General features: G+C 70.9%; 86 protein-coding genes, 7 pseudogenes and 3 riboswitches (2 of these 96 only partly in view). Of the genes and pseudogenes, 46 read left to right on the top strand and 47 right to left on the bottom strand.

The features are described from left to right. The 3 genes from OO67_RS19345 to OO67_RS19335 form a co-directional block, all read right to left on the bottom strand. Positions 1 to 225: the 5' portion of a roadblock/LC7 domain-containing protein gene (locus OO67_RS19345; protein WP_033302017.1), read on the bottom strand. 198 nt of this gene lie to the left of the window's left edge; only the first 225 of its 423 coding nucleotides appear in the window; the start codon lies at positions 223 to 225; its stop codon lies beyond the left edge, outside the window. Continuing rightward, positions 222 to 1,748 carry an ATP-binding protein gene (locus OO67_RS19340; protein WP_033302015.1) on the bottom strand — a complete coding sequence of 509 codons (1,527 nt, stop codon included), beginning with the start codon at positions 1,746 to 1,748 and terminating at the stop codon, positions 222 to 224. The genes OO67_RS19345 and OO67_RS19340 overlap by 4 nt, the downstream gene beginning before the upstream one ends. An 84-nt stretch (positions 1,749 to 1,832) precedes the next feature. Then, entirely contained in the window at positions 1,833 to 2,825 is a 993-nt protein-coding gene (locus OO67_RS19335) for an MBL fold metallo-hydrolase (RefSeq protein ID WP_033302012.1), read from the bottom strand. A 405-nt stretch (positions 2,826 to 3,230) separates the two neighbouring features. Here OO67_RS19335 and OO67_RS19330 point away from each other — a divergent pair, with 405 nt between their 5' ends. Further along, entirely contained in the window at positions 3,231 to 4,124 is an 894-nt protein-coding gene (locus tag OO67_RS19330; protein ID WP_033302011.1) for an SIS domain-containing protein, read from the top strand. A 68-nt stretch (positions 4,125 to 4,192) separates the two neighbouring features. Here OO67_RS19330 and OO67_RS19325 read toward each other — a convergent pair whose 3' ends face one another. Both OO67_RS19325 and OO67_RS19320 read right to left on the bottom strand, forming a co-directional pair. Continuing rightward, positions 4,193 to 4,750, bottom strand: coding sequence for a hypothetical protein (locus tag OO67_RS19325; protein WP_033302009.1), 558 nt, complete (start codon positions 4,748 to 4,750; stop codon positions 4,193 to 4,195). A gap of 226 nt (positions 4,751 to 4,976) precedes the next feature. Further along, complete coding sequence (locus OO67_RS19320) at positions 4,977 to 5,843, bottom strand: transglycosylase SLT domain-containing protein (protein WP_033302008.1); 867 nt, start codon at positions 5,841 to 5,843, stop codon at positions 4,977 to 4,979. Positions 5,844 to 5,845: 2 nt separating this feature from the next. Next, a riboswitch (cyclic di-AMP (ydaO/yuaA leader) is annotated at positions 5,846 to 6,033 on the bottom strand. 357 nt (positions 6,034 to 6,390) lie between these two features. Here OO67_RS19320 and OO67_RS19315 point away from each other — a divergent pair. From OO67_RS19315 to OO67_RS19300, 4 genes are all read left to right on the top strand, one after another. Continuing rightward, positions 6,391 to 6,621 carry a hypothetical protein gene (locus OO67_RS19315; RefSeq protein WP_033302006.1) on the top strand — a complete coding sequence of 77 codons (231 nt, stop codon included), beginning with the start codon at positions 6,391 to 6,393 and terminating at the stop codon, positions 6,619 to 6,621. Between the two features lie 287 nt (positions 6,622 to 6,908). Continuing rightward, positions 6,909 to 7,304 carry a TOBE domain-containing protein gene (locus OO67_RS19310; protein ID WP_033302004.1) on the top strand — a complete coding sequence of 132 codons (396 nt, stop codon included), beginning with the start codon at positions 6,909 to 6,911 and terminating at the stop codon, positions 7,302 to 7,304. A 50-nt stretch (positions 7,305 to 7,354) separates the two neighbouring features. Continuing rightward, the gene (modA, locus tag OO67_RS19305; RefSeq protein ID WP_033302002.1) at positions 7,355 to 8,134 is read left to right on the top strand and encodes a molybdate ABC transporter substrate-binding protein; all 780 of its coding nucleotides are present in this window, start codon (positions 7,355 to 7,357) and stop codon (positions 8,132 to 8,134) included. Positions 8,135 to 8,157: 23 nt separating this feature from the next. Then, entirely contained in the window at positions 8,158 to 10,095 is a 1,938-nt protein-coding gene (locus OO67_RS19300) for an ABC transporter permease (RefSeq protein ID WP_033301994.1), read from the top strand. A 23-nt stretch (positions 10,096 to 10,118) separates the two neighbouring features. On the opposite strand, the gene OO67_RS19295 is transcribed toward OO67_RS19300, so the two are convergent. Continuing rightward, positions 10,119 to 10,571 (bottom strand): flavodoxin family protein, encoded by a 453-nt coding sequence (locus OO67_RS19295; protein WP_033302240.1) that lies wholly within the window; start codon positions 10,569 to 10,571, stop codon positions 10,119 to 10,121. A gap of 35 nt (positions 10,572 to 10,606) precedes the next feature. Then, positions 10,607 to 12,919 carry a heavy metal translocating P-type ATPase gene (locus tag OO67_RS19290; RefSeq protein ID WP_051709560.1) on the bottom strand — a complete coding sequence of 771 codons (2,313 nt, stop codon included), beginning with the start codon at positions 12,917 to 12,919 and terminating at the stop codon, positions 10,607 to 10,609. Between the two features lie 193 nt (positions 12,920 to 13,112). On the opposite strand from OO67_RS19290, the gene OO67_RS19285 reads away from it, so the two are divergent. After that, positions 13,113 to 14,111: a hypothetical protein gene (locus tag OO67_RS19285; RefSeq protein ID WP_051709558.1), complete on the top strand. Its 999-nt coding sequence runs from the start codon at positions 13,113 to 13,115 to the stop codon at positions 14,109 to 14,111. 292 nt (positions 14,112 to 14,403) lie between these two features. Here the strand turns inward: OO67_RS19285 and OO67_RS19280 are convergent, their stop codons facing one another. From OO67_RS19280 to OO67_RS19270, 3 genes are all read right to left on the bottom strand, one after another. Next, positions 14,404 to 15,732 (bottom strand): enolase C-terminal domain-like protein, encoded by a 1,329-nt coding sequence (locus tag OO67_RS19280; protein ID WP_033301992.1) that lies wholly within the window; start codon positions 15,730 to 15,732, stop codon positions 14,404 to 14,406. Positions 15,733 to 15,778: 46 nt separating this feature from the next. Further along, on the bottom strand, positions 15,779 to 17,116 hold the full coding sequence (locus OO67_RS19275; RefSeq protein WP_033301991.1) for a gluconate:H+ symporter: 1,338 nt from the start codon (positions 17,114 to 17,116) through the stop codon (positions 15,779 to 15,781). Between the two features lie 117 nt (positions 17,117 to 17,233). Beyond that, complete coding sequence (locus OO67_RS19270) at positions 17,234 to 18,196, bottom strand: 5-dehydro-4-deoxyglucarate dehydratase (RefSeq protein ID WP_244300264.1); 963 nt, start codon at positions 18,194 to 18,196, stop codon at positions 17,234 to 17,236. Between the two features lie 106 nt (positions 18,197 to 18,302). Between OO67_RS19270 and OO67_RS19265 the strand changes: the two genes are divergently transcribed. Continuing rightward, entirely contained in the window at positions 18,303 to 19,091 is a 789-nt protein-coding gene (locus OO67_RS19265) for an IclR family transcriptional regulator (protein ID WP_033301987.1), read from the top strand. A gap of 67 nt (positions 19,092 to 19,158) precedes the next feature. Here OO67_RS19265 and OO67_RS19260 read toward each other — a convergent pair whose 3' ends face one another. Both OO67_RS19260 and OO67_RS19255 read right to left on the bottom strand, forming a co-directional pair. Then, positions 19,159 to 20,385 (bottom strand): cysteine desulfurase-like protein, encoded by a 1,227-nt coding sequence (locus OO67_RS19260; protein WP_033301986.1) that lies wholly within the window; start codon positions 20,383 to 20,385, stop codon positions 19,159 to 19,161. Between the two features lie 354 nt (positions 20,386 to 20,739). After that, entirely contained in the window at positions 20,740 to 22,305 is a 1,566-nt protein-coding gene (locus OO67_RS19255) for a pectate lyase family protein (RefSeq protein ID WP_033302230.1), read from the bottom strand. A 750-nt stretch (positions 22,306 to 23,055) separates the two neighbouring features. Between OO67_RS19255 and OO67_RS35745 the strand changes: the two genes are divergently transcribed. The 3 genes from OO67_RS35745 to OO67_RS39335 all read left to right on the top strand — a co-directional run bounded on the left by OO67_RS35745 (position 23,056) and on the right by OO67_RS39335 (position 25,769). Continuing rightward, a complete protein-coding gene (locus tag OO67_RS35745; protein WP_051709556.1) occupies positions 23,056 to 23,679 on the top strand; it encodes a hypothetical protein in 624 nt (207 codons plus the stop codon). Between the two features lie 491 nt (positions 23,680 to 24,170). Beyond that, complete coding sequence (locus OO67_RS19245) at positions 24,171 to 24,401, top strand: hypothetical protein (protein ID WP_033301985.1); 231 nt, start codon at positions 24,171 to 24,173, stop codon at positions 24,399 to 24,401. 282 nt (positions 24,402 to 24,683) lie between these two features. After that, positions 24,684 to 25,769 (top strand): pentapeptide repeat-containing protein, encoded by a 1,086-nt coding sequence (locus OO67_RS39335; RefSeq protein WP_208861052.1) that lies wholly within the window; start codon positions 24,684 to 24,686, stop codon positions 25,767 to 25,769. 95 nt (positions 25,770 to 25,864) lie between these two features. Here the strand turns inward: OO67_RS39335 and OO67_RS39035 are convergent, their stop codons facing one another. Then, entirely contained in the window at positions 25,865 to 26,620 is a 756-nt protein-coding gene (locus OO67_RS39035) for a hypothetical protein (RefSeq protein ID WP_033301983.1), read from the bottom strand. Between the two features lie 857 nt (positions 26,621 to 27,477). On the opposite strand from OO67_RS39035, the gene OO67_RS19230 reads away from it, so the two are divergent. From OO67_RS19230 to OO67_RS19215, 4 genes are all read left to right on the top strand, one after another. Continuing rightward, complete coding sequence (locus OO67_RS19230; protein WP_033302222.1) at positions 27,478 to 28,548, top strand: glycoside hydrolase family 43 protein; 1,071 nt, start codon at positions 27,478 to 27,480, stop codon at positions 28,546 to 28,548. 155 nt (positions 28,549 to 28,703) lie between these two features. Continuing rightward, entirely contained in the window at positions 28,704 to 30,113 is a 1,410-nt protein-coding gene (locus tag OO67_RS19225) for a hypothetical protein (RefSeq protein ID WP_033302220.1), read from the top strand. 92 nt (positions 30,114 to 30,205) lie between these two features. Continuing rightward, positions 30,206 to 31,507: an AAA family ATPase gene (locus OO67_RS19220; protein ID WP_033301981.1), complete on the top strand. Its 1,302-nt coding sequence runs from the start codon at positions 30,206 to 30,208 to the stop codon at positions 31,505 to 31,507. After that, positions 31,504 to 32,796, top strand: coding sequence for a vWA domain-containing protein (locus OO67_RS19215; RefSeq protein WP_208861051.1), 1,293 nt, complete (start codon positions 31,504 to 31,506; stop codon positions 32,794 to 32,796). Before OO67_RS19220 ends, OO67_RS19215 begins: the two co-directional genes overlap by 4 nt. Before the next feature lie 22 nt (positions 32,797 to 32,818). On the opposite strand, the gene allB is transcribed toward OO67_RS19215, so the two are convergent. The 5 genes from allB to OO67_RS19190 form a co-directional block, all read right to left on the bottom strand. Beyond that, positions 32,819 to 34,156: an allantoinase AllB gene (gene allB, locus OO67_RS19210; protein ID WP_033301978.1), complete on the bottom strand. Its 1,338-nt coding sequence runs from the start codon at positions 34,154 to 34,156 to the stop codon at positions 32,819 to 32,821. A gap of 73 nt (positions 34,157 to 34,229) precedes the next feature. Next, positions 34,230 to 34,955: an aspartate/glutamate racemase family protein gene (locus tag OO67_RS19205; protein WP_033301975.1), complete on the bottom strand. Its 726-nt coding sequence runs from the start codon at positions 34,953 to 34,955 to the stop codon at positions 34,230 to 34,232. Positions 34,956 to 34,978: 23 nt separating this feature from the next. Beyond that, positions 34,979 to 36,487, bottom strand: a complete 1,509-nt coding sequence (locus OO67_RS19200) for an NCS1 family nucleobase:cation symporter-1 (protein ID WP_033301973.1) — start codon at positions 36,485 to 36,487, stop codon at positions 34,979 to 34,981. Positions 36,488 to 36,878: 391 nt separating this feature from the next. After that, on the bottom strand, positions 36,879 to 37,496 hold the full coding sequence (locus tag OO67_RS19195; RefSeq protein ID WP_033301972.1) for a TOPRIM nucleotidyl transferase/hydrolase domain-containing protein: 618 nt from the start codon (positions 37,494 to 37,496) through the stop codon (positions 36,879 to 36,881). A gap of 201 nt (positions 37,497 to 37,697) precedes the next feature. Then, positions 37,698 to 39,209 carry a cryptochrome/photolyase family protein gene (locus OO67_RS19190; RefSeq protein ID WP_033301971.1) on the bottom strand — a complete coding sequence of 504 codons (1,512 nt, stop codon included), beginning with the start codon at positions 39,207 to 39,209 and terminating at the stop codon, positions 37,698 to 37,700. A 447-nt stretch (positions 39,210 to 39,656) separates the two neighbouring features. Between OO67_RS19190 and OO67_RS19185 the strand changes: the two genes are divergently transcribed. Together OO67_RS19185 and glpK are read left to right on the top strand one after the other, a co-directional pair. Next, the gene (locus tag OO67_RS19185) at positions 39,657 to 40,502 is read left to right on the top strand and encodes an MIP/aquaporin family protein (RefSeq protein ID WP_033301969.1); all 846 of its coding nucleotides are present in this window, start codon (positions 39,657 to 39,659) and stop codon (positions 40,500 to 40,502) included. A gap of 27 nt (positions 40,503 to 40,529) precedes the next feature. After that, positions 40,530 to 42,047, top strand: a complete 1,518-nt coding sequence (gene glpK / locus OO67_RS19180; protein WP_033301967.1) for a glycerol kinase GlpK — start codon at positions 40,530 to 40,532, stop codon at positions 42,045 to 42,047. Between the two features lie 247 nt (positions 42,048 to 42,294). Here the strand turns inward: glpK and OO67_RS19175 are convergent, their stop codons facing one another. Next, the gene (locus OO67_RS19175) at positions 42,295 to 42,756 is read right to left on the bottom strand and encodes an SRPBCC domain-containing protein (RefSeq protein WP_033301964.1); all 462 of its coding nucleotides are present in this window, start codon (positions 42,754 to 42,756) and stop codon (positions 42,295 to 42,297) included. A gap of 471 nt (positions 42,757 to 43,227) precedes the next feature. Here OO67_RS19175 and OO67_RS19170 point away from each other — a divergent pair, with 471 nt between their 5' ends. Genes OO67_RS19170 through griH form a run of 3 tightly spaced genes read left to right on the top strand, consistent with a single transcriptional unit; the run spans position 43,228 to position 46,553 of the window. Then, positions 43,228 to 44,517, top strand: coding sequence for an aspartate kinase (locus OO67_RS19170; protein ID WP_244300263.1), 1,290 nt, complete (start codon positions 43,228 to 43,230; stop codon positions 44,515 to 44,517). Positions 44,518 to 44,566: 49 nt separating this feature from the next. Next, on the top strand, positions 44,567 to 45,382 hold the full coding sequence (gene griI, locus OO67_RS19165) for a 2-amino-4,5-dihydroxy-6-oxo-7-(phosphonooxy)heptanoate synthase (protein ID WP_033301960.1): 816 nt from the start codon (positions 44,567 to 44,569) through the stop codon (positions 45,380 to 45,382). After that, complete coding sequence (gene griH / locus OO67_RS19160; protein WP_078598106.1) at positions 45,372 to 46,553, top strand: 3-amino-4-hydroxybenzoic acid synthase; 1,182 nt, start codon at positions 45,372 to 45,374, stop codon at positions 46,551 to 46,553. Before griI ends, griH begins: the two co-directional genes overlap by 11 nt. Here the strand turns inward: griH and OO67_RS19155 are convergent. The 9 genes from OO67_RS19155 to OO67_RS19115 form a co-directional block, all read right to left on the bottom strand. Continuing rightward, the gene (locus OO67_RS19155) at positions 46,528 to 47,898 is read right to left on the bottom strand and encodes an MFS transporter (RefSeq protein ID WP_033301958.1); all 1,371 of its coding nucleotides are present in this window, start codon (positions 47,896 to 47,898) and stop codon (positions 46,528 to 46,530) included. The two genes, griH and OO67_RS19155, sit on opposite strands and share 26 nt — an antisense overlap. 148 nt (positions 47,899 to 48,046) lie before the next feature. Continuing rightward, a complete protein-coding gene (gene griF / locus OO67_RS19150) occupies positions 48,047 to 48,967 on the bottom strand; it encodes a grixazone synthase (protein WP_033301957.1) in 921 nt (306 codons plus the stop codon). Between the two features lie 31 nt (positions 48,968 to 48,998). Beyond that, positions 48,999 to 49,376, bottom strand: a complete 378-nt coding sequence (locus OO67_RS19145) for a tyrosinase family oxidase copper chaperone (protein WP_033301954.1) — start codon at positions 49,374 to 49,376, stop codon at positions 48,999 to 49,001. A gap of 45 nt (positions 49,377 to 49,421) precedes the next feature. Then, a complete protein-coding gene (locus OO67_RS19140; protein ID WP_033301951.1) occupies positions 49,422 to 50,792 on the bottom strand; it encodes an aldehyde dehydrogenase family protein in 1,371 nt (456 codons plus the stop codon). Further along, positions 50,792 to 51,850 (bottom strand): AMP-binding protein, encoded by a 1,059-nt coding sequence (locus OO67_RS19135; protein ID WP_033301949.1) that lies wholly within the window; start codon positions 51,848 to 51,850, stop codon positions 50,792 to 50,794. The genes OO67_RS19140 and OO67_RS19135 overlap by 1 nt, the downstream gene beginning before the upstream one ends. 158 nt (positions 51,851 to 52,008) lie before the next feature. Further along, complete coding sequence (locus tag OO67_RS19130) at positions 52,009 to 53,361, bottom strand: MFS transporter (protein ID WP_033301947.1); 1,353 nt, start codon at positions 53,359 to 53,361, stop codon at positions 52,009 to 52,011. A gap of 133 nt (positions 53,362 to 53,494) precedes the next feature. Next, positions 53,495 to 54,868 (bottom strand): FAD-binding oxidoreductase, encoded by a 1,374-nt coding sequence (locus OO67_RS19125; RefSeq protein WP_051709554.1) that lies wholly within the window; start codon positions 54,866 to 54,868, stop codon positions 53,495 to 53,497. 150 nt (positions 54,869 to 55,018) lie between these two features. Next, positions 55,019 to 55,978 carry an AfsR/SARP family transcriptional regulator gene (locus tag OO67_RS19120; RefSeq protein ID WP_078598102.1) on the bottom strand — a complete coding sequence of 320 codons (960 nt, stop codon included), beginning with the start codon at positions 55,976 to 55,978 and terminating at the stop codon, positions 55,019 to 55,021. Between the two features lie 39 nt (positions 55,979 to 56,017). Beyond that, positions 56,018 to 56,638, bottom strand: a complete 621-nt coding sequence (locus tag OO67_RS19115) for an NADPH-dependent F420 reductase (RefSeq protein ID WP_033301944.1) — start codon at positions 56,636 to 56,638, stop codon at positions 56,018 to 56,020. Between the two features lie 123 nt (positions 56,639 to 56,761). On the opposite strand from OO67_RS19115, the gene OO67_RS19110 reads away from it, so the two are divergent. Beyond that, positions 56,762 to 57,892, top strand: a complete 1,131-nt coding sequence (locus tag OO67_RS19110; protein ID WP_033301942.1) for a helix-turn-helix domain-containing protein — start codon at positions 56,762 to 56,764, stop codon at positions 57,890 to 57,892. A 271-nt stretch (positions 57,893 to 58,163) separates the two neighbouring features. Here the strand turns inward: OO67_RS19110 and OO67_RS19105 are convergent, their stop codons facing one another. Continuing rightward, positions 58,164 to 59,153 (bottom strand): ferric reductase-like transmembrane domain-containing protein, encoded by a 990-nt coding sequence (locus tag OO67_RS19105; RefSeq protein WP_033301940.1) that lies wholly within the window; start codon positions 59,151 to 59,153, stop codon positions 58,164 to 58,166. Between the two features lie 294 nt (positions 59,154 to 59,447). Beyond that, positions 59,448 to 59,680, top strand: a riboswitch (cobalamin riboswitch). A gap of 196 nt (positions 59,681 to 59,876) precedes the next feature. Here OO67_RS19105 and OO67_RS19100 point away from each other — a divergent pair. The 8 genes from OO67_RS19100 (at position 59,877) to OO67_RS19065 (ending at position 68,292) form a co-directional block, all read left to right on the top strand. Further along, positions 59,877 to 60,779, top strand: coding sequence for a GHMP family kinase ATP-binding protein (locus OO67_RS19100; RefSeq protein WP_051709552.1), 903 nt, complete (start codon positions 59,877 to 59,879; stop codon positions 60,777 to 60,779). Next, the gene (locus tag OO67_RS19095; protein ID WP_033301937.1) at positions 60,776 to 61,798 is read left to right on the top strand and encodes a cysteine synthase family protein; all 1,023 of its coding nucleotides are present in this window, start codon (positions 60,776 to 60,778) and stop codon (positions 61,796 to 61,798) included. The genes OO67_RS19100 and OO67_RS19095 overlap by 4 nt, the downstream gene beginning before the upstream one ends. Then, positions 61,795 to 63,048 carry an ATP-grasp domain-containing protein gene (locus OO67_RS19090; RefSeq protein WP_033301935.1) on the top strand — a complete coding sequence of 418 codons (1,254 nt, stop codon included), beginning with the start codon at positions 61,795 to 61,797 and terminating at the stop codon, positions 63,046 to 63,048. The genes OO67_RS19095 and OO67_RS19090 overlap by 4 nt, the downstream gene beginning before the upstream one ends. After that, a complete protein-coding gene (locus tag OO67_RS19085) occupies positions 63,041 to 64,306 on the top strand; it encodes an MFS transporter (protein WP_033301933.1) in 1,266 nt (421 codons plus the stop codon). Before OO67_RS19090 ends, OO67_RS19085 begins: the two co-directional genes overlap by 8 nt. After that, positions 64,275 to 65,024: a class I SAM-dependent methyltransferase gene (locus tag OO67_RS19080; RefSeq protein WP_033301932.1), complete on the top strand. Its 750-nt coding sequence runs from the start codon at positions 64,275 to 64,277 to the stop codon at positions 65,022 to 65,024. The genes OO67_RS19085 and OO67_RS19080 overlap by 32 nt, the downstream gene beginning before the upstream one ends. A gap of 53 nt (positions 65,025 to 65,077) precedes the next feature. Continuing rightward, positions 65,078 to 65,258: riboswitch (cobalamin riboswitch) on the top strand. A gap of 30 nt (positions 65,259 to 65,288) precedes the next feature. Continuing rightward, positions 65,289 to 66,332 carry an ABC transporter substrate-binding protein gene (locus OO67_RS19075; protein WP_033301930.1) on the top strand — a complete coding sequence of 348 codons (1,044 nt, stop codon included), beginning with the start codon at positions 65,289 to 65,291 and terminating at the stop codon, positions 66,330 to 66,332. After that, positions 66,329 to 67,444, top strand: a complete 1,116-nt coding sequence (locus OO67_RS19070; protein ID WP_051709550.1) for a FecCD family ABC transporter permease — start codon at positions 66,329 to 66,331, stop codon at positions 67,442 to 67,444. The genes OO67_RS19075 and OO67_RS19070 overlap by 4 nt, the downstream gene beginning before the upstream one ends. Next, entirely contained in the window at positions 67,441 to 68,292 is an 852-nt protein-coding gene (locus tag OO67_RS19065; RefSeq protein ID WP_078598100.1) for an ABC transporter ATP-binding protein, read from the top strand. Before OO67_RS19070 ends, OO67_RS19065 begins: the two co-directional genes overlap by 4 nt. A 48-nt stretch (positions 68,293 to 68,340) precedes the next feature. Here OO67_RS19065 and OO67_RS19060 read toward each other — a convergent pair whose 3' ends face one another. Further along, positions 68,341 to 69,033: a hypothetical protein gene (locus tag OO67_RS19060; RefSeq protein ID WP_033301929.1), complete on the bottom strand. Its 693-nt coding sequence runs from the start codon at positions 69,031 to 69,033 to the stop codon at positions 68,341 to 68,343. Positions 69,034 to 69,368: 335 nt separating this feature from the next. Between OO67_RS19060 and OO67_RS19055 the strand changes: the two genes are divergently transcribed. After that, entirely contained in the window at positions 69,369 to 70,409 is a 1,041-nt protein-coding gene (locus OO67_RS19055) for a hypothetical protein (RefSeq protein ID WP_033301928.1), read from the top strand. A gap of 206 nt (positions 70,410 to 70,615) precedes the next feature. After that, complete coding sequence (locus OO67_RS19050; protein ID WP_033302208.1) at positions 70,616 to 71,665, top strand: methyltransferase; 1,050 nt, start codon at positions 70,616 to 70,618, stop codon at positions 71,663 to 71,665. 86 nt (positions 71,666 to 71,751) lie between these two features. Here the strand turns inward: OO67_RS19050 and OO67_RS19045 are convergent, their stop codons facing one another. Continuing rightward, the gene (locus OO67_RS19045; RefSeq protein WP_033302207.1) at positions 71,752 to 72,423 is read right to left on the bottom strand and encodes a response regulator; all 672 of its coding nucleotides are present in this window, start codon (positions 72,421 to 72,423) and stop codon (positions 71,752 to 71,754) included. Between the two features lie 151 nt (positions 72,424 to 72,574). Next, positions 72,575 to 74,632 (bottom strand): sensor histidine kinase, encoded by a 2,058-nt coding sequence (locus tag OO67_RS19040; protein WP_051709548.1) that lies wholly within the window; start codon positions 74,630 to 74,632, stop codon positions 72,575 to 72,577. A gap of 144 nt (positions 74,633 to 74,776) precedes the next feature. Here OO67_RS19040 and OO67_RS19035 point away from each other — a divergent pair, with 144 nt between their 5' ends. Beyond that, positions 74,777 to 75,085, top strand: coding sequence for a hypothetical protein (locus tag OO67_RS19035; protein WP_033301926.1), 309 nt, complete (start codon positions 74,777 to 74,779; stop codon positions 75,083 to 75,085). 577 nt (positions 75,086 to 75,662) lie between these two features. Here the strand turns inward: OO67_RS19035 and OO67_RS19030 are convergent. From OO67_RS19030 to OO67_RS18995, 7 genes are all read right to left on the bottom strand, one after another. After that, positions 75,663 to 76,676 (bottom strand): RHS repeat domain-containing protein, encoded by a 1,014-nt coding sequence (locus OO67_RS19030; protein WP_341864645.1) that lies wholly within the window; start codon positions 76,674 to 76,676, stop codon positions 75,663 to 75,665. Between the two features lie 557 nt (positions 76,677 to 77,233). Further along, positions 77,234 to 78,145: a MerR family transcriptional regulator gene (locus OO67_RS19020; protein WP_033301923.1), complete on the bottom strand. Its 912-nt coding sequence runs from the start codon at positions 78,143 to 78,145 to the stop codon at positions 77,234 to 77,236. 435 nt (positions 78,146 to 78,580) lie between these two features. After that, positions 78,581 to 79,822, bottom strand: a complete 1,242-nt coding sequence (locus OO67_RS19015) for an amidohydrolase (protein ID WP_033301921.1) — start codon at positions 79,820 to 79,822, stop codon at positions 78,581 to 78,583. Continuing rightward, positions 79,819 to 80,610 (bottom strand): ATP-binding cassette domain-containing protein, encoded by a 792-nt coding sequence (locus tag OO67_RS19010; protein ID WP_033301920.1) that lies wholly within the window; start codon positions 80,608 to 80,610, stop codon positions 79,819 to 79,821. The genes OO67_RS19015 and OO67_RS19010 overlap by 4 nt, the downstream gene beginning before the upstream one ends. After that, positions 80,607 to 82,445 (bottom strand): dipeptide/oligopeptide/nickel ABC transporter permease/ATP-binding protein, encoded by a 1,839-nt coding sequence (locus OO67_RS19005; RefSeq protein ID WP_033301917.1) that lies wholly within the window; start codon positions 82,443 to 82,445, stop codon positions 80,607 to 80,609. The genes OO67_RS19010 and OO67_RS19005 overlap by 4 nt, the downstream gene beginning before the upstream one ends. Then, positions 82,445 to 83,440 carry an ABC transporter permease gene (locus tag OO67_RS19000; protein ID WP_033301916.1) on the bottom strand — a complete coding sequence of 332 codons (996 nt, stop codon included), beginning with the start codon at positions 83,438 to 83,440 and terminating at the stop codon, positions 82,445 to 82,447. Before OO67_RS19000 ends, OO67_RS19005 begins: the two co-directional genes overlap by 1 nt. After that, the gene (locus tag OO67_RS18995; protein ID WP_033301915.1) at positions 83,440 to 85,008 is read right to left on the bottom strand and encodes an ABC transporter substrate-binding protein; all 1,569 of its coding nucleotides are present in this window, start codon (positions 85,006 to 85,008) and stop codon (positions 83,440 to 83,442) included. The genes OO67_RS19000 and OO67_RS18995 overlap by 1 nt, the downstream gene beginning before the upstream one ends. Positions 85,009 to 85,218: 210 nt before the next feature. On the opposite strand from OO67_RS18995, the gene OO67_RS18990 reads away from it, so the two are divergent. The 3 genes from OO67_RS18990 to OO67_RS18980 all read left to right on the top strand — a co-directional run bounded on the left by OO67_RS18990 (position 85,219) and on the right by OO67_RS18980 (position 90,003). Continuing rightward, on the top strand, positions 85,219 to 86,286 hold the full coding sequence (locus tag OO67_RS18990; protein ID WP_033301913.1) for an Lrp/AsnC family transcriptional regulator: 1,068 nt from the start codon (positions 85,219 to 85,221) through the stop codon (positions 86,284 to 86,286). A 228-nt stretch (positions 86,287 to 86,514) separates the two neighbouring features. Further along, on the top strand, positions 86,515 to 87,966 hold the full coding sequence (locus OO67_RS18985; RefSeq protein WP_033301911.1) for an amidase: 1,452 nt from the start codon (positions 86,515 to 86,517) through the stop codon (positions 87,964 to 87,966). A 93-nt stretch (positions 87,967 to 88,059) separates the two neighbouring features. Then, positions 88,060 to 90,003: an acyl-CoA synthetase gene (locus OO67_RS18980; protein ID WP_051709546.1), complete on the top strand. Its 1,944-nt coding sequence runs from the start codon at positions 88,060 to 88,062 to the stop codon at positions 90,001 to 90,003. Positions 90,004 to 90,132: 129 nt separating this feature from the next. Here the strand turns inward: OO67_RS18980 and OO67_RS39920 are convergent. Further along, a pseudogene (locus OO67_RS39920) lies at positions 90,133 to 90,334 on the bottom strand (non-reducing end alpha-L-arabinofuranosidase family hydrolase); the annotation flags it as partial. 565 nt (positions 90,335 to 90,899) lie between these two features. Between OO67_RS39920 and OO67_RS18975 the strand changes: the two are divergent. Both OO67_RS18975 and OO67_RS40860 read left to right on the top strand, forming a co-directional pair. After that, on the top strand, positions 90,900 to 92,333 hold the full coding sequence (locus tag OO67_RS18975; protein WP_033301910.1) for an endo-1,4-beta-xylanase: 1,434 nt from the start codon (positions 90,900 to 90,902) through the stop codon (positions 92,331 to 92,333). Between the two features lie 351 nt (positions 92,334 to 92,684). Then, positions 92,685 to 92,783, top strand: a pseudogene (locus tag OO67_RS40860) (IS5/IS1182 family transposase); the annotation flags it as partial. A gap of 55 nt (positions 92,784 to 92,838) precedes the next feature. Here the strand turns inward: OO67_RS40860 and OO67_RS36830 are convergent. Then, positions 92,839 to 93,000: pseudogene (locus OO67_RS36830) on the bottom strand (alpha/beta fold hydrolase); the annotation flags it as partial. A 196-nt stretch (positions 93,001 to 93,196) separates the two neighbouring features. Next, complete coding sequence (locus OO67_RS18965; protein ID WP_033301907.1) at positions 93,197 to 94,864, bottom strand: MFS transporter; 1,668 nt, start codon at positions 94,862 to 94,864, stop codon at positions 93,197 to 93,199. Positions 94,865 to 95,474: 610 nt separating this feature from the next. Between OO67_RS18965 and OO67_RS18960 the strand changes: the two genes are divergently transcribed. From OO67_RS18960 to OO67_RS18950, 3 genes and pseudogenes are all read left to right on the top strand, one after another. Next, positions 95,475 to 96,446: an alpha/beta hydrolase gene (locus OO67_RS18960; protein ID WP_033301906.1), complete on the top strand. Its 972-nt coding sequence runs from the start codon at positions 95,475 to 95,477 to the stop codon at positions 96,444 to 96,446. A gap of 253 nt (positions 96,447 to 96,699) precedes the next feature. Continuing rightward, complete coding sequence (locus OO67_RS18955) at positions 96,700 to 97,278, top strand: Dps family protein (protein WP_033301903.1); 579 nt, start codon at positions 96,700 to 96,702, stop codon at positions 97,276 to 97,278. 241 nt (positions 97,279 to 97,519) lie between these two features. After that, a pseudogene (locus tag OO67_RS18950) lies at positions 97,520 to 98,513 on the top strand (LLM class flavin-dependent oxidoreductase); the annotation flags it as partial. A gap of 174 nt (positions 98,514 to 98,687) precedes the next feature. Here the strand turns inward: OO67_RS18950 and OO67_RS18945 are convergent. Next, positions 98,688 to 101,732, bottom strand: coding sequence for an AfsR/SARP family transcriptional regulator (locus tag OO67_RS18945; RefSeq protein ID WP_244300262.1), 3,045 nt, complete (start codon positions 101,730 to 101,732; stop codon positions 98,688 to 98,690). A gap of 267 nt (positions 101,733 to 101,999) precedes the next feature. Here OO67_RS18945 and OO67_RS18940 point away from each other — a divergent pair, with 267 nt between their 5' ends. The 7 genes and pseudogenes from OO67_RS18940 to OO67_RS39910 form a co-directional block, all read left to right on the top strand. Next, positions 102,000 to 102,548: a hypothetical protein gene (locus OO67_RS18940; protein ID WP_051709544.1), complete on the top strand. Its 549-nt coding sequence runs from the start codon at positions 102,000 to 102,002 to the stop codon at positions 102,546 to 102,548. Positions 102,549 to 102,635: 87 nt separating this feature from the next. Continuing rightward, complete coding sequence (locus OO67_RS18935) at positions 102,636 to 104,174, top strand: outer membrane protein assembly factor BamB family protein (protein ID WP_033301901.1); 1,539 nt, start codon at positions 102,636 to 102,638, stop codon at positions 104,172 to 104,174. A gap of 518 nt (positions 104,175 to 104,692) precedes the next feature. Beyond that, on the top strand, positions 104,693 to 105,085 hold the full coding sequence (locus OO67_RS18930) for a hypothetical protein (protein WP_033301900.1): 393 nt from the start codon (positions 104,693 to 104,695) through the stop codon (positions 105,083 to 105,085). Between the two features lie 5 nt (positions 105,086 to 105,090). Continuing rightward, a pseudogene (locus OO67_RS18925) lies at positions 105,091 to 105,426 on the top strand (nucleotidyl transferase AbiEii/AbiGii toxin family protein); the annotation flags it as partial. Between the two features lie 424 nt (positions 105,427 to 105,850). Beyond that, positions 105,851 to 111,481 carry a hypothetical protein gene (locus tag OO67_RS18920; protein ID WP_033301899.1) on the top strand — a complete coding sequence of 1,877 codons (5,631 nt, stop codon included), beginning with the start codon at positions 105,851 to 105,853 and terminating at the stop codon, positions 111,479 to 111,481. Continuing rightward, positions 111,478 to 112,932, top strand: a complete 1,455-nt coding sequence (locus OO67_RS18915) for a hypothetical protein (RefSeq protein WP_033301897.1) — start codon at positions 111,478 to 111,480, stop codon at positions 112,930 to 112,932. Before OO67_RS18920 ends, OO67_RS18915 begins: the two co-directional genes overlap by 4 nt. 12 nt (positions 112,933 to 112,944) lie before the next feature. Further along, a pseudogene (locus OO67_RS39910) lies at positions 112,945 to 113,046 on the top strand (type II toxin-antitoxin system RelE family toxin); the annotation flags it as partial. A gap of 130 nt (positions 113,047 to 113,176) precedes the next feature. On the opposite strand, the pseudogene OO67_RS40855 reads toward OO67_RS39910, so the two are convergent. The 4 genes and pseudogenes from OO67_RS40855 to OO67_RS18900 form a co-directional block, all read right to left on the bottom strand. Further along, positions 113,177 to 113,475, bottom strand: a pseudogene (locus OO67_RS40855) (transposase); the annotation flags it as partial. 136 nt (positions 113,476 to 113,611) lie between these two features. Continuing rightward, a complete protein-coding gene (locus tag OO67_RS18910; RefSeq protein ID WP_033301895.1) occupies positions 113,612 to 114,004 on the bottom strand; it encodes a type II toxin-antitoxin system death-on-curing family toxin in 393 nt (130 codons plus the stop codon). Continuing rightward, a complete protein-coding gene (locus tag OO67_RS18905; RefSeq protein WP_030703572.1) occupies positions 114,001 to 114,195 on the bottom strand; it encodes a ribbon-helix-helix protein, CopG family in 195 nt (64 codons plus the stop codon). Before OO67_RS18905 ends, OO67_RS18910 begins: the two co-directional genes overlap by 4 nt. A 407-nt stretch (positions 114,196 to 114,602) precedes the next feature. After that, on the bottom strand, positions 114,603 to 115,343 hold the 3' portion of the coding sequence (locus OO67_RS18900) for a class I SAM-dependent RNA methyltransferase (protein ID WP_033301889.1). 603 nt of this gene lie beyond the right edge of the window; the window shows 741 of its 1,344 coding nt (coding positions 604–1,344); the start codon falls outside the window, past its right edge — the gene reads right to left on this strand; the stop codon is at positions 114,603 to 114,605.

Raw genomic sequence — 115,343 nt, 5'->3', positions numbered from 1 at the left:
CCGCGGCGACTCGGCCTCGGTGAAGGCGGTGGTGAAAGCCCGGGCCGCCGCGTGCAGGGTGGCCGTCATCGCGGCGACGCGCTCGGCGGACGCACGGTCCAGGCCGGGCGACGCGCCCTCGACGAGCCCGTCGCCCGTGGCGACCACGGCGTGTTGCACTCCGGGCAGCTCCAGCAGCGGGGTCAGCACCCAGGCGAGATCACCGGCGGTGGGGGTGGCGCTCACGTCTCGTCGTCTCCTTGGTCGTCCGATGGGGATGCTGGGGGTGCAGACCGCTCGGGCGCCCTCCTGCCGCTGAGGGTGCCCTCCTGGAGGGCGGCCCAGGCCGCTCCGGCCTGCTCGGGCGTCCGGAGCAGGGGTGGCTCCTCCGGGGCCTGCTGCCGAGCCGTCGACGCCTCCGGGGAAGCCGTGCGAGGTGATCGACGACGCCGGGTGGGCAGTCCTGCCGCAGGCGGTGCTTCCTCGGCGGCGGAGGCGGGCCCGGGTCCGGGTTCCGGTACGGGTCCGGGTTCCGGTACGGGTCCGGGTTCCGGTACGGGTCCGGCGGGCACGAACGCGGCGGATCCGGCCGGTCCGGCGGGCTCGGACGGTGTGGGCAGGGCGGTTCCGAGCGGTGGCGCGGCGGGCGCAGGAGACGCGAGCGGCGCGGCGGGCGCACCGGGCGCGGGGCCGGCAGCTGCCCCGGCCCCCCGCGCCTGCACCGGCTTCGGCGCGAGCACGGACAGGGTGCGGTCGTCGTCCATCACGGTCAGCAGGTGGGCAGGGATACGCAGCATCGTGCGCATCCCCCCGTACGGCGACGCCTCGATGTGGCAGCTGAAGCCGTATCTCGCTATGAGCCGCCCCACCACGGCGAAGCCGGTCTGCGGCGGGTCGCCCAGCTCGGTGAGCAGGACCTCGGAGGGGCCCGCCAGCAGTGCCCGGGCCCGCTTCAGCGCGTCGTCGTCCATGCCGATCCCGGCGTCGTCGACGAGGATCAGCGCGCCACGGCCGGCGCTCTGCTGGACCGTCACCGGCACCTCGGTGTCCGGGTGCGAGTACGCCGTCGCGTTGGCCAGCAGCTCCGCGAGCGCGATCGCGAGGGGTTCGGCGGCACGGGCGACCAGCGCGAGCCGCTCCTGGCGCAGGTGGTTGGCGACCTTGATCCGCTCGTACCCCGCGACCCTGGACTGGGCACCGAGCACCACTTCGACGAGCGAGGAGTTCTGCCGGGCGAGCCCCGGCCAGGCGTCGCAGAGCACGGCCGTGGCCTGGGTGCGGCGCAGCGCGAGTTCGTTGCGGAAGTCGAGCTGCAGGATCCGCGGGTCGTCGTACTCGTGCTGGAGCTCCTGCAGCAGGTGCTGCGACTGGTTGAGCAGTGACTGGATCTTGGCGGATGTGCCGCGCATGGCCGACCGCGCCGCCGCGTCGACGCGTCCACGTTCCTCCAGGACCGCCGTGCGCACGGCCTGTACGGCTTCGGTCAGCAGATGTGCCGCGTCGCCCTCGATCCCGGCGGCCTCCCGCAGCCCGGGAACAGGTGCGGTGCGGTGGGAGAGTGCGGTGGCGGCGGCGGGGATCCGCTTACGGGCGAGCTGACGGATCTCCTCGGTGAGGGCCGTGGTGCGGGCCTCCGCCGCCTTGGCCTGACGCTCGATCAGCTCGGCGCGGGCGGACGCTCCGTACGCGTCCCGCCTGGCCTGGTACATGCGTGCGGTCGACCATGCCGCCACCGTGACGGCGATCAGGGCCACGATCCATGCCACCACGGCGTCACCGCGTCTCTGTTGTCGGGGACGGCCCGCGGCCGCCCGCGCGGCGGCCGGCCGTCAGTGAGTCGCACCGGCCGGCCGTCACGCCGGCCCGCCGCTGAGGACCGCGTCGGTCTCGTGGGCGACCGCGGCCACGTCGGCCATCACCTGGAGGACGCCGGGCAGTTCGGAGCCGTCCAGGTGCCGGTACTCGCTTCCGATGGTCACGACGAGCCGCTCCGGCAGGCCGAGTGCCGGGTAGCGGCCCTCGCCGATCACCCGGCGGGCCGCCTCGAGCGTGGGGACACCTGCCGCGTGGAGGGCGTGGGCGCGTTCGCGTACGTAAGCGAGGTAGCCCATGTGCTCCCTCACCCCGGCCGGGTCGAGCACCGGGCCGTGGCCGGGCACGATCACCTCGGCGCCGGTGGCCAGGACGCGTTCGCAGGCGTCGATGACGTTGCCCAGGGGGCCCGCCCAGTGCACCGGATGGTCCCCGGGCTGCTGCGGGGTGGAGGAGAAGATGACGTCTCCGCTGAACACCGCGCGCTGCGAGGGCAGATACACGATCAGGTCCCCCGCCGTGTGCGCCGGCGGCAGGGAGGACACCTGGACGGCGTACTCCCCCAGGGTCAGTTCGAGTTCTCCCGTGAAATAGGTCGTCGGCCGCACCGCCTCGGTGGCCGACCAGTCGAAGGCTCCGAAGTGACGCCGGAGGTAGGCGCCGAGGGGTGTGGAGGAATCGCTTCCGGCCACCAGGGCGTGCTGCTGCTGAGGGGTGGGGTCGTAGTGGATGTGCTCCCGGGCCTCCCGGGTCGCGATGATCTCGGCGTCCGGCAGCACTCCGGCGCCCCAGAAGTGGTCCCCGTTGGCATGGGTGACGATCACACGGCCGATGTCCACGCCGTCCGGCAGTCGCTTCCGGCTCTCCATCAGGAACTGACCGGCCAGCAGCGGGTCGTAAGGGGTGTCGATCCACAGCGCACCGCGCGGCGACACGAGAAGTCCGCAGTTCGCCAGGCCCCAGCCCCGCTTGGGCGGAAGCCAGGCGTGCAGGCCCCTGCCGAGGTCCACGACGCGTCCACCCGTGATCGACATGGGGTGATTATGCCGACCGCGATCCGGCCGCGCGTTCGAACTCGGCCATTGCGCAGACCCAGTGGCGCGAAATCGCCTGTCGCCTGAACCGTCCTCGACGCGCCGGTAACCGTCCGGGGTCGAGACAGATCATCCTCACAGGGGACGTTCCACCTGATGTACGAGATATCGGCCACCCGGCCCACGCCGTGAGGCGGATACCCACACGGGGCCGACAGAACCGGATTGGGCCGACTACCCACCGAGCATGGCCGAAAACCGACGCTGAACGCATCATGAAGCCCCGGCCACTTTGCTTGTTTCTGCTCGAATGACCCATGTAATATGCAGAATCGAACAAGCGGGCGTCGATTTCACTCACCCCACCCCATCAGGTGCGAGCAGCAGCGGAAGCGGAGTGCGGACATGTCGCATGTCGAGACCGAGACAGCCGGCCAGCCGGAGTGCTGGCGCCGCGCCGCGGAGGTGGCTGCCGACCGGAAGGCGGCCCTGCCCGCGGCCGGCGAGCGCATCGCCGTCGTGGGCTGCGGGACGTCGTTCTACATGGCTCAGGCGTACGCCTCGCTCCGTGAGGCGTCCGGGCAGGGCGAGTCGGACGCGTACGCCGCTTCGGAGTTCCCCTTCGGGCGCGCGTACGACCGGGTCGTCACGCTGACACGTTCGGGAACGACGACCGAGGTGCTCGGCCTGCTGTCCCGGCTGCGGGGCACCACCCGGACCGTCGCCGTGACCGCCGACCCGCGGACCCCGGTGATGGCCGCCGCCGACGAGGTGGTCGTCCTCGACTTCGCCGACGAGCGGTCCGTGGTCCAGACGAGGTTCGCGACCACGGCCCTGACCCTTTTCCGGGCCCATCTCGGCCTGCACACCGATGACGTCGTCCGGGACGCGGAGACCGCCCTGTCCGAGCCGCTGCCCGAAGGGCTCCTGGAATGCGATCAGTTCAGCTTCCTGGGGCGGGGCTGGACGGTCGGCCTCGCCAACGAGGCCGCGCTGAAGATGAAGGAGGCGTCCCTGTCCTGGACGGAGTCGTACCCGGCGATGGAATACCGTCACGGCCCGATCAGCATCGCCACGGCCGGTACCGCCACCTGGATGTTCGGCGCCGCGCCGGAGGGACTGCGGGAGCAGGTGCTGGCGACCGGGGCCCGCTGGGTGGAGAGCGGCCTCGACCCACTGGCCGATCTGGTCCGGGTCCAGCGGCTGGCGGTCGCCCGCGCGGCCGCGCGCGGCCTCGACCCCGACCGGCCGCGCCATCTGACCCGGTCGGTGGTGCTCGGCACGGCCGCCGGATCCTGAACCCGTCACGGCATGCCGCGTACCGGGCCGACGAAGGGCAGCCCGGTACGCGGCCCTGACCCTGGAGGTCAGGCCTCTTCGAAGTAGGCGTCCAGCGCCTCGTCGAGTTCCGCCGTCCACACCTTGAGGTCGCTCCGGGACCCGGCCTCGACCTCGGCGTTGAACCACCGGCGGCTCGACAGGTGCACGGTCACGGTGAACCGGCGTCCGAAGCGGCCGGTCTTGACCTCGACCGCGCCGATCTCGGCCCAGTCGAACTCCGCCTCCTGGTCGTCGAGCCGGAAGCGGACGCCCTCGGCGTCCGCCCTGATGGATCCGCGCCGGTCGCTGACCTCGAAGACGGGGCCGTCCTCGCCGGCGGTGCCCTTGCGGGCCTCACCGGCGTCAGGGGCGGGCTCGCCGTCCGGGGCGGCACCGTCGGCGGCCGTGGCATCGTCCACGGCCTCCTCGGCCACCCCCTTGGCGGACGTGTCCGCGGCCTCGGCCTCCCGGGCCTTCCCGGGCGCTCCGGCCTCCGCCTCCGCCTCCGCCCGCGCGGGGGCAGGGGCCGTCAGGCCGGGGATGTACGCCGGGTCTGTCCCCGCGGCGAACTCGGGCTTGTTGTTCGAATCTATGCGCTGCTCCACGGCGGGCAGTATGAACGACGAACCTGTACGAGACCAGTCACCCGGGCTCCGCCCGGCCTGTCGCCGGGCCGCCGGCCGCCGTGTCTCCGCCGGTCGGCGGCCTCCCGACACGGACGGGGCCGGACACGACCGACGGGTGGTGCGGGTTCCGCCGAACCCGCACCACCCGTCAGTTCTGTCCCTCTGTCACACGCCCGTGCGTCAGCGGTCCCGCCTCTGCGACAACTCAGTAGGCACCGAAGACGTTGTCGATCGAGCCGTACCTGTCCGCGGCGTAGTTGCACGCGGCCGTGATGTTGGCGACCGGGTCGTAGCTGTCAGTCGACGTTCCGGGCACGTGGTAGGCCTCGAAGGTCGGGTCGATGACCTGCAGCAGCCCCTTGGAGGGGATGCCCGCAGCGGCGTTCGAGTCCCAGTTGTTGATGGCCTGCGGGTCGCCCGCGGACTCACGGATGATGTTGCGGTGGATGCCCTCGTAGGTGCCGGGGATGCCGTGCTCGGCCATGACGGCCAGCGACTCCTTGATCCAGCCGTCGAGGTCGTTCGTGTAGGCGGCCGGCTCGGCGGCGGGAGCGGCCTCGGCGGCAGGCGCGCCCTCCGCGGCGACGGAGGTGCTCGCGCGCTCCGAACGGTCGGCGCGGTCAGCGCCCTGCTCGGCACGGTCGGAGGACGCGGAGGCCTTGGATTCGGCCTTTTCGGTCTTGTCCGCCGACTTGTTCTCGGCCTTGGCTCCGATAACCAGCTCGAGACCGGGGTGAATCAGGTCGGGGTTTCCGCCGACAACCTTCTGGTTGTCCTCGTACAGGGCCTTCCAGCCACCGCTCACGGAATGCTCGCGTGCGATCTTGGCGAGGGTGTCACCGAAGATCACGGAATAGGTCGCGGACTCGGACTTCTGCGCGGCAATTCCCTTGGCGGACGCGGCAGTCGACGTCACCGCCTTTTCGACGGCAGCCGGCTGGGCGGGGGCCGCGAAGGCGCCGGTGGCGCCGATCACGGGGAGGGCCAGGGCGGCTCCACCCGTGCTCACGGCGATGATGCCGCGGGTCAGCGAACTGGTCTTGGAACGACGGTACTTACCGTTTTCGGGCATGCTGATTTCCTCTCCGTCGCCTGCGAAGTGAGCTGTCGGGTTCGGGCTGGAGATGCCCGGCCGCAAGCGAATGCGACTTCACCCCGAGCCGCTCCGGAAACCGGATCGGCGCTTACCTGGGTCCCCCGCTCCTGCCGTACGAGAAGTAGTCGGGTCACCGGGCGGCGGCAGGATTCGGCGTTCCGCCCGGAGTGATGGTGACCGTAAGCGAGAAATAGGGAAAGGAACAAGCCTGCCGCGATGATCACAATTCATCGGCAAGATCAATGTATGGGAATTCTTGTAATCCACCCCACACCGCATCCGCCTTTCCTCATGGCGCACAAGGGAACCGACTGCCGCACTCCTGCGTCCGGGGCCCGGAGCGTGACCCTGGTCACGGAGTCCGATTCGAGTGATTTGCCCCTTAGTGAAGTGGCCCAGGTCGCACGAAATGGCCTTTTATGGATTACGGGATTAATTTAAGAAAGCACCTTAAATCGGGCATTCGACTCACAGGTGATGTCTTCGGGCATGCCGTGAGCGCCCGCGTGGAACCGATCCGCCTATGACTGAAAGTCCTTACGCCTCGGCCCCGCGGATCACCGTCCTGCCCGTGCAGCCCGGGGATCCGCCGTTCCGCATCGTGGAGATCGACGGAGAGGTGATCGGAAGCGCGACCGCCATGACCGACGTGCTGATCGCCGCCGCGGCGGCAGGCGTTCCGGTCCATGACCTCGACGACCCGTCCGCCATCAGATGGGTGGGAGGCGGCAAGCTCCACTGGAAACCGCACTGAGGGGTCATGAGGCGGCCGGCGTTCGCTGGCGGGGCACCGCCGCCGCTCGCGCCCTGCGCGGTGTCGCTCCGCCTCCCGCGGCGGCTCCGCCGGAAGCCGTCCCCTGGGATGCCGCCGGGGTGCTGCGCCGTCTCCTGATGCTGCCCCTCGCGGTACCGACGCCTGCGTGCTCCGCCTCGCGTCCCTCGCACCCCACTCGACGGGGCCGCCCACCGCCACTCGCATCCACGAGGTAAACGACGCATCTGCATTGTAAATGCGAGCACTGTCCCCATATTCTGTCGCACATGCAGTCCTACACCATCGGGCAGGCGGCCCGTCTTCTCGGCGTGAGCCCGGACACCGCCCGCCGCTGGGCGGACGCCGGCCGTGTCGCGACCCATCGCGACGAGGGCGGGCGACGCCTCATCGACGGCCGAGACCTGGCCGCCTTCTCGGTCGAGGTCGCCCAGGCCGGGCCCGGAGAGGGCGAGGTCCCCTACACCTCGGCACGCAACGCCTTCCCCGGCATCGTCACCGCGGTGAAGCTCGGAGACGTGGCCGCCCAGGTGGAGATCCAGGCCGGCCCGCACCGCCTCGTCTCGCTGCTGACCCGGGAAGCCGTGGAGGAACTGGGCCTCGAGGTCGGCATGCGGGCCACGGCCCGCGTGAAGTCGACCAGCGTGCACATCGACCGCACCTGACGCGGCACCCGCCGCCCGCGAGCGGCGGTTCTCACCGAGGAGTTGCCCTGATGTCCTTGCCCTCCACCGGCCGCCGGGCCGGCGTCGCCGTCCTGTCGGCGGCTCTGCTCGCCACCCTTGCCGCGTGCGGCAGCGGCGACGACGGCAGGGACTCCGCCGGGCCGGGGACAAAGCTCACCGTGCTGGCCGCCTCTTCGCTGACCGACGTCTTCGCGACCGCCGGCGCCGCGTACGAGAACGAGCACCCCGGCACGGAGGTGACGTTCTCCTTCGCCGGGTCTCAGGAACTCGCCGCCCAGGTCCGGCAGGGCGCGCCTGCGGACGCACTCGTCACCGCCGACACGAAGACGATGGACGGCCTGGCGGCGGACACCGGCAAGCCGACGGTCATCGCGAAGAACCGCCTGGTCATCGCCGTCGGAGAAGGCAACCCCGAGAAGGTCGAGAGCCTGACGGATCTCGCCGGTCCGGCGCTCAAGGTGGTCCTTGCCGCGCCCGAGGTGCCGGCCGGCCGCTACAGCGGGCAGATCCTGGAAGCCCAGAGGATCGACGTGCGGCCTGTCTCCCAGGAACCCAACGTCCGCGCCGTCCTCAGCAAGGTCGGGCTCGGTGAGGCCGACGCCGGTCTCGTCTACCGGACGGATGCCGCCACCGCCACCGGCAAGGTCGACGCGATCGACATCCCCGACGCGCAGAACGCGATCGCGGCCTACCCGGCCGCGACGCTGAAGTCGTCCGGGGACAGCAAGGCCGCGGCCGCCTTCGTGTCCTGGCTCTCCACGCCCGAAGCACAGAAGATCCTCCAGGACGCGGGCTTCCAGAAGCCGTGACGCCCGGTCCGTAGGGAGACACGATGAAACAGCTCCGCAGCCGCTCGTCGGGCCCCCGTCCCCCGCTCGCCCTGGCCGTGCCCGCACTGCTCGCCGTCGTCTTCCTGATGCTGCCGCTGGCCGGCATCCTGGCGCGCACGTCCTGGGGCGAGCTCGGGGCGCACCTGACGAGCCCCGGCACCACGCAGGCCCTGAAACTGTCGCTGCTCGTCTCCGCCTGGGCGCTCGGGCTCTCGCTCGTGCTGGGCGTGCCCCTGGCCTGGCTGCTGGCCCGCGTCGACTTCCCCGGCAAGGCCTTCGTGCGCTCGCTCGTCCTGCTGCCGATGGTGCTGCCGCCGACTGTCGGAGGCGTGGCACTCCTGCTGGCGTTCGGGCGGCGGGGGCTCCTCGGGCCATGGCTCGAGGACACCTTCGGGGTCACCCTGCCGTTCCACACCTCGGGCGCGGTCCTCGCCGCGACCTTCGTCGCGATGCCGTTCCTGGTCATCAGCCTCGAGGGCGCCCTGGGCGGCCTGCATCCGCGGTACGAGGAGACGGCCGCCTCCCTGGGCGCCTCCCCGGTACGCGTCTTCCTCACCGTGACCCTGCCGATGGTCGCCCCCGGCCTGGCCGCGGGCGCGGCACTGACCTGGGCACGGGCACTGGGTGAGTTCGGCGCGACCATCACCTTCGCAGGCAATCTGCCGGGCACCACACAGACCCTGCCCCTTCAGGTGTATCTGCTGCTCCAGGACTCCCCCGAGGCGGCCACGTCCGTCTCGCTGCTCCTGCTCGCCATCGCCATGGCGGTGCTCGTCGCCCTGCGCGGACGCTGGGCCGGCGCGCCCCGCTCCGCCGAGGCCTCGCACCGTACCGCCGAGGAGCCCGGCCCGGAGCCGCCCGACGACGGTACGCCCGCCCCGGCCGCGCCCCCCGCGCCCCGTGAGAGCTGGTCGTTGCACGCCGAGGTCACCGGCTTCGACCAGCTCACCCTCGACGCCGAACCAGGTACGACGATCGCCGTCGTCGGCCCGAACGGCGCCGGGAAGACGACCCTGCTGCGCGCGCTCCTCGGCCTGACGCCGCGTGCCCACGCCGCACTGCGCCTCGGGGACACGGACGTCAGCGGCCTGCCCCCGCACCGGCGGGGCGTCGCGTGGGTACCGCAGGACGGCGCCCTCTTCCCGCACCTCTCCGCCCTGGCCAACACCGCCTACGGGCTCCGCGCGCACGGTGTGCCGCACGCGGAGTCCCGGCGCAGCGCCCTGCGGTGGCTCGGCCGCCTCGGGGTCGGCCACCTCGCCGGCCGTAAGCCCGCCCAGCTCTCCGGCGGCCAGGCCCAGCGCGTCGCGCTCGCCCGGGCGCTGGCCGCCTGCCCCCGGCTGCTGCTTCTGGACGAGCCGCTCGCCGCACTCGACCAGACCACCCGTGCACGGGTACGCCACACCCTTCGGACGCACCTCGACGGTTTCGGGGGCGTCTGCCTGATCGTCACCCACGATCCCGTCGAAGCGGTCTCGCTGGCGGACCGCGTTCTCGTGCTCGACGAGGGGAGGGTGCTGCAGGACGCGCCGCCCGGCGAGGTCACCCGTCATCCGCGCTCCCCCTGGGTCGCCCGGATGCTCGGCCGCAACGCCTGGCCGGGCACGGCCACCACCGACGGCCTCCGGCTCTCCGGCGGGGGGCACCTCGTCGCCGCCGAGCCGCTGCCCGCCGGCACTGACGCCCTCGCGGTCATCGGCCCCGAAGCCGTCTCCGTGCACCGAGGCAGGCCGAGCGGCAGTCCGCGCAACGTCTGGCCGGGTACGGTCCGTGAGATCACGACCAGTGGCAGCCGGCTGCGCGTGCTCGTCTCCTCCACCGATGCCCCCGACCTCGTCTCGGAGATCACCCCGCAGGCGGCTGCCGAACTCGGCCTGGCCGAGGGGGTGCCGGTCTGGACCAGCGTGAAGGCGACCGAGGCCACCCTCGTCCCGCGATAGGGGCCCGTCAGTCCATCAGTCCATCAGTCCATCAGTCCGGCGGCCACCGTGGCACCCAGTTCCCAGCACGCCTCGGTGTCGGCCCTGCCCGGCTCGCCGGTGACGGTCACGGCGTCGGCCGCACGGCGCCAGCCGAGGCCCGTCGTGATGGTCTCGATGCCCCGCACGGCGCCGGTGACGTCGTTGCCGCCGTGCACGTAGTAGCCGAAGGGCCGGCCCTTCGTCCCGTCCAGGCAGGGGTAGTAGACCTGGTCGAAGAAGTGCTTCAGGGCTCCCGACATGTATCCGAGGTTCGCCGGGGTGCCGAGCAGATAGCCGTCGGCGGCGAGGACATCGGAGGCCGTGGCGGAGAGTGCGGCCCGCCGCACGACCCTCACGCCTTCGATGTCCTCCGTCGTCGCGCCGGAGACCACCGCTTCGAACAGTGCCTGGCAGTTAGGCGAGGGCGTGTGATGCACGATCAGCAAAGTGGCCACGAGCGTCGAACCTACCTGCTCGCCCGGCCCGTGCCTCACCGGGAAACGCGGGGCGCGGGGACGTCGGCGGTGCCTCCGTCGGCGGCGCGGAAACCACGCAGGCGGAGGCTGTTGCCGACGACGAACACGGACGAGAGGGCCATCGCCGCCCCGGCGATCATCGGACTGAGCAGGCCGGCCGCGGCGAGCGGAAGGGCCGCCACGTTGTAGGCGAAGGCCCAGAACAGGTTCGAGCGGATCGTGCCCAGCGTCCTGCGGGAGAGCCGGATCGCGTCGGCGGCCACCCGCAGATCCCCTCGGACGAGGGTCAGGTCGCCCGCCTCCATCGCGGCGTCCGTCCCCGTCCCCATGGCCAGGCCGAGGTCCGCCTGGGCCAGCGCGGCGGCGTCGTTGACACCGTCGCCGACCATGGCGACGCTGCGGCCCTCCGCCTGGAGCTTCCTGACGACCGCAACCTTGTCCTCCGGCATGACCTCGGCGATGACCTCGTCGATACCCACCTGGGCCGCGACCGACGCTGCTACCGCCCTGTTGTCGCCGGTCAGCAGGACGGGCGACAGTCCCAGGGCGCGCAGCCTCCGGACGGCCTCGGCACTGGTCTCCTTGACCGTGTCGGCGACCTCCAGGACCGCGCGCGCCTCGCCGTCCCAGGCCACCGCGATCACGGTCCTCCCGTCCTTCTCCGCCGCGTCCTTGGCGGTCACGAGCTCGTCGGGAAGGCCGATGGCCCGTTCGGCCAGCAGCTTCTCCCGGCCGACGAGGACCGTGTGGCCCTCCACGACACCCTGGACGCCCAGGCCGGGGACGTTGAGGAAGTCCTCGGGAGTGGGCAGCTCCCCCACCGTCCCGGCGGCGCCTTCGGCGACGGCCCGGGCGACCGGGTGTTCGGAGGAGTTCTCCAACGCGCCTGCGAGGCGGAGCACTTCGGTCTCGTCCGCGGACCCGGCGGTGTGGACCTTCAGCAGCGTCATACGGCCTGTGGTGACGGTTCCCGTCTTGTCGAGGAGGATCGTGTCGGCCCTGCGCGTGGTCTCCAGGACCTCCGGCCCCTTGATCAGGATGCCGAGCTGGGCGCCGCGTCCGGTGCCGACCAGCAGGGCGGTGGGAGTGGCCAGGCCCAGGGCACAGGGACAGGCGATGATCAGTACGGCGACGGCAGCCGTGAAGGCGGCGGCCGGTCCGGCTCCCGAGCCGAGCCAGAAACCGAGCGTCGCCAGCGCCAGCCCGATGACGACCGGTACGAACACCGCGGAGATCCTGTCGGCCAGGCGCTGGGCGGATGCCTTGCCGCTCTGGGCCTGCTCCACGAGAGCGGCCATCCGGGCCAGCTGGGTGTCGGTGCCGACCCTGGTGGCCTCGACGACCAGGCGGCCGCCGGCGTTGAGGGTCGCGCCGATGACGGAGTCACCGGCCGAGACCTCGACGGGGACCGACTCGCCGGTGAGCATCGAGACGTCGAGGGCGGAGGAGCCCTCGACCACCGTCCCGTCCGTGGCGATCTTCTCGCCGGGCCGGACCAGGAAGCGGTCACCGACCCGCAGGCCGGCCGTCGGCAGGGTGAGCTCCCGGCCCTCGCGCAGCACGGTGACTTCCTTGGCGCCCAGCTCCATGAGCGCCTTGAGAGCTGCACCCGCCTTGCGCTTCGAGCGGGCCTCGAAGTACCTGCCGGCCAGGATGAAGGCCGTGACACCCGCGGCGGCCTCCAGATAGATGTTCCCCGCCCCGTCACTGCGGGTGATCGTGAATTCGAACGGGTGCGTCATACCCGGCATCCCCGCCGTGCCGAAGAACAGCGCCCACAGGGACCACAGGAACGCGGCCGACGTACCGACCGAGATCAGGGTGTCCATGGTGGCCGCACCGTGGCGTGCGTTGGTCCACGCGGCGCGGTGGAAGGGCCAGGCCGCGTAGGTGACGACAGGGGCGGCGAGCGTGAGGGAGAGCCACTGCCAGTACTCGAACTGCAGGGCCGGGATCATCGCCATCGCGATGACGGGCGCGGCGAGCAGAGCCGCGGTGACCAGCCGCTCGCGGAGGGAACGCAGCTCCCCGTCGGCGCGCTCGTCCTCACCCCGGCCGTCGGCGGGTGCACCGGCCTCCCCGGGCGCGGGGCCGAGCGGGGCCGGCCGCCGGGCGGTGTAGCCGGTGGCCTCGACCGTGGCGATCAGGTCGTCGACCGAGACGCCCTCCGCGAAGGCGACTCCGGCCTTCTCCGTGGCGTAGTTGACCGTGGCCTCGACCCCCTCCATGCGGTTGAGCTTCTTCTCGATCCGCGCCGCGCACGAGGCACAGGTCATGCCGCCGATGGCGAGCTCGACCCGGGCGGCGCCGGGAGTCGTGGGGGTCATGTGCCGCTCCTCGTCCGAACGGGTCCAGTATACCCCTCATGGGTATCCGGCCCAACTCCAAAGGTATACCCCCCACCCGTATGGCGAGCAAGTCCGGGCCGACGGCTTGCTCATACCCCTACCGGGTATACGCTCGGGAGTGTCGGACCATCGCGAGCCCTCCGCACAGGAGGCCCAGGAGGCCAGAGCAGTCATGAACCCCGCCGCCAAGATCACCGCGTTCACCGCCGCACTCGCGGCGTCCTTCGGTGCCGCCTACGGCATCGGGCTCACCGTCGGCCCCGGCACCGGCACCACCCCCTCCGAACGCCCCGACCACGCGGAGAGCGCCGCGCCGCACGCCTACGACAGCCGCCCCGACTCCCCCGCCGGCGGCCTCCAGGTGTCGGAAGGCGGTTACACGCTCGACCTCGCGACCCCGCGCCTGAAGGCGGAGCAGCGGAGCGAGTTGCGCTTCACCATCCGCGACCGGGCCGGCCGGCAGGTGACGGCTTTCCAGCGTGAGCACGACAAGGAGCTCCATCTGATCCTCGCCTCACGCGATCTGACCACCTACCGCCACCTGCACCCCACCCGGACGTCCGACGGCACGTGGAGCACTCCCGTCGAGCTCCCCGCAGCGGGCGACTACCGCGTCTTCGCCGACTTCACACCGGCCGGTTACAACGCCCCCGGCCTGACGCTGGGCGCGGACCTGGCCGTGTCCGGGCCGTACAAGGCGGCGGAACTCCCGAAGCCCGCCCCGACGGCCACGGTCGGCGGGTACACGGTCACCCTGAACGGCGCCCTCCGCCCCGGCGTACCCGAGCACGTCACCTTCACCGTGCGGAAGGACGGCCGGCCCGTCACCGATCTGCAGCCCTACCTGGGCGCGTACGGACATCTCGTGGCCCTGCGCGCCGGCGACCTGGCCTATCTCCACGTCCATCCCGGCGGCGAAGCCGGTGACGGCTCCACGGAGCCCGGACCGGACGTCTCGTTCACCGCGACGGCGCCCAGCTCCGCCACCTACCGGCTGTTCCTGGACTTCAAGCACGAGGGCACCGTCCGGACGGCGGCCTTCACCGTCCCGGTCCCGCCCGCGGCGGAGACTCCTCGTCCGACCGGTCCCGCGGGCGGCCACGAGGACGGCCCCGCGGACCAGCACGAGGACGACCCGCACGGGGGAGCGACTTCGGGCGACGGGCACTGAAGTACCCCCGGCAGCCGCGCGGTACGGGGTCCGGGTCCGCCCCGCACCTCGCTCACGCCTCGACGTACCCGGCCACGCGTCCTGCGCGTCGGCCGGCGCCTCCCGCGGAGGCAGGGGCGGGAAGCGACAGGCGTACGTCGGACCGGTGTCGGCTCCGTCGCCCCCCGTACCCGGTGATTCCTGACGGGTCGCGGACGTGCCGGCGAGGACCGGCCGGGCCGACACCGCTCGTCACGCACACGGCCGTGCACCGGTCCGGACGGCATCTGTCCGGACCAGGCCCTCGGAGGACCTACCGCACCAGGCAGGGCCGCTTGGCGTCGAACGTCCAGCCGGGTACGAGGTACTGCATGGCGTCGGCGTCGTCCCTGGCCCCCAACGCCTCCTTCTTGTAGAGCTCGTGTGCCGCGAGGAGGCGGTCCATGTCGAGTTCGACGCCCAGCCCGGGCGCGTCGGGTACGGCGATCTCGCCGTCGGTGATGCGCGGTGGGCTGACGGTGAGCCGCTCCAGGCCCTCCTGCCAGATCCAGTGCGTGTCCAGGGCGTTGTACTCACCCGGTGCGGCGGCACCGCAGTGCGTGATCATGGCGAGAGAGATGTCGAAGTGGTTGTTGGAGTGACAGCCCCAGGTCAGACCCATCGCGTTGCACAGTTGGGCCACGCGGACCGACCCCTGCATGGTCCAGAAGTGCGGGTCGGCCAGCGGGATGGACACGGACTGCAGGGCGAGGGCGTGGGTCAGCTGCCGCCAGTCGGTGGCGATCATGTTGGTCGCGGTCGGAAGACCCGTCGCACGGCGGAACTCGGCGAGGACCTCGCGCCCCGAGTAGCCGTCCTCCGCCCCGCAGGGGTCCTCGGCGTAGGCGAGCGTTCCCACCAGGGGGGAGCACAGCTCGACCGCCTCGCGCAGTGACCAGGCGCCGTTCGGGTCGAGGGTGACCCGCGCCTCCGGGAAACGGTCCTTGAGCGCGCGGACGGCCTCGACCTCCTCCGCGCCGGCGAGCACTCCGCCCTTGAGCTTGAAGTCCCGGAACCCGTACAGCTCGTAGGCGGCCTCGGCCTGGCGGACGATCGCCCCGGGCGTGAGGGCCTCCTCGTGCCGGATGCGGTACCAGTCGGTGTCGGAGCCGGGCTCGCGCACGTACTCCAGGTCGGTGCGGTCGGGGTCGCCCACGTAGAAGAGGTAGCCCAGCACCCTTACGGAGTCACGCTGCTGACCGTCGCCCAGCAGCGCCGCGACCGGCACGTCGAGGTGCTGGCCCAGCAGGTCGAGCAGTGCCGACTCGACCGCGGTGACGGCGTGCACGGTGGTCCGCAGGTCGAAGGTCTGGGCTCCTCGTCCGCCCGAGTCGCGGTCCGCGAAGCGGCTCCCGATCTCACGCAGGACGCGCTTGTAGTCTCCCACCTTCGCGCCGACGACCAGGGACTCGGCATCCCGCAGGGTCCGGGTGATCTTCTCGCCTCCGGGCACCTCCCCCAGTCCCGTACGGCCGTCGGAGTCCTTGAGGACGACGATGTTGCGGGTGAAGAAGGGGCCGTGGGCGCCGGAGAGGTTCAGCTCCATGCAGTCGCGGCCGGCGACCGGATAGACGGCGAAGTGGGTGATGGTCGGCTGGTTCATGCTGGTCGGTCTCCTTGGGTGCGAGAGGGCGGGCTGGGGGCGGGCGTCAGAGGCCGATGACGTCGAGGGCCCACTCGGCCGCCAGGACGCCGCCGAGACCGAGGACCGCGAGCACCGTCGTGTAGCCGGTACGGACCTTGATCGCCTGGATGACCGAGAGGTTGAAGTACTCCTTGAAAAGCCAGAATCCCGGATCGTTGACGTGGGAGAAGGCGATCGATCCGCAGGAGACGGCGAGCACCATCATCTCGGGGTGGACCCCGCTGCCGGCCAGGAGCGGCAGCACCACCCCTGAGGCGGTGACCACGGCCACGGTGGCCGAACCGAGCGCGATGCGGAGGATGGCGGCGATGAGCCAGGCCAGGATGATCGGCGAGATCGCCCAGTGCTCGGTGATGTCCTTGATGTAGTCGGAGATCCCGCCTTCGACGAGGACGTTCTTGAAGGCGCCGCCCGCGCCGATGACCAGGAGGATCATCGCCATCGCCTGAGCCGCCGAGGTGCAGGAGGCGCTGACGTCGGAGAGGCTGCGGCCGATCCGCGGCCCGAACGCCCAGATCGCCAGGAGGAGGGCGAGCAGGAGTGCGATCGGTGCCGAGCCGATGAAGGCGACGGCGTGCAGGAAGGGACTCTCGCCGGGGGCGAGCATGTCGGTCACGGCCGCGCCGGCGATCAGCACCACCGGGAAGAGGGCCACCAACAGCGACCAGCCCATTCCGGGCATCTCCTCGTCGGTGAACTCGCGCTCACTGACCAGGCCCTTGGGTATGGAGGGGTTCATCGCCTTGACGAACGGCAGGCGCGGCCACAGGAGCGCGACGAGGGCACCGGCCGGCACGGCGATGAAGAGGCCGTAGAAGAGGGTGTGCCCGACGGAGGCGTGGAAGGTCGCGGCCACGGCCGTGGGGCCGGGGTGCGGCGGCAGGAAACTGTGCATCGTGGACAGGGCGATGGACATGGGCAGGCCCACCCACAGCAGGTTCACTCCGGTGACCCTGACGAGGGTGAACGCGATGGGCACGATGATGATGAAGGCGACCTCGTAGAACATGGTCACGCCGATGAGCATCGACGTGACCACCATGGCCACCTGGACCCCGCGCGGCCCGAAGGCGTCGAGCAGCTTGCCCGCGATCCTCTGGGCTGCTCCGGAGTCGCCCATCACCCTGCCGACCATCGCGCCGAGGCCGATGGTGAGCATCGTGTCGCCGATCTGGTCCCCGATGCCCGCCGAGAGGACGTCGGGTATCTCGATCGCCGGGATCCCCTGGACCAGCGCCACACCTACCGCGACGAGCAGGAGTGCGGCGAAACCGTTGAGTTTCATACGGGTCATCAGGATCAGCAGCACGAGAACGCTGGTCCCGACCACGAGGAGCGGCATGTCAGTTCCCCTTTGAACTGTCGAACTGTCGAACTGTCGAACTGTCGGACTGTCGAAGCGCCCGGCCCCCGGCGGCTCCCCGGCGGGAGCCGTCCGGCGGAGCGGTGGGGGGACGGTTCAGGCGGTACGGCGGCGGACGGCGCCGACCAGGTCCAGCCCGGCGTCGAGGATCTTCTCCAGGTCGGCGAGATCGGCCGGCCCGGGATCGGTGAGCGGGGCGCGTACGGGCCCGACCGGCAGTCCGCGCAGCCGGGCCGCGGCCTTGACCAGGGACACGGCATAGCCGGGGACCCGGTCGCGCAGCTCGACCAGCGGGACGTAGAAGTCGCGCAGCAGCTTCCGCGTCACCGCCTCCTCGCCCTCCCGCAGGGCGGTGAAGAAGGCGTCGGCGATCTCCGGGGCGAACGCGTGGACGGCCGAGGAGTAGGCGGGAACACCGACGGTGGCGTACGCGCCCGCCTGGATCTCGGCGGTCGCGGCGCCGTTGAAGAAGAGGAAGCCGTCGGGTGCGGCGAGGGTGAGGCGCTGGAGCCGGTCGAGGTCGCTGTGCCCGTCCTTGAGGCCGACGACCGTGGGGATCCCGGCGATGCGGCGCACGCTGTCGGCGGTGAAGGTGACCTGGCCGCGCTGGTACGCGATCAGCGGCAGCGACGTCCCGGCCGCGATCCGGCGCAGCTGCTCGACGAGACCGTCCTGCGGGGCCGCGACGAGGTAGTGGGGCATGACCAGCAGGGCGTCGGCTCCGGCCTCCTCCGCGATGCGGGCGAAGCGCACAGCCTGAGCCCATCCGTAGCCGGTACCCGCCACCACGGGCAGCCGTCCGTCGGCGACCTCGACCGCGGCCCGGACGACCGCGCGGTACTCGTCCTCGTCCAGGGCGCTGAACTCACCGGTTCCGCAGGCCGGGAACACGGCACCCGGCGCGGTGGCCACCTGGGCGGTCAGATACGCCCGGTACGACTCCAGGTCGAGGCTGCCGTCCTCCCGGAAGCTGGTGAGGGGGAAGGCCAGCACCCCGCCCGCCATGCCGTCCCGCAGCCGCTGGACGACGCGTTCGGTGTCCGCATTGATCCGCTCCACAAGTCTCATCCTCATATGCAGATGGCGTACATGTATGAGAACGGAGGTTAGGCGGGTGAACACAACGCGGTCAATGGGTGTGACGGCGCGGATTTAAGATGTGGCCATGCAGGAGAACAGCGGGGTCAGGGGCGTGAAGTCGGCGTCCCGTACCGTCGCGCTGCTCGAACTCCTCGCCGCCCGGGGCGACCGGCCGGCCCGCCTGGACGAACTCGCCGAGGAACTCGGCGTACCGCGCAGCAGCATGTACCAGCTGCTGCGGACCCTCATCGACTGCGGCTGGGTGCGCACCGACACGACCGGGTCCCTCTACGGCATCGGCATCCGCGCCCTGCACACCGGCACGAGCTACCTGGACAACGACCCGCACGTGCGCGCCGCCCGCCCCTACCTCGACGAGGCCTCGGACGCGCTCGGGGAGACGATCCATCTCGCCCGGCTGGACGGCTCCAACGTCGTCTATCTCGCGACGCGCGAGTCCCACGAGTACCTGCGCACCATCAGCCGGGTCGGCCGCCGGATCCCGGCCCATGCCGGAGCGCTCGGCAAGGCCCTGCTCGCCGAGCGCCCGGACGACCGGCTACCGCTCCCGGCAGGGCCTCTGACGCCCCGTACGGAGAACACCCACACCGAGCGCAGCACCCTGCTCGCCGACCTCGCCGGTGTGCGCGAGCGCGGTTACTCCATCGACCGCGAGGAGACGGTGACGGGCATCGCGGGCTTCGGATTCGCCCTGCGGTACGACTCACCGGCCATCGACGCCATCAGCTGCTCGGTGCCGGTGGCGCGGCTCAGCGAGGAGCACGAGAGCCGGGTCGTGGCGGTCATGCGGGAGATCCGGACGAAGATCGAGAGTGTCCTGACCCCCGCGTCCGGCGCTCCCGACTGGCGCTGATCCGCACCACGCCGGTGGCACCACGCCGGTGGCACCACGCCCGGCGCGTCCGCGGGCGCTTGCCGTCTCAGCGGCGGAGCACGTCGAGCGCGTTCAGGAGCCGGTCGACGTCGTCGTCGTTCGTGTACGGGGCGAGCCCGGCCCGTACACCGCCCTCCGCACCCAGTCCGAGCCGGTGGGACGCCTCCCACGCGTAGAAGGATCCGGCCGGTGCGTCCACGCCGCGTCCGGCCAGGTGCCGGGAGACGTCTCCCGGGTTCCTGCCTGCCACCGTGAACAGGGTGGTCGGGGTGCGGCGTGCCGCGCGGGAATGCACCGTGACGCCGTCCAGCGTCGCCAGGCCCTCCTCGATGCGTCCGCGCAGCCGGTCCTCGTGCGAGGCGAGCGCCGTGAACGTACGGCCCAGGGCTTCACGCCGGCTTCCGGCGCCGGGAACGAGTCCGGCGAGGAAGTCCACGGCCGCCGTCGCGCCGGCCAGGAGCTCGTAGGGCAGCGTGCCCAGCTCGAAACGCTCCGGTACGGCGTCGCTGGACGGCAGCAGCTTGTCCGGCCGCAGGCTGTCGAGCAGTTCCCGCCGCCCGGTGAGCACGCCGAGGTGCGGTCCGAGGAACTTGTACGGCGAGCAGACCAGGGTGTCCGCGCCGAGTGCGGCCAGATCGACCGTGACGTGCGAGGCGTAGTGCACGGCGTCGACGTGGAAGAGCGCCCCGGCCGCGTGCACCGATGCCGCGAGGGCCGGGACGTCGGGACGGGTGCCGATGAGGTTCGAGGCGGCCGTGACGGCGACCAGCCGGGTTCGGCCGGACAGTACGGCCTCGATGTGCTCGGAGCCGAGCTCACCCGTCGCGGGGTCGAAGTCGGCCCACCGGACCGTCGCCCCCGCCGCCTCCGCCGCCTGGGTCCAGGGCCGGATGTTCGAGTCGTGGTCCAGCCGGGACACCACCACCTCGTCCCCCGGCCCCCAGTCCTTGGCCAGCGTGCGCGCCAGGTCGTAGACGAGCTGCGTGGCGCTGCGCCCGAACACGACCTGCTCGGCCTCCGATCCGAGCAGGTCGGCCAGGGCCAGCCGGGCGCCGGCCACGATGGCCTCCGCGTTGCGCCCGCCCTCCGTGAGCACCCCCCGGTTGGCCAGCGGCCGGCTGAGGGCGCCGGTGATCGCGTCGATGACCTGCTGCGGTGTCTGGGTACCGCCCGGCGCGTCGAAGCGGGCGGTACCCGCCTGCAACGCCGGGAAGCAGGCGCGGATCGTCTGCACGTCGAGGGTCGGGCCGGTGCGGCCGGTGTCGCTGCTCAAGGGGGCTCCCGGGAAGGCGAAGGGGCGGGCGGCTGGAACGGTACGGGGCGGCCGACGCGCTCCTTCGCCCGGGGCGGCAGATGAGCGGTCCCGCTCCGGGGTTGCCCGCCCTCTCGGCGGCGGTACGCACAGAGGTGTCCGTGACGCAGCCGACGAGTGCCGCGTGCGCGCCGCCTACGGGTCGCGGCTGCCCGGCCCGGGACGAGAAGCGTGTCCGTGCACACCGTGACGGGGGCCGTCGCGTACGACGGCCCCCGTCACGGGCGTTTCAGCGGCACGCCGTGGTCCGGCGTGCCGCCTCGCGCTTCTTCACCGCCCCGGAAGGACTCCGGGGGTCCAGCCGGAACCGCGCCGCTATCCGGCGTACGTCTCGAACTCGGCGACCTTCGGCGTCCCGGTCGAGCCCGTGATCTCGAAGGTGATCTTCTTCAACGAGGTCTTGGGAACGGCGATGACGCCCGCCCCGCTGCCGGAGGCCAGGACGGCACCGGTGTCGCCGTTGACGACCCTCCAGGACCCGATGCTGCCGGTGGAGCCCGACGCCTCGCGAATGTTGATCTTGGAGACGGAGGTGGCGGCTCCCCACTTGACGGAGATGGAACCGGTCGAACCGGCCGGCGACCAGAAGGTGCTCATGTCACCGTCACGCACGTTGCCGTAGCTCGAACCGCTGGCCTTGCTGGAACCGTCGGCGCCCGCGCCGATGCTGAGGTTGGTCCCCGCGGGCGGCGTCGGGTCCGTCGGGTCCGGCGTCGGGTCGGTGGGGTCCGGCGTCGGGTCCGTCGGGTCCGGCGTCGGGGTCGGCGTCTGCGGGGAGCAGTTGCCGTCCGACACCTTCAGGCCCTTGTTGGCGCCCGCCGTCTCGGCCACGATCCCCGGCACGCAGCTCGCCCCGTCGAGCTTGTAGGAGTAGGGGATGCTGACGGTGGTGTTGGACGTCGGGTTCGGCCCGGCGGGCTTGTTGTCGCTGCCCGGCGCCGACCAGGTCACGTTGTCGAAGGTGTTGCCGCTGACCTGCCAGTATCCGGCCGCGTCGGTGTAGAACGTGCCCAGCACGTCCTTGGAGTCCTCGAAGTAGTTGTTGTCCACCTTGGCACGTGCGCCGGCCCGGGAGTTGATGCCCGACTCGTTGAGCTTCACGTAGTGGTTGTTGTAGATGTGCGCGATGCCGCCACGCAGCAGCGGTGCGCGCGAGTCGAGGTTCTCGTACAGGTTGTGGTGGAAGGTGACGTACCCGTTCGAGACGTCGGACTCGCTGGACCCGATGAGGCCACCGCGGCCGGAGTTGCGCAGGGTGCTGTAGGACAAGGTGACGTACTGGGTGTTGTCCTTCATGTCGAACAGGCCGTCGTACCCCTCCGACTCACCGCCCGACGCCTCGAGGGTGGTGTGGTCGACCCAGACGTTGCGGACGTCGCTCTCCATACTGATGGCGTCGCCGCCGTTGGACGTGGGCGAGCCCGACTTCTTGACGTTCTTGACGGTCACGTTCTGGATGATGATGTTGCTGGACTGGCGGATGTGGATGCCCAGCTGGTCGAAGACCGCTCCGCTGCCGACACCGACGATCGTGACGTTGCTGATCTGCTTGAGCTCGATCACACCGGCGGCCGTGTTGCAGCTCTCGCCCGACACCTTGGCGGTGTTGCCGTGGTTGATCGTGCCCTGGACCTCGATGGTGATCGGGGTACTGCTGCTGGCCCGGCCGCACAGGGCCGCGTGGATCGCGGTACCCGTGGTGGCCCGGACAGTCGTCCCGCCGGCACCGCCGGTGGTCCCGCCGTTCTGGGTCGCATAGCCGGTGGCACTGCCGGTGACCGCGGCCGACGCCTCGGGCATCGTCAGCACCACACCGGTCGCGGCCGCCACGGCCAACGTGGCCAGCGCGGCGTTGAGTCGCAGTGCGCCTGGTCGTCTCATCTTCGTGTCCCCATTCATCTTCACATGCTGTGTTGCTGCTCCATGCCGCGGTCGCAACGGCGAGGCCACCGGGGCCGCCGGTCTGTCACCGGGCAGCCTCCGCGGGCCGGTTGTGCCTGTACTTCTCGAAGCGGTCGAGCCGGCGGAATCAGCCCGGCCCGGACGTGCGAGGTTGTCGGCAGCAGCGGCGAACCGGTGTCGCACACCCTTCGTTCCACTGCCGTCGACGTCCTGGACGAAGCCCTGGGCCAGGCCGGCGGCGGCTCATGCGCGTCCGTCGCGATGGCCGTCGCGACGGACGCTTCCACCGGACGGACCCAGGAGGGGGAAAGCGCTTTCTGTCCGCGACAATAGAGCGCCCTCCGCCAAACTGACAAGGTTCATGACACTTGCGGAATCGGGCTCCGCCGTGCGATGCGCGGCAGCAATGCCCCCTGGAACAAAGAGCGTTCGGCTTTCCGGGATGCGGTGCGTGAGCCCGGCGACCTTGGCCCTGCGTCACGGTTGGAGCCTTGCCCCATGACGAACCACAGCACCTCCCCGGCTCGGCTCACGCCGCCGGTCGGAGGATTCCAGGAGCTTGCGGATACCGCGGCAGGACCGCCGAACTGGCCGGCGGCGAGAAGCTCTTCCTGCCACCCGAGGTGGTCGCCACCCTGAACCGGATGCGCGGTCTCGGTGTCAGCGAGCTGAGGTCACGGCTGGAGCGCGACTCCTGGGATCCTGACGCAGGCGCTGGATCCGCACGTCATGCCGCAGCGGATACGGGACAGCAACGCCGACTGCGACGACCCCGGGACGGCGCGCCTGCACCTCGCCCGCGACCGATCGGTCGACCGGGAGCCGCACGATCCGCGCCTGGACCGGCTCATCGACGACCTGGACGCATGGCCGGCGGAACGCGAAGGAGACGGAGACCGGGCAGGGCACCTGGATCCGGTCTCCTCCCGCATATACGAGACGACACCGGCGCGGCAGCGCACCCCCGACGGGCCGGCCCACCGCGCCGCGCGGCGCAGGACCGCCGTGCACGACGACCGCACGGCACCCGGCGCCGAGGCGCCCTGGCGGCTCCGCCTCCAGCCGGACCCGACACTGCTGTTCCGTCTGAGCGCGCTCACGGCCACCGCCCACCTCATCCACCACGACGCCCCGTACTGCCGCGACACGGAGGGTCACCCCGGCCTCGTCGTCCTGGCGCGTTCCACGGAACCGGTCACCGCAAGGATGACCTGCCCCGGCGGCGGCCCAAGGGCTGTCCCGTCATCCCTGGTGGATCAGCGCACGGCGTCAGATGCGGTGCATCGCAAGGCGGAGGGACGTCCGCGTACTGGATGTATTCGGGCGTTCCGACAACGCGGCGAGGGGCAGTAGCTGTCGTCTTGCGCCCGCCGGGGATCACGGGACAGCCCGTTCAGCGGCGCCTCCCGCCGGTGAGAGGCGGCGCGGTTCACCCCGCCGACCGCCGCGCCCCAGGTCCGAGCGGGCCTTCAGCAGCTCGATCGCCACCCCGCGGGGCGCTGCGGATGCGGCGTCCTGATGTGCCGTCACATGCCGGTCCCGGCGTCGGGGAATCCGGCCTCGGACGACGCGAGCCACCGGCAGCCGGCCTGTCGGCGCTGTGTTCAGCGGGTCCAGGACCAGGGTTCTGAACCGTGGCCCCTACCGGTCGCTGACAGATCCATCAGGCCGACGCGTGCCATTCGTTGCCGCCCCTCGCCGAATTCGCGACCGGGCGGGCCGCCTTCTGGGGCGTGTGCCCAATTCCGCACACACGCGCCCAACGCCAGTTCCGGAGTGGCGAATCGGGTGCACAAGGCGGATCCTGGCATGGACGATGCAATCTCTCGTGAAAGGAAACTTGTATGACCACGCAAGAGATCCCGACTGATCGAGCGCTCTCCGCCGACGAGGGTGTCGAGCTCAAGAAGCGCATCGCCGACAGCCGGGCGACCGGACAGTGGCACTGGATGGGCAACTACGGAAGCCCCTACGATGTGATGGCCGTCGCGAACGCCGCACCGAAGTGCGAGGCCGGCGAACTCATCACCGGTTTCCATGAGAACGGCCTGATTCCGACATTCATGTACCGCTAGCGCCGCGTACATCGCGGAAAGCCCCTCCGGAGCGGGACCGAGAGCCTCGAGGAGGGGCGTGCGGCGGGTCGCCGACATGACGAGACGCAATCGGCGGGGCCCTGGGCCGCCCTTCATCGGTTTCCATGAGAGAACCGGCTCGGAGAAGTAACGGCCATCAGGTCGGTGGTTTTCACGACGCTTCGCGTACATGCCGCGCACTGCGGTTTGTGCGCGCCCGTTCGTGTGTCCTGGCGGTGTGGCTTCATAGGTGTATCCGCTCCATGGCGTGCCATGGGGACGGTGAAGAAGGAATTCGGCGCACGGCAGCTCCGACGGCTTGCACTTCGGCGCACCGCGGGGCGCCGAAGCCGGCAACGAAGACGTAAGGCCGAGACGAGTGGCCCCAAGGCCCGTGGCCGGCTGGACTGGCTCGGACTGATGGTGGTCAGCTTGCCGGGACTGGCTGCTCTGGCTGCACTGCTGTTCACCTGGATGCAGGTGGGGCAGGCCAACAAGCAACTGCGTATCAGCGAGCAGGGGCAGATCACCAACCGGTTCAACGCCGCGGTCACCAACCTGGGATCGGCCTCCGTGGACGTGCGCCTGGGGGGCGTCTACGGCCTGGAGCGCATCATGCAGGACTCCGTCCGCGACCACCCCACAGTCGTTTCCGTCCTGACCGCGTACGTGCGGCGGCATGCCCCCCTGCCGGAAGCCGGCGCCAGAAAGCAGCAGACCGCGTCGCCGGCGGTTTCCCTGCCCACCGATATCGAGGCGGCCATGGGCGTCCTGGCCAAACGGCCGCTCGCCGTGGAGACATTCGTACTGGACGTGAATCGCACCGATCTGAGGGGACTGCGATCCGGGCACGGCGGCAGCAGATTTGCCGGGATGATTTTCCAGGAGGCGGACCTGACCGGTGCCAACTTGAACGGCGCGGACCTGAGCAGCGCGGACCTGACCAGAACCGTCCTCCGCAGCTCAAGCCTGGCCGGTGCGCGCCTGTCGGTCGCCTCTCTCACCGACGCGGACCTGACCGGCGCGAATCTGAACAAGGCGGAATTGACCAGTGCGGACCTGACCGACGCGCGCCTGACGGGCGCGGAGCTGAACGGGGCCGTCCTGGGCAGCGCGATCCTGAAGCGCACCACATTCCGCACGGCGAATCTGAACGGCGCGGACCTGACCGGGGCGGACCTGAGCGGCGCTAACCTGAGCGGCGCCCGTCTGACCTATGCGAACCTGGCCGTCGCGGACCTGACCGGCGCGGACCTGACCGAGGCGGACCTGACCGGCGCGGACCTGACCGGCGCCATTCTGACGGATGCGCGCCTCACGGGCGCGAAACTGAAGGGAGTCCGAGGGCTGCCGCCCTCGCAGCGCTGAGGTCACTCCCCCCTCGCCCGCCTTCGGGCTGCGTGCCAGGGACCTGCCGACGGCTGAGGTCGCGGCATGGAGCGGCCGCCCATGGCCTCGCCCTGTCAGTCCTCGGGGATGTGGTCCATGCACGAGGAGAACGGGTCCCGCTGCACGCACACCCACAGCGCGTGCCACCGCGTGCTCTCCTGACTGGCCCCCGCAGCCAGCGCCGCAGCGCACGACGGATCGGTGAGACCCCAGAGAGATCCGTCCGCCCAACCGACCTGACGCGTTCGGTTCTCGACCGTCTCGACGCACTCCGACGACGGCTTGTACCGCTTGATCTCCTTCATCAACGCCAGGTACTGGGCATTGCTGAGCGCTTCGATCCGCTGCTTCACCTTCCTGAGCGCCTCTTCCCGCTCCTCCCGGGACGCTTCCGGGTCCCGGGCCGTCCGCATCGCGTCGCAGGCCTGCTCGATGGTCTTCTGGACCCTCTTCCGATCCTCAGGATCCTCCGGCGTCGACTGCGGGTCGTGGAGCGCCTTCAGCCCCGCGCCGGCCTTCCCCATGTCCCCCAGAAGCCATTTGGGCCCCTGCGGCGCGTGCGACTGGGGCGGCTCCGGCGACGGCGGTGGCGGGTACAGGGCCGCGGTCATCGCCTTCACGATCCGTATGAAGGCGGCCCGGTCCTCCGGCGTCACATCCGGATCCTGGATCGCCTTCAGCGTCGAGGTGATCCCTCCCACGATATCGACGTAGGTGGCCCGCTCCTCCGGCGTCGCATCCGGATCCTCGATGAGGTCCATCATCCTGGTCAGTGTCTCCGTCACCTCTTCCCTCACCTCCTCCGGCGCTTGCGCCGCCCGCTGTTCCACCTCCGCCTTCAGCTCCCCGGACTCTTCCGGTCGCGTCGTCCCGTCCGGGGGTGGTGGGACGTCCGACGGCGGCGGTTCGCCGGAGGGCGGCGTGGCGGGCTGCGTGTCCGCGGGCGGCGGGGTCTCCGGCGGCGGGTTCGGCGGCTGGGGCGGCGGTGGAGGTGGCGGGTCGGGCGGGCTCGGCGGCGGTGGAGGTGTGGGCTCGGCCGGTGTCGCGGTCATTGCACCGGCGACGGCATCAGGCCCTGCCGCAGCGGCGGTCACACCTGGCAGGGTGAATGTGGCAGCCAGGCAGGACGCGCCGACAAGGCGGGCGAGGTGCCGTCGGGAGGTCTTGGGCATGATGGCTCCAGATGCTCGGGACGCGTAGTCCGCCCTGGATCCGCTCGTTTCGGCCCGAGGTCCGGAAATCCACCATTCAACGGGCGCGACGGCGTGGTAACCACGGAGATATAACCACTTTTGGCCCCCGCGTCACCTCCCGCAACTCGGGCGCCCCACACTCCGAAAGGAGCCGTTCGGGCGGGAGTTGTTCCATCTGAACCCATGTGAATTCATGGTGCCGGTCGCGCGTCGACGTCACGAGCCGATCTGCGCCCACCCCGCCTCGGCCCGTCGGCGAGATGGTCGCCGCACCACACCCATCCACTCCGCGTCGTTGACATGAGCAGGATCAATCGCAATGCTGAGAGAGCGCTCTTTGCATCGATGTACATATCGGTGGGAAGCGGGAGGACGCTGCGGCCGAGCCGTCACCGCGGCCGTCTCCGGCGCACTCCTGATCAGCCCCTGCCTGCCGTGCCGACCGCCCTGCCCCGGTGCGGCACCGGCACGGTGGCCGACCATGGAGCGGGATGATGAAGCCTCCTCGTCGCCTTTCGGGTATCGCCGCCTTCGCGCTGTCCGTCGTGCTCGCCGCAGCGATGTCCCTCTCGTCCGCCGAGCCCGCACAGGCGGACCGAACCGGTCTCCGGGCCGCGGATCCCAGCGTGATCCGCGTCGGCGGCACGTACGTCTCGGTGCAGTCGGCCGGGGGCGGCATCGCCGTACGCCAGGCCTCGTCGACGGCTGCCCTGGCCTCTGCCCCCGCTCGCCAGATCTGGTCGGACACCCGCGGCCTCGGCGAGGTCTGGGCCCCGGAGATCGTGAGGGACGGCGGCCGCTACTACGTCTACTTCGCGGCCGGGCGGGGGGCGGCCCACCGGATGTACGTCATCAGCTCAGCCGCACCCGACAGCGGATACACCGCCGGGACCGAGCTCGCGCTCGCCGACGACAAGTGGGCCATCGACGGCACGCTGTTCACCTTCAACGGGCAGCGGTGGTTCGTCTGGTCCGGCTGGGCCGGCGACACCGACGTCGAGCAGAACCTCTACATCAGCCGGATGAGCAGCCCGACCACCCCGACCGGTGCGCGGTACGTCATCTCGCAGCCGCGGGAGAGCTGGGAGCGGGTGGTCGGCAACCCCTTCGTCAACGAAGCGCCTGAGGCGGTCAGGGACCCGAACGGGCAGCTGCACATCGCCTACTCCGCCAACGGCAGCTGGAGCGACCGGTACTGTCTGGCCGACCTGCGTCTCCGGGCCGGCGGCGACCCCACGTACGTATGGGACTGGTACAAGTCGAACGGCTGCCTGTTCAGCTCCGCCCGCGCGACGATGATGCCCGGCTGGGACCCGACCCTCCACGTCGACGGACCGGGCCACCACAGCTTCGTCCTGCTCGACGGCGACATCGGCACGAGCCCTCCCGCCGGCCCGCGGTTCCCCCTGATGTTCCACGCGGTCCCGAAGGGCACGCCGTACTCGTGGGCGAACCGGTACTGGTACACGGGCACGTTCAGCTGGTGGGGCGACGTCACCTACAGCCGTGCCGACGTCCCCGGCTCCCCCACCGACACCGGCTGGAGCCTCAAGTTCTTCGAGTGACACGACAAGGCCGCCGCCCGGCAGGCGCCTTCGGGTCACTGCCGGGCGGGGACGGAAAAGGTGTGGTCCTCCGCACGGCTCCGCGCTACGCTCCCGCCGATGACTATTCGATGTGCCGGCAGATCGGGGGTCCCGACCGCGCAAGGTGAGTGCTGATGCTCACCGGGACCGCGTTCGAGGATTCCCGCCTTTCCTTCTGGCTGCGCGTGCGCGAGATCGCCGTGCCGCCCCTCATGACCGAGACCGCGACGGCCCGGCGTACCGCCGGTGACTGGGCGGGGGCGTGCGCCGCCGCCGGATTCGACGTCGACCTCGACCTGCGTACCGTCGGACGAGCCCACGGCAGCGACGTGGCCAGCCGCCTCCGGGCGGACCTGCGCCGGCTTGCGCCCGATCTGCTGCGGTGGCACATGCCCAGGACCGCACCCCACGGTTTCCTGAGATCCGGTGCCACCATCACGCTCGCCCGTTACGACGACCCGGGGCGCCCGCGCCCCGTGCACCTGGTCGTGCGCACCGCTCCCGCGTGGGCGGACGCCGGGCAGCGGCTCAGCCTCGCGGTGTGGGACGGCGCGGCACCACCGGGGTACGGGACCGGGCCTCGCGGCTACCGGCCCCCTGACCGCCGCTTCCGGCTGGATCTTCACCGCCACCTGTGGGACGCGAGCCGCAGCGATGAACTGCGCGCCCGTTCCGGGGCCGGACTGCCGGACGAACGCCCCGTGCCACGCTGGGCGCCGCCCCTGCCGGAACCCGGAAGGTTCGCACTCGGCCGGTGGGCGGCCGAGGCGGCGCTCTTGCTGGGTGCGGAGGGGCGTGGCGGCGAAGGCCGGGTCGCCGTCCGGACCGGCGCCCGGCGCCGTCTCCTCCTGGACGTGCACACCTCCTCGGCCGGCCCGGGGACGGGAGGCGAAGCGCCTGAGGTGCGGTCCGCCCGGACCGCACCGGCGGGCGCCTGCGCGGGACTTCCGGTCCTGCCCGACGCCGCCACGTGGGTCCTGCCCGATCTGGAGCTGCTGCGCAGCGGCTGGATCACCGCCGACCGGCTGCACCCTCTGGTCGCGGCGGCTCTGGGGCCCGTAGCCCCCGAGCCCGTCCGTGCCCCGGTGACGGACGGCGGTACGGTGCCCCGCGTCGTGGACTGCCGTGGCGCCCGGCACCGGATCGGCCTGGTCGATGGGGTGTTGAGCCCGCTGGACCACGATCCCGCCGAGATCCGGCGGGAGGAACTGCTCGCCGCGTTCACCGGTACACCCCTCCCCTGCCTCCAGGTCATCGACGTGGCGCACCGGCAGCCGGACTGCCTCACCGATGTACGTGACCGGCTGGCCCACGGCGACGCGGCGGGTGCGCTGTCCCTGGTCGAGAGCATGCTCGGCGCCGAGGCGCACCTGCGGGACGGCGACCTGCGGGACGCACTGCACGACGCCGCGCGGCAGAGGGTCCGGCACGGCCTGTTCCGGGCCGGTCTGACCCAGCCGGGACCTGGGCGGGTTCCGCCCGCCCGGACGCCTTCCGGCCCGACGACCCACCGCTCCCGCCCCCGGCAGGCGTCCTCCCGCTGACCTCAGCCCGTTACCCGTCCGGCTTCCGGACCCCTCGCGTGCCCTCGTCCCGGGCACGGACCGCCTTCTGACGAACCCACAGGTGATGCCCCATGACCACGTACGCCTCGCTCGCCCGGACCCCACGCTCCGGAACCGGACCGACGACCGCACCGTCCGACGCCCCGGCTCCCCCCGCTGCTCAGGCTCCACGGCTCGACGTGTCCGGCGCGCTGCTGGCCCTGCTGCGCGACACGACCACAGCTCCCCGCCCGGACCCGCAGCTGGAGGCCCTGACCCTGGCCGTCTCGGCCGACCTTCCGGTGCTGCTCTGGGGCGAGCCCGGCATCGGCAAGACCGCTGCGCTCACCCAGTTCGCCACCACCCTGGACCTTCCGCTGACCACGGTGATCGCGAGCGTTCACGAGCCGTCGGACTTCTCCGGTCTCCCCGTCATCGGTGAGGACCCGGAGTCCGACGGCGTCCCGATGGCACCGCCGGACTGGGCCGTCCGGCTCGTACGGGCGGGCCGTGGACTGCTGTTCCTCGACGAACTGTCCACCGCCCCGCCGGCCGTGCAGGCGGCACTGCTGCGTCTCGTGCTCGAACGCCGGGTCGGCGCGTTGCGCCTGCCGCCGGGTGTCCGGATCGTGGCCGCCGCCAATCCCCGGTCCTCCGCCGCCGACGGCTGGGAGCTGAGTCCGCCGCTCGCCAACCGGTTCGTCCACCTGAAGTGGGTCCACGACGCCGATGTCGTGGTGCGGGGCCTGGGCGGAGTATGGCCCCGGGCCACGCTGCCGGCCCTGGACGCCGACAGGCTGCCCGAGGCCGTGGCGTTCGCGCGCCGTGCGGTGTGCGGGCTGCTGGGCGCCCGACCCGCCCTCGTGCACCGGCTGCCGTCGGGCGAGACGCAGCGCGGTGGTGCGTGGCCGTCGCCACGGAGCTGGGACATGGCGCTGTGCCTGACCGCCTTCGCGACCGCTGCCGACGCTTCGCGCGACGTCCTGTCCATGCTGGTCAGGGGCACTGTGGGGGACGGCCCCGGGCTGGAGTTCCTGGCCTACCTGGACAGGATGGACCTGCCGGACCCTGAGGACCTGCTGGCCGATCCCGGTGGCGCGGAGCTGCCGGTCCGCGGCGACCTGCGGCAGGCGACGCTGGACGCGGTGGTCGCCGCGGTCCGCGCGCGCCCCGAGCGGCACCGGTGGGATGCCGCCTGGGCGTTGCTGGCGAAGGCGGCGGAGACCGGCGCTCCGGACCTGCTGGTCGTTCCGGCGACGACGCTCGCCACCCTGCGCCGCGACGACTGGGAGGTGCCGGTGTCGATCGAAGGCCTCGCCGGCGCGGTGTCCGTGTCGCAGCGGGCCGACCGGGCGAAGGCCCGGGCCCTCTCCGTGACACGGGCGGCCCGATGAGCACGCCGGCTCCAGGCCGGGCTGCCACGCCCCGGCACGCCCGTCGGCCCGACGTCACGGAGAGCACGCTGGACACGGGGAAGCTCTTCGCCGCCCGCCTTCAGGCCGCCCGGGTGCGGCCGTACCTGGCGACCGCCCTGTTCGCCCTGCACCCGGTGGAGTCCCGCAGCGTGCCGACGATGGCGGTCGACCCGTACTGGCGGTGCTACGTGTCGCCCGCCTTCGTGGACCGCATGCCCGTGGAGGAGTTGGCCGGCGTATGGGTCCACGAGGTGTCGCACCTGCTCCGTGACCATCACGGGCGCAGCGACCGTTACGCCCACCGGCACGAACTGACCGGCCCGGCGGAGCGGTTGCGGATGAACATCGCGGCCGACTGCGAGATCAACGACGACATCTTCGGCGACCGTCTGGTGGCGCCCGAGGGCGCTGTCCGTCCGGCGTCACTGGGACTCGAGGACGGCGAGCTGATGGAGGACTACCTCCGACAGTTCCGGCTGGGCCCGCACACCGCCCACCTGGCGTGGCTGGAGTGCGGCAGCGGGGCGGACGGCCTCCCGCGCCCCTGGGACCTGGGCCCGGACGGGGCGCACGGGCTCAGCACGCAGGAACGGGACGCGGTCCGGTTCCGGGTGGCACAGGGCATCACCGGCCGTCCGGGGAACGCGCCGGCGGGGTGGCGGCGGTGGGCCGAGGAGGCGTTCCACCCGTCACAGCCCTGGCGGGAGCTGCTGGGAGCGGCCGTGCGGGCGGCGGCATCCGCGCCGGGCACGGGCGAGGACTACGTGTACGGCAGGCCGGCGCGCCGTTCCGCGGCGGTCCCCGGCGCCGTCCTGCCGAGCCTGCGGCGAAGGCCTGCGCGGGTCGTCGTGGTGATCGACACGTCCGGGTCGGTCAGCGACGCCGAGCTGGGCAGCGCACTGCTGGAGGTGGCCGCGATCTCACGGGCCGTGGGCGGCCGGCGCGACCTCGTCGGCGTACTGCCGTGCGACGCGGCGGCGGGCCGGGTCCGCCCCCTCTGCGGCGGTGCGGAGGGCGTCGAGCTGCTCGGCGGCGGGGGGACGGACCTGCGCACGGGGTTCACCCGTGCGCTGGAATCCCGCCCCCGCCCGGACGTCGTGGTGATGCTGACCGACGGTCAGACCCCCTGGCCGTCCCGGCGCCCGCCGTGCCGGACGGTGGTGGGCCTGTTCGGCAGGCACCACGGGCACTCGTCCTACGACGAGTCCGATCCCGAGTACGTACCGGGCGGGCCGCCCGCGTGGGCGCGGGTGGTGACCATCGGCTGAGCGGGACGGCCCCGGGGAGATGTCAGCCGTTCCTTTCCAGGAGGCGGCCCATGGGCCCGGTGAGGGTGCCGTGGTCGAGGATGCGCTCGCCGCGCAGCCACGTGGAGGTGACGACACCGTGCAGGGTCCTGCCCGCGTAGGCGGTGACCCGGTTACGGTGCTCCAGCCCGGCCGGATCGACGGTGAAGGCCGCCTCGGGGTCGAGGACCGCGAAGTCGGCGTCCCGGCCGGGCTCGATCGCGCCCTTGCTGTCCAGGCCGGCGAGCCGGGCGGGCGCCGCGGACATCCAGCGGGCGACGTCCTCCAGACCGTGGCCACGGCGGCGCGCCTCGGTCCAGATGGCGGGCAGGCCGAGCTGCAGCGAGGAGATGCCGCCCCAGGCGGTCGCGAAGTCGGGGGTCTTGAGGTCGGCGGTGGAGGGCGAGTGGTCGGAGACGATGCAGTCGATCGTCCCGTCGGCGAGCCCTTCCCACAGGGCGTCCTGGTTGGCGGCCTCCCGGATCGGCGGGCAGCACTTGAACTCGGTCGCCCCGTCGGGGACTTCCTCCGCGGTCAGGGTGAGGAAGTGAGGGCAGGACTCGACCGTGACACGGACGCCCTCCGCCTTGGCGGCGGCGATCAGTGGCAGCGCGTCCGAGGAGGACAGGTGCAGCACATGGACGCGGGCGTTCAGGCGGCGGGCCTGGGCGATCAGGTTCCCGATCGCCGTGTTCTCGGCGTCGCGTGGCCGGGAGGCGAGGAAGTCGGCGTACGTTCCGCCGCTCCGTTGCGGGGCCGCCGCCAGATGGTGCGGGTCCTCCGCGTGCACGATCATCAGGCCGTCGAAGCCCGCGATCTCCGCCAGGGAGGTCGCGAGCTGGTCCTGGTCCAGCTCGGGGAACTCGTCCACCCCGGAGGGCGACAGGAAGCACTTGAAGCCGTAGACACCGGCGCCGTACAACGGCCGCAGATCCTTGACGTTGTCGGGCAGCGCACCGCCCCAGAACCCGACATCGACGTGTGCCTTGGTGCGGGCCACCTCCTGTTTGACCCGCAGGTGCTCGACCGTGGTGGTCGGCGGCAGCGAGTTGAGGGGCATGTCGAGGATGGTGGTGATGCCACCGGCGGCGGCCGCGCGGGTGGCGGTCCAGAAACCCTCCCACTCGGTGCGTCCGGGGTCGTTCACATGGACGTGGGTGTCGACGAGACCAGGCAGTACGACGTCGTCACCGACGTCCTCCAGCCGGGCGCCGGCCGGCACCTCGGCTTCGTACGGCAGGACCGCGACGATGCTTCCGCCGCCGACGGCGATCGACGCGGGGCGCGTCCCTTCGGGGGTGATGACGCGCGTCGAGCGCAACACCAGCTGTACGTCGGGCACGGGTGCCCTCCCTTTCCGATCGTGCTCTTCGTGCGGGACCGACGACCGGCCCGCGTCTCCTGTCCGGCCCGCTTCAACGCGCCTGCGGCGGCCAGTTGACGATCCGCTTGGGACGCGGGGGCGCGTACGTGCGCACCTTCGAGGTGGTGAGCCCGAGACGGACCAGGGACTCGGCGATCGTCACCGCGGCGCTCACGCCGTCGACGACGGGGACCCCGGTACGTTCGACGACGCGTTCGGTGAGGCCCGACATGCCACCGCACCCCAGGCAGATCACCTCCGCCCGGTCGGCTTCCACAGCTCGGGCGGCCTGTTCGACGATGGCCTCGACAGCCGCCTCCTCGTCCCGCTCCAGATCCAGCACGGCGAGCCCGCTGGCCCGCACGGAGGCGCAGCGCGCACTCAGACCCGCGGTGTGGAGACGCTCCTCGATCAGCGGGACCGTACGGTCGAGGCTCGTGACGACGGAGTACGTGCGACCGAGGAACTGGGCGGTGCTCGCAGCGGCCTCCGTGATGTCGACGACCGGTACGTCGAGCAGTTCCTGCAGCCCTTCCCGGCCGTGCTCGCCGTAGCCCGCCTGGATGACGGCGTCGAACGGCTCCGGGTGGGCGCGGACCGTTTCCATCACGGCGACGGCGGCGAGGTAGCTCTCGTAGTTGCCTTCGACGGACTCGGCCCCGAAGGAGGGGGTCAGCGGGACGATCTCGGTACCGGGCGAGGCCGCGGCGGCCGCCTGCTCACCGATCGAGTCGGTGATCGACTGCGTGGTGTTGACGTTGACGACGAGGATGCGCATGTGTCGGCCTTCGGTTCGGTGGTTCATTCGGCGGCCACGGCGATGGCCTCACCGTCGACGTCCCGGATCTGCCTGGAGCGGTCCGCGACGATCGCGTACAGCACGGCTGCGAGGAACGCGCCCACGAACCAGGAGAATCCGGCCGCGGCGTGGAAGTAGGGCACGAGGGCGACGACGACGGCGACAGCCGCACTCGGGACGAAGGCCGCGACGGCGCGGGGGTTGAATCCGCGGCTGTAGTGGTACTCGCCCTGCGGATCCTCGCTGTAGAGGTCCGGCACGTTGACCTGGGACCTGCGCAGGAGCCAGTAGTCCGCCATGATCACGCCGAAGAGCGGTCCGAGGAGAGCTCCGAGCCCACCGAGGAAGTAGTTCACGATGACCGGGCTGTTGTAGAGGTTCCACGGCTGGATGACCAACCCGACGACCGCGCTCACCACGCCCGCCCGGCGGAAGTTCAGCCGACGGGGGAAGAGGTCGATGAGCGCGTAGATCGGCGCGACGAAGTTGGCCAGCAGGTTCACCGCCACCGTGAGGGCGATGAGGGCGAGCGACGCGGTCGCCAGGAGGAACATGTTCGGGATCGTCCGGACGATGTCCGTGGGGCTGGTGATGACGTGTCCGTCGAGCTTGAACTGCGCGCCGCTGAGGACCACCACGATGACGGCGAAGAAGAGCATGTTCAGCGGGATGCCGGTCACGTTGCCGCGGACGATCGAGCCTCGGCTCCTGGCCGACCGGGTGAAGTCGCAGAAGTTCAGCACGAACGTCCCGTAGATGACCACCCACAAGGCGGCGGCCTGAAGGATCTGCAGCCACATGGCGCCGCCGGTGAGCGGCGCGTCGACGGAGAGGGAGATCGATCCGTCCGCCTCCACGAACATCCAGACCGCGAGGGCGAGCATGGTGACCAGGGTCGTGGGCGCGGCGAAGGCCATGTACCTCCGGATCATCTGCATCCCGTAGCTCACGATGAGGAGCTGGAGGGCCCACAGGGCGAGGAAGGAGATCCAGCCGAGGGTCGACTGACCGAGCAGGGAGTTGGAGTCCAGCCCGCGAAGGCCGGGGAACATCGCGATCAGGAGGGTACTCAGGACGGCGGAGGCGAGGTAGGTCTGGATGCCGAACCACGCGATGGCGACGATGCCGCGGACGGCGGCCGGTATCTTCGCGCCCTTGATGCCGAACGCGATGCGGCTCATGACAGGGAAGGGGACGCCCGTCTTGTGCCCCATGAACCCGGACAGCGTCAGCAGCAGGAACAGCAGCACCGACGCGAGCCCGAAGGCCGCCAGGATGCCCCACACGTTCAGGCCGAGGGCGAAGAGGCCGAGGGCGAAGGCGTAGTTCCCGAGGCTGTGGACGTCGTTGGCCCAGAGCGTGAAGACGTTGTAGGCGCCCCAGCGGCGTCCCTGCTTCTTCGTCGGGGCCAGGTCATACGTGTACAGGACGGAGCTGGTGGCTCCGGTGCCCCCGTCGGCTCGGGTGCCATCGGCGGCCGTCTCGGGCGGCCGGTCCTCCACAGCAGTCATCGATCGACCCTCGAGTATTCGCTAGGGGCCGCAACAAGGCCTGTCGATGGCCTACTTCGGAGAAGGCTGCGCACCCACGGGCCCCGGCGACCGAGAGAGGTTTCAGAGGTTTCCACAAGGTGGAAGTTGATTTCCGCAAACCAAAACGTAGTTTTCACCGAAGCCCAGCGTCAAGGGTTACGGGCACGCGACTTCGATGCGGACACAGCACCTGCACGGGATGCGCAACATCCGAGGTCAGGCGGTACGGACCAGGGTGCGGCCGGACGGCACGGTCCCACACCGGAGCCGGGCGCCCAGGGCGTGGAGGATCCCGCGCCTGCCCGGACACCCGCCGGGAGCGGCCCCCGCACAACCGTTTGCCGGTGACGCCCGTGACCTCGCCCGGCGGTCAGAGGCCGGCGAGCAGACCGTCGAGCGGGGCGGGCACCTGGTCAGGGCCGAGAGCCTCGACCAGGACGCGGCCGTAGCGGATCTTGCGCCCTTTCCTCGTACCGAGAAAGCGCCGCAACTGCTGCTGAGGGGTACGGCCACGCTGCGCGGGCTGGTTCAGAAAGGTCTGCAGGGCCCGCAGGTCGCCTTCGGCATCGACGAGTTCCTCCACGCGTGCCGCACCCAGTGCGCGGATGAGCTCGTCCTCCAGGTCCGCCGCGCAGACGAAGAACCCCTGCCGCGGTGCGCCGGCCCGCTCCAGGCCACGGGCGTAGAAGGGGTACTCGGCCTCGTCGCACAGTCCTGCGAGGCGGAGGCCGAGACCGGGCGGACCGAGGAGACCTGTGAACCGACCGACACTCATGGCGCCGCCCATCGACAGGACGCAGATTCCTTCGGTCTCCAGGTCCCGGCCGCGGCTCGCCGCCAGCGCTCCGACCGCTGCGACGTCGCTCGGCCCTTCGAGCAGGACGGCCGTCCTGACGGACAACTGCCCGGACAGCTCGTACACGGGCTCACCGGGGCCGCCGGCCGCCCACGCCGTGACCGCTTCCCGGAACGACCCCATGTCAGCCATGTGACGAGTCTCCGCCACTCCCTGCCCGCGCGAAAGGAGATTTCCGCCGGTGGCGGGCGAGCCCGGGCCCGCCGAACAGGCGCTGGACCGGATGTGCCCGACGCGATCCGCGACAGGCGCCCGGATGCGCGAGCCTCTGCACGCCGTGGGCGGAGCTCGGCGCCCCCTCGTCACCGAACGCGGGATGGCGGGTCTCGGGTCTCAGTCCCGGCGGTCGCGCTCCTGCTCCAGCAGTTCATCGAGGTCGCGGAGACGGTCCAGCCCCCGGACCGCCTGGGTCATCCGCGCGTTGTGCTCGAAACGGGCGCGGTGGCGGTGCAGGAGATTCCAGTACCCGGCGGTGAACGGGCAGGCATCCTCGCCGACCCGCACGGAAGGCTTGTAGCGGCAGGGGCCGCAGAAGTCGCTCATACGGTCGATGTAGGCGCCTCCGGACGTGTAGGGCTTGGTGGTCATGCGGCCCCCGTCCGCGTACTGCGACATACCCACCACGTTGGGGACCATGACCCAGTCGTAGCCGTCGACGAAGCTGCGGTGGAACCAGTCGGTGACGGCCCGGGGATCCCACCCCCGCTGCAGAGCGAAACTGCCCAGGATCATCAGACGCGGAATGTGGTGTGTCCAGCCCGTGTCCCTGACCTGCCCCAGGACGTGGGAGAGGCAGTTCGCCCCGGTCGCGTCCGGGGACAGTTCCGTGAACCAGTCCGGCATTCCCTCGTGATGTCCCAGGGCGTTGCTCGTGCGGTACTCCGCGCCGAGGTACCAGTAGACGTGCCAGACGAACTCGCGCCAACCGGCGATCTGTCTCACGAATCCTTCGGCACTGTTGAGCGGCACATCGCCGGACCGCCATCGCGCCTCCGCCCGTTCGACGCACTCCGCGGGGTCGAGGAGACCGAGATTGAGGGACGAGGAGAGCAGACTGTGGCTCATCGTCGCGTCACCGGCCAGAACCGCGTCCTCGTACGCCCCGAACGTGGCGAGCCGGTGCTCGACGAAGCGGCGGAGCGCCGCGAGTGCCTCCCGGCGCGTGGCGGGGAATCCGCGCGGCCCGTCCCCGCCGACGAACTCGACGTCTCCGTCACGCGCCCAGCGGTCGAGGTCCGACCGCACCTCGGCGTCGATGTCGCTCTCCCGGGGCCGGTAGGGCGGTGGAACTCCCAGGCCGTTGGCACCGCGTGGCGGGGGCTGACGGTTGTCGTGGTCCAGATTCCACCGGCCTCCGACGGGGCGGTCGCCCTCCATCAGCAGGTCGTGCGTCCGGCGGACCCACCGGTAGAAGTCCTCCTGACGGAGGTGCTTCGTCCCGCGGCCGTCCGCCCACGTCCTGAACTCGTCGTGCGTCACGAGAAAGCCGCGTGCCGGCAGGACGCGCACGGACGGATGCGCACGCACGAAGGCCTCGGCCGCCCGGGACGTGGGGTGGTGCACGGTCACCGGGGTGTCCCCCACCGCCTCGCGCAGACCCTGACGGTAGGTGTCCGCCTTGACGTACCGCACGCGGTCACCGAGCTCGGCGGCTCTGTGGCGCATCGCCGAAAGGACCAGGTGGGCCTTGGCCCGATGGAACCGCCGGCGTCGGAACACGCTGCGGGACTCGATCATCAGCAGCGGCGCGTCCCGACGCGGTCCGCCTCGCGCCGGATCGACGAAATGCGGGCCGAGCTGATCGCCGAACAGCCAGTGAGGGGTGGCGGACTCTTCATCTGTCATGCCGAGCGCTCCGTTGACGACTGCCTGGTCGGCACACCGCGCGACGCGGCGCCGCTCTCCCCCACAGATCAAAGCGCACGAGGACGCGGACGGAGTCCCGCACACGCCGGACGCCGGCGTTCTCACCGAGCCGTCCCCGGCGCGTCGGACACCGCTGCCGCACCGGGTGGCCCGACCGCTTGGTGGTGGGGCAGCGCCGAGGGCCGCGCGGCCCTCGGCGCGCCCGACCTCGTGTGGGCCTCCGCATCGACGCACCCTGTGGCCGATCCGACCGCACACTGCGGCACGTCGCTGCGCGCCCGGCACCCCTGCAAGGCGTCCGCGGTGCCGCCGCTCAGGACCCACCCGTTCGATTCGTCCTGATATGCGGTCTTATACGCGGGACCTTAGCCTGCTCGTATTGCTGGGTAGTCGACGGCCGGCACGGCCGGCGGAGGGCGAGCTTCCATGGCTGAGCGGCGTGCGGGGTCCGGATTGCTGGGCGAGCTGTCAGCGGAGTTCGCGGGCACCATGATCCTGATTCTCTTCGGGTGCGGTGTGGTGGCCCAGGTGGCGGCAGGCGGGGCTCTGACAGATCCGCCCGGCGGACTCGGGGACCACGACAGCATCGCCTGGGCCTGGGGCCTGGGTGTCACCCTGGGTGTCTACGTGGCGGCGCGGCTGAGCGGGGCCCATCTCAACCCCGCGGTGACCGTCTCCCTCGCCGCCTTCAAGGGGTTCCCGTGGAGCAAGGTGGCTCCGTACGCCCTCGCCCAGACGGCCGGTGCGTTCGTGGCCGCCCTCCTCGTGCGCTGGAACTACAGCGAGGCACTGGCCAAGGCCGACCCCGGGCACACCGTCAAGACGCAGACGGTGTTCTCGACACTGCCCGCCAACGGCAACCCCGCTCTGCCCGTTCACGAGTGGGGCGCGTTCCGCGACCAGGTCATCGGCACCGCCATCCTGCTCCTGCTGATCATGGCCATCACCGACATGCTGAACACACCGCCGGGTGCGAACCTCGCCCCGTTCGTCATCGGCCTGGTCGTGGTCGCGATCGGAATGGCCTGGGGAACCAACGCGGGCTACGCGATCAACCCGGCCCGTGACTTCGGCCCCCGTCTGGCGAGCTTCATCACCGGGTACGGCGGAGCATGGCGGGACCAGTACGGGAACCTGTACTTCTGGGTGCCCATCGTGGGCCCGCTGGTCGGCGGGCTGCTCGGCGCGGGTCTGTACAAGGGCTTCGTCGGCCGGTTCCTGCCGTCCGCGGAACCCGAGCCACCGGGACGTGTCCCGACGACCGAGGACTGACGGCACCGACCGGAGAGGCGGCACATCATGGCGGACTTCATCGGTGCGGTGGATCAGGGAACCACCAGCACCCGATTCATGATCTTCGACCACGGCGGCAACGAAGTCGCCAAGCACCAGCTGGAACACGCCCAGATCCTTCCTCGCTCCGGCTGGGTGGAGCACGACCCGGTGGAGATCTGGGAGCGCACCAACTCGGTGATGCAGAACGCGCTGCGGTACGGCGGCCTGTCCCCTGCCGACCTGGCGGCGATCGGGATCACCAACCAGCGCGAGACCACGGTGGTCTGGGACCCGCGCAACGGGCGGCCGTACTACAACGCGATCGTCTGGCAGGACACCCGGACCGACGCCATCGCGGCGAACCTCGAACGCACGGGCCGCGGCGACGTCATCCGCCGGAAGGCCGGGCTGCCGCCGGCCACCTACTTCTCCGCCGGGAAGATCCAGTGGATCCTGGAGAACGTCGACGGTGTCCGGGAAGCGGCGGAGAAGGGCCACGCCCTCTTCGGCAACACGGACGCCTGGGTCCTGTGGAACCTGACCGGCGGCCCCGACGGCGGCATCCACGCCACCGACGTGACCAACGCGAGCCGCACCATGCTGATGGATCTCGAAACCCTCGACTGGGACGACGAGCTCCTGGGCTTCTTCGGCATCCCCCGGGCGATGCTGCCCGCCATCAACCCCTCCTCGCACCCGGAGGCCTTCGGTACGACACGCACCTCGCGGCCACTGCGCGCCGCCATTCCCATCGGCGGCGTCCTCGGCGACCAGCAGGCGGCCACGGTCGGGCAGGTCTGCTTCTCACCCGGCGAGGCCAAGAACACCTACGGCACGGGCAACTTCCTGGTGCTGAACACCGGCACCGAGCTGGTCCGTTCCCAGCACGGTCTCCTCACCACCGTGGCGTACCAGTTCGGCGACAGCCCCGTGGTCTACGCGCTGGAGGGATCCATCGCGGTGACCGGCTCCGCGGTGCAGTGGCTGCGCGACCAGATGAAGGTCATCACGACCGCGGCCGAGAGCGAGGATCTCGCCCGTACGGTCGAGGACAACGGCGGCATGTACTTCGTACCCGCGTTCTCGGGTCTGTTCGCCCCCTACTGGCGCTCCGACGCCCGGGGAGCGATCGTCGGCCTGGCCAGGTACAACGACAACGCACACCTGGCACGGGCCACCCTGGAGGCCATCTGCTACCAGAGCCGCGACGTGGTCGAAGCCATGGAGCAGGACTCGGGCGTCCATCTCGATGTGCTCAAGGTCGACGGCGGCGTCACCGCCAACGACCTCTGCATGCAGATCCAGGCCGACGTCCTCGGCGTCCCCGTCAGCCGACCCGTCGTCGCCGAGACCACCGCGCTCGGCGCCGCCTACGCGGCAGGTCTGGCAACGGGCTTCTGGCAGAGCACCGACGAGCTGCGCACCCACTGGCACGAATCCGAGCGGTGGTCGCCCCGGTGGACCGAGGAACAGCGAGCGGACGGATACGCGGGCTGGAAGAAGGCCGTGGAGCGCACACTCGACTGGGTCGACGTCCCCTGAACCGAGGCGCCTCGCACCGGGTCAGTTCTCCAGGTGTGCCGCGCGCGCTCTCAGCCCTTCGAGGCCGTGCGCGCCAGCGGCGCGTCCGTCGGATCCCGGCACGCCCGGCAGGCAGAGCCCCGATGTCATCCTCGTTGTCGGACACGCGTCGCATGCTGTCACCGCAAGCTCGACGCAGCAACGGGCCGACCCCTCAGCCGGTCCCGGTGCGAGGACACCAACCCCGCCCCCGCCCGGCACCAGGGCGCTACCGCTCCGCGTAGGCCGCCAGGTTGGCCAGGGAAGAGGCGAGACCTGCGGCATGGTCCTCTGCGGAGATGCCGTCCGGGACGTCCTCGGCGACGATGTCGACGCGCGTCCCCACTTCGACGGCGGTGACTCCCCAGGTCATGGTCATCGTGCCCGCGTAGGCGGGATCGTCGGAGACGAAGTCCACCGCCTGCACGACCTGCACGCCGGGAACGACGTCGACGAAGCGAGCCTCGACGATGTCCGAGTCCGCGGTCGCCTTGCCGGGCGAGCCGGACGCGTCGGAATGGGTCAGCACCAACCGGTACGACCCGCCCGGCCGGGCATCGAACCGCTCGAACCTGCCGGTCATCCCGGCTGGTGGGAGCCAGGCCATGAGCGCATCACGGTCGACGAGTGCGGCCCAGACGCGATCGGGTGGCACAGCGATCACCCGCGACGCCCTGTCCGTACGTGGCATGGCGCGACCCTAGCACCGGGCGTGCCTCCGGGTGCTCCGCCCACCGCGGCACTCAGGCCTTGCCGGGCAGGCGTGCCCGGTGCCGTTCCGCTGCAACCGGTGGGACAGGTCGTGGACCCGGCAGGCACCACGGCCCGTACTCGACGGGTACATCCGCCACGGAACACCGGTACGGACACGGAATCGTATGCCGTCGACCAGTTGCAGCCGAGACCGGACGGACGGCTGCCCCGCTGTGGCACCCTTCGGCAACAACCGCTCCGGCACAGGGGCCGTCGCCGTGACATCGGTCGCGGGACGCGCCCCGCCCCGCGCATCGAGATCGCCCGGGCGGGCGGCGACCGCCGTCGCCTGTCGATACCGGCTCAATAGCCTGGCGGTGCGGCGGAGACACGAGGTCAATACCCCCTTCCTGGAAGCTCGTCGCAGCACTCGGGCAACCGGGTCCGACGAAGTGGGGGGAGGCACGGCGTGACTTCGCAAGGCAGCGGTCCCACGAGCGACGTGGTGGTGCAGAAGTACGGTGGCAGTTCGCTGGCCACACCGGCGCAGATACGTCAGGTGGCCGACCGGGTCAGCGCGCTGGCCCGGTCCGGCCGGCAGGTCGTCGTCGTGGTCTCCGCCCAGGGGAACACCACCGACGACCTGCTCAGCCGGGCGAGCGACATCAACCCGAGCCCTGCGGGTCACGAACTCGACCAGTTGCTCGCCACCGGGGAGACGGCGTCCGCCTCGCTGATGGCCATGGCGATCCAGCACACGGGCACGCCCGCGACAGCCCTGTCCGGTGCGCGGAGCGGCATTCTCGCCACGGGCCCCCATGGCGCGGGCATCATCGTCGCGATCGACACGGAGGAACTCCGCGGGCTCCTGGACGCCGGCCGGACCGTGGTGGTCGCGGGCTTCCAGGGGGTCACAGCCGAGGGCGACATCATCACGCTGGGCCGTGGCGGTTCGGACACCACGGCCGTGGCGTTCGCGGCCGAGCTGCACACGGGTCACTGCGAGATATACAGCGATGTCCCGGGGGTGTTCACCGCCGACCCGCGGGTCGTTCCCGGAGCCCGCCTCATGCCCGACATCGCCATCGACGTCATGACCGAGATGGCGTTCGCCGGGGCCCGGGTCATGCACTCGCGCGCCGTCGAACTCGCCGCCCTGTACGACGTCGACATCCTCGTGGGCAGCTCCACGTCCACGGAGACCGGCACCCGTATCCATCGACGAGACGGAAACGACATGCTTGAGGACAGGACCGCGGTGATGGCCGTCGTCCACGACACCGAAGTCGCCCGGATCACCCTACGCACCCAGAACGCTCCGGACCCGTCCCCGGCCGTGTTCCAGTTCCTGGCCAAGGAGTCCATCCCCGCCGACATGACCACGGTCTCCTCAGCTCCCGGCGGCGGTTACTCGCTCGGACTCACCGTGCACCACTCGCACGCGGCCGACATCCGCAGGTCCTTCTCCGACCTCACCTCGACGGGCCGGGGGCGGGGGGAGATCGAGGTCGAGGACCAGGTGGCGAAGGTCTCGATCGTCGGCCACGGCCTGCTCAGCCGCCCCGAGTACGCGTCCAGGCTGCTCGCCTCGCTCACCGGCGCGGGCATCGACGCCCGCTCACTGAACGCTTCGCAGCTCCGGGTCTCGGTCACCGTGCCCAGTGCCGAGGCGGTCCGCGCGGTGGGGCTGCTCCACAGCGAGTTCGGGCTGGACGCCGAAGCCGGCGCGATGGCCGGCAGTCTCTCCCCCCGCCCCTGAGGCCACCACTCCAAGCCGTGACCACCGTCGAAACGCGACAGGAGCACCGATGGTTTCCCATGCATTCGCCAGGAGCCTGCGCCTCCAACGGCTCCATCACCACGACCCCGGGAGGCTGTTCATCGTTCCTCTCGACCACTCGATCACCGACGGCCCCCTGACCCGCGGCCACCACCTCGACTCCCTCGTGGGCGAGCTCGCCTCGCACCGCGTCGACGGAGTGGTCCTGCACAAGGGAGCACTCCGTCACGTCGACCCGGAGTGGTTCACCCGGACCTCACTGATCGTGCATCTGAGCGCCAGCACCGTGCACGCTCCGGACCCCAACGCCAAGTACCTGGTGTCCAGCGTCGAGGAGAGCCTGCGGATGGGCGCGGACGCGGTGAGCGTGCACGTCAACCTCGGCTCCGCCGAGGAACGCCACCAGATCGCGGACATGGCGGCGGTCGCGGAGGCGTGTGACCGCTGGAACGTACCGCTGATGGCCATGATGTACCCCCGGGGTCCCAAGATCGCCGACCCCAGTGACCCGGCCCTGGTCGCCCACGCCGTGCAGGTGGCCGTCGACCTCGGCGCCGACCTCGTCAAGACGCTGTACGTCGGCTCGGTGGACGCGATGGCGGAGATCACGTCGTCCTCCCCCGTTCCCGTCATCGTGGTCGGCGGGCCCCACGACAGCGACGAGGCCCGTGTCCTCGCCTACGTCGAGGAGGCGCTGAAGGGCGGCGCCGCCGGGGTCGCGATGGGCCGCAACGTCTTCCAGGCCGCTGACCCCGGGGCCATGGCGGACAAGATCTCCGACCTCGTCCACAACGGCGGCAAGGCCTCGTCGCCCGTACCCGCCGGTTCGTCCCGTGCCGCCTGAGTCCGTCCGGCCGCCCGTTTCCGCAGTACCCAGTCACCACACTCCAAGGAGTTCTTCCGTGTCTTCGAAACTGACCTGGCTCGACATCCGCTCGCTCGGTGACGCCCGCGCCGCCATCGTGCAGGAGGCCCTCCACCACCGGGTGGAGGCGGTCGTGGCCGGCGACCCGGCCGACCTCGCGGACCTTCCGCCCACGGTCTCCAAGGTCCTGCTTCTCGAGGGCGGGAAGCTGCCGGAGTCCTTCGGCGAGGCCACGGTCGTCATCGTCGACCCGGCGAAGCAGGGAGTGACCCCGGCCGAGCTGGCACTGCGGCACCCGGAGATCGAGTTCGGCCGCTTCGTGGAGATCATCGACGCCCCGACACTCGAGGACGCCTGCGAGTCGTCGCGTACCGAGAAGTGGTCCGTCCTGCTCTTCCGTGACCCGACCAAGATCCCGCTGGAGATCGTGATCGCGGCCGCCGCCCGCGCCACCGGATCCATGATCACCATCGCGCAGGACCTCGAGGAGGCCGAGATCCTCTTCGGCGTACTGGAACACGGGTCGGACGGGGTGATGATGGCCCCGAAGAAGGTCGGGGACGCCGCCGAGCTCAAGAGGATCGCGGAGGCCGGTATCCCCAACCTCAACCTGACCGAGCTGCGCGTCGTCGAGACCAGCCACATCGGTATGGGCGAGCGGGCCTGCGTGGACACCACCACACACTTCGGGGAGGACGAGGGGATCCTCGTCGGTTCTCACTCCAAGGGCATGATCCTGTGCGTCAGTGAGACCCACCCGCTGCCGTACATGCCCACCCGGCCGTTCCGGGTCAACGCCGGTGCCATCCACTCCTACACCCTCGGCAAGGACGAGCGGACCAACTACCTGAGCGAGCTGAGGACGGGCAGCAAGCTCACCGCCGTCGACATCAAGGGCAACACCCGTCTGGTGACCGTCGGACGGGTGAAGATAGAGACGCGTCCGCTCATCTCCATCGACGCCGAGGCCCCGGACGGCCGGCGCGTCAACCTGATCCTCCAGGACGACTGGCACGTCCGGGTGCTCGGCCCCGGCGGTGCCGTGCTCAACAGCACCGAGCTGAAGCCGGGTGACACGGTCCTCGGATACCTGCCCACCGAGGACCGCCACGTCGGCTACCCGATCAACGAGTTCTGCCTGGAGAAGTAGGCCCGAGCGGCGGTACCACCCCCTCCGCCCGCTCCTGTGCACCGGCCCCGTCGCCCCGTACTCCCCCGGCGGCGGGGCCGGTCTTCGGCGTGCGTGGCCACGAGGTAGTGACCGCGGGGACCAGGAGCACCGCGACGGCGCCTGCCAGGCCGCCCAGCGCGAACACCAGGAACCCCTGGCTCGCCAGGCCGTGGCCGACCAGTACCCCGCCCAGCCACGGGCTGACGACGGCCCCCAGCCGGCCGACGCCGGTGACCCAGCCGAGGCCGGCGGCCCGGTCGGCGGCCGGGTAGAAACGTCCCGCGACCGCGTAGACCATCGTGCTGGCACTGAAGAGCCAGACACCGGTGAAGGCGACGACCGCGTACGTGGCGCCCAGGGAGGGCGAGGTGGCGAGCAGCGCCAGTCCGGCCGCCGCCAGGACGAACCAGGAGGCCGCCACCCGGACCACACCGAAGCGGTCGGCGACCTGCCCCGCGACCAGCATGCCGATGATGCCTCCCGCGTTGATGACCATGAGCAGGCTGACCGATGTGGTCATGCCGTAGCCCGCGGAACGCATCAGCTGGGGCAGCCAGGTGGAGATCCCGTACACGAGCAGCAGCCCGCAGAAGGACGCCACCCACAGCAGCAGCGTCGCGAACCTGCGGTCAGGGGCCATCAGGGACCGCACCGCGCGCAGGCGCCCGGCGACTCCGGCGGCCGGGGTGTTCTCGGCCGTCGGAGCCGGGAGACCGTACCGCCGCGCGATCTCACGCGCCTCCTGGACGCGGCCCTTGCCGTAGAGGACACCAGGGGACTCCGGCAGGTACCGCAGCAGCAGCGGTACGGCGACGAGGGCCGGGAGCACCCCGACCGCGAAGGGCCAGCGCCAGCCGTGGTCGGGGGCGAGCAGCAGCCCGACCCCCGTGGCCGACATACCGCCCGCGTGGTAGGCGGTCATGAGCACGCCGGTGGCGAGGGCCATCCGGCGCGGCGGGGAGAACTCGGCCACGACGGAGAGGCAGATCGGCATCAGCCCGCCCAGGCCGAGACCGGCGAGGCACCGGCCCGCCGCGAACTGCGTGGGGTCGCCGGCCAGGGCGCAGACTCCGGACCCTGCCGAGAACAGCACGACGCACCAGACGAGGACGGCCCGTCTGCCGAGCCAGTCCGTGACGTTGCCCGCGACGAGGGCACCGACGAGCATGCCGAACGTCGTCCAGCTGCCGATGCTGCCCGCCATGGCGGCGTCCAGCCCAAAACTCGTGTCGTCGAGCATGTACGGCATGGTGGCGCCGTAGACCGTGACGTCGAAGCCGTCGAAGAAGACGACGAGCCAGCACAGAGCGATTACCGCGTACACAGGAATCCTTCCGGGTCGGGGCTGCGGGTCCCCCGACACGGCGGCGCCGGACAACGGGAATCCGCTGTCCGGCGCCGCCGGGTGGGAGAGAGGGCCTAGGGGTCCGGGCCGACCGGGCTCACCGCCCTGGTCCGGCCGGACGGGAGCCCTACGCGTCGTAGGTGTAGAACTGCGTGTGGTCCAGGAGGTCGGCCGGGGTCTTCGTGTGCCACGGTCCGAGCGGGGTGTTGAGGTCGGGGACGTCCTGGGTGGGCACGACCGGGAGGTAGTGCGGCACGTCGGGGTGGCGCTCCTGCCACAGGGCCCAGCAGCGGTCGATCATGCAGTGGTTGAGGAAGAACACCGGGTCGTTGGGCGAGCCGATGTACATCATGTGTCCGCCGGTCCACACGTGCGCCGCTCCGTGCAGCTTGCCCACCTGCGCCTCCCAGGCGAACTTGGTGTAGCCCTCCAGGTGGTTGCGGAAGCTCTCGTAGGGCGGGGTGCCGCCCGAGGTGTGGTTCCAGGGCGGGCAGTCGTACACCGGGAGGTCGAGCGTCTGCTCCAGCTCCAGGGGCGTCGGCAGGTTCGGGGTGAGCGTGCCGAAGTCCCGGACCAGGTAGTCGCGGTCGTCGTGGGTGTAGTGCCCGTTGAGCGCCGGGTGCTCCGGGCCCTCCGGGATCACGCTGATGTTCAGCTTCCAGCCGTTGTCACGGGCGAAGGGGCCGGTCATCACCCGTCGGTCGCCGGGCCTCCCGTTGCCGCCCATGAAGTTCTCGTCCCACAGCGGGGAGTCCTCACCGTGGTCGACCGTCCAGTCCCAGTACGGGAGGGTGACCCGGCGGTCGACCTGCTGCAGGGCCTGTTCGAACTTCAGCAGGTACTGCCGGTGCCAGGGCAGGAAGCCGGGATTGACGTGCCCGAGCCGCTTGCCGGTCTCCTTGTCGAGGTAGTCCGTGGAGTTGACCCGTATGTGGAGGTCGACGAATCTGTCGTAGATGCCGCGTCTCTTGATCTCGCGCACCGCGTGGACGAAGCGGCGCTTCTCCTCGGCCGTCATGTCGAGGTGGTTCTTGCGTACGTGGACCATGGCAGGGCTTTCCTTCGCTCCGGGGCCGGAATCAGAGGTGGGTGACGTGGGTGCCGTGAGCGCTCGGCAGCAGTGCGGCACCGCGCAGTTCCTCGACGGCTCGCCGGGCGGCGTCCAGCGGCGTGGGCGCCATCGCGTAGTGGCACATCGAGCTGAGGTAGGCGTCGTCGGCGAACTTCATGAGGTGCAACGGCTGGTCGTCGATGTAGACGCCACCGCCCGCGGCCTCGCCGGCGACCCGTATGGTGCGACCGAGATAGCGCTCGGTGTACTGCCCGGCCGCCGTGTCGCCGGGCGCGGCGGCGGCCGTCCCGCCGTCCTCTCCGCTCATCAGGGGTACGGCGGCCGCTGCGGCGACGAGCGCTGCACCTGTAGTGGCCATGACCATTTCACGCCTGTTCATGGGCATGCGGGGGCATTCCTCTCACGCGGGTTTCGACGGTGGCGGGCGGCTTCAGCCCTGCGCCACCAGACCTTTGGGTTCGAGCAGGAACTGGGTGTAGTTGTCGTCGTGCGGGATGCCGGGGACGGCGGTCCAGGGCAGCACGCGGCCGCGCGTCACCTTGCGGACGCTCGGCTCCCTCAGCGCGGCCTCCACCAGCTCCTCCCGGTCGGTGAGCAGGTTGAGGACGAGCGAGTCACGCAGCGGGGCCACTCCGTCGGCTTCCGACCACGGAGCCACCACGACGAAGGGGAAGGGGAGTTCCGTACCCAGAGCCGGGTGGCCGGCACTGTCCACCGACAGCACCACGGGGCGCAGCAGAAACGATCCGTCTTCCAGTTCCACCACGGTCTCCTCCTCTCCGGCCCGCGCGCTGTGATCGGTCAGCGCGGCACGGAGGACGGCCACCTGCTCGCGCAGCTGAGCGGCACGGGCCCGGTTCACCACCAGGAGCGTGGCCCCCTCGTCGCTGGCGGGCAGCGAGGGCAGGCGGCCCAGCCGTTCCGCGAGCCGGTCGGCGACCTCGCCGACCGGCCCGGTGGTCAGGACGGCCGAGAGATTGGTGCACCGGGTGCCGCCGTCGAAGGAGGCGGACAGGGCCAGGTGGTCCATCACGGCGTCGTCCGCAGGCACGTCCAGCAGCGCCTTGGTGCGCCCCGGCCCCCGAACGGCCACCGACTCCCTCTGGTGCCAGGTGGCGACGGCCTTCTCGCCGCCGTAGATGATGCCGCGGTCGGCCTCGCGCAGCAGGAACTCGCCCACCTCCCGCGAGCACGGCAGGAAGGCCGCCTTCGTCGGCGGCAGGCCCGCGGCCACCAGGGCGGCCAGCAGCCGCGCGGGCGTGAAGGGGTCACGGCTGCCCGGCTTGACCAGCACGTTGTATCCGTGGAACAGCGCCTGCACCCAGGAGATGTTGGGCACGGGGTGGTTACTGGCCATCACCGCGGCGAAGACCTTCCCCCGGGGCACCCAGCGCGTGTCGAATCCCTCGCCGAAGCCGGTGGCGGGGAGCTCGGCCGCGGTGGTGGCCGGGAGTTCCTCCATCTCCTCGACCAGGTCCCTGACCGCCTGGCCGACGGCCGACGACGTCAGGCCGGTGGCCTGGCAGACCCGGTCCACGTAGTCCTGCGGGCTCTCGCCGTCGAGGGTCGCGACGGCGAACAGCCGGGCCGCCTCCGTGAACACCGCAGGATCGGGCGCCCGGCCGTCCGCGTGGCCGCGGATCTCGTTGAGCGCCGCGAGGGCGAGCAGGCGCGGGGCGGTCCCGATGTCGGCGAGGTCGCCCCCGAGGACGCTGGGCAGGGCGGTGCGGTCGGAACTGGGTACGCTCCGGCCGCAGACGCGGGGGTCGAGGGAGAGGGGCGCGCGCGTGGCCGTGCTCATCAGTAGACCCCCTCGATGATCGTCACGTCGTCGAGGCTGCGGTAGGTCTGCACGTCGGCGAGTCCGTCGACGGGCGAACCCGGTACGGGTTCGACCCGTACGGCGGTGTCGCGTTCCAGGATGTTCGGCAGGAACATCTCCTCGGCGACCAGGTGCAGCCGGACCCGTCCGCGCTCGCCGTAGGCCACCGGTTCGCCGTCGTCGTCCACCAGTTGGAGCCGGGTGGTGTCCGGGAAGGGTTCGAAGACGCAGGGGTGGGTGTCACCGGGGCGCGCCGCCCGCTGCGGGGCGACGCCCATCAGGCTGTTGCCGTAGACGCCGACCACGCTCGCCGTCGGGAAGAACACCTCGCTGAGCTGGCGCAGGCTCTCCCCGCTGATGGAGGTCCCGGCCCAGATGATCGCCCGGATCCGGGTGCGCACCAGCTCGTACAGACGAGGTCGGGCGCAGATGGCTTCGAGCAGGGGCGGGGTGGTGTTCAGGACGGTGACGTCCTGCGACTCCAGGATCGTCTCCGCCTGGTCCAGCAGGTGCTGCACGTACTCGTCGGCGTCCGCGGCGCGGCCCTGGGACAGCAGCCGCTTCACCCAGCGGGGGTCGAGGTCCACGGTGTAGAAGATGCCGCCGCCGAGCGCGGCGTACCGGGCGGTGTCGAACCCGATGACGTGCGGGCCGCTCGGGCCGAGGTGGAGCCAGTTGCCGTGCGGCGGCACACCGTTCGCGAGGAGCCGCTCGCGTCCCCACACGGTCATGAGCGAGCGGTAGGCGCTGTCCACGACGCGTTTGGGTGAACCGGTCGTGCCGCCCGAGTCGTAGACCCGGAACGGGCGGTCCGCCAGCCCGGCGGGGATCAGGTCCTGGGCGGGGACGGAGCGCAGTTCGGAGCTGACGTCCGGAAAGCGCGTCAGGTCACTCAGGGTCTGCACTTCGGTGAGGGGGTCGAAACCGAGGCCGGACAGCTTCCCGAGCCAGAACGGGGAACCGGTGTCGGCCCCGAAGTGCCACCCCATCAGCTTGCGTATGTGACTGTCGAAACCGGGATCGGTCATCTGCGTCATGGCTGCCTTCTGCTCTCCTGGTCACGGGGCAACGGCGGTGGGGTTCATGGTGCGGGCGGTGGCTATCGAGCTCGTATCGCCCGCGTTTCGTGGTCCCGGCCGCACAGGCCGGAGTGCCGGGCTCCGTGAGCCCGGCACTCGTGGGACGCACGGTCGCGCTACCGCTCGCGCGTGGTCAGTGTGAACGCGACCAAGGCCGCGACCAGCGGAAAGACCGCGATCACACCCAGGGAGACGGAGAGCGACACGGACTTCGCCAGGGCGCCCGCGGTCGCACTGCCGACCCCTCCGCCGACGAAGAAGGTGAGATTGAGCAGGCCCATGGCTCCGGCCCGCCGCGCCGGTTCGATGTGCGCCGACATCAGGGCGGTGGTGAAGACCTGGGTCACCGAGAACGCGGCGAAGCCGAGCGAGGCGCCGAGGATCAGCACGACGACGTCGGGGCCGGCCAGTGCCCCGCCGAGGGCCGCCGCGAAGGCGACGCCGACGGCGCCCAGGAGGCGGTTGCCCCGGTCGCCCGCCGTGAGCTTGCCGGCCAGGCGGGAGAGGACCGCGCCGACCACGGCACCGGGCAGCAGCCAGACACCGACGGACAGGACGCTCCAGTCGTGTTCGCGGACGAGGAGCTGCGGCACGGCGTACATCGCGGCGAACAGTCCGCCGTAGACGCCGATTCCGACGACTGCGGCCCGCACGAAGACGCCGTCGGTGACGAGCGCGCGCGGGACGAAGGAGGTCTCGCTGGTGCGGACGCGCAGGACGAGGGCCGCCGCCGCCAGGAGGAACACGACCGCGGTTCCGATCACCAGCGGGGTGCCCAGCGCGAGCGCCGACGACTGGATGAGTACGAGGAACGACATGGCGGTCAGCGTCAGGAGCGTCACGCCCGGCAGGTCCATGGGCCTGCCGGAGCCCTTGCGGGCGGGGGCTGCCGCCAGGCAGAGCGGAACGACGAGCAGGGAGAGCGCGGGCAGGACCAGCGCGATCCGCCAGCTCACCCACTCGGTGAGAACGCCTCCCGCGAGGGTGGCGCCGGCCGAGAAGACCGCCATGGTCGCACCGAAGCCGGCCAGGGTCGCGGGCCTCCGGTCCGGGGGCACGGAGGCCGTGAGGGCCATGGCGCAGGCGGCCATGGCCCCCGACCCAGCGGCCTGCACGAAACGGCCCGCCACCAGGACGCCGAGGTTGGGCGCGACGAGACAGACCACGGCGCCGACGGCCAGCACCAGCGATCCGAACAGGAGGGCGGCGCGTACTCCGCGGGTGTCGGCCAGGCGCCCGAACACGGCGGTTCCGACACCGAGCGCGAGCGCGTGAGCGGTCAGGACCCAGGCCGTGGCGGTGGGCGAGGCGTGCAGAGCGGTCGCCACGTCGGGCAGGGCGACCCCGGCGGCGGTGACTCCGAAGACGACGGGGCCGAAGAGCGCACCGTAGCGCAGTCCGGCCGAGCGGGCGCCCGGGGACGGGAGGGGGGTGGTGGCCGCGTTCGACGCGACCTCGTGAGTGGTCACAGAAGCTCCAAGTTTTGATGGGTGCATGCCAATACGATCGACCCGGTGCCCGGACGGCGTGGCCGGAGCGCTTCCGCCGGGACCGGGCCGGCCGGCGGACCGCCGGGCCGTCGTGATCCGGGATCCGAAGGCCCTACGGCACGGGGACGATGTTGTGGTTGAGCCGGAAGATGTTCCCGGGGTCGTACGCGGCCTTGATCCGGGACAGCCTCGTCAGGGTCTCCGTGTCGAAACACTCGGCCGTGGCGTCCGCCGTGTCGGACCCCGCCAGGAAGTTCAGGTAGCGGCGGCCGGTGCCCCACGGCTCCATCGGACCGAGGACCGTGTCGGCCGACCCCGGGGGCGACAGCGTGGAGAGTGTGTACGCGCCCTCCCGGACACCGACCGCGTTGGGTACGCCGGCCGGCCGGCCGAGCGCGCCACCCAGCTGGCGCAGTTCCACCATCAGGTCGCCGCAGTCCGAACCGGGGCCGGCCACCCGCAGGAGCGTGGCCAGCGCCTCGGAGTCCAACTCCCGCAATACGATGTTGCGTTCGTGGTACGGCAGTGGGTGGGTCGGGTCCTGATGGATGTCGGCGACCGCCGTGTACGGCATCTCGCCGACCGAGTCCTCCATGGCCGTCCCGCACTCGCGCAACGGCCCGACGAGCCGCTCGCCCTCCTCGGCGGGGCCCGTGTAGGCGATCCGCACGTGCGCGGCGACCCTTCCGCGGAGGAACCGGGGCACATCCGGCACGTCGGGGAGCCGCAGGAGCGCGACGGAGGAGGTCATCTCCTCCGGCACGGTCGCGGACCACCGGCGCCAGGTGTCCAGGACCTGGACGGCCTGCTCACCGGGGAAGTAGAGGCCACCGCCGTACAGCCTGCGCACCGGCATCAGCGAGAACCAGATGCCGGTGACGATGCCGAAGTTGCCCTTGCCCCCGCGCAGCGCCCAGAAGAGGTCCGGGTGCTCGTCCCGGGAGACCATCCGGACGTCTCCGTCGGCCGTGACGAGCTCGATGCGTGTCACGTGGTCCGCCGCGTACCCGAACTGGCGCCCCAGCGGCCCGAGTCCGCCGCCCAGGGTGTAGCCGACCACCCCGACGAGCGGGGAAGATCCGTTGAGCGGGGCCAGTCCGTGTACCGCCGCGGCGGAGATGACCTGATGCCACTGGGCCCCGGCCTCCGCGTAGGCGGTGCGTGTGAGTGGCTCGACGACGACCGTGTTCATCCGGCGGGTGGAGACCAGGACCCCTCCCCGTGCGGGCGCCGCCGTCCCGTGGCCGGTGGCCTGGACCGCGACCGGGAGCCCCTGCTCCGAGGCGAAGGACACCGCGGCACACACGTCGGCCGTGGCTCCGGCGGCGACGATCACGTCCGGCCGGTGCTCGGCCAGCCGGTTGAAACCCGCGGTCTCCCGCTCGTACCCGGCGTCGTCGGGCGTGAAGACCTCACCCTTCAGCCGCGAGACGAGTCCGTCCAGAGCGGCCGTCGTGATCCCGAGCTGTCCCGGTCGTTCCGACATGATCAAGTCCTTCCTCGATACCACCGGCGGGTCCAAGGGGGTGCGGCGGTGATGAAGGACAGTGTTCTGCTCGGCCGGAGCCCCTCCCATCCCCCGCTTAGGGGGTATGGGAGGGACCTCACCCCTTCCGGTGGGGCCCGGCGGCGGCCCTCACCGGTCGGCGGGGGCCGGGTCGCCGAGCACCGTGGTCATGGGCGTCGGGTCGCCCAGCACCGTCGTCCGGCCGTGGCGTAGGTGTGCGGCCCGCAACTCCGCTATCTCCCGCTCCAGATGGGCGATGCGGTCCTGGGGCTCATGGGTCTGCGCGTAAGGGCCGGCCAGGAGCCCCGACTGCGGGAGAACCGTCGACGCGTCCCCGGCCGCGCTTCCGTCCAGGATCATCCGCTCCATACGGCGCAGCCGTTCACCCGGTTCCAGGCCCAGTTCCCGCGCCAGCCTCCGCCGGGTGTCCCGGTAGACGCTCAGCGCCTCGGCGGTCCGTCCGCACCGGTACAACGCCAGCATCAGCTGGGCGCACAGGGACTCCATGAACGGGTTCTCCGTCACATGACGGGCCAGTTCGCCGAGCACCTGCCGGTGGCGCCCGAGCGCCAGTTCGAGCTCGAAGCGGTCCTCGATCGCGGAGAGCCGGTCCTCGTTGACCTTGAGGGCCACGGTCTCCAGGAGTTCACTGCCGAGTCCCACCCCCACCGGGCCCTGCCACAGCTGCAGCGCCTGCTGGAACAGGGTCAGCGCGCGCTCCGGGGACGCGGATCTCGCCTCGGCTCTCGCCCGGCAGAGGAGGTCCTCGAAGTGGGCGAGATCGATATGGGACCGTGGCACCCGTATGAGGTACCCCGAGGGGTGGGTCTCGATGAAAGCGGCGACACCCGCGGCGGACAGGAGTCTGCGCAGCCCTGACACGCATATCCGTAACTGGCTCCGGACCGTCGCGGGAGGCGCTTCTCGCCAGACCGCCTCGATCAACCGGTCCGTACCGATGACCCGGTTCGCTTCCAGCAGCAACAGGGTCAGCAGGACACGCTGCCTGTTGCCGCCCAGCCGCACCGGCCCGTGTACCCCGTGGACGGTGAGCGGTCCGAGAATGAAGAACTGATGATGTGTGGACATGGGTGACGCCTTCCTGAAATTCGACGGGATCTCCGGAAATCACCAACTGGGCATGAACTTGAAGCTCCAGCTCTCACTGAGTCCGAGTCGCTCACCCACCTCCTGCCCCAAGCGCCCCATGCCTTCCAGGATCCAGGCGTTGTCGAGGCCGCCGGCGTCGAAGGCGCGCACCCCCGAGCGGTCGAAGAGTTCCACCACGACCACCTTGGCCCGGTCGTCGTCGGACGCCACGAACACGTCCACCGGGTGCCCCTCCGTGGCGCCCCGGTGCAGTGCCCCGGCATCCGCCGTCGTGAGCGCCTTGACCCACCGGGCCTCCGGCGCGATACACACCAGCTGGCGTACGGCACTCGACACCGGATCGGTCCGCTCCGGAACACTCAGGTCCACGACCGCCCTGCCCCTCAGCACGTGGGGCTGGCGCCGGGCCAGCTCCAGCGATTCGGGCAGCCGGAGCGCCAGGAACACGACTTCGGACCGGAGCGCGGCGGCCATCGTGGTGGCCAGTACGCATCCGGGCGCGCCCGCCGACGCCTCGGCCGCCACTCTCCGGGCCCGTGCGACGCTGCGGTCGGCCAGCAGGACCGCCGTGCCCGTCAGTGCTACGCGCCGCGCGACCGCAAGACCCATCATTCCCGCTCCGATGATCCCAATCCGCATAACTCCACAGTTGCGGGATACGCCCGCGGTTCCCATCCCGCAATCAAGGGGGACAGCGGCTCGAAGACGATCCCCCTCAGGTGGGGGGTTGGACGGATCCGCCGGAACTGGGACAGTCAGGGGATGACCAGTCCGACTCTCTCCCGAATCGCCATCGGCCGGGCGGAACTGCTCTCCCGGTCCGCGAAGGCCACCGACGCACTCGGCATGTTCGCCGAGGCCTCGGCCCAGCTGCGACGCCTCATGCCGTACGACGCGGCCGTCTGGCGCGTCACCGACCCGGTGACCGGCATGATGACCGCGCCGATCCGGGCGGAGAACCTCGACGAGAGCGGCTGCGCCGTCTACTGGGAGTCCGAACTCTTCACCGAGAACGTCAACCTCTTCCGTGATCTGGCCCGGGCGCCGGTACCGGTCGCCGGGCTGCGTCAGACCACCGGCGACCTGCCGGCACGCAGCACGCTCTACCAGTCCTTCATGCGCCCGCGCGGGCTCCAGGACGAACTGCGCGCCGTCCTGCGTGTCGGGGATCGTCCTCAGGGTCACATCAGTCTGTTCAGGGCCCGGGGCCGTGCCGCTTTCGACGCCGCCGACACCCAGTTGATCGCGTCGCTGCTCACTCCGCTCGCCAAGCGGCTGCGCTCGTTCGCGGAGCCCGTCACGCACCCGCTGCCGGACTCCCCGCACGGCCCCGGCCTGCTTCTCTTCAGCCCGCAGGGCCGGCTCCTGTCGGTCAACGACGACGCGCTGGCCTACCTCGAAAGCCTCCCCGAGGGCCCTGCGGTGCCGTCCCCCCAGGGGATCCGGGTGCCCGCCTGGGTGCAGACGATCGCGATGAAGGCCCGTGCCGTCGCCGAGGAGAGGGACCGGGGGCACGCCCGGGCGCGGGTACGGAACCGGGCGGGCCGATGGCTGGTGTGTCACGCTTCCTGCCTGCGGGAAGCCGATGGCAGGCTGGGTGCCGCCGCGGTGGTGATCGAGCCCGCGAAGGCGTCGGAGATCGTTCCTCTCGTCGTGGACGCGTACGAACTCACCGACCGGGAGACCGAAGTGACCCAGTACATCGCCCGCGGCCTGCCCACCGGCGAGATCGCCGCGCAGCTCCACCTATCGCCGCACACGGTCCGGGACCACATCAAGGCCGTCTTCGAGAAGGTCTCCGTGTCCAGCCGCGGTGAACTGGTGGGAAAGCTGTTCACCGAGTACTACGCACCGATGTCCGAGCGGGGCATCGTGCGGGTGCACAACGACTGAGCCCCGGACGCCACCCGGCCTCCGGGCAGCCGGACGCGGCCCGACCCCCCGCTCCGCTCCCGGCCCCCGGGAGACCCACGACAGCACCGACACGTCTCTCCCCCCTCCCGCCGGTCCATGGACCGGCGGAGCCCGAGGGGCACCATACCGCCGTCCGCGACCACCTCGTCGTCGCGGAGTGGGATCAGGCCATCACTCTGTGCTTCAACTATTTCGGCCGCCGGCACCCGGGGAAGAGCCGGTGCTTCCGGCTCCGCGAGCCACGTTCACTTCACTCCCCCTCCGGAGCGTGCGGAGCCGTCGAAGGCGTCACCGCCGGCCGCTCCCGCCCTCCGTCGTGGCCTGACGCCACCACGGCGATCAGCCCGAGGACGACGGCCCCGGCGGCGACCCGTCCCGCCGCCCGGAGCGTCCACCTGGGCAGCGACCGGCCCCCCTGCCCCCACCCCGCCCGGGTCAGCCGTTCGGCCCGCCGGGCCGGCCGCGTCAGACGCAGCACCAGCAGGACGGCGACCGGCAGTTGCAGCAGCCACAGCACCGTGCGCGGCCACTCGCCGTACCAGACGTTGGTGCCGTACAACAGCGTGTGCCACACGGACAGCACGTACACGACGATCACGAAGCGGTGCAGCCGGCGCCAGGTGTTGGCGCCGATGCGGTGCCGTACGTAGAACAGCAGGCCGAGCGGGACCGCGAGGTACAGGGCGCCCTGTCCGATCGGAATGGCGATCTGACCGGTTCCCGAGTCGTACCAGCCCGGCACGAACGAGTCCGCGAAACCCACCCACAGGCGCTCGGCCCACGCCAGTTCGACTTCGTACCGGACGAGTTCGGCCGCGAACATCAGCGCGTGCGCGAACATCAGCGCCATGGTGGTCAGGCTGGTGGTGCGGTGCCAGCGCTCCAGGACCTGCGGGGAGCCCGGCAGCCAGGCGGGGCGCTGCCCCGACAACAGCAGGCCGAGCATGACCGTGCCCCACGCCCACAACAACGCCGACCAGCCGAACGCCTGACTCAGCAGGTACATCCAGTACGTACCGGCGTCGGCCATGAACGGCATGACCGCCACCGTCGCCGAGTCACCTGACTCCACGCGCACGTACAGGAAGACGAACACCGCCGCCGTGACGGCGACCGCGGCACCCGCCTCGGGCAGCACGGCCCGCAGGTCGGTGCGGAGGGTGACGCGGCCGGCGGCAGGCCGGTCGCGTGTGAGCTGCTCGGGCATTCCCTCGTCGTCCGACGTCGTCTCTGGCAGCATCCCTGGCCCTCCGACCGCCGGGGGGCGGTACGTGTGTGTCGTAGGAGAAACCAGTTTCGCCGGTGGAGCCGGAGACACCGAGGCTCATTCCGGCCAGAGCACCGGGACCGTCCCCGCACCGTGCCCGCCCAGGAGTGTTCTGTCCCCCGTGTGCCTCCGGCGAGGGAACCGGGAGGAAGGTCGCGTGATCCCTTCCCGCCCGCGCCCACCCGGAGCACCCCCACCGTCACCCAGGTACCAGCCGCATCAGGACAACCGTCCATGTGCCCCTGTCGCAGGGCTGAGCGCGCCCCTACTGTGGGGCGCGCAGTCGGTTCGCGCCTCCCGCCCGCCCGGGCATCCGGTGGCGCGACGCAAGAGGGAACCCGGTGGGAATCCGGGACTGTCCCGCAACGGTGAGTGGGAACGAGAGCCGTCATCAGCACCGGGCCCGTCCGGGGTCCGGGAGGCGACGGCTGACAGGTGCCCGCCGGATCTCCGGCGAGCGCGCCCACGAGTCCGGAGACCTGCCACTGCGCCCGTGCCTCGCACGGGCTGTGCACGGTGACCTCGAGGACTGGGTTGGCGGTACGGACGGTCGCACGGCACACCATGGCCGCGCCTCCTCCCCCGGTCTGTGTTCATGGCCCGGGACCAGGAGGTAAGCGACTTGCCGACCACGCGCACGACCGTCACCCGCGTCGGGAGCCCGGCCGCCCACTGCCGGCTCACCCGGGGGGAGCGGTGCTGAGTCTCGCCGGGGAACCCCGCGAGGCTCGGAGCGCGGCACCCTCCACCGTGTCCGGCGTCTGCCACGGCACCTTGGGCGAGCTGTACCAGGGCCCGCTGCGCGCGGTCACCGCGCCGGACATCGCCCTGGTGTCCTTTCCCGTGGACCGCCACTCCTGGGTCCACTTCACCCGGGGCACGGATCCGCCGGATCCGTCGGGTCTCGGGGACAAGGCCGCGACGGCGGCCCGCCTCTTCCTGGACCACTACCAGCTCACCCTGCCGACGGGTCTCTGGAGCACCCACTCCGACCTCCGGGTGGGTGTGGGGATGGCGAGTTCGACCGCCGACATCGTCGCCACGCTGCGCTGCCTGTTCCAGCTCTTCGCCCTTCCGTACGACCAGAAGGTGGTCCTCGCCGTCCTGGCGGCGATCGAGCGGTCCGACAGCGTGTTCCTCGACGAGTTCGCCCTCCACCTCAGCGGCCGGCACCGGGTGATCCGGCGCCTGGGCACGGCCCTCGGCTTCCACACCGCGTTCGTCACCGAGCCCGGAACGGTGGACACCGAGGCCGTCACCGCCTCACTGCTGGAGCACTACCGACGGCGCGGAGAGGAGTACGAACGGTGCCTGACCGATCTCCTCAAAGGCTTCGACTCCGCCGACCCGGCAGCCGTCGCCCGCGCTGCGACGGTCAGCGCCACGCTGTCCCAGGAGGTGCTTCCCAAGGCGGCCTTCGACAGTCTGCTCGCCCACCGCGAACGGTTCGGCGCGGACGGGATCTTCGTCGCCCACACCGGGTGCCTGATCGGCTACCTGTTCCCGCACCGCCTCGGTGCCCACCGCAAGTCCGAACTCTCCGCCTTCTTCCGTTCGCTCGGCTACCAGTGCTCATTCGTCCAAGGAGGATACGGATGATCCACCCCCATATCGCCGACGCCCTCAAGATGCCCGACCTCGTCCGGCTCACCGACCGTGTGATCCTGATCCGCTTCGAGTCGATGAAGATCTACTCGGCGCTGGCAGCCGTCCGGCACCTCCTCGACCGGGGCACCATCCGCCCCGGCCAGACCCTGATCGACAGTTCCAGCGGTATCTACGCCTACGCCCTCGCACTGGCCTGCCACCGGTACGGTCTGCGGTGCCACATCGTCGCGTCCACCACCGTGGACGCCACCACGCTCGCCCAGCTGGAGATCCTCGGCGCCGAGGTGGAACAGGTCAGGCCGTCGGAGGATCTGAAACTCGACCAGGAACTACGGGTACGCCGGGTGAAGGAGATCCTCGCCGACCGTCCCGACCGCCACTGGATGCGCCAGTACCACGACGACGTCCACTACCTCGGCTACCACGACGTCGCCGACCGGATAGCGGCGGCACTTCCCGGCCGGCCGCTGACCGTGGTCGGCGGCGTGGGGTCCGGCGCGTCGACCGGCGGGGTCGTGGAGCACCTGCGAAGGGCCGACCCCACGGTGCGTCTGGTGGGCGTACAGCCCTTCGGCAGCATCACCTTCGGCAGCCAGGACCACCACGACCCGGAGGCGATCATCGCCGGCATCGGGTCGTCGATCGTCTTCGACAACGTCCACCACCACCTCTACGACGGGGTGCACTGGATGGACTTCACCCACGCGATGTCCGGTGCCGTCGCCCTCCTGCGCGACCACGCGGTCTTCGCCGGGCTCTCCACCGGAGCCGGATACCTTGCGGCCTCCCACGAGGCGCGCCGCCATCCCGACCGGCTGCACCTGGTGATCGGCGCCGACACGGGCCACCGCTACGTGGAGCGGGTGTTCGCCCGGCACAAGGAGGCCCTCGATCTCCCGGTCCTGAAGCCCGTCGAGGTGGTGGGACCCGGGGAGATGACCATGCCCTGGTCCACCATGGCCTGGCAGCGCACCCCCGACCCCGCACACAGGAAGGAGCGGGCCGCGTGAGTGTGGTCTGCCTGGAGTCGCTCACCTTCGGACTCCGACACCTGGTAAGCGCCGCCGACGCGCTCGGCGAGCGGCTGCTGCTTCTGACACGCGATCCCTCGTACTACGCGTACGAGCTCGAGCGACTCCCCGACGGTGCCCTGGACGTCGTCACGACCGACACCTTCGACACGGAGGGCGTGGCCGACGTGCTGCGCGGGACACCCGGCCTCCGCGGCCTGATCAGTTCCACCGACACCTGGACACTGGTCGGCGCGCAGCTCACGGAGCGGCTGGGTCTGCCCGGACTCGATCCGGCCGTCCTGCGGCTGGCCCGGGACAAGGCCGCGGTGCGCGACCGGCTGTACGAGGCGGGGCTCACGCGCGGGCGGGCGGTGGATCCGGGCGCTTCCCCGGCGGAGCTGCGGGAGTCGCTGCTGAAGGAGGCCGGTCTGCCCGCCGTCGTCAAGGACACCGCAGGCACCGGGAGCCAGAACGTCTGGCTGGTGCGGGACGAAACCGAACTGGACGCCGTCCTGGCAGAGGCGGCGGGGCGGTCGCTCATGGGGCGGCTGTTCGCCGAACCGTACTTCGGCGGCCCGGTGTACAGCGCCGAGACCCTCTCCTGGCAGGGGCGGACCCGGCTGCTCGGAGTCTCCAGCCGCCTGATGTCACCGGAGCCGCGGTTCCGCGAGGAGATCACCGCGTTCCCCGTCGGCTTCCCCGACGAGCAGCGCGTCTCGCTGGAGAGATGGCTGGGTGACGTACTGGCCGCCATCGGGTACACCGACCGCTTCGCACACGTGGAGTTCGTGCTGACCGCCGCCGGCCCCGAGGTCGTCGAGGTGAATCCCCGGATCGGAGGTGCCCTCGTCGGCGAGGGGATGTGCCGGGCCCTGGGATACAACGTGTACGAGGCGATGATCGAGGCCGCGCTCGGCCGCCGCCCCCGTCTGATGGACGCGGCCCTGCCCGGAGGCCCGGCCGTGGCCTTCGTCCTGAGCTACCCCGACGCCCCTGGGGTGCTGACGGAGGTCGGCGGGCTCGACCGGCTGGCCGGACTGCCGGGGGCGCCGGCCTGGTATCCGGTCAAACGGGTCGGCGACCCCGTCGAGCACCTGTCCGACAGTCGTGGATACGCGGGCATCGTCTACGCGGAGGCCGAGACGGCCGAACTCGCCACGCACCGGGCGGTGGCCGCCGCCAACGCCGTACGGGTGCGCACCGAGCCGTTCGCCGGCCCGTCCGCCCCGCAGGCATCCGGTGGGTGAACGCGCGGGGCGCGGGCCGGGCCGGCGCTCCGGGCTGTCACCGCTCGACGGCCCGCTGCGCTTCCTGCTGCTCAGCTCGTTCCTGATCCCGCTCGGCAGCTTCATGATCCTGCCGTTCATGTCGGTCTTCCTGCACGAGCGGCTCGGGATGGGGCTCGGCACGGTCGGCGTCGTCCTCGCCGTGGCGTCACTGGTCCAGTTCTCCGGCGGGATCGCCGGTGGCGCGCTGGCCGACCGGATCGGGCTGCGCCGCACCATGCTCTGGGCTCTGATCGTCCGTACCGCCGGATTCGTCGGCTTCCTGCTGGCCCTGCGCTGGCCGCCGCTTGCCGTCGGAGCGCTCGTCCTGACGTGCTGCGGCGCGGCCCTGTACCTTCCGGCCAACAAGGCGTACCTGATCCACGGGGTGGAGGAGGACCGGCGCCCCGCATACCTGTCGGCGGGTAACGCGGCACTGAACGCGGGCATGGCGACGGGCCCGCTGATCGCCGGGCCGTTCGTACTGTCCTCACCCGGCTGGCTGTTCGTGGCGGTGACGGCACTCTTCGCCGTGGTGACAGCGGGCCACGCGCGGCTGCCGTCCACGCCCGGCGACCGGCCGTCCGTCGCCGGGACACCACGGCAGGGACTGCTGGCGGGCGTGGCACTCCTGCCGTTCGCCGCCAACGCCCTGGCTTTCTACCTCTATTTCCACTTCCAGCACTTCCTGGCGTTGTACGCCGTCGAGCAGGCGTCCAGCGCCTTCTACAGCCTGGTGCTGCTGCTCTGCTTCGCACTGGTGATCGTCGTACAGCCCCTGGCCTCCGGGGTGATCAGCCGAATGCCGTACGGCCTGGCCCTGGCGGTCGGCTTCGCGGGCCTGGCGGCCGGCCTGGCCGTGCTGTCCTTCGGCACCCGGCCTGCTCTGCTGGCGGGCGGCGCCCTGATCACCCTGGGCGACATCGTGCTGTTCCTGAGGAACGACCTGGAGGCACTGCACCGCAGTCGGCGCTCCGACGCCGTGATCTTCGGCCAGCAGCGGCTGGCAGCCGGTCTGGGTGCCTGCGCCAGCGGAGTGCTGGGCGGCCAGCTCTACGGCCTCGGTGAACGGGCCGGTGACACCGGCTCGTTCTGGCTGCTCGCCGCAGCACAGTGCCTGCTGCTTCCCCCCTTGCTGCTGACGCTGCGCCGTCGCGCGGCGCGGCCGCACCTCCCGCACGACCACGACGAAGGAGCACTGTCGCACCATGACACGGACCGGCGGATTCCAGGACGATGACTTCTGGACGGAATTCCACGACTTCCTGTTCACCGAACAACGTCACACCCAGGCCGAGGAGTTGCTCGACAGGTCCCCTCTGCTGTCCTTCCGGCCGGGTGCCCGGGTGCTCGACCTGTGCTGCGGCCCCGGGGTGTTCACGGTTCCGCTCGCCGCCCGCGGCTTCGACGTGACCGGTGTGGACCTGAGTCCGGCCATGCTGGAACGGGCGCGGAAGCGGTCGGCCGACGCGGGCGCGCCCATCACCTATGTGCGGGCTGACGCACGGTCGTACGCGCCACCGGCCGGCTTCGATGTCGTGCTCAACATGTTCACGTCCTTCGGGTACTTCGAGGACCCCGCCGACAACACTCAGGTGCTGCGGAACATGCACCGGTGCCTGGCGCCCGGAGGAACACTCCTCCTGGATCTCGCGGGCAAGGAACTGCTGGCCCGCAAGGTCACCCCGCCGAAGGTGGTACGGCGGGGTGACGACCTGCTCGTACAGACCGACACGGTGCTGGACGACTGGGCGCGGCTGCGGAGCGACTGGGTGCTCGTCCGGGGAGACCAGGTGACGCGGGCCGCTCTGGTGTGGTTCGTCTACAGCGCCGTGGAGTTGCGCCGGATGGCGGAGGACGCGGGGTTCAGCCGCGTGGAGGTCTTCGGCGGCTTCGACGGCCGCCCCTACGACCAGGATGCCGAGCGGCTGATCGTCCGGGCGACGCGTGCACGGTGACCGGGATGGGGGTGTGGCGGCCCGCCGCACCCCCTTCCCGGGTCCCGCCTCCGCGGAACGTACTATCACCGGGTCATCGCCGCGACGGGAGACAGGAAGCCGGTGCGAATCCGGCACGGTCCCGCCACTGTGACTGGGGAGTACGGCCCTTCGGCATGCCACCGCGCGCTGCGTGGGACGGCGGGAGGACGTCGATCCAGGAGTCAGGACACTGGCCTGTCGCGGGCCCGATCCGAGGAGCGCGGACTCCCCAGGAGGCTTCACGTGTACAACGGCATGTCCCATTCCCCCCAGGTCTCCTCCCTCCGTCGGGCGCGCACGCTGCGCGCCACGGCAGCGGCGGCCGCGTTGGCCGCGGTCCTGCTGACCGCGGGCTGCGGCTCCTCCGGAGGGACCACGCGCGGTCCCGAGGCCGCGGCTGCGCCGATCGAGGGCTTTCCCGTCACCGTCGACAACTGCGGGGTGAAGACGACGTACGAGGAGCCGCCGGCGCGGGTGGTCACCGTCCACCAGCACCCCGCGGAGCTGATGCTCGCCCTCGGGTTGAGGTCCCGCATGGTCGGCACGGCGTTCCCCGACTCGGCGGTCCTCCCCGAGCTGAAGCAGGACTTCGAAGCGGTACCGGAACTGGCGGAGAGGGAACCGTCGTTCGAAACCGTCCTGGACGCCGAACCCGATCTCGTCTACGGCGGTTACGGCAGCGCGTTCGACGAGAAGGAGGGCCGCTCACGCGAGGCGTTCGCCGGCGCGGGCATCAACACCTACCTCAACCGCGAGTACTGCGGGAAGAAGCAGGTGACGATGGAGGACACCTACGAGGAGATCCGGACCATCGGCAGGATCTTCGGAGTCCCCGGACGGGCCGAGGAGCTGGTGTCCGGTCTCCGGGGTGACGTCGACCGGGCCGCCTCCGCCGTCGGGGACGAACCGGAGGTGCCCGTCTTCGTCTACGACAGCGGTGACAAGAGCGCCTTCACGGCGGGCGGGAAGAGCCTCGGCACCGAGCTGATCCGGCTGGCCGGCGGCAGGAACGTCTTCGCGGACCTCGACGACGTCTTCGGTGACGTCTCCTGGGAGCAGGTCGTCGACCGCAGGCCGGAGGTCATCGCGATCTACGACTACGCGGGTGCCGGAAGCGTCGGGCAGAAGAAGAAGTTCCTGCTGTCCCAGCCGGCCCTCGCCGACGTACCCGCGGTGAAGAACGAGCGCTTCGTCGTGCTGCCACTGACCGCGACCCTGGTCGGCATCCGGTCGGCGTACGCGGTGGGGGACCTGGCGGGCGCACTGCACCCCGGGAGCTTCCGGTGACGTCCCCGGCGACGGACACCCCCCTGGACCCGGCCGCCCGGCATCAGCCCTTCGACGCCGGGCGGCAGGGTCCGGGAACTCCGACCGCCGCTCTGGTGATCCTCACCGTGCTCCTGCTCGCCTCGGTCACCGCCGGCCTCGCGATCGGCTCCGTGCACGTGCCGCCCGGCCAGGTGTGGGGCATCGTGACGCACGCGGTGGGCGCGGACCCGTCGGAGCCCGACTGGTCACGGGCCCGGGAGACGATCGTCCTGGACGTACGCGCACCACGTGTTCTGCTCGGTGCCGTGACCGGTGCCGGGCTCGCGGTGGTGGGGACCGCCATGCAGGCCCTGATACGCAACCCGCTCGCTGAGCCCTACCTCCTGGGTGTCTCCTCCGGGGCGTCCCTCGGCGCCGTCACGGTGATCGTGTTCGGGGTGACCCTGTTCGGGCCGGTCTCGTTGTCGGTCGCCGCGTTCGCCGGCGCGCTGGGGGCGCTGATCCTCGTCTACGCCACGGCCCGCACCGGCGGCCGCATCACCTCGGTCCGGCTCGTGCTCTCCGGCGTCGCCATCGCCGCCGTACTCACAGCGGTACTGGACCTGTTGCTCCTGACGACCGACCGGGGCAACGAGGCCCGTGCGGTGCTGGCCTGGACACTCGGCGGCCTGGGCGGAGTGAGCTGGGGCACCCTGTGGCTGCCGAGCACGGCCCTGCTGGTCGGCATCGCCGTCCTTCTCCTGCACGCCCGCAACCTGAACCTGCTCCTCGCGGGCGAGGAGGCCGCGACCACCATGGGACTGGACGTGGCCCGCTTCAGGGCCCGCATGTTCGTTCTGCTGTCCCTCGTCACGGGGGTACTGGTGGCGGCAGCCGGGCCGATCGGGTTCGTCGGCCTGATGGTTCCGCACACCGTACGGCTGTTCGTAGGCGGCGACCACCGCCGCGTACTGCCCACGGCCGCGCTCGGCGGGGCGGTGTTCCTCGTCTGGGCCGACATCGCGGCGCGCACCGTCGCCGCGCCGATGGAGATCCCGGTCGGCGTGCTGACCGCGCTGTGCGGTGGGCCGTTCTTCCTGTGGCTGATGCGACGCGACGCACGTCGGGCCGCCGGGGAGGGGGTGGCATGACCGCGGGCGAGCTGGCCGTCGACGGCCTGACTCTCACGGCCGGAGCCCGTCGACTGGTACGGGATGTCTCCTTGACCGCTCACCCGGGCGAGGTCATCGGCCTGGTCGGCCCCAACGGCAGTGGCAAGTCCAGCCTGTTGCGCGCGGTCTATCGCGTCCTGCGCCCCGCCGAGGGACGCGTCCGCCTCGACGGCGCCGATGCCTGGTCGCTGCCGGTGCGGCAGCTGGCCCGGAGTGTGGCAGCGGTGGTGCAGGAATCAGGCACCGACTTCGACCTGTCGGTCCGCGAGGTGGTCGCGATGGGACGCACGCCGCACAAGCGGCTGCTCTCCGGCGACACGGCGGAGGACGCCCGCCTGATCGAAGAGGCACTCGCCACGGTGCACGTCTCGGAGCTGGCCGGCCGGCCGTTCGACCGGCTCTCCGGTGGGGAACGGCAGCGTGTCCTCATCGCTCGCGCCCTCGCGCAGCGCCCTTCGCTCCTGGTGCTGGACGAACCGACCAACCACCTCGACATCCGCCACCAGCTGGACGTCCTCGGCGCGCTGCGGCGGCTGCCCGCCACGGTCCTGGTGGCCCTGCACGACCTCAACCTGGCCGCCTACTACTGCGACCGCCTCTACGTCCTGCGCGACGGCGAGGTGACGGCTTCGGGCCCGCCGGCCGAGGTGCTCACGCCCCGGCTGCTGGCCGAGGTGTACGGGGTGGCGAGCGAGGTCGCCGTCCACCCGCTCACGGGCGCCCCGCAGGTGACCTTCCTCCCGGGAGACACCGGGCACGGCCGGAGCCGCGACGGCGAGGACCGCTCGGCCGTACGCACCCCCGGGGCCGCCCGGGCGGGTGACTGACGCCACATCAGGCGACGTCGGTCCTGCCGACGCCGGGCGCCGGCCGGCTCAGAGCGTGCCGGCCCTCGGCCCGGCGGCGGCGACGGCGTCACGGCTCCCCTGGGGCCGGAACCTGCGGAGGGTCAGCAGCAGCCCGACGTTCAGGACGACCTCCCCGGCATTGCCGAGCACGGGCACCTGGGCAGCCGCTCCGGAGACCGCCACCATCACGGCGGCCGTGAGCGCCAGCCAGGCGAACCCGGTGTGCCGCCACAACACGATCCCGGTGGCGAGAACCACCAGTCCGGTGACGATGGCCGGTAGTGGGCCCGTCGGTGACGCCGCGTCGTTCACGTAGCGCAGGGTGTCCGCCCAGCGTTCAGCGCGCAGCGACAGCCCGAAGATGTCGTGGAGCGCGCCGGCCGCCATCAGAAGCACGGTCAGGCCGACGGCCGCGCCACGCACTCCCTTCCTCCGCGCCCAAGGCACCCCCGCGTGGTTCGCCGCCGCCAGCGACCAGAGCACGAGAAGGGGCGTCAGCAGGGCGTGCAGCGCGAAACGGGGGACGTTCAACCCCTGCAGCAGGGGCCCGGCTCCCGTCAGGCTCCCCACGGCGATCATGCCGTTGTCCCACACCAGCGCGGAGCACACCAGGGTCGGCACGGCGGCCAACAGGCTCGGCGACGCCCGCCAGTGGCGCCCTGCGGTTACGGCCAGGCCCAACTGCGCGGCCGCGAGCACCGCGAAGACCAGCGAGAACACTTTGCACTCCTCTCGTACCCAAGGTATTTCAATGATCAAGATACTTGGCGAGTGGGAGACTCATGGAGGCGGGGCGCTTCACGTTGCGTCGTCGGCCGCACGGAGTTCCCACGCAATCCGCATAGGCGTGGGGCAGGAGTCCTTCGGCACCCCGGCGACGACCGGACAGCGGTGCCGCGGCCCCCTTGAGCGCCCGTCGGCCCGGCCACCCTCCGAGGGCGGGCACTGCGGTCACTTCGGTCCGATGCCCCCAATGTGCCTGGCGGAACCGGGTGTTCGGGGCACGAAGAGGCCCGATACGCTTCGCGGAAGCTGATTCATCCAAGGAGTGGTGTATGTACGCCCAGGGGCGCCGAGCACAACGAAGCGCACAGACCGCCGGGCGGCCGGGGCCTGCGCGCGGACCGCGGCCGGGCACCCTTCCGCCGGGCCCCGAGGCGCTGCTCTCCCTCCAGCGCGCCGCGGGCAACGCGGCGGTCGTCAAGACCCACGGCCCCGTGGTCCAGCGGGTCGCTGTGACCGACCCACGCTCCAAGCAGTCCGTGGAGACCGACGGCCTCTCCCCCGAGCAGCGCGTCGCGCTCGCGACCCAGCTGCTGCGGGCCAAGAAGACCAAGGAGCTGGACCGCCTGCGCGCCGCGCACCCCGACGAGCGGGACAGCCTGTCCGAGCGGGCACTGCGCACCATCATGCCCCGCTACCGGGACGTCCACGCGGAATCCGAGGGCGACTCGGAGAGCGAGGACCCCAACGTCTTCTACCGCACGCTCCGCCCCGAGGAGCTGCCCCTGCGCAACGGGCTGCGCCCGCCGATCGGCAACGACGTCACCAAGTCCGCCGCCGACCACATCCGCGCCGGCAGCAGGGCGAAGGTCAAGTCGTCCTGGGTCTCCTTCACCCGCAGCCTCAAGACAGCCGCGGCCTGGGCCGCGGAGAACGAGTCACGCATCGCCAAGGTGAGGCTGCCCGACGGAGCCAGGGTCACCGAAGGCAGGGTCTACGACACCACCGACCCGGAGCAGCTGGCGGCCGTCTTCGGCAACAGCGGCGGCAGCGCGGAGAACTTCGCCAAGGCGTCCCAGGAGGTCGTGGTGAAGGGCGGGCTCGACGCGGAGGCCGTGCTCCGGGTCTTCAAGGCCAAGTACATCTCCCCCGAGCAGTACGAGCAGCACAAGGCCGGCTCCGCCACGGACTCCGACCTCTACGCCGTGGTGCGCACCCGCGCGAAGGTGACGGAGAGCAAGCAGAAGACGACGCCCAAGCCCATCGGCATCTACAGCCACCAGGAGACGGAACTCGCCGCCCCCAAGCGGAAGAACCGGGAGGGCACCCCGGAGAACGACGAGCGCGGCGCCCGCGCGCGGGTCGCCTCCTGAAATCCGCCGTCTCCTTCGGCTCGGGGCGTCGCCGACCGGCCGACTCCCGCTGTCGTACGGGACCGTCGATGGCGTCCGCCGGAGGGAGCGGCGCATCCGTGGGAGCAGGGGCGTGTCACCCACGGCGGGCCTATGTCCAGCGACCTAGTTGACGTTCCTCTCGGCGGATGACGTCGGAGCGCCTCCGGGGAGACATGCTCGAATACATGACCTTGTTCGAGCACGATTTCGTCGCGGCGGGTTCCGCCGAACAGCCCGAGGGTGACACGGGGCGGATGCTCCAGATGATGACGGGATACTGGGTCACCCAAGTGGTGCGCACTGCCGCCGAGTTGCGTATCGCCGACCACCTGCACGGCGACGGTGCCACCCCTGCGGAGGTCGCTGCTGCGGAGTCGTTGGACCCCGGATCGAGCTTCCGGTTCCTGCGGGCGTGTGCCTCCCTCGGCCTCGCCGCCTCCACCGACGGGAAGCGGTTCACCAGTACGCCCCTGCTCGACACCTTGCGCTCCGACGCCCCGGGTTCCCTGCGGGACCTGGCGCTGTGGGGCGGGGCCGAGTCTCACTGGCTGCCGTGGGGGCGGCTGGCGGACGCGATTCGCACCGGCGGCCCTCAGACCGAGGCCGCCCTCGGCGCACCCATCTTCGACTGGCTCGCCGCCGTCCCGGGAGAGTCCGAGATCTTCACCAACGCCATGACGGCCATGACCCGTGGCCTGGCCCGCACACTGGCGGACGTGATCGAGCTCGAAGGTGTCCGGGTCGCCGTGGACGTCGGTGGCGCAGGAGGAAACCTGGTCCAGACGCTCATGCGGCGGCATCCCGGACTGACCGGCGTGGTTCTCGACCTCCCGCACGTGGGCCCCGAGGCGGACGCCTCGGCGGCGAGCCTCGGCGTCACGGACCGGTTCACCTTCGTCGGCGGGGACTTCTTCGACGAGGTGCCGTCCGGAGACGTGCACCTGCTGAAGTTCGTCCTGCACGACTGGGACGACGACTCCTGTGTACGCATTCTGCGCAACTGCCGGAGAGCCCTCGATCCCGACGGACGCGTCCTGGTGATGGAGCTCCTCGTCGACAAGGTGGGCACGCCGGGCCTCGAGCCGCTGATGGACCTCAACATGATGGCACTGTCGACCGGACGGGAGCGCAGCCTCGAGGAGTTCGGCGACCTCTTCGAGCGAGCCGGACTGACGCTGACCACGACGACGTCATCCGGGTCCCGTGTCTCCGTCCTGACGCTCCGGCCGGCCTGACGCTCCGGCCGTCCTGACGGCCGGTCAGAACACCGCAGTTCGCCGGGATCGTAAGGACGAACAAGCAGCCTGGCACGTCGGAACCTTCAGGGAGTCGCCGCCCCCGACGGGCGGATCAGTCCGCTTTCGTAGGCGAAGATGGTCGCCTGAACGCGGTCCCGCAGGCTCAACTTGTTCAGTACCGCGCTCACATGGGCCTTCACCGTGCCCATGGCCAGCCCCAGGCGCTCGCCGATCTCCGTGTTGCTCAAGCCCGTGGCGACCAGAGCCATGATCTCGCGTTCGCGGTGGGTGAGTCTGTCCAGGGCTCCGCTGATCTCCGGAGCCACCGGGGCTCCGTGGGCGAAGGCCGCTATCAGACGTCCCGTGACCGCGGGTGCGAGGACCCCGTCACCGGAGACGACGACCCTGATCGCGGTCAGAAGGGCCTCCGGTTCGGAATCCTTGAGCAGGAAGCCGGAGGATCCGGCACGCAGAGCGTCGTAGACGTAGGCATCGAGGTCGAACGTGGTGAGCACAAGGACCTTGGTGCGACTGCTGTGGCGTGTGATCAGCCGGGTGGCCGTCAGCCCGTCCATGCCCGGCATGCGGATGTCCATCAGCACCAGGTCGGGGGTGAGTTCGGCTGCCATCGCTACTGCCGCGTCCCCGTCCGCGGCCTCGCCGACCACAGTCATGTCGGCTTCAGCCGCCAGAATCGCCGCGAAGCCGGCGCGAACGATCGCCTGATCATCCACGACCAGCACACGGATACCGATGGCCCGTCTCCTCTGCTCGCCCATGAGGGGCCCGATGCCCCGCCGCATTCTCCCATGGCCCGCCGCGAGCGGAGGCCGGCCGGCCGGGCGTACGCACCCACGGCCGCTGCTTCCGCCCGCCCGCCCAGACGGGTATCGCGCTGCCCGGCCCCTACGAGGAAGGGGCGCTCCGTGGAGTGACCCTCCGGGGGGCCGGCGGCGCCTTACCGGCATCCAGGCTCCCGAGCAGCTGACGCATCGCGGCCAGGGTCGCTCTCGTGGCTGCGGCGACGTCGTCCAGACTGCCCGCCTCCGCCGAGGAGATCACCAGAGTGGTCTGCCGGAGCACCTTCTCCTGCAGACCGCCGGCGACTCGCTGCCGCTCACTGTGGACAAGGTCCCTCGTACTCGACAACAGGCCTGTGAGCACCACGTCCTCGCGGACCAGCACCCGCCTGCGCCGCATGTGCATCAGCCACCCCGCCCACCACGCCGCCGTGAACAGCAGGCCGAGCCACAACAGCACCACGGCGAGAAGGAACAACAGGAGGACAGGGCCGGCCGGTTCCCCGAGCAGCGACCCGTCGGCGGCGAAGGCAGCCGTCATCGAGCCACCGAAGGAGAGGACCGCTGCGGGAACCGAGAGGTACGACAGCCGGTGACCGGGCGGATAGGTCACCTGTGTGGTCGAGGGCCGGCCATGCCGTCGGGCAGGCGTGGAAGCCGGTTTCAGGACGCGGCCGTAAGCCGCGACAGCGTAGACGGCCCCCAGCTCGGCCAGTCCGCCGCCCAGGAGACAGTTCGCGACGGACGGCGGCAGCGCGCCGGTCCCCAGCAGCGCCGGCCATACGAGGGTGGTGGCCGCGATCACGGCGAGGGCCGTCCAAGGGGCTCGCCGGCGCCACAGCAGCGGCAGCGCGTGAACGGTCGACAACAGCGTGAGCAGCAGCCAGACAGAGGTTCCGTGGCCGGCCTCCGCCACCTTCTCCAGGGCGTAGCCCGACGACGCCACGGCGACCGAGCCGAAGACCGCCCCGTCCGCGATCCGCTGCTCACGCGTGAAGTTGCGCCGTCGTCCCCTGGCCGGCCGCCGTGCGGACCGGGCATCGGGCAGTAGGGCCTCCACACGCCAGCCCCCGTCGGGGCGGGGCCCCGCGGACAGTTGCCCGCCGGTCGTTGCGGCACGCCGGCGCATTCCGTCCAGACCGCGGCCGGAGCCGATGCCCAGCTTGTCGCCGCTGATACCGCCGGGTGGCCTGCTGTTGTCGACGGTCAGGTGCAACGCTTCCCCGGCCCACTCCGCACGGACGCCGACGGAGGCACCCGGCGCGTAGCGCAGGGCATTGGTCAGAGCCTCCCGGATGATGCCGTGAGCAGCCTCCGCCGCCGGACCGGCGAGCTCGGCGGGGAGGGAGACGGAGACGGGCCGGCCCAGTCTGCCGAAGCCCGCGATCAGGCCCTCGATCGAAGCAGTCATCGACTGGGGAGCAGGCACCTCGTCCTCTCGCATGACTGCCACGAGCCGTCGTAGCGCCACCTGGGTCTCCCGCGCGGTGCGGCCGGCGAAGGTGAGAGCTTCCGTCGTCAGTTCGGGCCTGGTGCCACCGAGCCTGCGGGCGGCTTCCACGGACACCACGACAGAGGTGAGGTGGTGTGCGCTGATGTCGTGCAACTCGTGCGCGAGCCGGTTCCGTTCGGTGTCGACGGCCTGCCTCAGCTCCAGCTCAGCACCGGTCAGCCGCTCTTTCGTCACGCGCCGTTCCCGCAGCCAGTGCCGACGGCCGGCGCCGAGAGCGGAGGCAGGCAGGTACAGGCCGAGGGTGAGAAGCCAGTCGAAGGCGAGAGCGCTCCCCGATCCGTGCTGAGCGGTGTCCAGCAGGAGCTGCACGACGGCGGCGGCGACGGTCGCACCCACGCCGGTGATCCAGTCGCTCCGAGCGGTGACGGAGTAGAGCGCCGTCAGGACCGCCACAGTTGCCACCAGGTTCAACGTGTCGGGCGGTGCCAGGACCTGCACCAGTACGGACGACGCGAGAATCTGGCCGAGGGCGGGAAGCGGTGTCCGGTTCCGTCGTTCGAGCGCGTGCGTGGTGAGGGCCGTGGCGGTGAAAGCGGTGATCCACGTCGTGGGACCCGGGGGCTTTTCCAGCGTCGGGACGGCGACGAACCACAGAAGGAGCTGTGTCACCGCGAAGACGCCTGGCAGGAGCAGGCGCCGAGTCTTTCCCATCGGTACGAGTGTAGAGCCGTGCAGGGTGCCGGGCTTCGCGTCGGTCGGTCCGGAGGTCGCACCGGCCCTCTAGGTCTGTCGGCCTAGACGGCGTTCCTCCTGGTGGTAGACGCCGCAGCCCGATCGGGGCGAGACGATCAACACATGGATCGAACCGACGTCATCATCGCCCTGATCGCCCTTCTGGCGATCGTTGTCACGGCCAAGCCGCTCAAGCGCGGGCCGTTCTGGCTCATCGCCCTCCTGGCCGCATTCTCCTATCCCGTGGGCGGGAAACTGCTCGCGGCACTGGAATCGGCCACGGGCGCCGGCAGCACATGGGCCTCGTATGTCTTCACGGTCAGCGTGGGCCTCGTGTTCGCCGCACTCGGCTCGCAGGCAGTCCGGGTTATCAGGTCCTTCCGCGGCACACGCGCCGACCACCGGCAACACGACCAGGAAATCGACGCATGAGCACCCGCGCCTCTCATCGGCAACAACCCTCGGATCTGCGGAAGTACGCCCCACCACCACTCGTCGCGGGCCGCCGCCGTCCTGTCGTCGCTCGTCTTGCCGGCGCGGTCACCGCCACAGCCTGTGACTCTGCCGGCCACACCGAGACCCCCGACGCGATACCCGCGGTCCCCGCCGGCGTCAGCGGCCAGACACCGAACCGGACAGCATGTTCCGCGGACGACGGGTACTCCGATATCAATTCCGCCGTCTCAGTGGTGAACTGCACCGACCACACGGATCGCTTCGCACGACGTTCGGAAGCACCTTCCCGCATTTCGCTGGACATCTGCCGTCTTCGGTGACTCGATGGCCTGGCAACTGCTCGTGCACCGACCGGCCCGTAGCCGGCCACGGGCCCATCGTCGATGTGACCGCCGAGGGACTCTCCGGGCCGATCACGTGGACACCAGGTGCCCTCCGCCCTTCACGGCGTCCGCCGTGTCCAGCAGAGCGGGACCGCGGTCGACCGGATCCGGTGTAAAGCGCGGCCCGGTCATCGGGCCGAGGCTCATGGAGCGCGGCCATCGGCCGACCGTCACCGGCTTCCGTAGTCCTCGACCAGTTCGCCGATCAGAGCGAGGAGCGCGTCAGCCCGGTTCCGGTCCTCACGCTGGTCGCGCAGGCTGCGGTCGAGCTGCCGCAGGTCGGACACGGCGGACGGATCACGGCGCCGTACCGCGTCCAGCCACGGTGTGGTGACGAGGTCCATACACGTGGTGAACAGGAGCCGGGTGGACGGGGCGGGGGGAGCCGGGTCGGGGGCGGCGAACCCGGTGGTCACGTAACGGACCGGGTCGGTCAGGCTCCAGCCGACGACGGTCCCGTCCTGAACGAGGAGTGCCACGTCCGGGGCGATCCCGATGCGTGCCTCCAGCGGCTCGTCCAGGACCTCGATGTCACGCAGACAGGTCAGTACGGCGTCCTCCGGGGCACGGCAGAGTTCGGTGGTCACCTCCAGGCGGAAGTCCCGGACCTCTTGGGCGCGCAGTCCGCCCGGACGGACGGCGGGAGTGGCGGGAACGCGGGCACAGTCCTCGGTGTCGGCGGCCTCGTGGGGCAGGCGGAACCCGGCACCGACCAGTTCCCGGCCGTCCGGGTCGAAACGGAGTTCGTCGGGGTCGTCCCACAGCCACTCCTGGCTGCCGAAGGTGTCTCCGAGGGACTGTTGCCATTCCGTCACGTCCGTGTACTCCGCGACGCGCACACACTGGTTCCGGAAGTCGAAGCGCGGGGAGATGCGCAGGGCGCTGTCCGTCACCGTCGCCCTCCAGTTGCCGTCCAGGGTAAGTCTCATGGTGAATGCCGCCTCATCGAACCTGCACCGCGGGAGCCATGTAGCCGCTCTTGACGTGGCCGGCCTCGCCGCCCTCCGCCACGACGCGGTCGCGGTCGCGGTCGGGTCGCGGTCGTCGTAGAGGTAGTCGTAGCGGCTGTTGTTCGAGTCGATCCAGGCGATGACGCGCCGGCGGTCGTCGTAGACGTAGGTGGTGGTGGCGCCGGAGGGCTTGGTGACGTTGGTGAGATTGCCGTCCTCGTAGCCGTAGGCCATCAGGGGCAGGTCGGCGCCGTTCTCGCCGGCGCCGGCCAGAGCCAGGGCGGTGACCAGGCCGTCGGCAAGCGGTCGGCTTCATCCGGTGACCCGCCGAGTGGACCAGGGCCAGCGGCATGCCGTCTTCGCCGCGGTCGATGTGGATCGTGTGGCCGCTGCGTTCGGTCACTTCCGACAGCCAGGCGGTTCCGTCGCCTCCCGGTCCGCTGCCGGGCGGCGCGGTGAAGTGGAAAGCGCCGCCTCGTCGGTGAATCCGCACACCCAGCGCACCCCACCCGACCACGCCGACCACAGTCCGCCGCCGTCGACCGGAACCAGGAGGACGGACCGTCTCAACTCGCCGACCAGGTCCCGCGGATCGCCATCCCCCGCCCTCTGCTCGCCTATCCGTTCGGCGAGCGCCGTCCTTGCCTGCTCCTCGGCCCCTCCCTCGTACTCGACGCGACTCAGCACCGTACGTCAAGACGTGTTTGATGGAACAGCAGTTCTTGTGAGGGTGAGCACAGCGCGGTCGGCAAGGCCTGTCCATTGCCTCACCCGAGCCGGCCAGGCCTTGTTCAGGTGGCGGGTGAGTCTTGGGCGGAGAGCTCTTCGGCCAGTTCCATGCAGCGCAGGCGGGCCGGGGAGAAGTCGTAGGGCATCGTGCGGGCGGCTTCGATCACGCTCATGGAGTCGGCCTCCCGCCTGCCAGGGCTGAGGTCGGCCCCGCCCTCGCCGTCATCGGCGGCAGCAGGGTGCAAGGTGTCCCAGGCGTCGAAGAGGGCATCGTCGTCCTCACCCAGGCCGGACTCCTCGATGACGGCCTGCAGGGCGCTTTCGAAGGCGTGCCGCTCGACGGCCACCTGAGCCACCCGCGGATCATCGACGGCGACACCGTCGTCGAGTGCCTCCTCGGCGTCATCGACGCGGTCGGAGTCCTCCCGCAGAGCGGGATGCGTGGCCAGGACGACGAAGCGGGTGGCCTGGACCGCCGCGCCGAGCGGGCCGAAGATCCGCTCAGTGATCAGCAGAGTGTCCAGGTCCGCCTGACGCAGGGAGCCCTCGGGCAGGCTCTTGAGACGGTCGGTGACGAAGTCGGAGAGCAGGCCCATCCGGCTGCCCTCGGTGCGCATCCGCCGCACAGCGGTCCGCTGCCGCCGCAGTTCCGCCTCCTGCTCGGCGAGGGTTTCCTCCAACCGCTCCAGGATGCCCGCGATACCGTCTCCGCTGTGCGCACCGGCGGAAGCCGTGCCGGTGGTCAAGGCGTCACGGATGTCGTCCAGGGCGATCCCGGCATCGGCCATCTTGCGAATCCACAGCAGTCGGATCATGTCCTCGTATCCGTAGCGGCGGCGGCCGTCGCCGCCGCGTTCAGGCTCGGGGAGCAGGCCGATCTCGTGGTAATGGCGAATCGCCCGTGGCGTGGTGCCGGCGAAGGCCGCCGCGTCACCGATCTTGACCTGGCGGGGTGGCATGAAGGACGAATGCATGAGCAGGGACCTTCCTCAAGGCATCGGGACGTGAGTACACCGGACCACATGCCGCTACGGAAGGTGCAACCCCATGCACACCGCCTCGCACCCGCAGCGGGCGGTTTCCCGGCCGGCCGGCACCAGGCCGGGGCGCCCCCGATCGCGTTCAGGACCGGATCGGACTGCGGACCGTCACCGCGCTGCCCGGCGGTGATCACCAGCGGGTCAGCGAGAACGACAGCGCGGGCAGCCTGCGCGGCCTCAGTCTCGCCTGACCGGCTCGGCTCATCCGCCCGAGGCCCGCACATCCGGTACGTGCGTGCGGACGGCGCCGGGCCGCGCTCGCCGTCCAGCCGGGCCACGAGGGTCGCGGCGTAACGGGTTCCGGCCAACCAGGCAGCCGGGACGGCCTCGTCGTTCCTGCCGAGGTCAGCTCGGTCGTGGCCAGGTCGCTCACCCCAGTCGGCTCAGCGCAGCCGACACCAGTGTCCGGACACCGGGCAGGAGCACCGAAAGGTCGGGCGCGAACAGGGGGCTGTGGTTTCCCGGTACGTTGCCGATCTTCTCGGCCAGGTCCGCTCCGGGGGCCGCGTCCCACACCGCGGGCGGGGTCGACGTCACGTACCAGAAGTCGTAGGGCACGCCCTCGGGCGCGAGGAGGGAGAAGTCCTCGCTGCCCATCGCGGGCCCGAAGTCGAGCACCGTGGGCGGTCCGAACAGTTCGCGGTGCACGGCGGCGATCTCGCCGTCGAGGACGGTGTCGTTGACGGTGTTCGGGTAGCCGGGCCGGACCGTGACCTCCGGCGGGGTCGGGCAGCCGGCGGTCCGGCACTCGCCCTCCACGATGCGGTGGACGGCTCTGAGGACGCGGTCGCGCACGGTCGCGTCCTGGGTGCGCAGGTTCAGGGCGAGCCGGGCCTCGGCCGGGATGATGTTGTGCTTCGTGCCGGCATGGAACTGTCCCACCGTCAGGACCACCGAGTGCGCCGCCGCGACCTCGCGGGAGACGACGGTCTGCAGGCGCGTGACGATGTAGGCGGCCGTCACCACCGGGTCGGTCGTCGACTCGGGACGGGAGCCGTGACCGCCGACGCCGTGCACGACGACGTCGATGTCGTCGGATGCCGACATGGTGAGGCCCGGCGTGTGCGGGTAGAAACCGGCGAGGCCGGGCGCGACGTGCTGGCCGAGCACCACGTCGGGGAGGGGGAAGCGGGTGTGCAGCCCGTCGGCGACCATGGCCGCCGCCCCGCCGCCGGACTCCTCGGCCGGCTGCCCGACGACGACGAGCGTGCCCGACCATCTGGCGCGGGCCGCGGCCAGCGCGTCGGCGGCTCCGGCGAGCCACGTGACGTGGAGATCGTGACCGCAGGCATGCATCACGCCGTCGACGGTGGAGGCGTACTCCAGACCGGTGGCCTCCTGGACCGGCAGTGCGTCCATGTCGCCGCGCAGCCACACGCTAGGACCGTCGCCGTTGATGAGAACACCGACCACCCCGGTACCGCTGACGCCCTCCGTCACGTCGTAGCCGGCGGCCCGCAGCCGCGCGGCGAGCTTCGCGGCGGTGCGGTGCTCCTGGAAGGCGAGCTCCGGGTGGCGGTGGAGGTCCTGGTAGAAGTCCTCCAGGGCGGCGGCCCGCAAGCCGGCGGTGATCTCCTGCGTGAGGCGGGCGACGGCGGTCGGTGTGTTCATGCCGATTCCTCCTTCTCTTCGAATGCCGGCACGCTCGCCAGGAGACGGCGCGTATAGGGGTGCTGTGGGGCGTGGTAGACGTCCCGCACCGGGCCCTGCTCCACCAGTTCGCCCTGACACAGGACAGCGACCTCGTCGCTGACATGGCGGACGACGGCCAGGTCATGGGAAATGAAGATCATCGTCAGGGACAGGGATCGCCGTAGTTCCTCGAGGAGGTTGAGCACCTCGGCCTGTACGGAAGCATCCAGCGCCGAGGTGATCTCGTCGGCGATCAGCACTTCGGGTTCCACGGCGAGAGCACGGGCCACGGCGATGCGCTGGCGCTGGCCGCCGGAGAACTCGTGTGGGTACCTTCCGGCCGCGGAGCCGTCCAGCGCAACGGTCTCCAGCCATCGCTCGACCGTCGCCGCGTGTTTCCTGGCGTCGGCGCGCACGGGGTCGACGGCCTCGGCGATGGCCTCACCGATCGTCATGCGCGGGTTGAGCGAGGCGTACGGGTCCTGGGAGACGAGCTGCACCCGACGGCGCACCGCGGCGAGCTCCCTCCGACTCAGGCGGGTGAGATCCTCCCCGTCGAGGAGGATCCGGCCCGCCCGGGCCGGGTGGATGCCGACGATCGCCTTGGCGATCGTCGACTTTCCGGAGCCGGACTCGCCGACCAGGCCGAGGGTCTGCCCCACCCGGACCCCGGTGGACACGCCGTGCAGCACCGTTCTCGCGCGCCGGCCGTGGCCGAAGGTGAGGGTCAGCTCCTCGACGGCCAGCTTGTGCGGGGATGAGGTCATCCGGCCTGTACCTCCTGTCGTACGGCATGGCAGGCCACGTCGTCGATCAGACGCGGTCGTTCGGTCGCGCAGACCACGTCGATCGCCACCGGGCACCTGTCGGTGAAGCCACAGCCCCGTGGCCGGCCGGCGGGCGCCGGCGGGCGGCCCGGGATCGTGGCGAGCGGTGCGCGTTCCCCGCTGCCGCTGTCCCGCAGTCGCGGGCTCGCGGCCAGCAGCGCCCGCGTGTACGGGTGCCGGGCGCGGCCCGCCCGCAGGTCGGCCGCGGACAGTTCCTCGACGACACGTCCCGCGTACATCACCACGGCCCGGTGGCACACCGTGCCGACGACACCGATGTCGTGGGAGATGAGGAGCACGCTCGTGCCACGCCGGTGGTTGATGTCCTTCAGGACGTCGAGGACTTCGGCCTGGACGGTCACGTCGAGGGCGGTGGTCGGTTCGTCGGCGACGATCAGCCGCGGACCCGGCAGCAGCGCGGCGGCGATCATCGCGCGCTGCCGCATGCCGCCGGACAGCTCGTGCGGATACTGCTTCATGACCCGGGCGGGTTCCGTGATCCGTACCTGCTCCAGGGCCTCGACCGCCCGCCGGTCCGCATCGGCGCCGCGCACACCTTGGTGCACGCGGAGTGTCTCGGTGAGCTGACCGCTCATCCGCAGCGCGGGGTTGAAGGAGGACGACGGGTCCTGGAAGACGATGCCGATCTCGGTCGCCAGACGCTTGGGATCGGCTTCAGGGCCGGCCAGATCGAGGTCGTCCAGGGTCAGTTCCGCCGCGTGGGCGGACAGCCCCTCCGGCAGGAGCCGGGCCACGCTCATGGCCGTCAGTGACTTGCCGGAGCCGGACTCCCCCACCAGGCCGACGACTTCGCCGGGCATGACGTGGAAGGAGACGTCGTCGACGAGACGGGTGCCGTCCGGCAGGACGACGGCCAGGCCGTCCACCGTCACCAGGGCGTCGGCGGGAGCCCGGTGCGAGGGCGTGGCCACGGCGGTGGGACGTACCGCTGCGGCCTTCGCCCTCCCACCGCGGGGATCGAGCGCTGCGGCGAGGCCGTCGCCGACGAAGCCCGCGAGGACGCCGGTGACGGTGATGGCCACCGCCGGGCCGATCGCCTCGGCGGGGTTGGTGTAGAGGGACTGCAGGCCGGAGTTGAGCAGCGCGCCCCAGTCGTAATCCGGTGCCTGCACGCCGACCCCCAGGAAGGAGAGGCCGGACAGGGCGACGAGCACGTTCGCGAAGGCCACCGACAGCAGTACCAGCAGTGGCCCGGAGATGTTCGGCAGGAGGTGCCGGACGAGCACGCGGTACGGCGGTACGCCCATCAGGCGCGCCTGCGTCACGAAGTCGCGCTGCGCCACGGAGGCCGCCATGTTCGCCGTGAGGCGGGCGAAGGCGGGGGCGCCGCCCAGGCCGATCGCGAGGACGGAGGCGACGGGCCCGGTCCCGAGGACCGTGGCGATCACCAGCGCCAGGATGAGCGCCGGGTAGGAGATCATCACGTCGATCAGGCGCAGGCCCAGCTCGCGGACACGCCGTCCCGACACCCAGACGCCGGTGCCGAGCAGGATGCCGGCGACCGCGGCGATCGCGGTCGCGGCGAGGGTCATCTCCAGGGTCAGGCGGGTGGCGACCAGCGTCCGCGCCAGTACGTCGCGGCCGAGCACGTCGGTGCCGAGCCAGTGTCCGGCGCTCACGTGCGCGCGGGCGGCACCACTCAGCGCGGTCGCCTCCTCCTCCAGCAGAAAGGGTGCGACGATGCCGAGGACGACGATCAGTCCGAGGCCGGCGAGGGATACGACCAGGGGTGCGTTCCACCGGATGCGGCGCATCAGCGGCCTCCCTTTCCAGCCAGGGTGCGCGGGTCGAGCAGCGCGAGGACGAGGTCGACGAGCAGGTTGAGCAGGGCGGCGAGCAGCCCCAGGATCAGGACGCAGCCCTGGATGACGGGGTAGTCGCGGACGAGGAGCGCCTCCACGACGCGTTGCCCGATGCCGGGCCAGGCGAAGACGGACTCGACGACGACCGTGCCGCCGAGCAGCCCGGCGAGGATCAGCCCGCCGAGGGTGAGCGTGGCGGTCAGCAGGTTGGGCAGGGCGTGCCGGGCGTACAGGCGCAGGGGCGGCAGGCGGCGGCCCCGCGCGGTCCGCATGTAGTCCTGGGCAAGGACGTGGGTGGCCTCGCTGCGCACGATGCGGGCCATGACGCAGGTGGCCGGCAGCACCAGGGCGGCGACGGGGAGCACCATCGACACGAGGGTCTCGGCGCCCGCCGCCGGGAACCAGCCCAGCTCGACGGCGAAGCCGAGGACGAGGAGGGTGCCGATGATGTACTCGGGTGTGGCGCCGACCGTCCCGGTGACGAAGGTGAACGAAGCGTCGGTGCGGCGGCTGCCGCGTGCTGCGGCGGCCAGTCCGATCGGCACGGCGAGCCCCAGCACCACGAGGACGGCGAGAAGCGCGATCTCGGCGGTGAACGGCAGGCGGCCGCCGATGATCTCCGCGACGGGCTCCTGCGTCTGGAAGGAGGTGCCCATGTCGCCGCGGAGCAGACCGCTCGTGTACGTGCCGAACCGTACGAGCAGCGGCTGGTCCAGGCCGAGGTCGTGGCGGACGAGCTCCACGTCGGCGGGGGTCGCTTCGGCGCCGGCGACCACGCGCGCCGGGTCGCCCGGGATGAGCTGCACCATCAGGAACGTGCCGGCGACGAGCGTGACCGCGACGGCGGTGAGTCCGACGAGACGCCGGACGAGAAAGGCGCCCCAGGGGCCGAGCCGCGCGGAGCGCCCGGTCCCCGCGGCCGTCCCGACGGCCGGTGCCGCCGCCATCAGCCGGTGACCCGGAGCGTGGAGACGGAGAGGGACCCGCCCGGCATCGCGAAGGCGACGCCCCTGCGGGCGACGTAGTGCACGTCGACCGTGGCCAGCGGGATCACGTCGTTGGCCTTGAGCAGCGCCTCCTGGGCCTTCTGCCAGGCGGCGCACTTGGCGTTGCGGTCCGTGGTGGAGGTGGCGGCGGCATAGTTCTCTGCGTAAGCCGCGTTCTTCACCGCGCCGTAGTTGAGGCCGCCCTTGGCTGGTTCGGGGCCCAGGAAGTAGGTGCCGCCGCGCGCGAGGGTGCCGCTGATCAGCGGGAAGACGGTGGCGTCCCAGTCGCCCTGGTTGGCGGTGACGTCGGTGGCCCAGGCGGCGTTGTCGGCGTTGGTGAGCTTCACCTCGGCACCGGCGGCGCGCAGGGCCTCGGCGACGTAGGAGTTGCCTGCGCCGCCGGCGACCGCGTTGGACCCCTCCAGCTTGATGCTGACGCCCTTCAGGACCTGCTTCGCCGCAGCCGTGTCCGTCCTGGTCAGCAGGGAGCCGTCGGTGGAGACGCACGCCGCCTTCTCGTCCACGTACGAGGTGAGGGGCTGCCCGGTGCCGCCGAAGACGTTGTTGAACGCCTTGACGCTGACCGCCTGCGCGATCGCCTTGCGGACCTTCGGGTCGGCGCCCGGGCGCCCGGGGCGCTGGTTGAAGGCGATGTAGTTGCGGATGAACGGCGCGGATTCGACCGTGAAGGTGTCGTTGCCCGTGAACCGTGTGGCGTCCGTGCCGGTGAGGGGGGCCAGGTCGAGGGCGCCGGTCTGCAGCTGGTTGGCGAGGGTCGACTCGTTCTTGGAGATCTGGACGCGCAGGCGGTCGGCCGGCTCCCCCGCGGGCATCGAGGCGAACCGCGGATACGCCTTGAATCCCTTGCGCAGCCGCAGTTCGTACGAGGCGCCACGCCGTGCCGTCACCATTTCGTACGGTCCGGTGGCCGCGCCCTCGACGGCGCCCTGGGCGAGCGCGGCGGCGCCCGCCTCGAGGCCGGCCTTGCAGACGATCCCGGCGGCGGTGCCGGACAGGCCGGCGAGGACCTCGCCCCACGGGGTGGCGGTGGTGATGGTGACGGTGCCGGCCGCCTCGTCGCCGGTGATCGTGGTCTTCTCCCCTGTGTTCGCTGCGCCGAAGGTCAGCAGGGCGCCGGCCGAGTGCGCCCGGTAGCGTTTCAGCGAGGCGACGACCTGCGAGGGGGTGAGCGCCGACCCGTCGGAGCAGGTCAGGCCCTTCTTCAGAGTCAGCGAGGTCTTCGTCGGCGTGGACGTCCAGGTGTCGGCGAGGCCGGCGACGAACGTACCGCCGTCGTCCTGGCCGATCAGCGGCTGGTACAGCAACGACGTGAGGGCGTAGTCCGTCGAGCCCGCGCCCTTCGCCGGGTCGAACGAGGTGACGTCGGAGGTGAATCCGACCTTGACGGTGGCCCGGCCCTTGTCGCCGCTCGATGAAGGACCTCCGGTCGGGCCGGTGGTGCAGGCGGAGGCCAGGAGGGAGGTGGCGGCGACCGTGATGGCGCCGGAGAGGAACCGCGAACGGGGCATGGAGGACTCTCCAGGACTGAGAACCGAGAAGGGGCCGAGGGCTGGGAGGGGCGAAGGACTGGCACGGGACGGGGACTTGGACGGGCCGTGGGCTGGGCCAGGCCGAGGTCCGGGAGCGCGGGCAGTGCTGCGGTCTGTTGCGGCATACAGAACAGGCCACTTCCCTCCCGGCCCCGCAATTGCAAGAATCCGCATCGGAAAGGTGATCGCATGCATGAATCCGCAGGGCCCGTCCGCCCCAGGGCCGCCACCACCCCGTCCCGGGGAACACTCGATGAACTCGATCTCGCCCTCGTCAACGCCCTTCAGATGGCGCCCCGCGCCCCCTGGGCGCAGCTGGCCCGTCCGCTCGGCGTGGACGCGGCAACGCTCTCCCGCCGCTGGTCCCGGCTGCGGGACTCCGGTGAGGCATGGGTCACCTGCTACGCGTCTCCCTCCCAAGTCACCTACGGCGCCCTCGCCCTGATCGAGGTGTCGTGCGTGCCGCAGGCCCGGGAAGCCCTGGCCGACCGGCTCGCCCGGCACCCGCAGGCGATGAGCGTGGAACTGGTGGCGGGATCCTGCGACCTGCTCCTGACGGTGGCCACGGCGACCATGCCGTCGATGAGCGGGTACGTACTCGCCCTCGGCCGTATCGAGGCGGTGACCGCCACGCGCACCCACCTGGTGCAGCACGTGCACCGGGACGGCAGCGAGTGGCGCATGGACTCCCTCTCCCGCGACCAGAGGCGCGACCTGGCGGAGACCGAGGACAGTGGCGTCCACACCGCCGTCGCGGCCACGCTCACGCCCGAGGACCGCGTCCTGCTGCGCGTCCTCGCCGAGGACGGCCGCCGCTCCGTCACCTCGATCGCCGCCGAACTGGGCCGTCCGGAGTCAACGGTGCGACGGTCGCTGCACTCTCTGCTCCAGGGCGGCAGAGCGGTGCTGCGCTGCGACGCCGCCCACCTGTACGCGGGCTGGCGCAGCTCGGCGACGCTCTGGATGTCCGTACCGCCCGCCCAGCTCATGGCGGCGGGCGACGAATTGAGCCGCCTTCGGAACACGCGTATGGCGGCGTCGGTGTCCGCCGAGGCGAACCTGCTGAGCGTGGTGTGGCTGCATGCCCTGGACGACCTCGGCCGCTACGAGGTCCAGGCCGCCGCGCGGATCACCTCCGTGCGCGTACGCAACAGAGCCGTGAACCTGCGCTGGATCAAGCGCATGGGCCGCCTGCTCGGTGACGACGGCCGCAGCACCGGCTGCGTCCCGGTCGACCCGTGGCACCCGATCGTCTGAACCACCCCCGTCCGAACCGCCCCCTCCCTCCGGGTCCCGTCCGAGTCGCTCCTCCCCGAGCCCGCAGCTGCGCTTTCCGGCACACCGCCCCCGGTCCTGGCGGATCCATGCAATTCGCAGGCCGGATGGGGCCGGTCCCTGAGGCTGACACCACCGCCGGACGACAGCCGACCGACCGGCATACCGACCGAACGGCCTCAGCCTCCGCACGGGAAGGACGCCACGCCCATGCCCAGCCGCACCCCCGCCTGCGATGACCTCGTGCATCTCAGCGCCACCGACGCCCTCCAGCTCTTCGCCCGCCGTGCGCTGTCGCCCGTCGAACTCATGCGGGCCGTCGTCGAGCGTGCGGAGAAGGTCGAACCACGCATCAACGCCTTCACCGAGCGGCTCTTCGACGAGGCCCTGGAACAGGCCCGGCACGCCGAGGCCCGCTACCTCGGCAAGGACGGCCTGGTCCCCCGTCCGCTGGAGGGCATCCCGGTCGCGGCCAAGGAGAAGCACGCCATCCTGGGCCGCACCCTGACCGAAGGCTCCCTCGCCCACAAGGGCCGCATCGCCACGGAGAACGCCCCCGTGATCGACCGCATCCTCGGCGCGGGCGGCATCATCCACGCCCGCACGGCGACCCCGGAGTTCTCCCTCAGCACCTACACGCACTCCCGTATGTGGGGCATCACCCGCAATCCCTGGAACCCCGACTTCACCCCCGGTGGCTCATCCGGCGGGGCGGGGGCCTCCCTCGCCGCCGGTACGACCCTGCTCGCCTCGGCCTCCGACATCGGGGGCTCCACCCGCATCCCGGCCGCCTTCACCGGAACCGTCGGCTTCAAGGCCCCTTACGGACGCAACCCCGGCCTCGGCGTGCTCACCGCGGACCACTACCGCGGCGACGGTCCCATGGCCCGCACCGTGGACGACGTCATCGCCTTCCAGAACGTCCTGGCCGGCCCCGACCCCCGCGACCACGCCTCGATCCGCCCCAAGCTGACCGTGCCCACTGCGTACGAGGACGTGACCGGCGCACGCGTCGCCCTGTGCGTCCGACTCGGCGAGTACGACGTCCATCCGGAAATCGAGGCGCACACCCGGGCCGCCGCCCAGGCCCTCGCCGACGCCGGCGCACACGTGGAGGAGATCACACTCCCCTGGACGCGACTCGATCTGCTGACCGCGGTCGCCGGCCATTTCTCGACCCTCTTCGGCGCCCTCGTCGTCGAGGCCGCCGAAACCCACCGCGACCTGCTCAGCCCGTACACGGTGGCCTTCGCCGACACCATGACCCGCGCCCGTACCCAGGTGAGTTACCTCGACTCCCTGCGCGCCGAACACCGGTTGCAACGAGCGCTCGCCACCGCCATGGACGGATTCGACGCTCTGATCTGCCCCACCACCGCCGTTCCCGGCTGGCACGCGGGCGACGACCTCGCGGGCGACAAGGTCGTGGTGCACGGCGAGGAAGTGGCCGACACCCTGTGGAGCGCCATGACCATGCCTTTCAACGTCAACAACCGCTGCCCCGTGCTCAACATCCCTTCTGGCATGTCGAGTTGGGGAGTCCCCACCGGCCTCCAGATCGTCGGCCACCCCTACGACGACCCCGCCGTCTTCCGCATCGGCAAGACGCTGGAGACCCTCCGCCCCTGGTCGTACGCCCAGATCGAGGACAGCCTGCCGTAGCCCGGCGAGCAGTGCCGACACCCCCGGCCACGCAGGAACGCGCGGTCGGCACCCACCCACCACCGACCAGCCCGCCGTCGAAAGGCAGCTCCTGTGAACGCCCCTGAACCCGATCTGCTCTGGCCGGCGTACGACCATCCGGGCGCCCTGACGACGATCGAGTCCATCGCGCTCGAGGACCGCGGCCTGCCCGGTTCCACGTACGACGTCCTGGCACGCGCCGCCGTGTCGTGGCCCGACCGGCCGGCTCTCACCCTGCTGCCCAGCGCGGAGCAGTGGACGCGCGGCGAGACCGTGTCCTTCGGGCAACTGCGCGATCAAGTACACCGCATCGCCAACCTCTTCCACCGGCACGGCGTCCGCCGCACCACCGCGGTGGGCCTGCTGACCCCCAACGCCGGCCTGCTGCCCGCCACCCTCCTGGCCGCCCAGCTCGCGGGCTGTGCGGCACCGGTCAACCCGGCCCTCGCCGCCGACCACGCCGAACGGCTGCTACGTCTGGGCCGGGCAGAGGTCCTGGTCGCGGCCGGACCCGAACTCGACGCCGACGCATGGCGGACGGCCCGCACCGCGGCGGCGTCACTCCGCTGCTCAGCGCTGTTCGCCCTGCGTCCGGTCGGCGCACCCGAGCCCGCGCCCGAACTGGAACCGATCGAGGGGGTCCACGTCGCCTATCTGCACGTCGAGGCCGCCGCCGAGCCGGCAGAGCTCCACCCTGGTGTGGTGCCCCCGAAGGCCGGCGACCTGGCCGCGTACTTCCACACCGGCGGCACCACCGGCGCCCCCAAGCTGGCCGCGCACACCCACGCCAACGAGGTGACCGACGCCTGGATGATCGCCGCCAACAGCACGTTGGACTCCGATTCCGTACTCTTCGCCGGGCTGCCGTTGTTCCACGTCAACGCCTTGGTCGTCACCCTGCTGGCACCGTTGTTCCGCGGTCAGCACACCGTGTGGACCGGCCCCCTGGGCTACCGCGAACCGGCGCTGTTCGCAGTCTTCTGGAGGATCGTCGCGCATTTCCGGATCGCCACCATGTCCGCGGTCCCGACCGTCTACGCCGGCCTCGCCCGGATCCCGCTCGACGCGGACATCACCTCGCTGCGCTTCGCGATAGTCGGCGCGTCCCCCTTGCCGCCGGCGGTCCGTGCGGCGTTCGAGCACCACACCGGCGTCCCACTCTGCCAGGGGTACGGCCTCACCGAAGCCACCTGCGGCAGCGCTCGGAGCTTCCTGCACGAGCACCGGCGCCCGGAGGCCGCGGGCCAGCGCATGCCCTACCAGCAGGTGAAGACGGTACGGATCGGCAGCGACGGCACCTGGCACGACCTCCCGCAGGGGGAACCCGGCATCCTCGCCATCAGCGGCCCCACCGTCTTCCCCGGCTACGTCGTCGGGCACGACGGCACCGGACCGCGCATGGACACCCTCGGCAGTGTGCGCGACGGCTGGCTCAACACAGGCGACCTCGCACGCGTGGATTCCGACGGATTCATCCACCTGCTCGGCCGCGCGAAGGACCTGATCATCCGCGGCGGCCACAACATAGACCCCGCCGTCATCGAGGACGCCCTCCTCACCCACCCGGCCGTCACCGGCGCAAGCGCCGTCGGACGCCCCGACCCTCACTCCGGCGAGGTCCCCGTCGCCTACGTCACCCTCAGGCCCGGCACGACCGGCACGGGACCCGACGAGTTGATCGCCTTCGCCGCGCAGCACGTACCCGAGCGAGCCGCGGCCCCCAAGGACGTCATCGTGCTCCCGGCGCTGCCTGTGACCGACATCGGCAAACCTTCCAAGGTCCCTCTGCGCCTCGACTCCACGCGGCGCGCGATCTCCACAGCCCTGGCCGGCCTCGGCCTGCCGTCACCACAGCCCCGGCGGCGGTCCCCCTTGCCGGCGGCCGGCCGCCGGCAAGGTGGACCGCCAAGGCGAAACCCCTTCCTCCTCCACCCCGGAGGGCACGCCGTCGCTGCGGCGGTACGCTCGTCAGCCCCTGGCGCACGCGAGCAAATCGCTGTAGCCGCGCGGGCGTGACCTCCACCAGTTCCCACCAGTTCAGTGATCGCCCACTGGAAGCGCCACCACTCCGCCGTGTGCCAGGCGATCGCTTCCCCTCCCACCACGTCCTCGTTGTGAGACGGGATGGCCCCGGGTTCACGGACCCTTGCCGCCGTCGGCGGTCGCCATGTTGTAGACGTCCAGGGCCTCGCCGCTGTTGCGACTGGCCAGCACTCACGAGGCGTCGGGGTCCACGGTCGCGGCTTCGGCGGGCCGGGCGCCGAGGAAGGTGGCCACGAGCAACAAGAGTGCAAGGACCGCGAGCAGGCGTCCTGGCCACGGCCGGGGAGGAGTGGCGGTACCACATGAGCTGCGCCTCCTAGGGGCTGGGTCGAGGTGACCCTGATGAACAGCGGAGCAGACGTGCCGTGGGTCCGAGACGGTTTCGAAAGTTTCGAGGATTCCCGGATGCTGTGACGCCACAAGCTAGGGATGCGGGGTTCTCCGGTCAAGGCTTGCCACCGATCTGTCCACAAACAGCACCTCCCCTTCGGGCCTGTCACGCGATCACGCCGACCGGACCTCCCCCGAGTGCGCGAACACAGTTCACCAGCCCAAGGCGCGTGCGCGGAGGAGAAAGGCCGAGCGAGCAGCGTCCGCGCACCCGCCCCGACCGCGACCCCACGGCGTCCGCCGGTGACGGCGCCGGGGCTGCATTCCGAACAGCCAGGGTGTCGGAAAGTTTCGAATGACCAATCGAAACTTCTTCTGCGGGGAGTATTGACGGCCCCTCACTGATGCCTCAATCATCCCTGTCTGAAGAACTGGCGCCGTGGTCCGAGATACCGAACGGCCGCCTCGGCATTCTGTGCTGCACGGCAGATCCGCGCACCGCATCAGTCCTTCCGCGATTTCACCTTGGAGGCACAGTCATGGGCTCCTACGCCCTTCCCAGACCCGTTGTCCGCCGGAAAACTCGCAGCCTGCTGTTGGCGCTGGTCGTCGGCGTCCTCGGTGCGTCCGCCGCGCTGGTCGCGCCACCGGGAGCACACGCCGCCGAGAGCACGCTTGGCGCCGCGGCGGCGCAGAGCGGCCGCTATTTCGGCACCGCCATCGCCTCGGGCAGACTGAGCGACTCGACGTACACGTCGATCGCGAACCGTGAGTTCAACATGGTGACGGCCGAGAACGAGATGAAGATCGACGCCACCGAACCGCAGCGGGGCCAGTTCAACTTCAGCTCCGCCGACCGCGTCTACAACTGGGCGGTGCAGAACGGCAAGGAGGTGCGTGGCCACACCCTGGCCTGGCACTCCCAGCAGCCCGGCTGGATGCAGAGCCTCAGCGGAAACGATCTGCGCCAGGCGATGATCGGCCACATCAACGGCGTGATGGCCCACTACAAGGGCAAGATCGTCCAGTGGGACGTCGTGAACGAGGCCTTCGCCGACGGAAGTTCGGGCGCCCGACGCGACTCCAACCTGCAGCGCAGCGGCAACGACTGGATCGAGCTCGCCTTCCGCACCGCGCGCGCCGCCGACCCGTCCGCCAAGCTCTGCTACAACGACTACAACGTCGAGGACTGGACCTGGGCCAAGACCCAGGCCATGTACTCCATGGTCCGGGACTTCAAGCAGCGCGGCGTGCCGATCGACTGCGTCGGCTTCCAGGCACACTTCAACAGCGGCAGCCCCTACAACAGCAACTTCCGCACCACGCTGCAGAACTTTGCCGCCCTCGGCGTCGACGTGGCCGTCACCGAGCTGGACATCCAGGGCGCCTCGCCCACTACCTACGCCAACGTGACCAACGACTGCCTGGCCGTCGAGCGCTGCCTCGGCGTCACCGTCTGGGGTGTGCGCGACAGCGACTCCTGGCGAGCGGAGCACACGCCGCTGCTGTTCAACAACGACGGCAGCAAGAAGGCCGCCTACTCCGCCGTCCTCAACGCACTCAATGCCGGCGACACAACTGAGCCCCCGGCCGGTTCCGGACAGATCAAGGGCGTCGGTTCGAACCGCTGTCTGGATGTGCCCAACGGCAGCACCAACGACGGCACCCAGCTCCAGCTGTGGGACTGCGGCAGCAGCGCCAACCAGCAGTGGGTGGCCACCGGCTCGGGTGAACTCCGGGTCTACGGCGACAAGTGCCTGGACGCCGCCGGCACGGGCAACGGCAGCAAGGTCCAGATCTACAGCTGCTGGGGCGGCGACAACCAGAAGTGGCGCGTCAACTCCGACGGATCCATCGTCGGCGTCCAGTCCGGTCTCTGCCTCGACGCCGTCGGGACCGGCACCGCGAACGGCACCCGGATCCAGCTCTACTCCTGCTCGAACGGCAGCAACCAGCGCTGGACCCTCACCTGACGGAACCTGCCACAGCCGAAGGGGCGAACCGATGACGGCCTGCGGTGCGGTCTCTCCCGCCCTCCAGGAAGACATCGTCGACGGTCCCGGGCCACCGCAGTGAACCCGGGGTCCGCCGAGGCGGCGACGGCAGGTAGGACGCTCGGCCTACGCCCCCGAGAGGCATCCCCGTCGGTGGCGCGGCTGGTCAGCGCCTCCCACCCGCGTGGTCAGGGCCCAGCCGAGGGGATGGCACGGGCAGCAAGTCCTGCCGGTTCGCGGGCGGCGCACACGAGTTCACCGCCCGCCACGTCCGGCGGGGACGCCGAAAACGCCTTCGCCCCTGTCCAAGCAGGACAAGGGCGAAGGCACCTCGACTTCACGTCCTGCCTGGCTCATCAGCACGCGGCCGGTGCTCGCGAGGCCCGGCCGCGAGTCCCGGGAAAGGGACGACGCCGCGGCGGGCTCTCGCGGTCCAGGGCCTTCGATGCGCTGGCGCCGACCCCGCTCGGCTCCGGCAGCCGTTGACGCGGTAGCCCGCCTCGAGCAGCACGGCGCTCTGCCGCTCCCAGGAGTGGCCGTCGAGCGGGAAGCCGTGGATCAGGACGATCGGCTGCCCGGTTCCGTGATCCTCGTAGTAGAGATCGATGGTCGTGGAGTTTTCCTGACCTACGGTGATGTACGGCAAGGTTTCGTTCCTTCACTGGAAGTGACTGCCCCACGCGACCGCAGCCCCCTCGGCCAGGGCGAGCCGAAAGGCAAGGGCACAAGCCGGGGCCCGGCCTCGAAGGCGAGCCCCGGCTGATGTGCCGATGTCCTGCGCGGGGCCGGGTTCCGGCTTCCCGGGGCACGGCCGTCCCGTCCCCCGGCCGGTCCGGAGGGCGTCAGCGGCCCGACGCCTGCTCCGCGACCGCCGTCTCCTGCCTTCCGGGAACCACCGGACCCCCGGCGGTATCGAAGGCGTGGGTCACCACCGGGGCTGTTCCCTCCACGAGCAAGCGGCGGGCGCGCTCCTCGTGACGCCGGTCGGTCGCTGTGAGCCTGCCGTGGTGCTGGGCGAGGTGCTCCGACCAAGAGGCGATCAGGTAGTGCTCGACGAACCTCTCCGCATCGTTGCCGTCCTGATAGAGCCCCCAGGTGAGGGCTCCCGTCCGCCGGCGTGAACGGGCCACCTGATCCATGCACTCCGTGAAGGCGGCCCTGTCCCCGGCGGCGACCCGGTACTCGGCGGAGACCAGCACGGGGCCGTCCGCCGGGCCGGGCACGAACACCAGGGGCGGAACGGGCCAGTGATCGGACGGGCTGGGGTCGATGCCCTCCATGCCGTGCAGCGGCCACCGGCGCACGCTCACCGCGCCGGCGAGCAGCAGCCCACTGCCTGCCAGGAGGGCGAACGTGAGCCCAGGGCCGTCGGCCAGCGCACCCCACACCGGGGCCGCCAGTGCCTGGCCGCCCTGGAAGAGCAGGAGGTAGACGGCCAGCCCTCGGGCCCTCACCCAGCCCGGCAACCGGGTCTGGAGGGCGGCGTTGAGAGTCGACAGCACACCGATCCAGGCCAGGCCCGCCGGCAGGAGGACGACCACCGCGAGCCAGGGGACCCGCACCGTGGCCAGGACCACCAGCACGCCGGCGTAGACGACCGCGCCCGCGGCGAGCACGCCGTTGGCGCCGAGGGAACGGCGCGCGGCCGGGAGCAGGAAGGCTCCGCCCACCGCGCCGACGCCGACTGCCCCGAGCAACACCCCGTACCCTTGCGGGCCCAGGCCCAGTGAGCGGCTCGCGACCAGAGGCAGCAGCGACCACAACGCGGCCCCACCGGGGATGAACAGCAGCGTCCGCAGCAGGACCCGGCGGACGCCGGGCGCGTGCCACACGTAGCGGCGGCCGGCCTGCAGAGCCGTCAGGAGCCGCTCGCGCTGAACCGGGGGCGACGGCGTCGGAGGCCGCCGCCAGAACATGAGAACCGCCGCGATGCCCAGGTAGGACACCGCGTTGAAGGCGAAGACCCAGCCCGCGCCCGCTGCCGCGACCACGGCCCCGCCGATGGCCGGGCCGACGGCCCGCGCCAGGTTCATGTTCATGGCTCCGAGAGCAGCCGCCTCACCCAAGTGCCGGCGCTCCACGAGTTCCGGCTGGATCGCCTGCCAGGCGGGGCCCATCAGAGCGGTGCCGCACCCCAGCAGGAAGGTGAGGCCGAGCAGCAGTTGCGGAGTGAGCGCGTCCGAGAAGGCCAGCACGGCGAGCACGGTGGAGACGGCGAGCATGGCGCCTTGCGCGGTCAGGAGCACTCCACGACGGTCGTAGCGGTCCGCCAGGACTCCCGAGGGCAGGGCCAGCAGCACCACGGGCAGACTCGAGGCCGTCTGCACGAGCGTCACCAGTGCGGCACTCTCTCCGACCAGCAGCCACTGCGCTCCCACCGTCTGCATCCAGCTGCCGATGTTGGAGACCAGTTGCGCGATCCACAACGCGCGGAAGACGCGCCCGGCGAGGGGGGCCCAGGCGGAGTCCGTTGCTGGTAGACGGTCTCGGGGTGACGGTTTCGTGCTCATACCGATCCATGCCGGGTTGGGGGAGACGGCGCCATGCGTCCGGCAGTGCCCCGGCGCCGTTCGGGTGTGACCGGACGCCACGGTAGGCGCGCTCGGACGTCGTCGGTTGACCGAGAACGCACCGTCTGTGACCTGTGGACGCAGTGGGCTTCGGGTGCGGGCGAAGCCGCGCGTCAGCCTCTCGCCCGCCCTGCGGACGAGAGGCCGGCACCGGCTTCACGGCTGCGGTCCGATCCGGACCGCAGCCGTGGCCCCGCAGGACTCACAGGGGGCAGCACCTCGTCGAGGCCCTCGTACGCGGCGGAGGCGTAGACGATCCGGCCGCCGACGACCGTCAGCAGGGACTGATGTGCGCGATGTCCGGCTCGGGGACTGAGAAGTAGTCCTCCGAGAGGACCGCGAGGTCGCCGAGGCAGCCAGGCCGCAGTACCACTGCGGATCACTTCGCATGCACTGTCAGGTCAGAGGCTGTGCGCTGACGGTCAATTCCCGCCCCTGAATGCTTCTAGCGTGTGTGCGGCGGCCCGCGCGGAGCTCTGCTCCGAGCCGGAGGCCGCCTCCCTTCGCCGGAGGAACCCGGCGCAGCATCAGAAGAAACCAGGAGACCCCCATGTCCCGTGCCGTCGAGCCGGTTCCCCCGGTCCTGGAGCCGGCGGCAGCCGCCTTCGCCGAAGCGACCGCCAACCCGCCGTACCTCTTCGACCTCGCGCCCGCCGACGGGCGCAAGGCCGTCGACGAGGTGCAGTCCGGTGACATCGCCGGGTTGGAGATCGACGAGGAATGGATCACCGTCCCCGGTGGTCCCACCGGCAGTGTCCGGGCCCGCATCGTGAAGCCCGCCGGTGCCGAGGGAACGCTGCCGGTCATCCTCTACATACACGGCGCAGGCTGGGTGTTCGGCAACGCCCACACGCACGACCGCCTGGTACGCGAACTGGCCGTGGGCGCCGGCGCCGCCGTGGTCTTCCCGGAGTACGACCTGTCCCCCGAGGCGCGCTATCCGGTGGCCATCGAGCAGAACTACGCGGTCGCCCGCTGGGTCGTCCAGCTGGGCGCGTCGAAGAACCTGGACGCCTCCCGGCTGGCCGTGGCCGGCGACTCGGTCGGCGGCAACATGGCAGCCGCGCTGACCTTGATGGCCAAGGAGCGTGGGGACGTACCGCTGGTGCAGCAGGTGCTGTTCTACCCGGTGACCGACGCGAACTTCGACACCGGCTCCTACCACCAGTTCGCCACGGGCTACTTCCTGCGCCGCGACGGGATGCAGTGGTTCTGGAACCAGTACACGACCGACGAGGCCGAGCGCGCCCAGATCACCGCGTCCCCGCTGCGGGCCACCACGGAGCAGCTCACCGGCCTGCCGGCGGCTCTGGTCGTCACCGGTGAGGCCGACGTACTCCGCGATGAGGGAGAGGCCTACGCCAACAAGCTGCGCGAGGCCGGGGTTCCGGTCACCGCCGTCCGCTTCCAGGGTGTCATCCATGACTTCGTCATGCTCAACGCGCTGCGGGGGACCCAAGCGGCCGAGGCCGCCATCCTGCTGGCCGTCGCCACCCTGCGCACCGCGCTGCACGGTCACTGACCGGACCCGGCGCACCCGCCGGCCCCTTCCCTCGCGGTCCCTCGCCTCACCTGGAGGTGAGCGCCACCCCCGGGCCTCCCGTCGCCGGAGCACGCCGGCCGCCGTGGAGGGACGGTGCTCCGGCGGGCACTGCCCGGCGGTGCAGGGTGTGCGCCGGCGGGCACCGTCCGGTGCACTGGCGGGCAATACGCCCTCCGCACGGCTGCATGGCGTCACCGGGGTACACACCCCCCGGCACAGCAGGAGAACAACCATGACCACACATTCCGCGCCCAGGACCGGCAGCCAGCCGTGGCTGCACCAGAAGGGGGCGGTGATCCAGGAGTTCGGCACCGTCAAGCAGTTCCCGATCGGGCTGTCCAACGAGGCCCGGATGTACTCCTGCCAGCGCCTGAACAAGGTCCTCGCGGACACGCAGATCCTCTACGGCCTCTACAAGAAGCACCACTGGCTGATGCGCGGTGCCACGTTCTACCAACTGCACCTGGTTCTGGACAAGCACGCGAAGGAACAGCTCGAACTCGTCGACACACTCGCCGAACGCGTCCAGTCCCTCGGCGGTGTCGCGGTCGGTGACACCCGGCACGTCGCCGAGATCACGTCGATCCCGCGGCCGCCGGACGGCGTGGAGGAGGTGCCGGCGATGCTGTCCCGGCTGCTCTCCGCTCACGAGGCGATCCTCGTCGACAGCCACGACGCCGCCACCCGCACCGGGGAGCTGGGTGACGACGGCACCAACGACGTGCTGGTCTCGCAGGTCATCAGGACCGGTGAACTTCAGGCGTGGTTCCTCGCCGAACACCTGGTGGACACCCCGCTGGTCCGTTCCTGAAGCCGCAGGGCCTGTCCTCGCCGTCCCGCCCCGGGACGGCGAGGACAGGCCCCGCGCTTGCTCCGGGGCGCCCCCGCCGAGCACGGTGCGGGCACCCGCCCGGAAGCGTCGAGCACGGCACGGGAGCAGGACACTGTGGAGCCTCTTTCCGTGCACGCACAGGCATTCCGCCCCTGACGTGCGCTCCTACCGTTCGAGGAACGCTCGAGGACGACTCGAGCACCTGAGGGATGGAGGAGCCTTGCGATTCGGGATCCTCAGCGTCAGCGATGTCACACCGGATCCGGCCACGGGCCGGACACCGACCGAGCGCGAGCGCATCAAGGCCACGGTCGAGATCGCGCTGAAGGCCGAGGGAGCGGTCTGGACGTCTTCGCGACGGGAGAGCACCACGACCCGCCGTTCGTGCCGTCGTCGCCGACCACCCTGCTCGGCTACATCGCCGCGAGGACCGAGAGGCTCATCCTCTCCACGGCCACCACGCTGATCACCACCAACGACCCGGTGAAGATCGCCGAGGACTACGCGATGCTCCAGCACCTGGCTGACGGTCGTGTGGACCTCATCATGGGCCGCGGCAACACGGGACCGGTCTACCCGTGGTTCGGCAAGGACATCAGGGACGGCATCGACCTGGCCCTGGAGAACTACGGCTTGTTGCGCCGGCTGTGGCGGGAGGCCGTCGTCGACTGGGAGGGCACGTTCCGTACGCCCTTGCAGGCGTTCACGTCCACACCCCGCCCCCTGGACGGCGTGCCGCCGTTCGTCTGGCACGGCTCCATCCGTTCCCCCGAGATCGCCGAGCAGGCCGCCTTCTACGGCGACGGCTTCTTCCACAACAACATCTTCTGGCCGCCCGACCACACGAAGCGGATGGTCGAGCTGTACCGCGAGCGGTACGCGCACCACGGTCACGGCACCCCTGAGCAGGCCGTCGTCGGCCTCGGCGGCCAGTCTTCATGCGGAAGAAGTCCCAGGACGCAGTACGCGAGTTCCGGCCGTACTTCGACAACGCTCCCGTCTACGGACACGGCCCCTCGCTCGAGGACTTCACCGAGCAGACCCCGCTGACCGTCGGTTCCCCGCAGCAGGTCATCGAGCGGACACTGTCCTTCCGCGAGTACGCCGGCGACTACCAGCGGCAGTTGTTCCTGATGGTCCACGCCGGGCTGCCGCTCAAGACGGTCCTCGAACAGCTCGACATCCTCGGTGAGGAGGTCGTCCCGGTGCTGCGCGCGGCATGCTCGTGAGTGAGGGTCTTGCGGGCGAAGTAGGCGCCACGCATCGTGACCGTCACCTCACGGGTTCAGCACTGCGACAGGCGGCGGGCTCCCGGAGCCTGGCCCTGCCGGTCAGGGCGAGCATCGGCATCCAGGCCAGGCCAGCAGGTCGAACCGTCACCACCCGGATCAGGTGTCCTCTTCAGGCGGGCAGCGCACGTCGTCGCCTCTCAGCCCGTCGCGTGCCATGCCGTTCTGCCGGGGGTGGTCACCGGCTCCGGGCAGAGAGAGGGCGGTCCGGAATTCATGCCGCGCCTCTGCGCGACGGCCGGCCGCCGCGTACGTGTTACCGAGACGGATGCGGACCTCCATCTCCAGCCATGTGCTCGCGCTCTGTGTGAGGGTGGACAGGGCTTCGTGGTGGATGTCGACGGCAGAGTGCAGACTGCCCTGGACATGTTCCGCAGTGGCGAGACGGGACAGGCTCGCCGCGTGCAGTGGCAGGTCTTCGGCCTCGCGGGCCAGTTCGACCGCCCGCCGCAGCAGGTCAGTGGCCTCCGTGTGCCGGCCCAGAGCCAGGTGGGCATCGGCGGCGAAGCACAGGGCGTTGCTGATCGTTCTGGGTCGGCCGTTCCTTTGCGCGATGGCGACGGCGACGGTGTAGTGCTCGAGCGCCTGCTCGTGCCGCCCTTGCTGGGATCGGATCGCGCCGAGATTGCAGAGCGCGATCCCGGTCAGCCAGCCGTCGCCGAGCCGGGTCGCCAGCTCCACCGCCTCACTCAGGTGAGCAACCGCGTCCTCGATGCCGCCCAGCATCCACTCCGCGGCCCCCATCCCGGCGACGGTCCGAGCCTGGTTCCGCAGGTCGTCGTGGCCGCAGCCGTGGCGCCGCGCCTCGGTGAACCAGGTGTGCGCCTGCCGGAACCGCCCCTGGTAGATGTCGACCATTCCCATGCAGTTGCGCAGCGAGGAGTGCATCCGCCGGTCGGCCGCCATGTCCGCGCACGGCAGCGCAAGCTCCAGGGCTGCGCGGCACTCGTGGAACCGGCCCTCGTGGACCAGGTGGTCGACCAGGGCTTCGGCGATCCGGCAGGCGTCGTCGAACTGCCCGGCGGCGGCCGCGTAGGCCACCACGTCGACCAGTTCTCCGCCCGCCGCCTTCAGCCATGCCGAGGCTTCCCGCCAAGTCGGGAACGGGGAACCACCCGTGCCGTCGGAGCCGGTTGAGAAACCTTCGGGGCCCCAGTCGCTGGCGATGCGGCCTGCGGCCGTATAGAGGTGCAGGACAGCGGCGCGGTCTGCGGCAGCCTCCTCGGGCGCTTCGGTGGCCAGGCGCCGCGCGTGTGCCCGTACGAGATCGTGCAGCCTGTAGCGGCCGGGATGCGGCTGCTGCAGCAAGCTCGCGTCGACCAGGTCTTCCAGGATGTTCTCGGCGTCCTCACGGGAGTTGCTCAGCATGGCGGCGAGGGTGAGCACGTCGAAGCGGGCGGTCGGAGCCAGGCCCAGTGCGCGGAATCCGCGCCGCTGTTCGGGCGTGAGCTGGTCGTACGACATCTTGAAGGCGGCTTCCACGCTGCGGTCCTCGGCACGCAGCTCGCCGAGGCTGCGTGCATCGTCGGACATCCGGCCGGCCAGGAAGGCCAGAGTCCAGGACGGGCGGTTCTGAAGCCGAGCGCTCGCGATGCGCAGCGCCAGGGGTAGGCCGCCGCAACGCCGGGCGAGCTCGAGTGCTGCCTGGGGTTCGTGGTCCGCGCGGGACTCCCCGATGAGCTCTTGGAGCAGGCCGACGGCCTCGCCCGTGCCGAGTGGCTCGACGGTGAGCCGCAGATCGGCGTCGAGGCCGGGCAGGTGTTGCCGGCCTGCCACCAGAACCCGGCTCCCCGGCCCGGCGGGGAGGAGCGGACGCACCTGCTCGGCACTGCGGGCATCGTCGACGACCAGCAGCAGCCGTAGTGCACTCGTGGCCGCACGCCAGGCCGTGACCAGGTCCACCACGTCATCCAGGTCGTCCGGGATCTCGTCACCGCTGGCGCGGACCGCGCGCAGCAGCCGCCGCAGGGCCCGTTGCGGGCCGACGCTCTCGTGGGCGGCGCCGTGCGTGTGCAGGTCCACGAACAGGCAGCCGTCGGGGTAGGCGTCGTCGAGCGCCCAGGCGGCGCGTACCACCAGGGCGGTCTTGCCGACGCCCGCCGTGCCATCGACCGTCACCACGGACACACCCTCTGCGGACACCGGCGCGGTGAGCAGGGCGAGTTCCCGCTCGCGGCCGACCAGACAGGCGGTGTCACCGGGAAGGTCGTTCCGACGGGGGCGGGGGCCGCTCGGGTGATCGGATGCGTCGGGGAGGCGTTGCTCGGACGGGGGTTCCTCGGACTGCGTGTCATCGGGAGTCGGGGTGCCGGACGCGGGCGACCCCGCCGAACGGGTGGGCAGCAGCTGGTGGTCCCGGCGCAGGACGGCCTGGTGCACGCCGCGCAGTTCCTCTCCGGGCTCCATACCCAGCTCGTCGAGGAGCCGGCGCCGCATCTCCTGGTAGACGGCCAGTGCCTCGGCCTGCCGGCCGATGCCGTACAGCGCGCGCATCCGCAGGGCGGCGAGCGGCTCGTCGTGCGGACGGGCCAGGGGCGCTGCCATGAGCGCGTCCAGGGCCTCCGGGTAGCGCCCGAGCAGCACCAGACACTCCGCCCGGTCCTGATGCAACGTGCGTCGCTGCCGTGCCAGCCGCTGCCGCTCCGTGTCGGCGAGCGGCCCGGGCAGACCCGGCAGCGGCTCGCTGCGGAGCAGGTCCAGGGCCCGGCCGCCGTGGTCGAGCGCCGCGTCGAAGTCCCCGTCAGCTTTGGCGCCTTGGGTACGGGCGACCAGTTCGACGAGATCTTCGAGGTCGGTCCGGGCCCCGCCGGGCACGAAGCGGTAGCCGCCGCGCCCACCGTGAATCACCGAGTGGACCGGCTCGGCGCTCGCCCCGTTCAGCGTCTTGCGAAGCGCATAGACATAGCTCGACAGGACCCGGTGGCCCGTCCCCGGGGGCTCGGTCCCCCACACGTCGTCGAGGAGTTGCCGGTATGTCACGAAGGCCGGTGCCCGCAGAATCAGGGCGGCGAGAACCGCCTGCCGTCGTACCGGTCCGAGTGCGAGCGGCGAATCGCCGCGTCGGGCCCTGACCGGCCCGAGCAGCTCGATCCGCAGGTGCCCCCCCGAATCGACCGGGCTCGCGCCCGAATCCACTGCGTCCACGCCCACTTCGAAGTCCCCACGTCCCCGTGCGCCCCGTGCCGGGGCAGCTCTCAAGTCCCTGCATCAGCAGGATTTCACCGGCATTTCAGCGCGTCGCGAAAGAGTTTGCCAGGTTGCTTCGGTGCCGGCGCCCGGACGGGGTGAGCTGCCCCATGAGTCACCGAACGGTCGGGCATCGGCGGAAGGGTCAGCCAACAGACCCTCTCGTGAGCGAGGTCGCGGACGGCAAGCGCCCGGCCTGGACGACATCAAGAGAGAAAGAACACCATGTCGCATATCAATCGCACCCCCGGCACACAGCCCACCCGCCGCGGCGGGCGATGGGAACGCTACCGGGTCGCCCACCCGTTCTCCGCCCAGGACCAGGCGGGCCTGTGGGGCTTGATCCTGGGCGTCGTAGCACTGGCCGTCCTGCTCGGCTGGGCACTCGACATGAAGGGCGGTGTGGTCATCGTCGCGGCGGTCCCCTTCATCATCACCTGGTTCGAAAAGCGACGCACCGCGTTCCAGTTCGACGCAGCCGGCGCCCGGTTCGGCCACGTCCTGCTGCCGTGGACGGACGTCACCCAGTTCGTCGTGGCCACTCCGCCGAACGACCGGCACGCGCTGATCGGCGCACGCCTGCGTCCCGGCGCGACCTTGCCGGCAGGTGCCGTCGGCCCGTCGCAGAACCCGGCCATGCCCGCACCGATCCATGTCGCCGTTCCGCGTACCAAGTTCGATCTGGCGAAGATGGTCCGCAAGGCGCGTAAGTACGCCCCGCCGCACATCGAGATCGTGGTCGCCGATCCGTCCGGCGAACGCGCCGCAGGCTAGGGGCCGCCCCGTGCCCGCCAATCACATGCCACTGCGACATGAGGAGAGAGAGATCGTGACGTTCCGAGTGCGGCGGGGCGAAGACTGATGCCTCGCTCGCCACAGCCCTGGGACCTGCCACCCCCGGAGCAGCGACCGGTGCCGGGCAACCCGTACGCCACGGAGGGCTACGGCCCTCCGGTGCCGCCGGGCCGCCGCAGGCGCTTCGGCACGATGCCGGTGATCGCCGCGGCCGTCGTTCTTCTGCTCCTGGTGGCAGGTGGAGCGGTGTACGCCGTCTCCAGCGGCCGGTGGGGCGGCTCCACCGCGCCCGAGGCGGAGAAGGCAGCCCGTCCCTCCGGGACGCCGACCGCTCCCCGTACCCCCGCCGTCCGTACACCCGAACCGAAGCGGATCCCGACGTCGAAGGAGATCAACGCCGCGCGCGAGCCGGGGGATGCCACAGCGTGGATCGTCGACGACCGGACCGATCTGCCCGGTCGGAACATCCATCTCAACGATCTGTGGATCGTCGGCGACACCGTCGTCCAGGCCGTGTACAGGAAGGTCACCGCCCATCGGCTCTCGGACGGTGCCGAGCTGTGGAGCGTGCCGTTGCCCGCTCCCGTCTGCGAGACACCGGTCAACCCGACCCCTGACGGCAAGGTCGTCCTGGTGTACAAGAACAGCCAGGCCCGGAACGGGAACCGGTGCAACCAGCTCCAGATGATCGACCTGCGGACCGGGAAGGCCGGGTGGCACAAGGAGCTCACCGAGACCGGCTCCGGGGACGACACGATCATCGTGCACACCGCCATCAGCGGGGGCACCCTCGCGGTCGTGCAGGACATGAGTGCCGCCGCGTACGGGGTCGGCGACGGCGCCAAGCTCTACGACATCCCGATGGAAAACCCTGGGAAGTGTTACCCCGACGACGTGGCGGGCGGCTCCCGGCTCCTGGTGAGCTCCGACTGCGCGATCAGTTTCGACCGCAGCAAGACCTACAGCCAACTCCGCGAAATCGACCCGCGCACCGGCAAGGTTCTCTGGCGCTTCCGGACCCAGCCGGGCTGGAAGGTCGGCAAGGTGCTCTCCGTCGCCCCTGTCGTCTTCACGACGCTCCACGCCGAGGAACGCACCGACAACTGGCGGATCGTCGCCCTGGGACCCGGCGGAAAGGTCCGCACCACCATCGACGCGAGGCAGAAGGGCTTCAAGTACTGCGCCGACATGGGGGACGCGGGCGAGGGCATCCAGAACTGCGACGGCACCGCCGTCGGCAAGGACACCGTCCATCTGGGGGGCACCGACCAGGTCGGCGCGTACGACCTCACCACCGGGAAGTTCGTCTGGGGCGTGAAGTCCGATGACAGCACCCTCCACCCCCTGTACGCGGAGGGCGGCACGTACGCGCTCGTATACGAGGCGGCCTCGCTGCGCCGGCCGGGCGGGATCATCCGGTTCGGCCCAGGTGGCGTGAACACGGACAAACAGGTGCTCCAGCATCCCGAGTCGGCCCGGGCCTCGGAGTACGGGATGCTCGCCGGGAACCTGGCCTACGCGAACGGCCGGATCGTCATCACCCCGTCGTTCGTGAACGGCGACGACGCGCGGCCCGCAGCCCGCATGCTGTCCTTCGCCCCCTAGGTCCCGTGAGCGGGCCGTACGGGCGCTGATGTCCCCCGCCTCCATCGTGGCCCTGCCCCTGGCCGTCGCTCGCGACGCCGGCGGCAACGTCGCCGACCCGCCGCGACTTGCGGTGCGCCGGATCACCGACCTTCATCCATTCGAAGGTCAGGCGGCTATCGGGGGCAAGCCGTCCGTTCGACCCGCTGCAAGGAGGAAAACAGGTCGAGCGACCTACCCGAGCCACATGACCGCAGGTCAGGTCCCCTTCGCCATCGGCTCCAGGATCGCCACGCACTCAACGTGATGGGTCATCGAAAAGATGTCGACCTGAGCACGTCATGGAATAGACCAGGTCAGAGCCCGTTTCTCAGCTCGCCGTCCTGCGTGTGGGTGCCTGGAGGGTCAAACGAGCGTCACCGCCACCCGGTGAACAGGCTGCCAGAGCCAGCTCACGCAGCGGGTCCGCCCCCGCCGGCTCCGGACGTCAGCTCACACATCAAGCCCCGCGCCATCTCCCCGAGCGACATAATGGAGTCATGCCCTCCAGCCCTCAGCACCCCACACGCCCACCGAGGGGCCTCTTGGGCACGGACGCCAAGGACCTCGCGCTGTACCGGGAGAAGTTCCGGCGGCGCCTGCCGGAGTCGCTGGACGAGTTGCACGGTCCGGCCCAGGGGGTCGTGGAGCTGCCGCTGCACATGGCCTGGTCCGGAGTGACCTCGTACGACATGAGCAAGCCACGCCAGCGCATGGGCCTCTACCGCACCGTCCTGCACGAGGGCCTGTACGACGACCTGCCCCGCTACCTCAACCGGGACCTGCTCATCCAGCTGTGGCCGGTGCGGCGCACTCTCGTCGGCCGTACGGTGCGCGCTGTATGGGAAGACGCCTTCCCCCAGCTCGCCTCCCTCCCCCAGGCAGCCGCGTGAAGGACATGCCGGAGCTGCACACGCGGCTCCTGGCGGATGTGATCGCGCTCGGGTCCCGTACCCCCTGGTCCTCACGGGTGGGTATGCGGTACGGGCGCATCGCCTCATAAAACCGTCCCAGCCAGGACCTTGATGTCGCCACCGAGAACCCTGCGCCGATAACCGACATCACCGCCACGCTCCGCGCCGGCCTGGAAGCCCGCGGCTGGAAGGTGCACGCGTTGGAGACCTCCCCGCTGTCCGCCCGCTTCACCGTGACCGATCCGGTCCCCGGTCAGGAGTGTGAGGTCGACATCCTCAAGGAGATCTTCTGGCGGCCGGTCGCTCAGAGTGGCCCGGTGGCTTCACGGCCGGGGTGACCGGACGGCCAGGACGCCGAGGTCTGGTTGGCCGGCGTCGTCGTAGGCGTACCGCTCCGTCCAGCCCTCCGCAGCGCTTCCCGTACAGCAACAACACCCCGCTCGACCACCCGCTGCACGTCTGCGCCGACGCCTCTGGTGACTACGCTGCGCTCCAACGTCATTACTTGTCACAGAACTTGGCCCACAAGGATCGGTCTGACAGGATTTCGCTATGGCAAGAGCGGGTGGGGACCTGAGAGCCTGGCTGACCAGGCTCGATGACGTACGACTTCGTGAACTGATTCTATTACCAGGGCCGTTGCCCTTCTGGGCGACGATCCCGCTCCGTGGCCCGCAACCGCGCGTTGGCCGTCGCGAGTTGCTTGCGGCCCGAGTATGGCTGAACAAGGCTCGTACGCGCGACTTGAAGCAGATCGCCGATGCAGCCGCCGACTTTGCCGACGACCTCTGGTCCCATCAGGCCGAGGGACGCCCCGTCGGCCCTGCCGAGACGGACATCAATGCCTTGGAGGCGATGGCCGAGGCCCTGCCTTCGGTACTGGCCCGGCTGACCCTGCACTCCATGCGGCTGGAGGACGGCGCCCCACGGCAGGCCCTGGCCGAGCAACACTGGGACCGGCTGCTCGACGCAGCGGACCGGGCGGTCCCCGGCTTGGGGGCGGAGGCTGAGAACCACCATCATGACCACGTCTCCGGTACGGACATCACCGAGCAAGACGGCGAATTGGACGCTGCACCGCGGCAGCGGGCTGGGGCCGCGGGAGGCGTTGTGAAGAACGAGAAGGCCGAGGAGACGGAGTCTAGGGTGCGTACTCTGGCCAACACGGCAGTGGGCGTGACCAGAGATGTGCCCGACCCCGCCGATGCCGCCGCGGCCGTGGATGCGCTGCGGGCCCGGGCTGCGGAGTTCGGCGATGCGCTGCGTCTGGCCGCGGAACGGGTGGCCGGAGGGTTCTCGCTGCCCGACGCGTTGGTGGAAGAGGCCGACGCCTGGGCGCGGGAGCGCGGGACCGTGGCCGGCTTGTTCCGGGGCACGGGGCACGACTGGGCCGCCAAGGACGGTTTCGATGCACTTCAGGCGATCGTGGACGCCCTCCAGGAGGAACGGGAGCGGCGAGTCGCCCGCAGCGAAAGACTTTCCATGCTTGACCAGCAACGGCAGGCCCTGCTGCCGGTGCTGGACCTGGCCGAGCAGAGCAACGGTGGCGCCTACCTGGACTCCCTGCGTGCGACGCTGCGGACACTCGAGGCGGAGATCGCCGAGCTGACCATGGGCGCCCGCCCCGGTCCCGACGAGCAGGCGCTTCCGGCACCTCGCAACGCGGGCGGCAGCGGCCATCCCGAAGCGATGGCGGATGAGTTCACTGCAGCCCAGGACGAGGTGGGCTCGGAGACCGCGGATGCCGGGGAACCGGGGCCACCCACGGACACCGCGCAGAACGCGGAACCTCACCAGCACGCCCAGACCGCCGAGCCTGCTGACGCGACCTTCGTCGTTGGACCCGCGGACCACCCGCCGGCCGTGGAGACCACAGAGACGAAAGAGCACGCAGAACCGGAGCACGCCTCAGTCCTGACAAGCACTGCTGAACCCGAAGCCCTCGCTGCGGAACCTGCCCCATCGCACACCACGAATACCCCCAAACCCGCACAGCACGAGGAGCCCGTGCTGCCCTGGCACGACCCTGTGCCCGATACCGGGATTGGCGCCGACGCCACCACCTCCCCCGTCGAGCAATTGGTGAGCGCCGACCGTTTCCAGGAGGCTTACTGGTTGACCGTGGCGTCTGCCGAGCCCAGGCACCGGGCAGAGTGCCTGGCGTTCGCGGACGCCGCCTTCTCCTGCGACACGCCTGAGGACGCCACACCGGTGATGACGCGGTTCGTCCCGAACCTGGAGAGCGTGCAAGGCGACCGCCCAGCGCTGGTCTTGGCGGCCGTAGCCTCCGTCCGTGCGGGGCTTATCGTGGGCTGGCCCAACGACCTGCTGCTACAGACGGACCCTTGCTCCTTACTCTCCGGCGCGTGGGGCCGGCTGCTGCAGTCCGCCATTGACGTATTGCGACACTACCAGCGGGTGGACCCCGCCACGCTGTACCCCGGCATGGAGACGGGCCCGACCCTGACACGTTCCGGGTTGGCTGAGGAGGCTGAGCGGCTCCAGGTCGACCTCCCGAAGCTCAAGATCGGCTATGCGCGCGCAACCCAGGTGCAGAACCTGCTGATGCGCGCGGAGCAGCCGCTGGGACGCGCACTGGAAGCGGTCCGGGAGTGGGCTTCCGGCAACGCGGACGCGTCCGTGTTGGACGATGCGTGGGAGACCTTCCGTAAACGGGACTCCTCCGAACGCATCATCGAGGAGGCCGACGCGGCGATCCGTACGCCCAAGCAGGCCAAGGAGCCCATCGAGGCCAAGGCCAAGCGCTCCCTGCTCAGCCGGATCGAGCAGGTTGTCACGCTCCTTTCCCAGGCCCGTGCGCTTGCCGCGCCCGGCATAGAGGAGCGCAGCGGCACCGTCACCGCTCTGCGCCACGCGCTCGCAAAGGTGCAAGAGCTGCCGCCGCTGCCGGGCCTCGAGGGAGCAGCGCTGTTGTGTCTGCGGCGCTGGCTGACCGAAGACGGCCGCTCGCCAGTGTCCCGAGGAGTGCCGGACGTCGCCGACGGCGAGGCACAGACGGTGCCGGACGGCGGTTTCGTACCCGCCGCAGAGGCCCTGCTGGCCGCCGCAGACCTGCCCCGTACAGCCGCGGGCGCGCCCGATCCGCAGGCTGTGGGCTTCACCCGGGTGGTGTTGTCGCTGCTGAAGCCGGTGGACGTGGCCGCCGTGGCGGCCGCCTACGCCGAGCGAGGGGACCTGCATCTGGCGGACGCCTTGGTCGAGGCACTGGAACAGGGACTCGTGCCTGCGGCAGCTGCCGGCCCCGAAGCGCTGCCGTCCGACTGGCGGATCCGCCGTGACGCGCAGTGGGCCCGCTGGACGAACGTACGGGCCGAAGCCCACCGCGTCGCCGCCGGACTGCTCGCGGAATTGCGCGCCCAGAGCCTTGACCTTGTCACCGAGCGGGAACTAGTGGGGCGGCTGGAACGGTTGGAGCGGCCATCGCCGGACGGCGCATACCGGTCCACGGTGGAGGCCATCCGTCGGCTGGAGGAGGAACTGCGGGACCAAGTCCAGGCATATGTAGGTCGGCTGCGCGAGCAACTCGAGGCGCTGACGCTTACCGCGGCGGACCGCAAGCGGCTGTCCGCGCTGTTGGAGGCAGGCGACACAGTCACGGCGGAGGAGTGCCTGGCGCTGCTGCGCAAGGGTGGCTCCCTGCCGCAGTGGAGCGGCACGGGCCGCAGTGAGGACGTGGAGCGGTTCGTGGCGGGTCTGGAGTCCATTACGCCGGTCAAGGCGGGCCAGCAGGGCTTTTCGGCGGCGCCATGGGCCGAGCATTACGCCGACGGCCAGCCGTTGACCGAGGCCGCGCTGGCCGGACTCGAGTCCTGGGACGCGCTCAGCAAGCCGTCCACCCGCGGCAGCGAGTGGCAGAAGCACGTGCCGACGGTGCTGCGTCTGCTCGGCCTTGAGGGTAGGCCGCCGGCCCGCGACGACAGTCGCCAGCTCCGCGGCACCCTCCGGTTGACCGCAAAGCTCCGGGCAAGTGGGAGCGCTCCGGGGTACGTTGCCGAACTCGGCTCCGCAGCTACCACATACACGATCCTGTTGGTTTCGGATGAGCAGCGCGGGCGCAGTCCCCTGGAACTGCTCGATCACAGTGACTCGGGGGCCTGCATCATCCTCTACCTGTACCCGTTGGGCATGGCCGGCCGCCGAGCGATGGCGCTGTGGACACGGACCTCTGCTCAGCAGGCTCTGGTAGTGGACCCGGCCGTCTTCGGATGGGTCACGGCACGCTCGCCCCGCTCGTTCCGGGCCCTACAGCGCGTGACACTGCCGTGGACCGGCTTCAATCCGTACACGCCTTTCGTGGCGGGGCTCGTGCCGCCAGAGGTGTTCTACGGCCGGGTCCGGGAGATCTCTGCGGTAAAGGATCCGTTGGGTGCTCTTTTCCTCTACGGCGGACGTCAGTTGGGCAAGTCTGCGCTGCTGCGGAAGGTGGAGGCCGACTTTTCATCGACCCCCGACCATAAGGCCATCTACCTGGACCTGAAGGCGCGCGGGGTGGGCGAGGCGGAACCCGCCGACCGGATCTGGTCGGTGCTGGCCACGGAGCTCAAGCGGGTCGGGGTGCTGGGGCCGAAAGTGTCCACGGCGGCCTCCCCCGATGTACTGCTGGAGCAGGTGCGCCGTTGGCTGGAGGATAACCGTGAGCGGCGGGTACTGGTCCTCGCCGACGAGGCGGATGCCTTCCTGACCGCTGACTCCAAGTCGGTGCGTGGCAGCGGCGGCGAGGGCACCTTCGCCAACGTGGCCCGGCTCAAGGGACTGATGGACAGCACCGACCGGCGCTTCAAGGTGGTCTTCGCCGGTCTGCACCAGGTGCAGCGGTTCAGCCGGCTGTCCAACGTGCCCTTGGCACACGGCGGTGAGGAGCTGATAGGCCCGCTCAAGCCGGTCGAGGCGCAGCGCCTGGTGGTCGAGCCGATGGCGGCCTTCGGTTACCGCTTCGAACGTCCGGAACTGGTCTGGCGGGTGCTGGCCGCCACCAACTACCAGGCGTGCCTGGTACAGATCTTCTGCGAGCGCCTCGTCACCACGCTGCGGGAGAAACCTCTCAGCTCGGCACAGTGGCCGGTAACGGTCACCGAGGACGACGTGCGGGCGGTGACGGGCTCGCCGGAGGTGCACAGGAACATTGCCGAGCGAATGCGGCTGACCATCAACCTCGAGGATCGGTACCGGGTGCTCGCCCTGGTGATCGCGCTGCGCAGCCAGGCCGACGGCTTCCAGCGCGGCTACGACGCCGACGAACTGCTCAACGAGGCTAAGCGAAACTGGCCGGAGGGCTTCGGCCGACTGACCGCCAGCGACGTGAAAATCTACCTGGAGGAGATGGCGGGGCTCGGCTTGCTGATCCAACAGGCCGACCGTCGACACTATGCGGTGCGCAGCCCGAACGTGGTTCACATGCTCGGCACCCGCGAGGACCTCGAACTGGAACTGCGGCAGACCGAGTTCAGCCTGCCTTACGACTACAACCCGCGGTTCTCGCGTCGGCTGCTCGGGTCGGGCCAACAGTCCGGTGCACATCGGTACAGCCCGCTCACCGAGCAGCAGTTGTACGACGCGACAAGTCCCGGCCTGACTCTGGTCTTCCTGACGAAGGCCCACAGCCCGGAGCTCATGGAGCCGGCGATCCGTTCCTACGCCAGTGCGCGGGGCCTGACCGTGCACACCACCACCCCGGACACCCTGGTGGACGTTCTCACACAGGACACACGCAGCAAGGACCCCAGCGTTGTCTTCGCCGATCTGCGCTACTGCGGCGTGGAGACGCTCGGTCAGACCCTGGACCGACTGCACCGACACACGCTGCGCGGCAAGGCGAAGCCACCGCGCACGGGGCTCATTCTGGTCGACCCGCGGGCGCAGGAAGTACTCAAGGACCAGCGGGTCACCCAGGTGCTGCGATCCGAGCGGTGGAACGCCGACAGTCTGCGCGCCTGGCCCGAATGTCCGTTCGATACGCCGGACAAGCGGCGTCGGCTGATGGAAGCTACCGGCGGCTGGCCGAGCCTTGTGGAGCGCACCGTGGACTACGCCACCCGAGGTGGGTTCACCCTGGAGGGAGCCCTGGAGGCGATCCAAGCCCAGTACGCCCAGGAGAAAGTCGCCCGCACCCACCTCGACCGGGTCGAACTCACCCCGTCCACGCAGAACCTGCTGACCGTCTGGGTGCAGTACGTCGAGCCCGGTGAGGGGTGTGATCACGGCGACATCGCCGCCGTGATCGGCCTCGATCTGGCCGAGACGCGCGCATTCACCGACCGACTCGCCGACCACGGCGTACTGGATGACAGCGAGGACGGATACGCGCTGGACCTCGTCACCTTTCGGGCGCTCACCACAGTGGGAAAGGAATCGTGATCGGCACGGCCGCGGCCGACGGGATTTCTCTGCCAGGGATCAGGGTCTGGCTTGGCCGTCTGCTGGCCGATCTGAACAGCGGTCGCAGTTGCCTGTGGCTGCTGCCCAGAAAGATGTTGGACGACACCGACAACCAGGTCGACCGGCTGCTCGACGACGTGCTGCACGAACTCGCCGACTTCGTGCTGCTGCCCTCTGACGAAACCCCCGGCTCGGCCTCCGTCCGCTCCACAGTGTCGGGCCGCCCTCGGACCGCCCGTCAGTGGTCCGGCCTGGCCCCTGTGCCCGACTTCGACGATGGGTTGCCGGACCTGCTCACGGCCAGGATTCCCGTGCCCACCGAGCCGGGCCCGCCAGTACCCCCCACCCCGGCAGAGGCACTGGCGGGCCTGCTGGAGCGGCTCGCCAAGGAACTGAACTTCACCGGTGACAGGGACGCAGCCAGCCCGGACCCGACCGACGACGTACTGGCCCGGCTCACCGGTGGCGGCACTGGCACCGTCGAGACCCGTCCGGTTGTCGTACGGGCATGGCGCGAGCCGGTGCCGTCCGCCGCCACCCACCTGCTGCGTCGACTAGTGGCCACGACCAAGGAGGCGGGTCTCCCCCCGGACCAGCGCCCCAGAGCCCTCGTCATGGCCTCCACTGAGACCTTGCCTACGGGTCTGCCTGATCAGCTTGCCCGGGAGGACATCGCAGTGCACTGGTGGTGGGGAGCCACAGGTCGCCTGGACACCGCCACTGTCGTCGCACTGGCGCGCCCGCTCCTGGCTTCCACCATGGAGCGGCGGCATCTGCACGAAGCGGTCACACAGGCCACGATCACCGAAGTGTGCGGGCCCTATCTCGACATCGCCGGTGCCCTGGCCAGTTGCTGGCATGACGGTCGTCCGGAGACATTGATGTCAGCGCTCCACGAGGTGCTCGCGTATCTGCCTGGACCGGCGGCCATCCCGTCGCAGCGCGTCGAGGGCACCCGTCATCCCGGCCGCCACCCCGACGAAAAGCTGCTCGTGGCCTGGAACGCAGGCACTATCGACAGCTGGGACGGCAGGCTCAGGCACCGCCCTGGCAGTGACCTCACACACGAGCAGGCGGTGTCGGCCCGGGTGTGGCTGGCGCAGAATCATGTGTTGCTGCCTCTGCTGGACGATGCCCGGGACCAGTTCACCGCCACCGTCCGGCTCCGTGCACGCGTCCCGCTGGCCCGGCTCGCGCAGGACTACGGCCCGCGGCGCGAACCCGGCACGCCCGCCGAACCCGCCGGCTCCACCGTCGACATGATGGAACTCGGCGCGATGTGGAGCGCTCACTGCGACGGCGCCATCAGGCTCACCCCCGCCGAGCGCCGCCGGCTGCGTACCATACGCGACGCCCGCAACCGCCTCGCCCACCGTGCCCCCCTCGACAGCCCCCGGCTTCACTCTCTCATCGAGGAACTGTGTTACTGACCAAAGGGCACCGGTTGCGACACCACCGCATTCGTTTCGCAGCCAGAACGCCGTCGACTGCGAGTCGGCGACCGTCGCGGCGTCTGCACTATCGACAAGGGAGAGCTGTTGATGTCGGGGCGTACGGCGCCTGACTACTGCAGCAGAAGGGCCCGACTCCGTGGAGTCGGCCCTTCCGGCCTGCCCGCTCGCTTGCAGCAGCGGCAGCGGCAGCGGCAGCGGCAGCGGCAGCGGTCGGACGTTGAAGCAGTCGGTTCTGCCACGCGATCATCCCCCCAATCACTCTGTCGGTGATGGTCGGGATGATAGGACTTCGAGACCTCGGCGCCACACACTTCAGCCAGGTACGCAACAATAACGCCATATACCGGGCCCTTCACCGACAGCTACAAAGACCATCTCGTCGATGCCGCGCAGATGCCGCTGCCGCTTCTTGGCCAGCGTCGGCTCGAACATGCCGGCCTGGTCCCGGGGAAACGGTGACCTCCACCTGCCCGGCCTCGGTGTCCACCGTCTTGGCCGGTTACCGTTGGGGGAGTCCCCCGGCCGCCCTCGGCCTGCTAGCCGTGTTCATGGCCCAAGCGATCCAGCGCACAGCGCCGATCCGGCCTGATGCGAGCAAGCCGGACTACGCGTGAGGGCCGGGTGCGCGCGTGCCCACCCCATCCGTCGTCGTACGTCAGGAGACGGGGAACCAGGCCGACAGGCGCTTGGCGATGACCGGTACATCCATGTTGTCCTGCGCGACTTCCTCGACGAACGGGCCGGCAGTGGAGGCAGGTGGCGGGACGGTACCGGCGCTGACACCGTTGAGCCGCAGGAAGACGCGCATGGCGAGCCAGGCGGTGCGCTTGTTGCCGTCGATCAGGGCGTGATTTCGGGCAACGGAGTGCAGCAGTGCCGCCGCCTTCTCGTGCAGCGTGGGATACAGCTCGGCTCCGAACACGTTGGTCCGGGGCCGTTCGATCGCTGACACCAAAAGTCCCATGTCACGCACGCTGTGGTCGGTACCGTTGACCGTGCGAGCGATGGCAAGGATCTCGTCGAGCTGGATGTAGCGCACTTCGGTCACTTCAGGTAGTCCAGGATCTCCGCATCGCTGTCCATGAGCTCGGCCAGGACATCGTCGACCTTCAGCTCGGCCCGGTCCTGGGCGTCGCGGATGGCCTCGACAGCGAGTTCCTGCTTGCTTCGGCCCTCTCGACGAGCACGCTCAGTGAGCTTCGCATCAAGATCGTCGGGGAGTCGGAGTGTCATCGCCATACAGCCATGATACCTGACTGGTATCTGGGTGGCGAGGTGATACCAGCCACTCAAGACCTCGGATCACGGCGCCACGTTCTGCCGCTTGGACTGGCGCACGCTGGGCTCCAGGGAGCCGGGGACCGGGATGGCAGCTCGCGCCGCTTCCATGAGGAGTTCCTCGCCCTCCATGCCGACAGTCCGGTCCGCACGGCCCCAGCCGGGGAGGTCCGGGAGGTCAGGACCCTCACTTCGAGCGTCATCCGAGCATCAAGAATTTCCGAACGAGGCCCTGAAGGCGTCGCCGATACCAGCGCCTCCCCCATGAATTCGCAGGTCAGGCCCCCTTCAAGGGGCGATCCGTCCACTCGACCCGCTGCACGGAGGAAAACAGGTCGAGCGACCCACGCGAACCACGAACCCGCAGGTCAGGCGCCCTTGCCAGCAGGCTCCAAAATGGCCACGCACTCAACGTGCGCAGTCATCGGGAACAGGTCGAACGCCCGCAGCGTCCGCACCTTGTACCCCCCGTCCCGGAAGTACGCCAGGTCCCGCGCCAGCGCCGCCGGGTCGCAGGCCACGTACGCGATGCGGCGCGCGCCCAGGGCGGCCAGCTGCTTGACCGTCGCCTTGCCCGCGCCCGCGCGCGGCGGGTCCAGGACGATCAGGTCGCATTCCGTGATGCCCGTGCGGGGCAGCACCTGGTCGACCTTGCCGTGTTCGATGCGGACCCGGTCCAGGTCCTTGAGGTTGTGCCGGGCGTCCTCGACCGCGCGCTTGCCGGACTCGATGCCCAGCACCGCGCCCTTCTCGCCGATGCGCTGGCCGATGGCGCCGGCGAAGAGGCCGACGCCGCAGTAGAGGTCCAGCGCCATGTCGTTCTTGCGGGGCAGCAGGCCCTGCATCACCGCGCGGACCAGCGTGTCGGCCGCCTGCGGGTGCACCTGCCAGAAGCCGCCCGAGCCGACGCGGTACGTACGGTCGTCGGCGCGCTCGCGGACGAAGGCGCGGCCGTGGACGCGGTGGACGCCGCCGTCCTTCTCCTCGACGCGGAGCACGGAGACCGGCTTGTCCAGCTCGACGAGCGGGAGCCGGCCGCCCTCACGCGGGGTCAGGATGACCTGGCGGTCGTGGGAGCCGGTGGCGGAGATGGCCTCGACCGTGGCCAT

The organism is Streptomyces atroolivaceus (assembly GCF_000717025.1).
Taxonomy (GTDB): Bacteria; Actinomycetota; Actinomycetes; order Streptomycetales; family Streptomycetaceae; genus Streptomyces; species Streptomyces atroolivaceus.
This window is presented reverse-complemented; position numbering and strand designations above follow the sequence as displayed.

Excerpts from the sequence above, each read along its gene's own strand:
- OO67_RS18960 (WP_033301906.1), top strand. The coding sequence starts at position 95,475 with ATGTCCCGTGCCGTCGAGCCGGTTCCCCCGGTCCTGGAGCCGGCGGCA.
- OO67_RS19110 (WP_033301942.1), top strand. The coding sequence starts at position 56,762 with ATGACCAGTCCGACTCTCTCCCGAATCGCCATCGGCCGGGCGGAACTG.
- OO67_RS19290 (WP_051709560.1), bottom strand. The coding sequence starts at position 12,919 with ATGACCCCCACGACTCCCGGCGCCGCCCGGGTCGAGCTCGCCATCGGC.
- OO67_RS19320 (WP_033302008.1), bottom strand. The coding sequence starts at position 5,843 with ATGCCCGAAAACGGTAAGTACCGTCGTTCCAAGACCAGTTCGCTGACC.
- modA (WP_033302002.1), top strand. The coding sequence starts at position 7,355 with ATGTCCTTGCCCTCCACCGGCCGCCGGGCCGGCGTCGCCGTCCTGTCG.
- OO67_RS19225 (WP_033302220.1), top strand. The coding sequence starts at position 28,704 with ATGCTCACCGGGACCGCGTTCGAGGATTCCCGCCTTTCCTTCTGGCTG.
- OO67_RS19095 (WP_033301937.1), top strand. The coding sequence starts at position 60,776 with ATGATCCACCCCCATATCGCCGACGCCCTCAAGATGCCCGACCTCGTC.
- OO67_RS19190 (WP_033301971.1), bottom strand. The coding sequence starts at position 39,209 with ATGACAGATGAAGAGTCCGCCACCCCTCACTGGCTGTTCGGCGATCAG.
- OO67_RS35745 (WP_051709556.1), top strand. The coding sequence starts at position 23,056 with ATGCCGCAGCGGATACGGGACAGCAACGCCGACTGCGACGACCCCGGG.
- OO67_RS19205 (WP_033301975.1), bottom strand. The coding sequence starts at position 34,955 with ATGCGCATCCTCGTCGTCAACGTCAACACCACGCAGTCGATCACCGAC.
- OO67_RS19230 (WP_033302222.1), top strand. The coding sequence starts at position 27,478 with ATGAAGCCTCCTCGTCGCCTTTCGGGTATCGCCGCCTTCGCGCTGTCC.
- OO67_RS19120 (WP_078598102.1), bottom strand. The coding sequence starts at position 55,978 with ATGTCCACACATCATCAGTTCTTCATTCTCGGACCGCTCACCGTCCAC.
- OO67_RS19055 (WP_033301928.1), top strand. The coding sequence starts at position 69,369 with ATGTACGCCCAGGGGCGCCGAGCACAACGAAGCGCACAGACCGCCGGG.
- griF (WP_033301957.1), bottom strand. The coding sequence starts at position 48,967 with ATGGTCCACGTACGCAAGAACCACCTCGACATGACGGCCGAGGAGAAG.
- OO67_RS19035 (WP_033301926.1), top strand. The coding sequence starts at position 74,777 with ATGGATCGAACCGACGTCATCATCGCCCTGATCGCCCTTCTGGCGATC.
- OO67_RS19080 (WP_033301932.1), top strand. The coding sequence starts at position 64,275 with ATGACACGGACCGGCGGATTCCAGGACGATGACTTCTGGACGGAATTC.
- OO67_RS19280 (WP_033301992.1), bottom strand. The coding sequence starts at position 15,732 with ATGAACCAGCCGACCATCACCCACTTCGCCGTCTATCCGGTCGCCGGC.
- OO67_RS19000 (WP_033301916.1), bottom strand. The coding sequence starts at position 83,440 with ATGGCGGCGGCACCGGCCGTCGGGACGGCCGCGGGGACCGGGCGCTCC.
- OO67_RS19115 (WP_033301944.1), bottom strand. The coding sequence starts at position 56,638 with ATGCGGATTGGGATCATCGGAGCGGGAATGATGGGTCTTGCGGTCGCG.
- OO67_RS19195 (WP_033301972.1), bottom strand. The coding sequence starts at position 37,496 with ATGGCTGACATGGGGTCGTTCCGGGAAGCGGTCACGGCGTGGGCGGCC.
- OO67_RS19275 (WP_033301991.1), bottom strand. The coding sequence starts at position 17,116 with ATGCCGCTCCTCGTGGTCGGGACCAGCGTTCTCGTGCTGCTGATCCTG.
- OO67_RS19030 (WP_341864645.1), bottom strand. The coding sequence starts at position 76,676 with ATGGCCTACGGCTACGAGGACGGCAATCTCACCAACGTCACCAAGCCC.
- OO67_RS19255 (WP_033302230.1), bottom strand. The coding sequence starts at position 22,305 with ATGAGACGACCAGGCGCACTGCGACTCAACGCCGCGCTGGCCACGTTG.
- OO67_RS19335 (WP_033302012.1), bottom strand. The coding sequence starts at position 2,825 with ATGTCGATCACGGGTGGACGCGTCGTGGACCTCGGCAGGGGCCTGCAC.
- OO67_RS19185 (WP_033301969.1), top strand. The coding sequence starts at position 39,657 with ATGGCTGAGCGGCGTGCGGGGTCCGGATTGCTGGGCGAGCTGTCAGCG.
- OO67_RS19125 (WP_051709554.1), bottom strand. The coding sequence starts at position 54,868 with ATGTCGGAACGACCGGGACAGCTCGGGATCACGACGGCCGCTCTGGAC.
- OO67_RS19065 (WP_078598100.1), top strand. The coding sequence starts at position 67,441 with ATGACCGCGGGCGAGCTGGCCGTCGACGGCCTGACTCTCACGGCCGGA.
- OO67_RS19175 (WP_033301964.1), bottom strand. The coding sequence starts at position 42,756 with ATGCCACGTACGGACAGGGCGTCGCGGGTGATCGCTGTGCCACCCGAT.
- OO67_RS19040 (WP_051709548.1), bottom strand. The coding sequence starts at position 74,632 with ATGGGAAAGACTCGGCGCCTGCTCCTGCCAGGCGTCTTCGCGGTGACA.
- OO67_RS19310 (WP_033302004.1), top strand. The coding sequence starts at position 6,909 with ATGCAGTCCTACACCATCGGGCAGGCGGCCCGTCTTCTCGGCGTGAGC.
- OO67_RS18905 (WP_030703572.1), bottom strand. The coding sequence starts at position 114,195 with ATGGCGATGACACTCCGACTCCCCGACGATCTTGATGCGAAGCTCACT.
- OO67_RS18975 (WP_033301910.1), top strand. The coding sequence starts at position 90,900 with ATGGGCTCCTACGCCCTTCCCAGACCCGTTGTCCGCCGGAAAACTCGC.
- OO67_RS18935 (WP_033301901.1), top strand. The coding sequence starts at position 102,636 with ATGCCTCGCTCGCCACAGCCCTGGGACCTGCCACCCCCGGAGCAGCGA.
- OO67_RS19015 (WP_033301921.1), bottom strand. The coding sequence starts at position 79,822 with ATGAACACACCGACCGCCGTCGCCCGCCTCACGCAGGAGATCACCGCC.
- OO67_RS19105 (WP_033301940.1), bottom strand. The coding sequence starts at position 59,153 with ATGCTGCCAGAGACGACGTCGGACGACGAGGGAATGCCCGAGCAGCTC.
- OO67_RS19215 (WP_208861051.1), top strand. The coding sequence starts at position 31,504 with ATGAGCACGCCGGCTCCAGGCCGGGCTGCCACGCCCCGGCACGCCCGT.
- OO67_RS18955 (WP_033301903.1), top strand. The coding sequence starts at position 96,700 with ATGACCACACATTCCGCGCCCAGGACCGGCAGCCAGCCGTGGCTGCAC.
- OO67_RS19005 (WP_033301917.1), bottom strand. The coding sequence starts at position 82,445 with ATGCGCCGCATCCGGTGGAACGCACCCCTGGTCGTATCCCTCGCCGGC.
- OO67_RS19140 (WP_033301951.1), bottom strand. The coding sequence starts at position 50,792 with ATGAGCACGGCCACGCGCGCGCCCCTCTCCCTCGACCCCCGCGTCTGC.
- OO67_RS19020 (WP_033301923.1), bottom strand. The coding sequence starts at position 78,145 with ATGCATTCGTCCTTCATGCCACCCCGCCAGGTCAAGATCGGTGACGCG.
- OO67_RS19010 (WP_033301920.1), bottom strand. The coding sequence starts at position 80,610 with ATGACCTCATCCCCGCACAAGCTGGCCGTCGAGGAGCTGACCCTCACC.
- OO67_RS19300 (WP_033301994.1), top strand. The coding sequence starts at position 8,158 with ATGAAACAGCTCCGCAGCCGCTCGTCGGGCCCCCGTCCCCCGCTCGCC.
- OO67_RS18940 (WP_051709544.1), top strand. The coding sequence starts at position 102,000 with ATGTCGCATATCAATCGCACCCCCGGCACACAGCCCACCCGCCGCGGC.
- OO67_RS18995 (WP_033301915.1), bottom strand. The coding sequence starts at position 85,008 with ATGCCCCGTTCGCGGTTCCTCTCCGGCGCCATCACGGTCGCCGCCACC.
- OO67_RS18965 (WP_033301907.1), bottom strand. The coding sequence starts at position 94,864 with ATGAGCACGAAACCGTCACCCCGAGACCGTCTACCAGCAACGGACTCC.
- OO67_RS19200 (WP_033301973.1), bottom strand. The coding sequence starts at position 36,487 with ATGACTGCTGTGGAGGACCGGCCGCCCGAGACGGCCGCCGATGGCACC.
- OO67_RS19245 (WP_033301985.1), top strand. The coding sequence starts at position 24,171 with ATGACCACGCAAGAGATCCCGACTGATCGAGCGCTCTCCGCCGACGAG.
- OO67_RS19315 (WP_033302006.1), top strand. The coding sequence starts at position 6,391 with ATGACTGAAAGTCCTTACGCCTCGGCCCCGCGGATCACCGTCCTGCCC.
- griI (WP_033301960.1), top strand. The coding sequence starts at position 44,567 with ATGGTTTCCCATGCATTCGCCAGGAGCCTGCGCCTCCAACGGCTCCAT.
- OO67_RS19050 (WP_033302208.1), top strand. The coding sequence starts at position 70,616 with ATGACCTTGTTCGAGCACGATTTCGTCGCGGCGGGTTCCGCCGAACAG.
- OO67_RS19330 (WP_033302011.1), top strand. The coding sequence starts at position 3,231 with ATGTCGCATGTCGAGACCGAGACAGCCGGCCAGCCGGAGTGCTGGCGC.
- OO67_RS19135 (WP_033301949.1), bottom strand. The coding sequence starts at position 51,850 with ATGACGCAGATGACCGATCCCGGTTTCGACAGTCACATACGCAAGCTG.
- OO67_RS19220 (WP_033301981.1), top strand. The coding sequence starts at position 30,206 with ATGACCACGTACGCCTCGCTCGCCCGGACCCCACGCTCCGGAACCGGA.
- glpK (WP_033301967.1), top strand. The coding sequence starts at position 40,530 with ATGGCGGACTTCATCGGTGCGGTGGATCAGGGAACCACCAGCACCCGA.
- OO67_RS18930 (WP_033301900.1), top strand. The coding sequence starts at position 104,693 with ATGCCCTCCAGCCCTCAGCACCCCACACGCCCACCGAGGGGCCTCTTG.
- OO67_RS19265 (WP_033301987.1), top strand. The coding sequence starts at position 18,303 with ATGCAGGAGAACAGCGGGGTCAGGGGCGTGAAGTCGGCGTCCCGTACC.
- OO67_RS18990 (WP_033301913.1), top strand. The coding sequence starts at position 85,219 with ATGCATGAATCCGCAGGGCCCGTCCGCCCCAGGGCCGCCACCACCCCG.
- OO67_RS18985 (WP_033301911.1), top strand. The coding sequence starts at position 86,515 with ATGCCCAGCCGCACCCCCGCCTGCGATGACCTCGTGCATCTCAGCGCC.
- OO67_RS19285 (WP_051709558.1), top strand. The coding sequence starts at position 13,113 with ATGAACCCCGCCGCCAAGATCACCGCGTTCACCGCCGCACTCGCGGCG.
- OO67_RS19145 (WP_033301954.1), bottom strand. The coding sequence starts at position 49,376 with ATGCCCATGAACAGGCGTGAAATGGTCATGGCCACTACAGGTGCAGCG.